The sequence below is a fragment of the Stenotrophomonas sp. GL_111 genome (assembly GCF_057835245.1).
Window position 1 is genome coordinate 4054862 of sequence record NZ_CM174421.1, and the last position, 114935, is coordinate 4169796.

Here is a 114935-nt window from a genome sequence, read left to right on the forward strand (position 1 = left end):
GCAGTTGGTGGTGAAGATCTGCAGCAGCTTGCGCTGGTGGGTTTCCGGATCGGCGTCGATCAGGATCTTGTTCTTGGCCAACCGCGCCACGTCTTCACCATGGCCGGGCACGCGCAGGTCGATCACATCGAAGTAGGTTTCCGGCGTATCCAGGAACTCCACACCCTGGGCACGCATCGCCTCGACGGTCTCGTAGATGTTCTCGGTGAAGCAGGCGATGTGCTGGATGCCCTCGCCCTTGTAGGCGTCGAGGTATTCGTTGATCTGGCTCTTCGGATCGGAGGATTCGTTGAGCGGGATGCGCACGATGCCGTCCGGTGCGGTCATCGCCTTGGACACCAGGCCGGTCTTGAGGCCCTTGATGTCGAAGTAGCGGATTTCGCGGAAGTTGAACAGGCGCTCGTAGTAGTCCGACCACTGCTGCATGTTGCCGAAATACAGGTTGTGGGTCAGGTGGTCGATGAAGGTCAGGCCGAACCCGACCGGGTTCTGCTCGGCGCCTTCGATCGGCGCGTAGTCTTCCTCGAACATGCTGCCGTTGGCGCCATAACGGTCCACCAGGTACAGCATGCAATCGCCGATGCCCTTGATCAGCGGTGCCGGCACGGCCTTGGTTTCCGGCTTGAAGTCGATCGCTTCGGCGCCATTGCCCAGTGCCATCTGGAACACTTCCGCACCGGGCTTCTTGAAGCGGATCGCGAAACCGCAGGCGCTGGGGCCGTGCTTCTCAGCGAAGTCCGAGGCGAACGAATCCGGCTCTTCGTTGACCAGGAAGTTGACGCCGCCCTGGCGGTACACGGTGATGGCGCGCTGCTTGTGACGCAGCACCGCGCTGAATCCCATTTTGCGGAAAAAGGCGTGCAGTTCGGCGCCACGGCCGGCCGGTGCGGCAAACTCGACGAACTCGAAACCGTCGATGCCCATCGGGTTTTCGAAGGTGGTGACCTGCATGCCCGGATTGGGGGCGTGCGAGGCGGTGCTCAGCTGGCTGCTCATGATGTGGCTCCAAAACTAGTCCGCATCGGAAAAAACCAGGTGCGGGCGGAAGGCAGACCCGCGAGAATGCGGAGTCCGGACTGAAGGTTTATAGTTTCACATGAAACCACCATCAAGGTGCACCGCAGCATGAGCCCGCCCGATCCCAGCAGCCACAGCATCCGCGCTTCGCACGCCCTGCTCGACCTGGAGCAGTTCCTGCCGTACCGGCTGAGCGTGCTGTCCAACCGGGTGAGCGGCAATATCGCCAAGCTCTATGGCGACCGTTACGGTCTGGCGATCCCGGAATGGCGGGTCATCACCATCCTGGCGCTGTATCCGGGCTCGTCGGCCAGTGAAGTCTCAGACCGCACCGCGATGGACAAGGTGGCGGTCAGCCGCGCCGTGGCCAGACTGCTGGAGCGGGGCTTCATCAAGCGTGAAACCCATGGCGACGACCGCCGCCGCTCGGTGCTGGCGCTGTCGGCGGCCGGCTTCGAGGTGTACGAGACCATTGCCCCGCTGGTGATCGAGATCACCCGCAAGCTGATGTCCGTGCTCAACGAGGACGAGGAGCTGATGCTGGAGAAGCTGATCCTGCGCCTGGCCGGGGAAGGCCTGCAGCGGATGGACGAATAAGCGGCCGCTCAGCTCAGGTGCTTGCGCCGCGCGTGCACCCACGGCGCGGCCAGTGCGCCGATGGCACCGCCGGCGAAGCCCAGTGAAGCGGCCACGGCCGCCGCTTCGATGGCATTGGGCAGGGCCAGCGCGGCCAGTACCAGCAGCGCCGAAGGCAGCCCGATGAACGTGGCCATGAAGTAGCCCCACCGCGGCGCCCAGGTGCCCACCTGGAGCAGGCTGACCGGCATCCAGTGTTCGGCCGAGGCGTCCTCTTTGACCTTGGCCGCGACCTTGGTCAGGTCGACCTCGACCGGGCCCTTGCCGCCGCGCACGGCGGCCAGCATCTGCGCCACCTCCTCGACCGGCGGGAACGAGGTGGGCCAGGTCACCGGCGCAGGTACGCCGTAGGCAGTGAGCAGCGGCACGCTGATCCATGGTGCCAGCAGCGGGCGCAGCTTGCGCCGATCCAGCACGCACCACACCTGGCTGACCCCGTGCGCCACCACGGCGTACAGCGCCAGCTGGGTCGGCGCGGGGTACGGGAGCATGTTCACCCGCGCGGCCATGCTGTCGTAGCCCATCTGGCGCAGGAACCCCGGCCGGGTGCGGCCCTCGTGCGCCCAGGCCAAGCCCAACGCGCCGACCAGATAGGCCTCGGCCGGGTCCTTCACCCCCACGCTGGCGCGGTCGTCGCTGGCCAGGAAGAACGCCAGTGACTTCGGCTCGGTCACATCGGCCTGGTCCCAGCGCCCGGTATCGCCGAGCACATGTTTGAGTGGCAGCCGCGCCGGTGCGGTTTCGGCCTTGGCCGCGTTCTGCAGGAACGGCAGCACCGAGAGCACGAAGCCCTGCAGGTCGACGCCGCGCAAGCCACTGCCCTGCCATTCGGCCGGAACCAGGCCGGCCAGCGCCGGGTTGCGTGCCAGCAGATCCAGCTGCGACTTCTGCTCAACGAGCTTCTGCACCGCCGCCTTCAGCAGCACGTTGTCCGGCACTGCCACCAGCGGCAGCCGGTAGTGGATCGCGCCCGGCGCCGGGGTATCGGCGTCGGCACCTGCGTGCGCTTCCTGGTCGTCGAGCAGCACCTCGACCGGCGGCAGGCTTACCCCGGCCGGGGTCTCCAGGAGGGTCTCGGAAGTGCTGTCGCTGGCGCCCATCTGCATGCGTTTCAATCCGTTGGTTGTGCGCCACGAACAGCGCGGCATGACGTCCTTGGAGATAGCGGCAACGGGAAGGGGAAATTGAGGGGGAAACGCTTGCGGCGACCCTGCCGGAGAGCAGCCACGCACGGCGTGGTGCTACCCGGGAATCCATGCCCAGAAAAGGTTCAGCCCATAAAAAAGGCCGCTTGCGCGGCCTTTTCGATCACGGCGCCTTGGGCGGCGCCCAGTCCTTCATGAAGGCGAAGAACCGCGTGCGGTTGTAGCCCTTGGGCTGGCCCTTGTCGGCCTCCAGCTCGCCGGTGAACTGCGAGTGCAGCAACTTGCCGTCGGCGTCGAGTACGAACAGGTGCGGGTAGCCCTTGATCGCCGGGAACTGCGCCAGGAAGGCCGCGTTCTCGTTGTCTTCGCTGTAGTTGACCTTCATCCACACGTAGTTGGCATCGCGGAAGCTGCGGATCTCCGCATCCCCCTCGATGAAGGCGTCCATCAGGTGGCACCACGAGCACCACTCGCCGCCCACGTCCAGCACGATCCGCTTGCCGCCGCGCTGGGCCTCGACCTTGGCCGTGGCCAGGTCGGCGACCGGATCGCGGCCCGGATCGAACTGCGCGTTGAGCGCAGCGACCGCGGCGATATCCGCCGCGGCCGGGGTGTTGCCCGAAGCCACCGGAGCGCTGGGATCAGCGACCGGCCGCTTCTGCTCGGTGGTGTCCAGCGGCTGCGCAGGTTCGGCGGTGGGCGCCGGGGACGGTGAGCATGCGGCCAGCAGGCCAGTCACGATCATCGAAGCACACCACGTTTTCATGCGCATCGCCGACCTCACTTGACGCCGTGCATCAGCTTGTTGATCAGCGGCGCGATCAGGAACAGCACCGCGCCGGAGACGATCAACGCCCAGAAGCCGAAGGTATAGCCCTTCAGGGCCGACTCGACAGTCATGCCGCCTTCGCCGCTGACCGCACCGGCAAAGATGCCGGACAGGTTGTTGCCGATGCCGGTGGACAGGAACCAGCCGCCCATGCCGAAGCCGACCAGACGCACCGGGGCCAGCTTGGTCACCATCGACAGGCCGATCGGCGACAGGCACAGCTCACCCACGGACTGGATCACGTAGACCATGAACAGCGTCCAGAACGGGATCTTGCCGTCCACCACCATGCTCGACAGTGCCAGCATCAGCAGCGCGAAGGCCGCGCCGTTGAACAGCAGGCCCAGACCGAACTTGCGCGGGATCGACGGATTGGCGCGGCCCAGCTTGATCCAGATCCAGGCAATCAGCGGGGCCAGGGTGATGATCGCCACCGAGTTGACCGACTGGAACCACGCGGTCGGGAATTCCCAGCCGCCCAGGTTGCGGTTGACGATGTTGTCGGCCAGGAAGGTGAACGAGCTGCCGGCCTGTTCAAAGAACATCCAGAACATCACGTTGAAGGTGAAGATGATCAGCATCGCGATCACGCGGTCGCGCTGCACTTTGCCCTCACGGATGCCCTCGACCAGCAGCAGCACGCCCAGCGCGATGAACATCACGCCCAGGATCCAGGCCAGCGCGGTGGCGCCGGTGGACAGCAGGAAGTAGGCGACCGGGATGGCGACGATGGCGCCCACGAACACCATGATGATGCGGCCGAAGCCTTCAGCACCGGCCGGCGGTGCGCCGATGCCCTTCAGGCCTGCACGGCCGACGTAGAACCACGCCAGGCTGATCAGCATGCCGATGCCCGAAGCGATGAACACCATCTTGTAGGACGGCATCGCCTGGGTGCCGAACACGCGCTCGGCCAGGTACTGGGTGAGCACCGGGGCGATCATCGCGCCGATGTTGATGCCCATGTAGAAGATGGTGAAGCCCGAATCGCGGCGCTCGTCCTTCAGCCCGTACAGCTTGCCGACCATGGTCGAGATGTTGGGCTTGAACAGGCCGTTGCCGATGATGATCGTGGCCAGGCCCAGCTCGAACACTTCCTTGTTCGGCATGGCGACCATGAACAGACCGGCCGCCATGATCACCGCACCGGTCAGGATCGACCGCTGGTAACCCAGCACCCGGTCGGCGACGTAGCCACCGAAGATGGCCGCGGCATACACCAGCGCCAGGTAGGCACCGTAGGTGCGGCTGGCGGCGGCCTGGCCGGCCGAGTCGCCCTCGAAGAACTGCGACACGATGTACAGCACCAGTGCCCAGCGGATGCCGTAGAACGCGAAGCGCTCCCAGAATTCGGTCATGAACAGCATCCACAACGGGCGCGGATGGCCCAGCGTGGTCTTGAACTCCGGCAACGCCGGGTCGGGAACGGATTTCGCGGCGGCGTCTACGCTCATGCGGGATTCCTGGGTTCGGTGGAAGACATGCACGTCCGATGTGCCAAACAGCGCGGGAGAATCCCAGACCAACCGCGTTCACGTCAAATACACGCCGATCCGTGCAGGTGGCGGCGTGCTCGCTGAACTTGCATCTGAAACTGCCCGCTGGTGAGCGCCAGCGTAGCAACGGCGGGGGCTGTGGCCAGCCCCGGCGTCATCGCGGTGTCATCATGAATAGGGCATTCCGGCGCCGATGCGGCTCAGGCGTCCGGCGGCATCGGGTCGTCATTGCGGATCGTGGTGCGCACCTGGAACAGCTCCGGGAAGAAGGTCAGCTCCAGCGCCTGGCGCAGGAAGCCCACCCCGCTGGAACCGCCGGTACCGCGCTTGAAGCCGATCACCCGCATCACCGTGCGCATGTGCCGGAAGCGCCACAGCTGGAACGCGGTCTCCAGGTCCACCAGGTCCTCGCACAGCGAATACTCGCGCCAGAAACGGTCGGTGTTCTGGTAGATGCGCTCGAACACCGGGTGCAGCCCATCGTCGGCCACGTGCGGCTGCTGCCAGTCGCGGCCTGCGTAGACGGCCGGCACCGGGTGGCCGAAGCGGGCCAGGTAGCGCAGGAATTCCTCGTACAGGCTCGGCGCGTCCAGTACTTCCTGCAGCTGCGCCTGGCCGGCCGGGTCGTGCGAGAACACCTGCAGCATCTGCGCGTTCTTGTTGCCCAGCAGGAACTCGATGTAGCGGTACTGCAGCGACTGGAAGCCCGAGGACGGGCCCAGCACGTCGCGGAAGCCCATGTACTCCGACGGGGTCAGGGTCTCCAGCACCGACCACTGTTCGGTCAGCTGGCGCAGCACCTGCTTGCTGCGCGCCAGCACCTTGCGGCACTGCCAGACTTCATCGCGCTGCAGGAAGCCGATGGCGGCACGCAGCTCGTGGGCCAGCAGCTTCAGCCACAGCTCGGAGGTCTGGTGCTGGATGATGAACAGCATTTCGTCATGGTGCGGCGGGTTGGACAGCGGCTGCTGGGCCGACAGCAGCTGGTCCAGCCGCAGATAGCCGCCATAGGTCAGGCGCCCCTGCAGGTCGGTGTGGATACCGGCTTCAAGATCGCGTTGGTTCTTCTCGACGGACATGGCGTGGGCCAAATGAGGGGGTGAAAGGGTAGCGCAGTGCACGGATGGCCGCGCAGCCCCCACCCTACGCCTGCGTCCGGTGCCTGCGGTGGCCGCCGATCTGCGCGCCCGGGCCGCTGGCGTCGCCCCGGGCGCGGTCTGGCGGCCGGCCGCTCATGCGCCGTTGCGGCAACTGAATACGTTGAAGTTATTGGCCCTGCGCAGTCCCGATGCGGTATACCGGGGCGCTACCCGCGGAAATCCTTGCTGCGCCGCAGGACGGCTTTTCCGTACGTCTTCCTTAACATGGCAATTCATATCATTTGTAACTTCCTGTCGAAGGTGCAGTACGCAATGACGGTTGCCGCTGAGTTCAAGATCGAATACCTGCAGTACCTGGACACGGACGGCACGCTCGTCCGCGATGACCTGCCCGACCATCTGCGCGACCCGCGTGCGCTGCTGCCGATGTTCAAGCAGATGCTGTTCGTGCGCGTGTTCGACGGCAAGTCGATCGCGCTGCAGCGCACCGGCAAGCTGGGTACCTACGCCGCCTGCCTGGGGCATGAAGCCGCACACGTCGGCATCGGTGCCTCGATGGTCACCGACGACGTGTTCGCCCCGTCGTACCGCGAGTACGGCGCGATGTTCATGCGCGGCGTGCGCCCGCACGACGTGCTGATGTACTGGGGCGGCGACGAGCGCGGCAACGACTACGGTGGCAATGCGGCCAAGGACTTCCCGTTCTGCGTGCCGATTTCCACCCAGTGCCTGCATGCGGCCGGTGCGGCGCTGAAGTTCAAGCTCAACAACGAAAAGCAGATCGCCGTGGCCGTGTGTGGCGACGGCGGCAGCTCCAAGACCGACTTCTACGCCGCGCTCAACTCCGCCGGTGCCTACAAGCTGCCGCTGGTGCTGTGCATCGTCAACAACGGCTGGGCCATCTCGGTCCCGCGTTCGGCCCAGACCGGTGCCGAAACGCTGGCACAGAAGGGCCTGGCCGGTGGCCTGTTCTGCCTGCAGGTGGACGGCAACGACCTGCTCGCGGTGATGACCGCCATGCACCAGGCCCGCGAACGGGCGCTGGCCGGCGACGGTGGCACCGTGCTGGAACTGATGACCTACCGCCTGTCCGACCACACCACCGCCGATGACGCACGCCGCTACCGCGACGACGCCGAAGTGAAGGATGCGTGGCTGCGCGAGCCGATGCTGCGCCTGCGCAAGTACCTGACCAACGCCGGCGTGTGGAGCGAGGCCGAAGAAGCCGCGTGGACCGCCGAGTGCGGCAAGCGGGTGGATGAAGAGGTCAACCTGTACCTCAACACCCCGGTGCAGCCGGTCGAGGCGATGTTCGACTTCCTCTACGCCGACCCGCCGCCGGACCTGCTGGCCCAGCGCGCACAGGCAATCGCCCTGGAGCAGCGCAATGGATGAGATCAAGCAGGGCGCCGCCAACGCGCAGACCAATGCTGCCGACAGCGCCGCCATCGCGCGCGGAGAAGAGACCATGACCACCACCCCGATCACCCTCATCGAAGCCATCACCCAGGCCCTGGCCTGGGAGCTGGAGCACGACAAGTCGGTGCTGGTGCTGGGCGAAGACGTGGGCGTGAACGGCGGCGTGTTCCGCGCCACCGCGGGCCTGCAGCAGCGCTTTGGCGCTGACCGCATCCTGGACACCCCGCTGGATGAAACCACGATTGCCGGCCTGACCATCGGCCTGGCCGCACAGGGCATGAAGCCGGTGGCCGAAGCCCAGTTCGACGGGTTCATGTACCCGATGGTGGACCACATCATCTGCCACGCCGCGCGCCTGCGTTACCGCACCCGTGGCCGCCTGCACTGCCCGATGGTGCTGCGCGTGCCGTGGGGCGGCGGTATCCGTGCGCCGGAACACCACAGCGAAGCCAACGAATCGATCTTCACCAACGTGCCGGGCCTGCGCGTGGTGCTGCCGTCCTCGCCGCAGCGCGCCTATGGCCTGCTGCTGGCCGCGATCCGCGACCCGGATCCGGTGATCTACATGGAGCCCAAGCGCATCTACCGCCAGTACAAGGAAGTGGTCGTCAACGACGGCGAAGCCTTGCCGCTGGACGTGTGCTTCGTGCTGCGCGACGGTACCGACGTGACCCTGGTGACCTGGGGCGCGCAGGTCAAGGAAGCGCTGGAAGCCGCCGACAAGCTGGCCGGTGAAGGCATCAGTGCCGAAGTGATCGACGTGGCCACGCTGCGCCCGTTGGACTTCGCCACCATTGCCGAATCGGTGGCCAAGACCGGCCGCTGCGTGATCGTGCAGGAGGCCCCGAAGACCGCGGGCTTCGGCGCGGAAATCGCCGCGCGCCTGGCCGAGGAATCGCTGTACGACCTGCTGGCACCGGTCGAGCGCGTCACCGGCTATGACACCCACATTCCGCTGTTCCGCCTGGAAATGAAGTACCTGCCCAGCGTGGAGCGGATCGTGAGCGCGGCCAAACGCGCCATCGCGGCAGGCTGAGATGCGGGCCCGCCTGCTAGGCCCGTACCGCAGCCAGTATCCCAACCCGCTCCGGTTCCGCACCGGCCAGATCGTCGAACTGGGTGTTCGTGACGAGGAATGGCCGGCGTTTGCCTGGGTACGCACCGATGACGGGCGTGCCGGCTGGGCACCGGTGGCGTGGTTGCAGCGGCTGGACGATGGTCGCGCAGAGGCCCTGCGCGACTACGACGCCCGCGAACTGGATGTGGACAGCGGTGAACTGGTCAAACTGCATCACGAACACGGTGGCTGGTGGTGGTCCGAGCGCGCGAACGGCGCGACGGGCTGGCTGCCGGCCCGCGATCTCGAACTGCTGGAAGAGAACTGCACATGAGTGAGAACAAGAACTTCAACCTCCCCGATCTTGGCGAAGGTCTGCCCGACGCCACCATCGTGGAATGGTTCGTCAAGGAAGGCGACGTGATCCGGCTCGACGAGCCGCTGGTCTCGATGGAAACCGCCAAGGCCGTGGTCGAAGTGCCCTCGCCGTACTCCGGCACGGTGCTGAAGCTGTCCGGTGGCCCGGGCGACATCATCCCGACCGGCAGCGTGCTGGCCCAGTTCGTGCTGGACCCGAACCTGCCGCAGCGTGCCGATGGCCAGGACACCGGCCACAGCCACGGGCATGCCGCCCCGGCAGCCGCCAGTGCACCGCCGCCGATTCCGGCCGCAGCACCGGTCGCCGCTGAAGAAGCCAAGCCGGCCGCCGAGCGTGATGACGCCGGTACCGTGGTCGGCGCGATGCAGAGCTCCAACGCCGTGCACGCCGAACAGGCTGTGGCGGTGGGTGGGGTCAAGGCCGTTCCGGCCGTGCGTGCCACCGCACGCAAGCTGGGCGTGGACCTCACCCGCGTGCGTGCCACCGGCACCGATGGCGCGGTGACCATGGCCGACGTCAAGCAGGCCGCCGCCGATGGCAGCGCGAAGCTCGGCGCGGCCCCGGTCCGTGCCGCTGTCGCCGCACCCGCACCTGCTGCGGCGGCTGCCGCGCCGGTACGCCAGGACGATGCGCGCACCTCGGTGTCGGCTGCGGGCCGCCCGATGCGCACGCAGCCGCCGGGCGTGGTCGCCAAGGGCCAGCCGGAACCGCTCAAGGGCGTGCGCCGCAACATGGCACGGGTGATGGCCGATGCGCACAGCAAGGTCGTGCCGACCACGCTGAACGACGACGCCGACATCCACGCCTGGGTCCCGGGCAACGACGTCACCGCGCGCCTGGTGCGCTCGATCGTCGCCGCCTGCCAGAAGGTGCCGGCGCTCAATGCCTGGTTCGATGGCGACGCGCTGACCCGCACCCTGCATGCACAGGTCGACATCGGCATCGCCGTGGATACCGACGACGGCCTGTTCGTGCCCGCCCTGCGCAACGCCGACATGCTCGATGCACGCGGTATCCGTGAAGGCGTCAACCGCCTGCGCGAGCAGGTGGAATCGCGTGCGATCGCCGCCTCCGAGCTGAGCGGTTACACCATCTCGCTGTCCAACTTCGGCATGTTCGCCGGCCGCTACGCGACCCCGGTCGTGGTGCCGCCGTGCGTGGCCATCGTCGGTGCCGGCCGTGCCCGCCACCAGATGACCCCGGTGATGGGTGGTGTGGAAGCGCACAAGGTGATTCCGCTGTCGGTGACGTTCGACCACCGCGCTGCTACCGGCGGCGAAGCTGCCCGCTTCCTGCGCGCGATGATGGATGACCTGGCCCTGGCCAGCTGATCCGGTAGCTGCCGACCGTTGGTTGGCAGGCAACAACGCAACGACAACGGCCACCGCGAGGTGGCCGTTGTCGTTTGGAAAGTGCGGCGTGTTTCCGCTAGCTCTGCACCAGCTCCGCCGAACCGATCACCCGCACCCGCGGCGCGGGACTCAAGGCTGCTTCCACCATCGTCTCGGCGATCAAATCGGCCGGGTTGATCCGGTACCGCCGCGGCAGCACCGGGCCGAGCACGCCCAGCACCAGGCTGGCCACGTGTTCACCGGCGCGGCGCTCGGTACGCTCACCACCGATCAGCCCCGGGCGCACCAGGGTCAGCGAGGACCAGCCCTGCTGGCGCAGGTCGGCCTCCAGTTCGCCCTTGACCCGGTTGTAGAAAATCCGCGAGGCAGGGTCGGCGCCCATCGCCGAATTCAGCACGAAGCAGCTGGCGCCGTGCAACTGCGCCAACCGCGCCACCTCGAGCGGGTAGTCGTGGTCGATGCGGGCGAAGGCCTCGCGGCTGCCGGCCTGTTTGATCGTGCTGCCGAGCGCGCAGATCACCGCATCCACCGCCCACCAGCGCGCGTTTTCGGGCAGCGCGGCGAAATCGACCACCGGGTTCAGCAGCGCCGGGCCGTGCTGGGCCAGCGGCCGCCGGGTGGGCGCCACCACCGCATCGCAGCGGGGGTCGTCGAGCAGCTGCTGCAGCACGTGGCCGCCGACCAGTCCGGTTGCCCCTACCAGCATCACTTTCATCGCACGCTCCTGCCCTCAACCTGACTACCATCCTGCCATGGCCGGGCCGGTTCAAGCCGGACCGGTCCGCGCCGATACTGTTCGCACTGTTCATTCCACCGGCCCCCGCGGCCATGCTCTGCCAAGGACCCGCCGCATGACCGAGCCGCACGACGCCTCCCCCAGCCCCGGCACCGCCGTGGGCCGGCTGCTGTCGCGACGGGCCTCGGCCACACGGCCAGTGGAGGACAGCCCGGCCCCGGCCGCCGGGCCCAAGGGCGGCTCCAGCGCGATGCTGCAGCGCCTGTTCGCCGGGATCGAGCAACCCGAGCCGCTGCTGGCCGCCTTCGCCAACGGCATGTCCACGCTGCCCGGGGAACTGGGTGACATGGGCCTGCGCCTGCAGTCGGCGCAGCGCAGCGCGGACTGGGTCAGCTACGGGCGGGCGATGCGCCAGCTGATCGACAAGTACATCCGCACCATCGAACAGGACAGCCCCGACGGCCAACCCGACAGCCTGCGCCTGCGCGAGCTGCTGCGGCATACCCTCGGGGTGACCGTGGCCAGCCTGCTGCAGAACATGCCCGAGCTGAAGGAAGAGCCGGCGCAGATCGCCGCCGCGCTGCACCAGTGGCACCCCGGCCAGCCGTTGCAGCCGCTCGAGCTGCGCCTGCGCGAGCTGTCGCACCAGATCGGGGTGCGCAGCGATGGCTGGCAGGAACAGCAGGAACTGCTGCTGAGCCTGTTCGACCTGCTGCTGGACAACATCGGCGAGCTGCTCGATGACAGCAGCTGGCTGCACGGCCAGGTGCATGCCGTGCGCGAACTGATCGGCGGGCCGCTGGACCGCGATTCGGTCGAGCAGGCGCGCGCCAACCTGCGCGAGGTGATCTACAAGCAGGGCCTGCTCAAGCAGGGCATCAGCGAATCCAAGGCGGCGATGAAAGGCCTGATGGGCGGCTTCATCGAGCGCCTGGACGGGATGGCGGTCAGCACCGGCGAGTACCACGACCGCATCAGCAGCTATGCGCTGGCCCTGAAGGAGGCGCGCAGCATCGCCGACCTCAACCAGCTGCTGCAGGACGTGCTGCAGGACACCGGCCGCGTGCAGGAGCAGGCGCTGCAGGCCCGCGACCATCTCGGCAATGCGCGGCGCGAGGTCGAGCAGGCCGAACAGCGCATCGCCGAGCTTGAACAGGAACTGCGCGATGTCAGCGGGCTGGTGCGTACCGATCCGTTGACCGGCGCGCTCAACCGGCGCGGCTTCGATGAACTGCTGGAACGCGAGCTGGCCCGTGCCAGCCGCCACGGGCACCCGTTGGCGCTGGCGCTGATCGACCTGGACGATTTCCACCAGACCAACAGCAGCCACGGCCACGCCGGTGGCGACACGGTGCTGCGCCACCTGGTGGCGGTGTGCCAGCTGCACCTGCGCAGCAGCGATGCGATCGCGCGCATCGGCGGCGACGAATTCGTGCTGTTGTTGCCGGAAACCCCGGCCGCTGACAGCATGTCCACCCTGCAACGGCTGCAGCGCTCACTGGCGCAGCGGCCGCTGTCGCTGGACGAACAGCGGGTGCCGGTGCACTTCAGCGCCGGGGTGGCGCAATGGCAGCCGGGTGAGGCGGGCGATGCGCTGCTGCGTCGCGCCGACACCGCGCTGTATGCGGCCAAGCGGGTCGGCAAGAACCGCGTCCATGCCGCCGAGCCGCCGCGCTGAACCGGTCTGTGATATCGGCCACGCCGGTGCGAATCACTTCTGCATGGGCCTGACCACCACCACCGCCGAACTCGACTCCCGCCAGCGCTTCAGCGCGCTGCTGGAGCAGCACCGCGGCATCGTACTGAAGGTCGCGCGCGGCTACTGCCACGATGCCGAGGAGCGCCTGGACCTGGTCCAGGACATCAGCATCCAGGCCTGGGCGGCGTTTGAGAGCTTCGATCCGGCCCGTGCGCGCTTTTCAACCTGGCTGTACCGGGTGGCGCTCAACGTGGCGATCTCGCAGCTGCGCCGACACCAGGTACGCCAGCGCCACCACGCCCCGTTGGACGAGGACGCACTGCCGGCCGGGGGTGATGCCTCCGCCGAGCAGCGCCATGCGCTGCGCCAGCTGGAAGCGGCGATCCGGCAGCTGCCACCGCTGGACCGCGCCCTGATGCTGCTGCACCTGGACGACCACGACCATCGCCAGATCGCCGAGATCCTGGGCATCAGCAGCGCCAACGTCTCCACCCGGCTGCACCGCCTGCGCCAGGCCCTGCGCGCCCGTTTCGATGTCCCCTCCCCCTGAGGCCACGGCCATGCACACCGATCCGCTCAAACAGCTCTGGGCACAACGCGACGACGATGCCAGCGACACCGACGCGGTGGCCCTGCAGGCCTGGCGCCAACACCACAACGCCCTGCACCGGCAGCTGTCCGGCTTTGGGCTGATGCAGGGGCTGCAGCTGGTGTTCTGGCTGGCGCTGGCCATCTACTGCGGCAGCGTCTGGTGGCAGCGGCCACCGCTGGCGGTCCTGCTCAGCGCGCTCGCCCTGCACGGCTACTGCATCGCGGTGATCATCGCCAGCGTGGCCCGGCTGCGTCTGCGCCAGCAGCTGCAGCCCGACCAGCCGGTGCTGGCGCAGTCGCGGCACCTGGCTGCGCTGCGCTGGCAGACCGCACTGGGCGAGCTGCTGCTGGGGCTGCCGTGGTGCTGGTTGTGGCTGTCCGTGCCGGTGTTGTTGTTCTGGCAGGCGTGGGGCGTGGACCTGTCGCAGTACGCCGCACGCTGGCTGCTGATCTCGCTGGTGGCCGGTGCGGCATTGATGACGGCCTTGCTGCTGCTGGCACGGCGTTGGGTACGCCGCGATCCGGATTCGGCACGGCTGCAGCAGGCCATCGACATCCTGTCCGGACGCCGGCTTACCCGCGCCCGTGCCGAACTGCAGGCGTTGCGCGAGTGGGACGCGGGCTGACCGCGCCCCACCCGGTGAGTGGCCTCAGTGCGCGGGCTTGCCGCCGCGCAGCTTCTGGAACCCGGTCACCGCGGCCAGCACGATCGCACCGATCACCAGGCCGACCACCACGTTGCCCAGCGCGGTGATCAGCCAGCCCCAGCGGCCTTCACCGCCAAGTTCAATGATGAAGTGATGCAGCGCCGGCACGTTGTGCACCAGGATGCCGCCGCCGACCAGGAACATCGCCGCGGTACCGGCCACCGACAGGAACTTCATCAGCCACGGCGCGGTGATCAGCAGGCCACGGCCGAGTGCGGCCAGCGCGGCGCCCTTGCGCGACAGGTACAGGCCCAGATCGTCAAGCTTGACGATGCCGGCCACCAGCCCATAGACGAACACCGTCATCGCCAGCGCGATCACCACCAGCGCGGTGACCTGGTTGAGGAACGGCGCGGCCGATACCACGCCCAGCGACAACACGATGATCTCCGCCGACAGGATGAAGTCGGTACGCACCGCGCCCTTCACCTTGTCCTGCTCCCAGGCCACCATGTCGACCTTCTCATCGGCCAGCGCCTTGACCCGCTCGGCCTTGTGCTGCTCGTCCTCTTCGGGCGAATGCAGGAAGCGATGCGCCAGCTTTTCCACGCCTTCAAAGCACAGGAATGCGCCGCCGATCATCATCAGCGGCACCACGATCGGAATGGGATAGCCACGCCCCCGCAGCCAGGCTTCCAGCGCGCTGATGGCCAGCGCGGCCGGCACCAGGATCGCCTTGTTGACCAGCGAGCCCTTGGCCACCGCCCACACCACCGGCAGTTCGCGATTGGCACTGACCCCGGTGACCTGCTGCGCATTCAGCGCCAGATCGTCGCCGAGCACGCCGGCGGTCTTCTTGGCCGCGACCTTGGTCAGGACCGACACGTCGTCCAACAGCGTGGCAATGTCATCGAGCAACGCAAACAGGCTGGCACCGGCCATGGCTATCCAAAGATCCTACGGGAGCGTGGATTCTGACCTATCCGGCGGGCCGGGCGGTAGATGGCGGCGGATTCACCACCCCACCACCGCGGCCCGGCCACACTGCCAGCGACGTCGTCCCGGAGCACTGCTTGAACACCACGCCCGTCCCCCCCGGTTCACCCTCGCTGGTCAAGGGCATGAACCGCCGCAGCCAGATCCTGCGCCTGCTGCTGCGCTACCGTCATTCCGGGGTGTTCTCGGGCATGAACCTGGACGCTCGCGCGATCCACGAGCTGCCGCCGGAGGGCAACCCGGAGCAGTTCGTCACCGACCTGGAAGCGCTGGGGCCCACCTTCGTCAAACTCGGGCAGATGCTCTCAACGCGCCCGGACATGGTGCCGGTGGAGTTCGCCACCGCGCTGGAACGCATGCAGGAGAAGGTGGCGCCCATTCCCGTCGAGCGCATCTACACCATCATCGAACAGGAGCTGGGTGCGCCGGTGTCCAAGCTGTTCGCCAGTTTCGACCCGGTCCCGCTGGGTTGCGCCTCGATCGCCCAGGTGCACCGCGCACAGCTGCACGACGGCCGCGATGTGGCGGTCAAGGTGCAGAAGCCGGAAGTAGCCGCGCAGCTGCGCTCGGACCTGGAGGTGCTGCGCAGCTTCGCGCTGGCCGCCGATCACCTGACCCAGGTGGGCCGCCGCGTGCGTCTGCGCGACTGGCTCAACGAGTTCGCCAAGACCTTGATGCAGGAGCTGGACTACCACGCCGAAGCGGAGAACCTGCAGCGCTTCGGCCAGCACCTCAAGCCGTTCAAGCCGCTGTGGGTGCCGCAGCCGATCTGGGATTTCTGCAGCCACCGCGTGCTGACCATGGAAATGGCCCACGGCGTGCGCGTGGACATGATCCCCGACGTGCGCCGCACCGAACAATCGATGGCACCACTGGCCGCCGCGCTGATCCGCGGCTACCTCGACCAGATCTTCGTGCACGGCGAGATCCATGCCGATCCGCACCCGGGCAACCTGCGCGTCACTCCGCAGGGCCGACTGGCGATCTTCGACCTGGGCATGGTCGCGCACATGCCACCGCGGCTGCGCGAGCGCCTGCTGAAGCTGCTGTTCGCCGCCGTCGATGGCCGGGGCGAGGAAGTGGCCGACGAGATCATCGGCATCAGCACGCGCCTGGAGTCATTCGACGAGGAGCGCTATCTGCGCGAAACCGGTCAGGTGATCGCGCGCTATGCGGCCAACACCACCTACTCCGAAGGCCGCGTGGTGCTCGATCTGGTCCGCATCGCCACCGCCAGTGGCCTGCGTACGCCGCCGGAGCTGAGCCTGCTCGGCAAGGCGCTGCTCAATCTGGAAACCGTGTGCCGGTTGCTGTCGCCGGAGCTGGACACGCGGCGCATCGTCGAGCGCCAACTGCAGCATGTGATGCGCGCGCGCCTGAAAAAATCGCTGTCCTCGGCCAACCTCGCCAGTGAGGCGATGGAGATCCAGCAGCTGCTGCGCGAAGGCCCGCGCAAGATGTCGGAGATCCTCGGGCTGCTGGCCGAGAACCGCCTGCAGATGAAGGTGACCGGGCTGGAAGAATCGCGGCTGATGGAGAACCTGCAGAAGATCGCCAACCGCGTGTCCGCCGGTATCGTCACCGCGGCGTTGATTCTTGCCGCGGCAATGATGATGAAGGTCGACACCGGCTGGCATCTGTTCGGCTATCCGGCGATCGCGATGACGCTGATGTTGATCGGCGTGGTGCTGGGGCTTGGCATCGTACTGAGTGCGCTGCTGTTCGATCGTCGTGCACGCTCGAAGGAAGAACGCGGGCATCGCTGATGTAGCGCATGTGTTCGCGCATTCACAAAACCACTTGAATCCAGCCCTGCGGCGCAACATCCGCAGCATTTCTTCACGCTCGTTTTACACCATGAAAGACGATGCGTTGTAGGACATCGACGCACGTTTTCAACAAACATTTCAGTCAGGTTCGTGCATGCATGATCGGGTCATCGGCTTGTCATGCAGGTGTGCTTGTGGCAACCGGTCGGATGGGAATCACGCTGTCATGGCGTCCATCACCACCTGTCTCCGCTGCCGAAACCGCCTATGCTCTGGATCCTGCTGTTGTCGCTGTTGCTGCTCACCTGGTTGCTGCTCGCATCCAGCCGGTGGATATGGTGGAAGGCAGGGTTGATGACGGTGCTGCTGCTGGCACTGAGTACGTGGTGGCTGATCAACAAGCTCTCCGGTGATGGCCTGAATGCGGCCACGCTGTATCACCTGGGCACCGAAATGGAAGGTGCCGGGATTGCCGACTTCAAGGGCTACATCGCCGGCTTCATCGTGCTGCTGCTGGTCTCGTTGTTGCCCCTGGCCCTGGCGCGCACGCCGCGCTGGCGCGGCAATCGCCCTGGTAAAGCCGTGTTTGGTGGTTTCCTGGCGGTGTGGCTGCTGGCCATCGCCGTCAGTCCGCTGTATGCCGATGGCCAGCGCCTGTACCAGCAGACGCGACCGGTCGACTACAGCATGGTCGCCCCCGAATACCGGGTGCCCCAGCAGCCGCTGCGCAAGCCGCGCAACATCGTGTGGATCTACGGCGAAAGCCTGGAACGCACCTATCTTGACGAAGCCACCTTCCCCGGCCTGATGCCCAACCTGAACCGGCTTGCCGGGCAGGCGCTGGACGTGCGCGGGCTGGTCTCGGCCGAAGGCGGTGGCTGGACCATCGCCGGGCTGGTGTCCTCGATGTGCGGCGTGCCCCTGACCACCGCGCAGGGCGATGAGAACAGCATGGGCCGGATGGCCAGCTTCCTGCCCGAGGCCGTGTGCCTGGGCGATTACCTCAAGCAGCAGGGCTACACCAACCACTACCTGGGCGGCGCCAACGGCTTGTTTGCCGGCAAGGGCCAGTTCCTGGCCACGCACGGCTACGACACCGTGGATGACCTGGCCTGGTTCAAGCAGCAGAAGATCGCCCGCTCGCACTTCTCCACCTGGGGCGTGCATGACGACGTGCTGCTGGACAAGGCCTACGACCGCTTCATGCAGCTGTCCAAGCGGGACCAGCCGTTCATGCTGACCACGCTGACCATGGACACCCACCATCCGGCTGGGCATCTGCCGGTGGCCTGCAAGCGCACCCGCTACCAGAGCCAGTACGGCAACGTCGGCCTGCTCAACGCACTCAAGTGCACCGATGGCCTGATCTCGCGGCTGGTCGAGCGCATCCAGGCCAGCCCGTATGGCGAAGACACCCTGATCGTGATCGCCTCCGACCACCTGGCCATGCCCAACGACCTCAGCCAGGTGCTGGCCACGCAGAAGCGCGAGAACCTGCTGCTGTTCCTGGGCAAGGACATCGCGCCGCGCCAGCTTGCGGCCAGCGCGGGCTCCACGCTGGATTCCGGTGCCACCCTGCTCAGCCTGCTCGACCCAGCCATCGATGCGATCGGCTTCGGCCGCTCGCTGCTGCACCCGGAACGCTCGGACAGCGCCAGTGCCGCCGCGTTCCGCGACAACGGCAAGGATTACCCGCGTTACCTGGCGTTCTCACGCTCGTTGTGGCTGGGCGACAAAACCCGCCAGCTGCGGATCGATGACGACAACCAGGTGGTGATCGGCCTGCAGCACGTGCAGCCGCCGGTACTGCTGGAATACGACAAGCAGTGGGACCTGAAATCGGTGTACCTGGAAAACACCTCCAAGCAGTTCGACCTGGCCGACCCGGCCAATACCCTGGCTTATGTGGATCGCTGCACCGCCTTCGAGGATGGTTCGGCCGACGGCGACTGGTGCGCGATGCTGGTCAACCGTGACAACGGCATCAAGCTGTTCCGCGATGACCAGCTGCGCGGCGGCATCGCCGTGGATGCGCCGCTGGATCACACCACCGGGCCGCGCCCAAGCATCCGCCAGGCGCACATGATCACGGCCAAGGGCCGCCGCACCCGCGCTGGGCAATACATGCTGCAACTGGTGGCCAAACAGTCCCCGGACCGCGGCTTCTGGATCGAGGCGGTGTCCTCGCAGCGCAAGGTAGTGGTGGCCCAGCAATGGGTACAGCCTGATGCACAGGGCCGCATCAACGTGCCGGTCGGGCTGGACCACGAAGTGGATGACCTGGAGATCCGCGCCTGGTTGAACCATGCCGAGAAGCTGGCCGTGGACACCTTCGCGCTGGTGCCGTCGCGGCGCGGCAACCGCGGCTGATGCAGCGGTCATGCCGGCCGCTGGCCGGCTCCCGACCCTGTCGCCACCGCGCGATTGCCGGCCAGCGGCCGGCACTACCGGCTACGTGCTGGGCGCTTCTGTGGGATCGCGGACCAGATGGATATCGGTCGGCGAGGACAGTGCGATCCCGGCCGTGGCGAAGGCCTGCAGCATGGTGAAGTACAGGTCGCTGCGCGCGCCGTACACCGCGCGCGGGCTGGAGACGTAGGCGAAGCTGTTGATCGCGATCTGCCCATTGGCGATCGAGTCGATGTACACCGACGCGGCCGGCTCGGCCAGCACGCTGGGGTGCTCGGCATAGGCATCCAGCAGGATCTGCCGCACCGCCGCCGGGTCGGTGCTCAGCGGCACCGTGAACTGGATCTGGATGCGGCCCTGCGCGTTACCCATCGTCATGTTGCGGATGGTCTTGGTGATCAGTTCGGAGTTGGGCACGATCAACGTGGATTTGTCGCCGACCTGGATTTCAGTCGAACGCACGCTGATCCGCTTGATGTCGCCTTCCTGGTCGCCCAGCTTGACCCAGTCGCCGATCTTCACCGGTCGCTCGGCCAGCAGGATCAGGCCGGACACGAAATTCTGGGTGATCGCCTGCAGGCCGAAGCCAATACCCACCGACAACGCGCTCACCACCAGCGCCAGCTTCTCAAAGCCGATGCCCAGTGCCGTCAGCCCCCACAGCACCGCCGCGATGATGCCCAGGTAGCGGGTGACGGTACTGATCGAGTTACGCGCACCGGCGTCCAGTTCGGTCTTGGGCAGGTAGGTATCGGTCAGCCAGCGCTGGAACGCCTGCATCACCGCCCAGACCACCACGAACACGAACACCGCATACAGCACGTCGCTCGGCTTGAGCGTGGTGCTGCCGATGGTCAGGCCCTTGCTGATCGAGTCCAGGCTGCCAAAGAAGGCGTTGAGGTTGCCGAACGGGGCGGCCAGCGCCAGCACCGCCAGCACGATCACGCCAATGCGCAGCACCGCCGACAACAGCACCCCGGCCTGCTCCACCCGGGCCTCGCTCAGCCCGGTGGTGAGCACGATGCTCTGCCCGATCCGGCTGACCGGCGACAGCATCCAGGTGGACAGGTCGTCGGCGAATTTCAGCAGCAGCGAGGCGGCCAGCAGCACCACCGCGCCCCACACCAACTGCTGGGCCACGAACAAGGCGAAATTCAGATAGCCCAGCAGGGTGGCGATCACCGCCGCGCCAACGACCAGGTGACCGGCCAGGCGCGCCAGCACGATCCAGCCGCTGCGGCGCTGCGGGCCCTTGGCCTTGCCGTCGGAGTGCGCCTGCGCCTCCAGCCGTGCCTCGGCCTCGGCGGCCTGGCGCCGGTGCAGCCGCGCCAGCGAGACCAGGATGGCGATGATCAGGCCCATGTAGGTCAGCGCGATCAGCCCGTCCACGGCTACCGTGGTGATCGCGCTGGTGCGCGAGGCCCGGTTGATTTCCACCAGCAGGATGCCGAAGAAGGTCAGCCCGGCCGCACCCCAGGCGTACTTGCGCAGCCGCCAGGCCGCGCTGTCATCGAGGGTCAGCAACCGCCACGACGGCCGCTTGGGCACCAGCAGGCACGCGCTGAGCGCGGTGATGAACGCCGCCACGAACGTGGCCACCTGGAAATGCAGGGCCAGCTGTTGCAAGCGCGGTGGAATCGCGCCGATCGTCTCCAGCGACGCCACCAGCACCACGGCGGCGAAGCCCGGCAGCAGCGTACCCACCGCCAGCAACCATACCGCCAGCCCGGAACGGCGCAGCCGCCCATCCGGGGCACGCTCGGAGGCCGCATAGCGGCGGCCCAGCGCGCGCAGCCACAGCCGCAGCGGGAAGAACATCAGCAACGCCAGCACCAGGCCGGTCAACGGCGCACCCCAGCCGTGCTGGTCGATCGCCTTGCGCGCGGTGGTTTCGCCCTGGCGGTACAGCGCGGCCAAGCGCTGGAAGTCAGCCGGCACGTCGGTGGCGAATTTGCGCCACAGCGACGGTGACAACGGGGAGTTCACCTTGCGCGCCAGCTCTTCGCTGAACTGCGAGACGCGCATCTTCTCGATATCGGTGACGAGCTGCTTGGCATCCACCGCCAGCAGCTTGGAGCGCGCCACCGCCGAGGCGATATCGGCACGCTGCTGGTTCAGGCCTTTGCGCTGCTGGGCCAGCTCACGGGCCTCGACCGTCCCCTCGGGCACCTCGCCCAGCTGCGACAGGCGCGTATCGAGCTGCTTGAGCTCCGGCTCCAGGCCGGACTGCGCCGCTTCGGCATCGCGCTGCACCGCCAGCGCCCGGTCGGACAGGTCCTTGAGGGTGTCCGGGGTGTCGGCATCGTCCAGCGAACTGCGGATCGCCTTGAGGTCCTTGTCTGCCTGGGCCAGCTGCGCGGTCGGATCCAGCGCGGCGGCATCGTCGCCCTGGGCAAACGCCATCGGGGCCGCGCCCAGCCAAGCGCACAGCAGCAGCCCGACCAGCGGCCGCAGCAGGGAAGAGAAAAGACGGAAAGACAAGCGCGCACCGCTGGGTTCGCGCGGACCACCGCGCCTGCTGCGAACTATAAACCCGCCTCTGTCCAGAACGGGTATGCGGGGGCGGCAGGGCCTCAGTACTTCAGGCGCAGTTCTTCCACCTGCGGCTGCAGGCCCATGTACCAGTCCTGGAACTCTTCCTCGCTGATCTCGTCCGGCGCGTATACCGCGATCGGGTCCCAGGCATGGTCGGTGGGCAGGGGCTGGCGCGGGCCGGCCCGCAACGAGTAGGTCACGCCCTCGTGCTCGACCACGTCCTCCACCGATTCCCACTGCGCACGCGCAAAACCGGTTTCGCTTTTGAGCAGAATCACCTGATACATCACCGCACCTCCTGGAGAGCGACACGGACCTGCGGTCCGCCTGCGCCCAGCATAGCGCCGCGCCCATGGCCGGCCGATGACGTGCCGGCAACGCAGCGTTCTCGACACCGCCCTCGCCCGGGCTTCACCCGCCCATGGCAGTGCCGTGGGGCATCGTGGCGTGGACCTTCCCACCGCGCATTCGATGAACACACACGCCGAACTGAAGACCGTGCACGACCTCAAGCTGCCCCGCTACCTGGGCACCTGGTATGAGATCGCCCGCCTGCCGATGAAGCACGAACCGGAGGACTGCACCGATGTGTCCGCGCACTACAGCCTCAAGGACAACGGCCACGTGGCCGTGCTCAACCGCTGCCGGCTGGGCGATCAGATCGAGGAAGCCGAAGGCGAGGCCTGTGCGCTGGACCACGACAGCGCGCGGCTGGCGGTGAGCTTCCTGCCCCGCGGCCTGCGCTGGATCCCCTTCACCAAGGGCGACTACTGGGTGATCCAGGTGGCGCCGGACTACAGCGTGGCGCTGGTGGGCAGCCCGGACCGCAAGTTCCTGTGGTTGCTCTCACGCACCCCCACGCTCGACAGCACCGTGCAGGCGCACTACCTGGCGCAGGCGCGGCAACAGGGCTTCGACCTGACCGCGCTGATCCAGACCCCGCACACCGGCCGGCCCACGGCCTGACCGGCATGGACCTCAAGAGCGGGTATCCCTTCTGGGCCGTGCGCAATGGGCTGATGCACGCCTTCCCGCCACTGCGGCAGGACCTGCAGTGCGAGGTGCTGGTGGTGGGCGGCGGAATCAGCGCTGCGTTGATCGCCAACGAACTGCACGCGCACGGCCACGACGTGGCGGTGATCGAACAGCGCGATATCGGCTGGGGCAGCACCGCGGCCAGTACCGCGCTGCTGCAGTACGAGATCGACACCCATCTGGTCGATCTGGCGCAGCAGTTCGGGCTGGACAATGCGCTGCTGGCCTACCGTGCCTGCGCCGAGGCGATTCCCGCGCTGCGCGCCGTGGCCCGCGGCTTCTCCGGGGTGGACTGTCATCCCATGCAGAGCCTGTACTACGCCAGCAAACGGCGCCACCACGCGGTGCTGCAGGAGGAATTCGCGCTGCGCCACCGGCACGGTTTCGACGTGCGCTGGCTGGAGGCCGATGCGCTGCAGGATGCGTTCGGCATCGACGCCCCCGGCGCCATCCTCAGTGCGCTGGCGGCGCGGGTGGATCCCTATCAACTCGCCTACCGGCTGCTGATGCGGCTGCAGAAGCAAGGCAGCGGCATCTACGACCGCACCACGCTGCAGACTCTCACCCCCACCCCGCGCGGGGTGACGGCCACCACCGTCGACGGCGCGCGGATCCGCTGCCGGCAGGTGGTGCTGGCCACCGGTTATGCGGGCCAGCACTGGCTGCAACAGAAGGTGGCACGCAACCGCAGCAGCTATGCCTTCATCACCGACCCGATCGACCCGGCGCTGCTGGGCGCCTTGACCACCACCATGGTGTGGGAGTCGGCGCGGCCGTATCTGTACCTGCGCAGCACCGGCGACCATCGCCTGCTGGTGGGCGGTGAGGACGACGCGGTGGATATCCCGGCGCGCCGCGACCGCCGGGTCCAGGCCAAGGCGGCCACGCTGATGAAGCAGGTGGCCCGGCTGTTCCCGCAGCTGCCGCTGCAACCGGCGTTTTCCTGGGGTGGCACCTTCGCCGAAACCGCCGATGGGCTGCCGTTCTTCGGCCCGCACCCGCAATGGGGGCCCCGGGTACTGTTCGCCATGGCCTACGGCGGCAACGGGATCACCTATTCGATGATCGGCGCCGGGCTGCTGCGGGCCACGATCGAGCGCCGCCGCCATCCGCTGGCCGCGCTGTTCGGGTTTGGCCGCCTGGGGTAAAGTTCCGGGGGTCAGCGGTGCCATGACAGGCATCATTCAAACAGCAGCTGCTAGCGTCAGCGCTGTCAGCCGCCTGCCTGCTGCCCGCCCGTCCCGGAGCCCCTCATGATCCGCTCGCTATCGCTGCTGCTGTGCCTGCTGGCCCCCGGCGTCGCCCTGGCCCAGTCCGCAGCCGGTGCCACCGGCCCGCAGTCGGCCACCGATCTGAACCTGGCACTGCCGCCGGCGCCGATGCAGTACCTGGGCGATGCCTCGCTGCGCGGTGATCCGCCGGGCACCTTCTATGGTGACAAGAGCGGCCGCCGGGTCAGCGACCGCGGCGCGGCCAATGGCATCGCCACCGTCACCGACGACAAGCTGCGGGTCAACGGCAGCGTCACCACCGGGATCGGCTACGCCAAGAATTTCGGCAACACCCATTACAACGCCGCCGAGTTGAACCTCAACAAGAACTACACCACCGACGAGGGCAAGACCCACAACCTCAACCTCAACATCCGGGTCAGCGAGGGCAAGGGCCCTGGTTTCTACGGCCCGTATGGCGGTTATGGTGGCTATGGCGGTTACGGTCGCGGACCCGGTTACTGGGACTACCCGCCGCCGGCCGGCTGGTAAGGCGTCACACTGAAACGGCCGGGGCAACCCGGCCGTTCTGCATTGCAGGCTGCGCTGGGGCTCAGTCCCACCAGCCGTCGCGCTTGCTCGACAGCACCCGGCCATCGTGGCCGCTCATGCGCACGTCCACGCGCTGGTTGCGCGCGTTGCGGGCTTCCAGCTTCCAGGTCGCACCATCGCGCTCGAACGATTCGACCTGACGGAAACCGGCCTTGTCGGCCAGCGCCAGGATCTGCCCGGCATCGAGCAGCGTGCGGCCACTGCGCGGGTCGAAGATTTCGCCGTTGGCCGGGTCGATGATCACTTCCTCGAAGCTGCCATCGGCGCGGCTCACGTCCGCTTCCCACAGCCCGTCATCGCGCTCGAGTTCGTGCACCTGGGTGTAGCCGGCCGCCTTCAGCTTGGCCTGCACCTGGGCGGCGGACAGGTCGGCGGCGACGGCAGGGGTGGCCACCAGGGCGGCGGCAAGGGCGGCGGCAATCATCAGCGTGTTCATGGGGGTGCTCCAGTAGGGGGACCGGAGGATCCCGGCGCCGCCAGTCTGGCAAGCCGACCTAACCGGACCATGAGCGCCCTTGTTAGACACTGTTTAAACAACGCGCGTATACCGTTCACATCCCTTTTGAGCTCGCGTGCACATGTCTGTCCTGTCGCTGTTGTTGCCCCTGCTGCTGAGCACCTCCCCGCAGGACGCCACCCGCGTGCTCGACGGCGGCGCGCGCCAGCAGGAGGCCGTGCGCCAGGCGGTGCGCCAGGGCAAGCTGGTGCCCTTGCAGCAGGTGGTGGCCGATGCGCTGCGGCGCTACCCGGGCCAGCTGGTGGAAGTGGAGCTGGACGATGGCAAGTACGAGATCGAGATCCTCGGCCCCAATGGCGTGGTGATGGAGCTGGACTATGATGCCCGCAGCGGACGCCTGCTGAAGATGGAAGAAGATTGATGCGGATCCTGCTTGCCGAGGACGATGCCGCGCTGGCCAGCCGCCTGTGCACCTTGCTGGAGCAGGCCGGCTATGTGGTGGTGCACAGCGCCGAAGGGCGCGATGCCGAGTACCAGGGCCAGATCGAGGACATCGCCGCGGCGGTGGTCGACCTCGGCCTGCCGGGGCTGGATGGGCTGAGCGTGATCGAGCGCTGGCGCCAGGCCGGGCGCGACTTCCCGGTGCTGGTATTGACCGCACGCACGCGCTGGCACGACAAGCTGGCCGGCTTCGACGCCGGTGCCGACGACTACCTGACCAAACCGTTCCAGCCCGAAGAGCTGCTGCTGCGGCTGCGTGCGCTGATCCGGCGCAGCGCCGGCCACGCCCACCCGCGGCTGCAGTGCGGGCCCCTGGTGCTGGACGTCAACGCCGGCCGCTTCGAACTGGACGGCGACGCCCTGTCGCTGAGCCCGCAGGAGCAGCGGATCCTGGCTTACTTCATGCACCATCCGGACATCGTCATCAGCCGCTCGCGGTTGGGCGAGCATGTCTATGACGCCGGTTTCGACCCGGACTCCAACACCCTGGACGTGCTGATCGGGCGGATCCGCCGCAAGCTCGGCATCGAATTGATCCATACCCATCGCGGGCAGGGTTTCCGCCTGTCGGCCACGCCATGAACACCGGCTCGCTGCGCACCCGGCTGCTGCTGGCCGGCGGCCTGGGGCTGCTGCTGGTGTCCGCGTTGGCCACGTGGTGGTTGGGCGCGATGTTCGAACGCTCCGCACGCACCGCGATGGACCAGCGCCTGGGCAATGAACTCATCGCCGTGCTGGCACTGGCTGAAAGCAATGCGCAGGGCCACGTGCAACTGCGCCGCGAGCTGGCTGACGAGCGCTACCAGCGGGTGTTCTCCGGCTCCTACTGGCAGATCCAGGACAGCACCGGGCAGCCATTGGGCCAGTCACGCTCGCTGTGGGATGAAACCCTGTCCATCCCGGCCGCCGTGCAGACCGGCGCGGCACGCAGCTATGACACCCTCGGCCCGCTGCAGCAGCCGCTGCGCGCGCAGGTGCAGCAGGTAACGCTGCCGCGCGTGCCCATGCCGCTGCGGGTGGTGGTGGCCACCGACCGCAGCACGCTCGATGCGCAGGTGAGTGCCTTCCGCCAGCGCACCGCACTGGCGCTGGCCGTGCTGATCGCGCTGTGGTTCGCGGTGCTCGTCACCCAGGTCCACTACGGGCTGCGCCCGCTGGCCGAACTCAGCCGCATCGCCGGCCAGGTCCGCAATGGCGAGAACGTGCGCTTTCCGCAGCAGGGGCTGGTCAAGGAAGTCGCACCGCTGGCGGCGCAGCTCAACGACCTGCTCGACCACCACCAGCGCATGATGCAGCGCGCGCGGCGCAGCGCCGCCGACCTCGCCCACGCGCTGAAAACACCCCTGACGGTGCTCACCACCGAAGCCGAAAGCGATGGCAGCGACTGGCGCCAGACGCTGCGCAGCGAGACGGCGCGCATGCAGGCCAGCATCGACCGCTACCTGGCCGCCGGCATCGGTGCGGACAGCCAGCAGCGCACCGTGGCCGCACCGGTGATCAATGCGCTGTGCATGTTGATGCAGCGCGTGCACGCCGAGCGCGACCTGCGCTTTGCCTACGACCCGAACGCACAGGGCCTGTTCGCCGGTGCGCGCGAAGACCTCGAAGAGATGCTCGGCAACCTGCTCGACAACGCCGGCAAGTGGGCCGCGCATGAAGTGCGGGTCCGCCTGCAGCATGTGGGCAACCAGCTGCGCATCGACGTGGAAGACGATGGTCCGGGCCTGCCCGAGGCGGAACTGGAGCGCGTACTCGAGCGTGGCGTACGGCTGGATCAACGCGCACCGGGCAGCGGGCTGGGCCTGGCGATCGTGGCCGATATTGCCGAGAGCTACGGCGGCCGCCTGGTGCTGGCCAATACGCGGCCGGGGCTGCGGGCGACGCTGACGTTGCCCGCGGGGTAAACCGCGACGTCGCCGCGGGGTCGCCGCGGGGTCGCGAGCCGGCCAGCGGCCGGCACTACCGGGCGTGGTGCATCCACCAGCAGTCGATGGCATCGAGCACGATGTGGATCATCAGCCCGATGCCGAACAACCGGGTTTTCTTCGGCACGCACAGCCCCGCATACACGGCGATGGCCGGGGCGGTATGCAGCGGATGGAAGCCGATGCTGCAGCGGTTGGGGGCGTAGATCGGGTCGGCCAGCAGGTGGTCCAGGTCGATGATCCAGCCCAGCAACAGCAACACCCATGCCGACAGGAACCGCTTGCGCCAGAACATCCAGGCCAGCAACGCGGGCACGGCCGCGTGCAGGCACAGATGGAAGATCGCGCGGGCGCTCATGGCGCCCGCGCATGCCGAGCGTTGCCCGGCACCGCCTGGATCACACCAGCGGCTCGTCGGACAGGTAGGTGTACCCGGTCAAGCCGGCTTCCAGTGCCTCGGACAGTTCCTGCGCGCGCGCCGGGCTGAGGTTGGCCGCGGCCACGCGCTCGGCGTAGGACGCACGCAGGTCGGCCAGGCTGTAGCCCACGTAATCCAGCATCACATCGGTGGTGTCGCCGCGGCGCTGCTGGGTGATCGCGTAGCCATCGGCGTCGGCCAGCACTTCCACCGCGTCGGTATCGCCGAACAGGTTGTGGATGTCGCCGAGGATTTCCTGGTACGCGCCGACCATGAAGAAGCCGATCCGGTAGCTTTCACCGGACTTCAGTGCGTGCAGCGGCAGCGAGCTGTCCAGGCTTTCGTTCTCGACATAGGTCTTGACCATGCCGTCCGAATCGCAGGTCATGTCGGCGATGATGCCGCGACGGTCCGGCTGCTCGTTCAGGCGCTCGATCGGCACGATCGGGAACACCTGGTCGATGGCCCAGGCATCGGGAATCGATTCGAACACGCTGAAGTTGACGAAATACTTGTCGACCAGGCGCTCGTTCAATTCGTCCAGCGCCGGGCGATGGCTCTTTTCGTCGTAGCTCAGGCGCGCACGCACCGCATGGGCGATGGCATAGAACAGGTCGTCGATGCGCGCACGCTGCGGCAGGTCGATCTGGCCCAGCGCATAGCTGGACAGGCCTTCGGCATGGAAATGCTGGGCTTCCTGGAACAGCTCCACGGCCGGGCGCTGGTCCAGTTCGTCATGGATCTCGCGCAGGTGGCGGATCGCGGCCGGCTCGTCGTCGTGCTGGTCCGGCACGCGGCCTTCCTGCGCCTGTTCCACTTCGGACACGTTGGCCACCAGCACCGCATGGTGCGCGGTCATCGCGCGGCCGCACTCGGTGACGATCCGCGGCGGGGTCAGGCCGTGCTCTTCGCAGGCGTTGGCCAGCGGCTGCACGATGTTGCTGGCGTAGGAAGCCAGCCCGTAGTTGATCGAGCAGAAGCTGCGCGAACGGGTGCCTTCGTAATCCACGCCCAGGCCACCGCCGACATCGACGTGGGTGATCTTGGCACCCAGCCGCGACAGTTCCACGAAGTAACGGGTGGCCTCGCGCATGCCGTTGGCGATATCGCGCACGTTGGAGATCTGCGAGCCCATGTGGAAATGCAGCAGGCTCAGGCAGTCGGCGTATTCGGTGTCGCGCAGCGACTTCCACAGGTCCAGCAGCTGGCGCGGGGACAGCCCGAACTTGGCCTTGTCGCCGCCGCTGTTCTGCCACTTGCCCGCGCCCAGCGAGGCCAGGCGCATGCGCACACCCAGGCCCGGCTTGACGTCCAGTGCCTTGGATTCCTCCAGCACCAGCTTCAGCTCGGAGGGCTTCTCGATCACGATGAAGGTCTGCAGGCCCAGCTTGCGGCCGATCAGGGCCAGGCGGATGTACTCGCGGTCCTTGTAACCGTTGCAGACGATCAGCCCACCCGGGCGCGACAGCGCCAGCACGGCCATCAGCTCGGGCTTGCTGCCCGCTTCCAGGCCGAAACCCTCGCCGTGGTGGCTGGCCAGGGTGCCGGCTACGCCACGGTGCTGGTTGACCTTGATCGGGTACACGGCCGTGTAGCCGCCGCTGTACTCCCAGTCGGCCTCGGCCTGCGCGAAGGCGGCCTGCAGCTTGCCCAGGCGCTGGCCCAGGATGTCCGGGAAGCGCACCAGCATCGGCAGTTTGGCCCCGGCGGCGCGTGCGGCGTCCACGATGGTCGGCAAGGACACCACCGGGCCGTCCTGGCCTGTCGGTCTCACCACCATGTGCCCCGCCGGATCCACGTCGAAGTAACCATCCGCCCAATGCGGAATCGAGTAGGTCTTACGGGCTTGGTCGAGGGACCAATCGGTCATTTCAGTGGGCCTGAACAGCGAAAAGGGCGTGCATGATAACGCCTGTGTCGCCAAGGGTCCGTTACAATCCGCGCCCGCGCCTGTTCCGGAGCTTGTCCAAGCCTGAACGGGACGCCGTCCGGATGTGGCTGTTGCCACGCGGCCCGTGCCGCCAGCCCGGCTCCTCACCCTCCGAACAGGACCGTTTTTCCATGACTGACAACAACAACTGGTACATCGAGCACTTCGAGCGCACCGGCTCGGCCATCGGCTACCGCCTGAAGGGCAAGCTGGATGAGGTGCAGTCGCCGTTCCAGAAGATCGAGATCTTCGCGACCACCGACTGGGGCAACCTGATGACCATCGATGGCGCCATCATGTTGACCAGCAAGGACAACTTCTTCTACCACGAGATGATCAGCCACCCGGTGCTGTTCACCCACGCCGCGCCCAAGCGCGTGGTGATCATCGGCGGCGGCGACTGTGGCACCCTGCGCGAAGTGCTCAAGCACCAGGGCGTGGAGAGCGTGACCCAGTGCGACATCGACGAGCAGGTCACCCGCATGGCCGAGAAGCACTTCCCGGAACTGTGCGATTCCAACCACGACCCGCGCGCCGAACTGATGTTCGATGACGGCGTGGCCTACATGGTCAACTGCCCGGAAGGCAGCGTGGACGTGGTGATCGTGGATTCCACCGACCCTGTCGGCCCCGGCGAAGGCCTGTTCAACAAGGCCTTCTACGCCAGCTGCTTCAAGGCGCTGAAGGATGACGGCATCCTGGTGCAGCAGTCCGAGTCGCCGCTGATGCAGCTGGACCTGATCAACGAAATGCGCACGGAAATGGGCAAGGCCGGCTTCGGTTCGTTCAAGACCCTGCCGTTCCCGCAGCCGTGCTACCCGACCGGCTGGTGGAGCGTGACCCTGGCGCGCAAGGGCCAGAGCAGCTTCGACTTCCGCCAGGCCGATTCGGCCGCCAAGACCTTCGACACGCTGTACTACACCGCCGCCCTGCATACCGGCGTGCTGGTGACGCCGCCGTTCGTGGCTTCAGCCCTTCAGGGCTGAAGGGCGTACCGACCGAGGCCGATGATCGGTACCCACCGCGGATGACAACAAAAAACCCGCGCTGTTCGCAGCGCGGGTTTTTTGTTGCTCCGGTAGTGCCGGCCGCTGGCCGGCAACCTCACAATCCTTCGGGCTCAGATCGCCCAGATCCCGGCAATCACCGCCAGCACCAGCCCCCACTTGATCACCTGGTAGGCCACCACGCTGCGCTCGCGCAGCGCCTTGGCCTTCAGCCGCACCTTGTACACGCCACCGAACGCCTTGTTGACGCCCCCGGTGGGGTCGCCCGGCAGGTTCGGCGATGCCCCACCGGCCAGCAGCGTGGCGGCCACCGCGCGGTTGAACAGCCCCGGCAGGCCGAAGTGCAGCGGGCGGGCGATATCGCAGAACAGGATCACCCGGTCGTGCTCGGTTTCGTTGTGCGCATGGTGGATGTAGGTCTCATCGAACATCATCCACTCGCCGTCGCGCCAGCTCTTCTTCACCCCGTCCACCACGATGTAGCACGCATCGTCATTGGGCGTGGCCAGGCCCAGGTGCAGACGCAGCGAACCGGCAAACGGGTCGCGGTGCGGGCGCAGCTCGCTGCCCGAGGGCAGCTGGGCGAACATCGCCGCGCGCACGTCCGGCAGCGACTCCAGCAGCGCGGTGGTCTTCGGGCACAGGGTCTTGGCCGAGGGATGCGACGGGCCGTACCACTTCAGGTAGAAGCGCTTCCAGCCACGCCGGAAGAACGAGTTGAAGCCGGCATCGTTGTAGGTGCTCGAGGCGGCGATCTTGTCCGCATCGCGCAGCGCCAGCGCCTCGTCGCGGATCATCGTCCAGTTCTGGCGCAGGACCTCCAGCTGCGGGAATTCCTTGCCCGGGTCCAGGAACGGGGTGGTCGGCACCTTGGAGAACGCGTACATCACCACGTTGATCGGGGCCATGAAGCTGGAATGGTCCAGCAACTGCCGCGACCAGCGCGCACGCACCTTGCCGCGGTAGTGCACATACAGCACGCACGCCACGAACAGAACCACCAGGATTATCTTGATCATCGAGCATCCACCGGCCATGGCCGGAACCCAAACGGGGGGAAAGGGGACGCACGGCCGGAGCCGGCCTGCATCCAGGGGGCCATGCGTGACGGGGGCGTACCGGCGGGTGCGGTCGAGCCACGCATGTCGTGTTCAACCGGACTATGGTCGGCACCGGCCCGGTTGCGGTCAAGCGCCTCCGACACCGCGTTCATGTGCCCCGAAGGTCCGCCAGCCGTGCGTTTGACGCCATGGCCGGGCGCACAGTCGCTTCGCGCGAGCCCATGAATTACTGCAACATCATGATTTAAAAGAAGAACATCCATCTTCGCCACGCCGCCGCCACGGTCTCGACGCCATCGCGCGCGACAATCTGTTCTACACCCGGTTACGACATTTTTCCGACAAATTGTGGATTCGTGTACTGCCGAGTACTAAAATTAACGAAATCTTAGTACTTCCCGATCCCCAGTAGCAGCACCGGTACGCCTGACGCTTTGCGCCGACCGCCGGGTCGCCCAAGAAACGTCATGACTCTTCCCTGCTCCCCGTGTCAGCCCGACACCGCCCCCGCGCAGCTGCTCAAGCGCGGCGAGCGCCTGCTCGAACCCGATGTCTACCGCACCTGCCTGAACGGCCAGCAGGCGGTGGTCAAGGATTACACCCGCTACCGCGGCACGCCCCTGTCCCCGGTCGCGCGCCTGCTGGTGCGCCGCGAGGCGCGCATCCTGCAGCGACTGAGCGGCTGGAAGCATGCCCCGGCCCTGCTCGGCACCATCGGCGGGCTGGCGCTGGGCATGGAGTTCATCCCCGGCCAGACCCTGAGCGCGGCGCAATCGGTGGGCGTGGAGGTGTTCGAACAGCTGCAGTACGCCCTCACGCGCCTGCATGCGGCCGGCATCACCCACAACGACCTGCATGGCACCAACGTGATGGTCAGTGGCGGGGTGCCGGTGCTGGTCGATTTCACCTCGGCCTGGCGCAGCCCGCGCTGGCTGCCGGTGCACCCGGTCTCGCGCCAGCTGCGCCGCAGCGACATGAAGAACCTGCTCAAGATGCGCCAGCGCCTGACCGGCGTGCGGCCCACGCCCAGCCAGGCCGCATTGGTCGCCGATCCACGCTGGGTGGCCGGCGTGCGCGTGGCCTGGAAGCGCTTCTACCGCTGGTTCAAGGGCCACGCCTGAGCGCGGCTGGCCGGCGTGCTTACAGCGCGTCGGCGTCCAGTTCACCGGTGCGGATGCGCACTACCGTGCCCAGGTCGTAGACGAACACCTTGCCGTCGCCGATCTTGCCGGTGCCGGCGGCCTTGACGATGGCTTCCACCACCTCCTCGACCTGGGTGTCGGTGACCGCGACCTCGATCTTCACCTTGGGCAGGAAATCCACCACGTACTCCGCGCCGCGGTACAGCTCGGTATGTCCCTTCTGGCGCCCGAAACCCTTGACCTCGGTGACCGTGATCCCGGTGACGCCACGCTCGGCCAGCGCTTCGCGCACGTCATCGAGCTTGAACGGCTTGAGCACCGCCATGACCATCTTCATTCGACCGCTCCTGTGTCTCTCGCGAGCGAGGATAACGCCTGTCCCCCGGTGAACGCGATGCACCCGGCCGATGCCAGCGCGCACGCGGGGGATTATCCTTGGCGCATCCCCCCATCAGTGCGGGCGCGCGCCGGTCCCACCGACCCAGGCGCCGACCCCGCAGCGGAGCACAGCATGATCGACCTCAACCACCTCGACGACCTCGCCCGCCGCCTCAGCGACATGGTCCCGCCGGGCCTGCGCCAGTCGCGCGAGGAACTCCAGGCCACCTTCAAGAACGCCCTCCAGGCCGGACTGGGCAAGCTGGACCTGGTGACCCGCGAAGAATTCGACGTGCAGCGTGCGGTGCTGTTGAAGACCCGCGAGAAGCTGGAGGCGCTGGAAAAGGTGGTGGCGGGGTTGGAAGAGAAAGCTGGCGACACGCCAGCCGTGTAGTAAATGCGGGAGTGGTTCCGGCAGGGCGCGTCAGGCGCCCTGCAGCACAAACCGTTCAATCGCCAACGCTACCCCGTCCTCGGCATTGGACGCGGTTTCAAATCGCGCAGCTTCCTTCACGGCCGCAATCGCGTTGCCCATCGCGACGCTGGTGCCCGCGAACTGCAGCATGGTCAGGTCATTCTCCTGATCGCCCAGCGCCATCACCTGGCTGCGATCCACGCCCAGATGTTCGGCCAGCTTCTGCAGGCTCGGCCCCTTGCCCGCGCGGTGATCGAACACTTCCAGGAAGAACGGCGCGCTTTTCAGCACCGCGAAGCGCTCGGTGAGCGCGGCGGGCAGGCGCTGGATCGCCGCATCCAGCACCGCCGGCTCGTCGATCATCATCAGCTTGATGAACTGCATCGTCGGGTCCATGTCCTCCACCCGGCGGTACGACAGCGGCACGTGCGACAGGTGCGAATCAGCCACCGTGTAGATGCTGATGTCCTGGTTGGGCGTGTACATCCGGTGGCCGTCCAGCGCCTGGAAGTGGATGCCCAGCGCGCGCGCCACCTGCTCGCAGAACAGGAAATCCTCGAAGCTGAGCGGGTACTCGACCACACGCTGGCCAGTGCCGAGGTTCTGCACCACCGCACCATTGCAGGCAATGCAGTACTCCTGATCGCCGTCGATGCCCAGCTCGTCCAGGAACGGCGCCAGACCCGACACCGGCCGCCCGCTGGCGAGCACCACCTTGACGCCCTGCGCGCGGGCGCGGGCGATGGCCTGCTTCACCCGCGACGTGAGCTTGTGAGCGGGGTTGAGCAGGGTGCCGTCCATGTCGATGGCAATCAGTTGGACCGGGGCCTGGGGGTGCTGCATATCCATTTCGATCAACGGGTGTGGTGCACGGGGGAGGCCCAGTCTAGCCGCTGTGTGTGGCGGGACGGGGCAGCGTTGGCGACCTCGCCTCGGCGGAACGGATCCCGGCCCCACACACCGCCACGGCGTTGGCCTACAGACCTGGCACCGCTGCCCGGCCATGCTGGCTGCCTCCTTGATGCTTCTGGAAGCTGCATGTGCCTGGCGCTGGTCCACAGCCGTGCCCGCGTCGGCATCAACGCCCCTGCGGTGCGGATCGAAGTGATGCTGACCGGCGGCCTGCCGCATACCCAGATCGTCGGCCTGCCAGCCACCGCCGTGCGCGAATCGCGTGACCGCGTGCGCGCCGCGCTGATCTGCTCGCAGTTCGAGTTTCCGCAGCGCCGCATCACCATCAACCTGGCCCCGGCGGACCTGCCCAAGGAGGGCAGGCCCTTCGACCTGAGGTGCTGCTTGCGGTCTGCGAAGGGCGCTGATGGATGCATGGCGAAGCAAGGTCAACGATCGTGCTTAAGTGATAGCAATAGCATTGCATCACGTCGGAGCGCCGTATGCGTGGTTGGGTGGGCAGCTATGCCGCGCTGGACGCAGAGCGATACCGGCATCGACCGGATACAGCCCTGCGCCAAGATCCCTAGATGGTCTGCCCATCACGTCATGGGCAAGGCCCCTGCAAAGTTCGCCAAGTAGTCACTGACCACCTGGACCTCGCTCAGGCGCGCAGTCGCGCCGATGTAGCCATCCGGTCGAATCAACACCAGGTCGCCACGAGAGACTCCGTAGGCGCTGGCGAACGTACCGGCGGAGTCGAGTAGTTCGGTTTCTTCTCCAATCATATGCAGATTGACGCCTGACCAGTTCGGCAGCGAACCTCGCTCTATGCCACATGCCAGCAGCGTCCAGTGCGGACCTTTCAACAGCTCGAACAATCGAATAGGCATCCCAGCCTGTCCAACCAGCAATGCGTCCGGTGCCCGACTACCGGAGATGATTATGGATGAAGGTGATGCCGTCGCCGATTGCAAAAGCACCGAATCGTCATAGCAAAGATCGAGCTGCTTGGTTTCACGGCCCCGTCGAAGGTCCCCCTTCTTGGCCGCCTCCAGAAGCTTCGTAGACATCCCCAGCATGTCCGCAGCAATTGGGCGACGCTCTTGCTCATAGCTTTCCAGCACAACATCTGGCGCGCCCGCCAGTACGGCAGCAAGCTTCCATCCAAGGTTGTACGCATCCTGCACGCTGGTGTTCAAACCCTGCCCCCCGGTGGGAGGGTGCGTATGAGCCGCATCGCCAGCCAGGAAGATGCGGCCAACCCGGTAGCGATCTGCAAGGCGAGCATTCATCGAGTACGCCGAGGACCATTGAACCGATTTGACGTGAATATGCGTTTGTCCAGTCCTCGTCTGGATCATGGCATTCAGTCCTTCCGCAGACAGGTCTACATCTCCTTCCAACGGGATAGGTGCCTGGATCTGGAACAGCGGGGTTCCGGCCAGAGGACATAGCGACACGTAACGCTCCATGGATGCTTCATTGAAGCGATGCCACACCGTGCGGTCCAGGCCAGATAGGGTCACATCAGCGACGATAGCGCGAACACCAAGGGTCTTGCCCGGAAACTCAATGCCTAAATTGCGGCGGACAAAGCTGCGACCACCATCGCAGGCTACGAGATAGCTGCAGCGGACGGACGAGCCGACGCCATCACGCACGAGGACGGTACTCACCCCATCGATGTCCTGTTGAATTTCGGTGAGCTCAACACCGTACTCTGGTGCATGCCCAAGTTCGGCCAAGCGGTCGCGCAACACCCTTTCGGTCTGGAATTGAGGAACCATGAGAGGTTTGCTGTATGGCTCGGTCGAGCATTGCGTCGCCAGCTCAGCATCTACTTCGGCTGCGCTGAAGCTCCCGTCCTCGCTGTAATTACGCTCGGCTGGATAGAGTCCGCCGACACTGGCGATGCGGTTGACGATCCCCAAGTCCTCAAACACCTCCAAGGTCCGGGGCTGAATAGCCTTTCCCCGTGAACCGCCAAAAGGCTGGTTGATTTTGTCTACGAGACGGAAGCTGACGCCTCGTCGAGCCAAGTCCAGGGCAAGTGTGAGACCGGCCGCGCCTGCGCCGCAGATTAATACGTCCAACTGAGTCGAGTCTTTCACGGCCGCTCCTTTATGTGTAATATGCACATATCTTGAGGGAAGCTTATGCCAAAGAAAGAAAGAGTGCAACATGCACATAATTCTGGCGAATTGAAGGAACTTCACTCAGCGCTGCTCAGCATCGTTGCGGAGATGAACCGACCCCAGCGGGATGCCGAGATCGTTCGGGACGCCGGAATATCGCTGGAACGCGCACTGTTCCCGCTCTTGGTGCGAATTGAGCGTCAAGGTCCGATTGGTGTGGTCGAGCTGGCCGATGCGGTCGGACGCAACTACACCTCGGTGAGCCGCCAAGTGGCCAAGCTGGAAGAACTGGGCTTTGTGCGCAGGCAGCCAGGCGCTGGAGACAAGCGGGTGCGTGACTCCGTGATCACGGACAAAGGCCGGGCGCTGACCGACAAGGTGGACATCGCGAGGGCCAGGATCGGACACGCCATCTTTGATGCATGGAACGAGCAGGACGTATCGGATCTGGTCCGTCTCATGCTGCGATTCGCCAAAGACCTGGAGGAGAGCGGCAAAGACGTCTGAGTGTTGGCCAGCGCCTCGCTGCCCCGGCCAACCCTGGCCGGGGCAATGCAGCCCCCCTGCCTTACCTCAAGCAGTCTCCACCTTCGGCGGTAGCAACTGGTACATCACTGGCGTCACCACGCGTGCCAGCAATGTGGATGCCAGCAAGCCGCCGATCATTACCACTGCCATTGGCGCGTAGAGCCCCGTATCGGACATGGCCAGCGGCGACAGGCCGCCAATCGCAGTGACTGAGGTCAGCAACACCGGCAGGAAGCGCTGCTCACCCGCCTGCTCAATGGCCTGTTGGAGTGGCATGTCTGCCCGCCGTGCGGCGTTGGTAAAGTCCACCAATAGGGTCGAGTTTTTGATTTCGACACCCATCAGTGCCACGGAGCCGAGGATCGCCGTGTACGACAACGGGAAGCCCGTGATCCAAAGCGCGACGATAGCGCCGCCGACCCCGAACGGGATGACACCCAGGACGATGGGGGTAGAGCGGAAGCTGCCGAACTCCATCACCAAAATCGCGATGATTTCGAAGATGGCCAACAACGATGCGGTGCCCAGGCCACCCCAACTCGTTTCCGCGGCCTCCACCTCGCCACCAGCCTGCAACTGGTAGCCATCAGGCAAGCGGATCTTGTCCAGCATCTCATGTACCGATCTGGATACCATGCGCTCGCGCATGAATCGATCGATTCGAGGTGGACCGGCCTCTAGGCGAGGGGAGGCGATCTGGGCGAGCGGAATCTTGCTGCCATCAAGCTCGCTCTGGAACCAGATCTTCTGCACGCCCTCCAGTTGTGGACGATCGGCACAGTGCATACGCAGCATCACCGGATACGCATCACCACGGCTATCCCGATAGGTTGTCGCCTGCAACCCGGACACCGCAATTCTCACAGTGGAATCGAATTGCTCTGGCCCAACAATACGAACCTCGATCGGGGCATCGACGGGCACGCCGTTCTTGAACTGCTTCACTTGGATATGCGCATCCGGATAGGCGCCCAACTGCAGCTGGAGCTGGTCCAGAAGTCGCTGGCTGCGCTTTCTCTCCCATGCAGCCATCGTCACGAACACGTCAGCCACGGCAGTGGGTGCGCAGGCCGCGGAGAATCCCATCGTCATGTCATGGCTGCGTCGGAGCGTCCGGAACTCGTTAACGACATTTAACCGACGTAGCCCGAGCAAGATGCCGCCACACCAGCTATCTGGACGGCAATAGCATCCGCCACGTGATGGTGAGCACCTCCTCTCAACATACGACAAGGCAATTCGATGAAGCCCACTATTACTGTGCTGGCCTGCCTGCTTGGCGTGCCGGCCGTCTCCCTTGCCCAGATTGCCAAGGCAGAGACTTCCTCTTCCGAGCGACCGCCCTATGAACTCGGACTAGGCCTGGGCGTTGCAGCCGGTGAGAGTCCTTATGCCGGTGAAGGGACGCGGATAAATCCGATCCCTCCGATCATCTTCGAAGGTGATAGGTTCTTCTTCCGAGGAATCTCCGGTGGCATGCACTTGGTCAAGGGCGACACGTTCAGCCTCGATGCGATTGCTGCCCTCAGAATGGACGGAATCAAGAAGAAGGATTTCGGGACTCGCCAACTTGCTCTGAACGGAATCGATCGCTCGCTTCTCGAAGACCGCGATGACAGCCTGGACATGGGGCTGACTGCCAACTGGGCAACCGCGGCTGGCGACTTTGAGTTCACGGCAAAGGCCGATGTGACGGGTGCCAGCGAAGGCTACGAACTTGTTGCCCGATACGGGTACGACTTCCAGGTGGGAGGCGGCTTGCTCACGCCCCATATCAGAGTCAGCCACCTCTCAAAGGACATGTCCAACTACTACTACGGCACCTTGGACAAAGAAGTGGCACGAGGGGTGCTGGACTACAAGCCAGATGCCGCGACGATTCCTTCTGTAGGGGTCACTTACGTACGTCCAATCGGCAAAGCATGGCGTTTCATGGGTCGAGTCGAGTACAGCACGCTGCCCGATGAGATCAGCGATAGCCCCTTGGTCGATCAGGATACTGATGGCGTTGGCTCGATCATGATCGGCTTCACGAGAAGCTTCTGGTGAGTACCCGGACCCGGCGAAAGGCGCGCCGGTCATGATCGGGATTGCCCTGGGCATGGACGCCCTCATTCCGACCGTCATCGCTGGTGCAAGCGCAGCAACGGCGTGGCTGCTGGCCATGACATACGTCTATCGCTTTCGTGGCAAGGCCCGCTACGACAGCCTGCGGCAGTACTTGCGCAAGAGTTGGCCGGTGTTCGCTCTCCCTAATACGCTGCTCTATCTATTCACCAAGCGCAAGGCCCGTGGACCCTACGTAAACCTAAACAACTATCGCGATCTTTCTGTGCTTTCGGAGTACTGGGAGACCATACGTGATGAAGCCTTGGCGCTGCATCAGAAGGGCGGCTTCGAGGGCGCCCGGCAGGACGGGACGCCTGGGTCATATGACGTAGGCTTCCGCACGTTCTACAAGTACGGTTGGAGCCGTTACTACCTCCGCTGGTATGGGTATACCCATGCCTCTGCCAAGGTCAGTTGCCCAAATACACTGGAAATCCTCTCCACATTCCCCGAAATAAGGGGAGCGATGTTCGCAATACTACCTCCGCGGTCGGGTCTAACAGCGCACGCCGATCCCTTGGCATGCTCGCTGCGCTACCACTTGGGGCTGTCGACACCCAACAACGTAGCGTGCTTCATCAATGTCGATGGAGTCGAGTCGTCGTGGAAGGATGGCGAGGCGTTCGTGTTCGACGAGACCTACCTGCATTTCGTGAAGAACGACACCGACCAGCTGCGCCTGATCCTAATGTGCGACGTGGCCCGCCCCATGCACCTCCCTGGCCGAATTCTGAATGCGGCCTACTCGCTCTTGGCGCGGGCGGCACTGACCCCCAACGATGAACGTGATCGGCGTGGCCCCGCCAGCGCACTCTTCGCCAACATCTCTCCACTTCTGGCGCGAGCAAAACTACTACGCGAGCGGAATCGGCCGGCATATAATTCGCTCAAATGGGGCATCAACCTGGCGCTTCTTGGTCTTGCGCTGGGATCGGTCGGCGTCATCATTTCCCTGATGCTATGGCTGTTCAGCCAATGATGTTCGCATCAGGCGAACGTTCCAATCACTCCTTTAGTGAAGCAGCAGACACGGAGCCTTCGATCAAGTGAAAGCAAGCCTGAGCCATTCAACATCGCTGAAGATCCTCATCATTGAGGACAACAGTGCGCTTGCGGCGAACATCTTCGACTACTTGGAAGCCTGCGGGCACACGCCAGACGCTGCGCCAGATGGAACATCCGGGTTGAATCTCGCTATACACAGCCGGTATGACGCGATCATCTTGGATTGGATGCTGCCCCGCATGGATGGGATGAGTGTTCTGCGCAAGCTGCGTGAGGTGCACGGCTGTCGCACTCCAATCGTGATGCTGACAGCAAAAGACCAACTCGAAGGAAAGATGCTCGGCTTCGAAAGTGGCGCGGACGACTACTTGGTCAAGCCCGTCGCCCTTCCCGAGCTCGAGATCCGCCTTCGGGTGATGGTGGGGCGCGCTCAAGCCAGTGCTGCGGCCGAGAGAATTCTCCGCGTATGCGATCTAAGCTACAACCTAGATACTCTTGCGATATCCAGGGCCGGTCGAAACCTGACCCTCTCTCCAACGTTGCGCAACGTGCTGGAGGTTTTGATGCGTGAGTCACCGCGTACAGTACGCCGTGAACGACTGGAAAGCCTTATTTGGGGCGACGATGTTCCTGAAATGGATCTGCTCAGATCGCACATGTACTTGCTCAGGCGTGCAGTAGATCACATCGGGGAAGACAAGCTCCTACACACAGTCACAGGCACCGGGTTCAGGCTCAGTGGCGTTGCTGAATGAAGTTTTCATGGCATCCCCGCAGCTTACGGCTGCTGATCAATGCCAGCCTGTTGTTGTTCGTAACCATGTTGGCGCTCGGACTTACGGTCCAAGGCAATCTGAGCCAGGCACTCGTAGAGCACCCAATCTGGCGGCAGGTACTGGAGTCGAGCACTCAGTTGGTTCTGAAGAGCGCCCACGGTGACGTTTCGTCTATTGTTCCCGCCCATGGCGCGGTGAAAGGCTGGGTGGTTCCGTCGGACGGGACTGCGCCGCCCTCCATGCCTGCGAGCCTTGCCGCACTGCCTCTGGGCTACTACCGCGAAAGTCAACTGGACATGGATCCTGATGCCTCCATGTTGGCGCGTGTAACGTCGATCCTGACGCCGCGCTGGGGACCGTTTGCTGATGATGTTGATGCACCTTCAAGCTTTCGCAACTACTCCGTTCTTGTGACTGCGGTTCCTCAGGGACGACTTGTCATGGCTATCGACATGACGGAGTTTGAGAACGACCAGAACGGCAGCGTCCAGCTAAGTGTGCTCTTCCTCATATTCAATCTCATCCTCACGAGCATCGTGATTTGGTGGCTGCACCTCAGCCTGACCCGCCCGATCGATGACCTCGCAAGGAAAATGCGCGACCTCAACCCGCTAAAGCCGTCGCAGCGACTGCCGACGAACTATCGCAAGACCGAGCTCAACACTATCGCAAGCGAAGCGAACGCGCATCTCGATCGCGTCGAGCAGGCCATTGAGAGAGAGCGTAGCCTGCTCGATCAGGCAAGCCATGAGTTCAGGACACCCCTAGCCGTGATATCTGGCGCTGCCGACGTGCTAAACAAGCTCGGGTTGGAGCCGCGTGCGCAGCGTCCGCTCGACAGAATTGACGAAGCCGTTGATGTCCTGACTAGAATCATGGATGCCCTGTTGTACCTTTCTCGCGAACCCAGCCTGAAGGACAAGAGCGAAGTATCCATCGTCCACGGTCTTCTTCCTGGACTGATCGAGGATCACAGATACTTGTTGGCCGGGAAGCCTGTGGCCCTCATCCTCGAAAGCAACGAGGCCACGGTTGTGCGCGCGCCAGAGTCCATGGTGCGCATCGCAGTGGGGAATTTGCTACGAAATGCCGTCGAGCACACTCATGGCGGCGAGGTCCGAGTGTCGCTGAAGGATGGACTGCTGCTGATACGAGACTCAGGCACTGGATTCGATATCGCGCTCGTCGCACAGCGCTACACAGAGTCTCTTAGGAGCTCTGCTCCGAAAACTGGCGGGGCGGGCCTCGGACTGTTCCTTACTCAGCGGATATGCGAGCGTTTTCGATGGACGCTTACTCTTGCATCATCCCCATCCATGGGGACTTCGGCCACCATCGATTTCAATGATGTCTAGATCGCCTCATTGAGATCCATCGAGCGGCTAGAAGACCGAGTCGTGGTCATTGGCAGAGAGCTCGACGGCGAGCCATTGGTGAACGCGATCAACGAGAAGACCTGGAGCTACCAGGATTTAGTGGACACCTGAGCGGCGTGGTCGATGTGCCGCGTCGAACTCGACGGGGCTAACGCCACGGAGGTGGCTATGTCGACGGATCGGATTGCAGAAGCCTTCGATGTAATCGGATACGTCCAGCGCAGCCGTTTGGCAGTCCGCGTAGATGCGCTTCTTGATGCACTCCTTCTTCAGGCTTCCGAAGAAGGATTCGGCGACTGCATTGTCCTAGGAGTTCGCGCGCCTGCGGATGCTGGGCTCGAGATGGTTTTCCTTGCAGAGGCGTCGCCATGCATCACTTCCGTACTGCGTTCCCTGATCCGTGTGGATCAGGGTGTTTCGAGGTCTCCTGAATCAAACGGCCTTCAAAATCGCCTCCAGAACCAGTTCTCGGTGGATCGTCGGCTTGACTGCACAGCCGATGACCTTGCGCAGGAAGAGGTCCACGACGACGGCCAGATATCGCCAACCCTGCCAAGTACGGATATAGGTAATATCCCTCACCCACGCCTCGTTGGGCCTCGACACCGTGTACTGGCACTGCAGCAGGTTGGGAATCAATGCGTGTGGCTTTGGGGCGGGGATATGGCGTATGCGGTATCCATTTGTTCAACGGATGTAATGCGCGGGGAGGCCCCGTCTAGCCGCTGTGTGTGGCGAGACGGGGCAGCGTCGGCGACCTCACCTCTGCGGAACGGATCCCGCCCCCACACACCGCCACGGCGTTGACCTACAGACCCGGCACCGCTACCCGGCCATGCTTGCTGCCTCCTCGTTGCTTCTGGAACCTCATGAGCCTGGCGCTGGTACACAGCCGTGCCCGCGCTGGCATCAACGCGCCGGCGGTGCGGATTGAAGTGATGTTGACCGGCGGACTGCCGCATACCCAGATCGTCGGTCTGCCAGCCACCGCCGTGCGCGAATCGCGTGACCGCGTGCGCGCCGCGCTGATCTGCTCGCAGTTCGAGTTTCCGCAGCGCCGCATCACCATCAACCTGGCCCCGGCGGACCTGCCCAAGGAGGGCGGCCGTTTCGACCTGGCCATCGCGCTGGGCATCCTTGCCGCCAGTGGCCAGATCGATGCACAGGCGCTTTCCCGGTATGAGTTCCTCGGCGAGCTCGCGTTGACCGGGGAGCTGCGCGCGGTCGATGGGGCCCTGCCCGCGGCCCTCGCCGCCGCCGCGCTTGGCCGGGGCCTGATCGTCGCGCCCGACAATGGCGCCGAAGCGGCCCTGGCCCAGCATGCCGACGTGCGCGTGGCGCGCACGCTGCTGGAAGTCTGTGCCGGGCTCGGCGATCACCTGCTACCGCAGGCCCAGCCTGTCGATGTCGCCGCGCAGGCCATTGCCGACCTGCGTGATGTCCGCGGCCAGCAGCAGGCCCGGCGCGCGCTCGAAGTGGCCGCCGCGGGTGGGCACCACCTGTTGCTGCTCGGCACGCCCGGCTGCGGCAAGACGCTTTTGGCCTCGCGCCTGCCCGGGATCCTGCCCGATGCCACCGACGCCGAGGCGCTGGAAACCGCCACCATCACCTCGTGCAGCGGGCACGGCATCGACGCAGGCCGCTGGCGGCAGCGTCCCTACCGGGCCCCGCACCATACCGCCAGTGCGGTGTCGCTGGTCGGCGGCGGGTCGCATCCGCGTCCTGGCGAGATTTCCCTGGCGCACAACGGCGTGCTGTTCCTCGACGAACTTCCCGAGTGGAGCCGGCATGCCTTGGAAGTCCTGCGCGAACCGCTGGAGTCCGGCCATGTGGCGGTGGCGCGCGCCGCGCGGCGAGAGATATTTCCAGCCCGCTTCCAGCTGGTTGCCGCGATGAACCCCTGCCCCTGCGGCTGGGCCGGTGACCGCAGCGGGCGCTGCTGCTGCAGCGCAGACAGCATCCAGCGCTATCGCGGCCGCGTCTCCGGCCCGCTGCTGGACCGCATCGACCTGCATGTGGACGTGCCACGGCTGGAACCACGTGAACTACGCGACGATGCGCCACCGGGCGAGGACAGCGCCACGGTGCGTGCACGCGTCGTGGCCGCACGCAACGTGCAACTCACGCGCAATGCTAAGCCGAATGCGCAGCTGCTACCGGCCGAGTTGAGCCAGTTCTGTGCGCTCTCACGTGAAGACCAGCAGTTGCTGGAGGATGCCGTGGAGCAGCTGCAGCTCTCCGCCCGCTCGATGCACCGCATCGTAAGGGTGGCGCGCACGATTGCAGACCTCGACGGGTGCGTGGCGATTACCCGCGCACATCTCACCGAGGCAATCGGGTACCGGCAACTGGACCGCGGCAACAGTGTCTGAAACGACATCACCAAGCGACCCGCCAACCGCCTGCCATGGCCTTTGTTGACCCCGGCGCAAAAGAACTTCGCGCACGGGCGGCTTACTCCCGGGGAATCCGACGACCACACTGTAGTCCTGGCCGTTGCAGCGGCTCTTCCCTGCCCTACACGACACACCGTACGCGCGCCCCGGCGTGCGTGCCCCAGGAGAACACCATGCGCCTTTCCATTCCCACCCGCGTTGGCTTCGGCACCGCACCGCTGGGCAACATGTACCGCAACATCCCCGAACAGGAGGCCCTGGCCACCGTCGAAGCCGCCTGGCAACAGGGCATCCGCTACTTCGATGCCGCCCCGATGTACGGCGCCGGGCTGGCCGAGCTGCGCCTGGGCGAAGCGTTGCAGCAGCACCCACGCGAGGCCTACGTGCTCAGCACCAAGGTTGGCCGGCTGATCCTGGACGAGGTGGAGGACACCACCACCCGTGACCTCGGCGAGAAGGGCGGCCTGTTCGAGCACGGCCTGCCCAACAAGATCGTCTACGACTACAGCGCCGATGGCACCCTGCGCGCCATCGACGCCAGCCTCAAGCGCCTGAAGACCGACCGCCTGGACATCGTGTGGATCCACGACCCGGCCAGGGACTTCCACGGCGAGGCCTGGCGCGATGTATTCGATGTGGCGATGAACGGCGCCGCCAAGGCGCTTACCCGGCTGCGCGAGGAAGGCGTGATCAAGGGCTGGGGCCTGGGCGTGAACCGCGTGGAGCCCTGCGAGATGGCGCTGCGCCAGTCCGACCCGGACGGGTTCCTGATCGCCGGTCGTTACACCCTGCTCGACCATGCCGACGCCCTGCGCGAACTGATGCCGGCCAGCGCAGCGCGCGGGGTGGGGATCGTGGTGGGCGGCCCGTACAATTCCGGCATCCTTGCCGGCGGCGCGCACTACGAATACCAGCAGGCGCCACCGGAGATTCTGGCCCGCGTCGCTGCCTTGCGCGCGCTGTGCGCCACCTTCGCCGTGGATATCCGCGCGGCCGCGCTGCAGTTTGCCCTGGCGCATCCGGCGGTGGCCGCCGTGATTCCCGGTGCCAGCCAGCCCAGCCGCATCGCCGAGAACCTGGCGTTGGCCGATGCCGTCATTCCGCCAGCCTTCTGGCAGGCGCTGCGGGCGCAGGGGTTGGTCGCAGCCGAAGCACCGCTGCCCGGGCTGGTGTGACGAAACGGGGCCGCGTGCGTGACTGCGCTGGCGGCCCCGGTATTCGCACGGGGCCCAACGCGGCAGCACTTTGGCAACCGCAGCGTGCATCGGGCACTATCCCTGTATGCGTATCGAACAGCTGACTCTGCCCGTTTCCGATCTGCCTGCCGTGCAGGCGTACTTCCGCGACACCCTGCAGTGCGAGGTCGCCGGCGACACCGTCCACATCGGCTGGAGCACGCTGCACCTGATCCCCGCCGGCGTGCTGCCGGTCGGCGGTGTCCACCTGGCCTTCAACGTGCCGCACAACCGTTTCATCGAAGCCACCGCATGGCTGGACGCGCGCGCCACGCGTCAGCGCGATGCCGAGGGCCGTGAGCATTTCAGTTTCGAAGGCCGCTGGGATGCCGAATCGATCTACTTCACCGGCCCCGATGGGCTGATTCTGGAGTTGATCGCCCGGCGCCGGTTGCCCGCATCGGATCGGCAGGGCGCCTTCCACGGCAGCGAGATGACCTGCATCAGCGAGGTGGGCCTGCCGGCGGTTGCGGTGGATGCGACGCACGCGCGTCTTGAGGCCGCATTCGGCGTGCAGCCGTTGTCACCGCCTACGGCGTACTTCGCGCCGCTCGGCGATGACGAAGGCTTGCTGATCGTGGCCGATGCCAGCCGTCGGTGGTTTCCCGAGCAACGCGCGCTGCCCAATGCGCAGGGCCTGCAGCTACGGCTGAGCGGTGTCAGCGCAGGCGCTACCGCGGCCGACGACGCGCTGGGCTGGCGCGTGCACAGCGTCTGAGCGGTACCGCAAAGGCATGCTCAGGTCGGGTCGGCATAGATCCGGTGGCGCAGCAGCCGGAGCCCGACTACATCACCCACCCCGGGCAGCTGCAGGTCCGGTGTGGCGGCCAGTTCGACGTCCACGGGCCCAGCCTGCCCCGGCAGTTCCAGTGCGATGGTGGCGCGGTCGGCCAGGGTGCGGGTCGCCAGCACGCGCGCCTGCAAGCCATCATCGGCGGTGGTCAGCGCGATATCGTGCGGGCGCACATGCAGGGTCGCGCGGCCGTGCCCGATGCTGTGGCAGGACAACGGCGCGGTTTGCCCGTCGATGAGGAAGCGGGTGCCATCGCGCGTACCGGCCAGCGTGTTGGCGCGGCCGATGAAACCGAACACCGCGCGTGATGCGGGGGCGTTGTAGATCTCCTCCGGCGAGCCGACCTGATCGATGCCGCCCTCGCGCATCACCACGATGCGGTCGGCCAGTTCCAGTGCCTCGTCCTGGTCATGGGTGACGAACAATGTGGTCTGCCCGGTCTGTTCGTGCAGCCGCCGCAACCAGCGACGCAGTTCGAGGCGTACTTTCGCATCGAGCGCGCCGAAGGGCTCGTCCAGCAGCAGCACGGTGGGCTCGATGGCCAGCGCACGCGCCAGCGCCACGCGTTGTTTCTGCCCACCGGACAGCTGCTCGGGATAGCGCCCGCCCAGGCCCGGCAGCTGGATCAACGCCAGCAGTTCGTCGACGCGGCGCAGGATGGTCGCGTTGTCCGGGCGTCTGTGGCGGGGACGGCTGCGCAGGCCGAAGGCGATGTTCTCGGCCACGGTCATGTGGCGGAACAGGGCGTAGTGCTGGAACACGAAGCCGACGTTGCGCTCGCGCAGGCTCAGCCGTGTGGCGTCGGTGTCGCCGAACAGAACGCGGCCGTTGTCGGCAGGCAGCAGCCCGGCAATGACCCGCAGCAGGGTGGTTTTGCCGGAACCGGAGGGCCCCAGCAACGCAACCAACTCGCCCGCTTCGATCCGCAGGTCGATGCCATCGAGCGCCAGCTGGCCTGCATAACGCTTGGAAACCCCCTCGATGCGCAGGTCGGTGCCCTGTGCATGCGAGGTCCGGCCGGCGAACGCGGGTGGCAGCGCGCCGCGCGGCGCGATGCTGCGATGGCCGGGCGCGGTGGCGTCCTGCTCGATCTCGGGGCAACTGCCGATGCGTGCGAACGACGCGGCGACCTTGTGCGGGCTCATAGCGGAATCCTGGAAGGAGGGAGATGAAACGGGCGCATCGGCGTCATCACTGCCGCCGGTGCGCCGCGGCCAACGCATCGCCGTGGCGCGCTTCCAGCCAGTACTTGGCGACCAGGGTGAACAGCGCCAGCACCGCGAGCAGGGAGGCCACCGCGAACGCCGCCGTGGCCTGGAATTCGTTGTAGAGGATCTCGATATGCAGCGGCAGCGTGTTGGTCAGCCCGCGGATGTGCCCGGACACCACCGACACCGCACCGAACTCGCCCATCGCCCGCGCGCCGCACAGCAGCACGCCATACAGCAGCCCCCACTTGATGTTGGGCAGCGTCACCCGGAAGAACATCGTCCATGCGCCGGCGCCCAGCGAACGCGCCGCCACTTCTTCCTCGGTGCCCTGCTGCTCCATCAGCGGCACCAGCTCGCGCACCACGAACGGGAACGTGATGAACAACGTGGCCAGCACGATGCCCGGCCGGGCGAACAGGATGCGCACGTCCCACTGCGCCAGCCAGCTGGCGAACCAACCGTGGGCGCCGAACAACAGCACCAGGCACAGCCCGGCCACCACCGGCGAGACCGCGAACGGCAGGTCGATCAAGGCCATCAGCACGCGCTTGCCGGGAAAGTGGAAGCGGGTGATGGCCCACGCGGTGGCCAGGCCGAACACGGCATTGACCGGAATCACGATGGCCGCGGTGAACAAGGTCAGTTGCAGGGCCGAGACCGCGTCCGGGTCGGTCAGCGCGGCGAACCAGGTGCCCACGCCCTTGGCGAACCCGGCGGCCAGCACCATCACCAGCGGCAGGATCACCAACAGCGCCATGACCAGCACGGCCAGGCCGATCAGGCTCCAGCGTACCCAGGCCGGTTCGTCCAGCGCGTGCGGCTGGGCTGCATGCGGCTCAGTGTGCATGCGGGCGCCGCCGTGCATGCGCGAACAGCAGCGGGATGGCGTTGATGGCCAGCAGGCATAGGAACGAGGCCACCAGCAGCACCGCGGCAATGGCGATGGCGCCGTTGTAGTCGTACTCCTCCAGCCGGATCACGATCAGCAGCGGCGCGATCTCGGTCTGGAACGGGCGGTTGCCGGCGATGAAGATCACCGATCCGTACTCGCCCAGCCCGCGCGCGAACGCCAGCGAAAAACCAGTGAGCAGCGCCGGCATCAGTTCGGGCAGCAGCACCCGGCGCAATGTGGTCAGCCGCGAGGCGCCCAGCGAGGCCGCCGCTTCTTCCTGCTCGCGCCCCAGCGTCTGCAGGATCGGCTGTACTGTGCGCACCGCGAACGGCAGGCCGATGAAGACCAGCGCGATCACGATGCCGGTGGTGGTATAGGCCAGCTGGATTCCCAACGGGGCGAGCCAGCGGCCGACCCAGCCGTTCTGCGCATAGATCGCGGTGAGCGCGATGCCGGCCACGGCGGTGGGCAGGGCGAAGGGCAGATCGACCAGCGCATCGAGCAGGCGCCGTCCCGGAAAACGGTAGCGCACCAGCACCCAGGCCAGCAGCGCGCCGGCCAGCAGCGCCAGTACGGCGGCCACCAGCGCGGTCAGGAAGCTCACTTTGAGCGCCGCATGCATGCGCGGGTCCTGCAGCGCGCGCAGCCAGCCGCTGCTGCCCAGGCCGGCGGCGTGCACGGCCAGCGCGGTCAGGGGCAGCAACACGACCAGGCTCAGCCAGGTCATGCCCAGGCCCAGGCCCAGCCCGAAACCGGGAAGCGGCTGACGCCAGCGGTGGCCTGGCAGGGCGATGGCGCTCATGGCCGGAACCGTGCGCGTGGACGGAGGACGGATGGCCTCATTTCGGCTGGTAGATCCGGTCGAAGAATCCGCCATCGGCAAAGTGCGTGGCATGCGCCTTGGCCCAGCCGCCGAACGCCTCGTCGATGGTCACCTGTGCGATCGGGTGGAAGCGTGCCAGCGATGCGGCCGGCACACTGCCCGGCTCGACGGGACGGTAGTAATGCGCCGCCGCCAGCCGCTGCCCGGTGGGCGAGTACAGATAGCGCAGATAGGCCTCGGCCAGCGCCTGGTTACCGTGGCGGGTGGCATTGCGGTCAACCACGGCCACCGGCGGTTCGGCCTTGATGCTCAGGCTCGGATAGACGATCTCGAAATTGCGGCGGATCGCCGGGTCGGCCAGGGTCAGCAGTGCCTCGCTCTCCCAGGCCAGCAGCACGTCGCCGATGCCACGTTCGACGAAGGTGGTGGTGGAGCCGCGTGCGCCGGTATCGAGCACCGGCACATTGCGGAACACCTTGCCCAGATAGTCCAGCACCTTGTCGCCATCACGATACTTGCGCGATGCCCAAGCCCAGGCCGCCAGGTAGTTCCAGCGTGCGCCGCCGGAGGTCTTCGGGTTCGGGGTGATCACGCCGATGCCCGGCGTGGCCAGGTCGCCCCAGTCGGCGATGTGCTTGGGGTTGCCCTTGCGCACCAGGAACACGATGGTCGAGGTGAACGGCACGCTGTTGTGCGGCAGGCGCGTCTGCCAGTTGGCCGGCAGCAACTGGCCATTTTTGGCGATGGCATCGATATCGCCCGACAATGCCAGGGTCACCACGTCGGCCTCCAGGCCGTCGATGACCGAGCGCGCCTGTTTTCCGGAACCGCCGTGCGATTGGCGGATCTTCAGGGTATCGCCGGCCTCGCCGCGCCATTGGGCAACGAAGGCGGTATTGAACTCGGTGTAGAACTCACGGGTGGGGTCGAAGGAGACGTTGAGCAGTTCGACTTCCTTGGCGTTCGCCGCCGAAGACACCAGGGCGAGCGCCAGCAGCGCGGTCTTGAGGAAAGGCTTCATCGTGGGCAGTCCGGGCAAGGTGGGGAGTCAGGCGGCGTGGGCGAGTGCGGTGGCGGGAACCGCGTCCAGCGGCGGTGCGCCGAACCAGTGCAGCGATGCGGCCAGTGCGGCCACTTCGCCGATGACCAGCAGGGCCGGCGAACAGACTTGGTGCGCGGCGGCGCGTTCGGCCAGCTCGGCAAGCGGTCCGGTCACCACGCGCTGGTCGTGGCGGGTGCCGTTCTCGATCAGTGCGAATGGCGTGTCCGCCGCGCGGCCGTGGGCGATGAGGTGATCGCGGAAGTCGGCCAGGCGGGCCACGCCCATGTAGATGGCCAGCGTCTGCCGCGGCTGTGCGAGTGCGGCCCAGTCCAGGCTGTCCTCGGTGCGGGCGCAGTGCGCGGTGAGCAGGCGCACCGACTGCGCGTGCCCGCGATGGGTCAGCGGGATACCGGCATATGCGGCACAAGCGACCGCCGCGGTGATGCCGGGCACCACCTCATAGGCGATGCCGTGCGCGCGCAGCACTTCAAGCTCTTCGCCGCCGCGCCCGAACACGAACGGGTCGCCGCCCTTGAGCCGCACCACGCGCCGGCCTGCCAGCGCATGTTCGACCAGCAGCGCGTTGATCTCGTCCTGGGTAGTGGCGTGGTGGCCGGCCTGTTTGCCCACCTCGATGCGCTCGGCATCGCGACGCGCCAGGTGCAGCACTTCATCGCTGACCAGGCGGTCGTGCAGGATCACATCGGCCTCGTTCAGCACGCGCAGGGCACGCAGCGTAAGCAGGCCCGCATCACCCGGCCCCGCACCCACCAGGGCAACCGAGCCGAGGGGCGGCGCGCCGGCAGCGGCGGTGTCGTCCTGCGCCGCCAACACGGCATCGAACGCGCGCTCGGCATCGATGTGCCGACGACGGCGCAACAGGGACTGCAAAGGGCCGGCCAACAGGCGCTCGAACGCACGGCGGCGTGCACCGATGTCGGGCCAGCGCGCACGGATCCGCTCACGATGCTGCGCCAGCAGTTCGGCCAGCGCACCGAAGGACGCATCGAACTGCGTCTCCAGCCGCTCGCGCACCAGCCGGGCCAGCATCGGCGCACCGCCGCCGCTGGAGATGGCGATCTGCAGCGGGCCGCGCTCGACCCGCGCCGGCACGTGGAAGCGCGACAGCGCGGTGTCATCCACCACATTGGCCCAGATCCGGCGGGCGCTGGCGGCCTCGGCAACCTGGGCGTTGACCCCGGTGTCGTCGGTGGCGGCGATCACCAGCCAGGCCGTGTCCAGCCAGGCGGCCTCGAAGCTGCCGTCGAGATGGCGGATCCTGCCCGATGCGGCCCACGTGGCCAGCGCCGGCTCCAGCCCAGGCGCACCCACGTGCACCTGCGCGCCGGTATCCAGCAGCGACTCGACCTTGCGCCGGGCCACCGCGCCGCCGCCGACCACCAGCACGACGCGGCCGCGCAGGTCGGCGAACAGCGGATAGAGGCGGGCATCATCCAGGGACATGCGTCGGCTTCGCGGCGGGAGAAAGAGTGACGCTAGCGGTCGGGCCGCAAGTGCGGAAATAGCGCACGCGCCTGCCATCATGCGATCCGGGCATAAGTGCCGGATCCGGGCCTGGGCAGGCGCAGCGGGGGACTAGACCGCCAGCTCGGGGCCGTCGTCGAAATGCAGGCCGCACTCGCGCTTCAGACCGAAGAAACGCGTGTCTTCCTCGCGCATGCCGGGCTCGAGCTTGCGCGAGGTATGCCGGTCGCCGATGGAGACGTAGCCTTCGTGCCACAGCGGGTGGTACGGCAGTGCGTGCCGCTCCAGGTAAGCCCACACGTCCGCATCGCTCCAGTCGGCCAGCGGATGCAGTTTCCAGCGGCCGTCGCGCCGTTCCAGGAAGTCGATGCCAGCCCGGGTCTTGGCCTGGCTGCGACGCAGGCCGGCAAACCAGGTACCCACCTCCAGCTCGCGCAGCGCACGCTGCATCGGCTCGACCTTGCGCAGGCGGTTGTAGCGGGTGATGCCATCCACCCCGTCCTCCCAGACGCGGCCGAGGCGCGCCTCCATCCAGGCGATACCGATCTGCGGCCGGTACACCTTCAAATTCAGCCCGAGGCGCTCGGTCAGGGTGTCGATGAAGCGGTAGGTCTCGGCGAACAGATAGCCGGTATCCACCACGATCACCGGCACATCGGGCTGCTGCTGGCTGACCAGATGCAGGGAGACCGCCGCCTGCGCGCCGAAACTCGACGACAACGCATGCGTGCCGGGTGTATTGGCCAGCGCCCATTCAACGCGCTGTTCGGCGGTGCGGGTGCTCAGCCACTGGTTGAGCTCGGCGAGGGCGACGGAAGACTGGGCGGCGGTGGCCGGATCGGGCGGTGTCATGTGGGAACCTGTGCGGATGTCCTGCGGAGGGTGGGGAGAAGGCAGCGGGCGTACGGGAAGCGCTCAGGCCAGCAGCCGGAGCGGCACAACGTCGTTGCGGTCGTCACGCGCCGCGATGGCGATGACCTGGTGGCGGAGCAGGAAATCACCGAAGCCCTCGCCCACCGCGCGCGCCTGGGCGTAGTCGGCGAACAGCGGTTCCAGCGCCGCGAGGATCTGCGGCTCGGAGATGTTTTCGCGATACAGCGTGTTCAAGCGCTGGCCGCGATGGTCGGCGCCGAGCATCAGGTTGTAGCGCCCCGGTGCCTTGCCCACGAGCGCGATCTCGCCCAGGTATGGGCGCGAGCACCCATTGGGGCAGCCGCTGATACGCAGGTGGATCGAGGCATCGCCGATGCCGTGCTGATCGAGCAGCGCTTCCACCTTGCCGACGAACTCGGGCAGGTAGCGCTCGGCTTCAGCCATCGCCAGGCCGCAGGTGGGCAGCGACACGCAGGCCAGCGCATTGCGCCGCAGCGCGCTGGCGGTGCGCCAGCCATCCAGCCCGTGTGCGACCACTAGCGCTTTCACGCCTTCGCGCAGGGCAGCGGGAATGCCGGCGATCACCAGGTTCTGATTCGCGGTCATGCGGAAGCGCGCCGCGTGGCCGGGTGTGGCATCGAGCAGGTGCGCGATCTCGCGCAGACCGGTGAGGTGGCTGACCGCCGCGCCCAGGCCATCCAGGGCGCCGTCGACGATACGGCCGGCCGGAATGCGCAGGGTCAGGTGTGCCTCGCCATTGTCACCGTCCACCCAGCCGAAACGGTCGCCGTTGTGCACGAAGGCGAAGCCACGCGCCGGCTGGAAGGCGAAGTTGGTGCGTCGCTCGACCTCGGCCTTGAACCAGTCCAGGCCGTGGTCGTCGATGGTGTATTTGAGCCGTGCGCGCTTGCGCACCTCGCGATTGCCGTGGTCGCGCTGCGCGGTCACCACCGCTTCGCCCACTGCAATCACCTGCTCGGGCGTGACAAACCCGATGACATTGCCCAGCCGCGGGTAGGTCTCGGCATCGCCATGGGTAGCGCCCATGCCGCCGCCCACGCTGACGTTGTAGCCAAGCAAGCTGCCGTCAGCCTCATCCAGTATCGCGATGAAGCCCAGGTCCTGCGCGAACACATCCACATCGTTGTACGGGGCCACCGCGAAGCCCACCTTGAACTTGCGCGGCAGGTAGCGCGTGCCGTAGATCGGCTCCTCCTCCACCCCGCTGCCGACGACCAGCACCTCGTCGAGCCAGATCTCGTAATACGCGCGCGTGTTCGGCAGCAGGTGTTCGGACAGCGCCGCCGCATCGGCATGGATCCGTGCATGCACCGCCGACAGCTGCGGGTTGGCCGACACCGCGACATTGCGGTTCACATCGCCGCAGGCCGCCAGCGTATCCATCAACGTGGCGTTGATCGCCTGCATCGTCGCCTTCAGCTCGGTCTTGATCACGCCGTGGAACTGGAATGCCTGGCGGGTGGTGATGCGCAGGCCGCGTTCGGCGTAGGTGGTGGCGATGGCATCGAGCTTCAGCCACTGCGCCGGCGTCACCACGCCGCCAGGGGTGCGGGTGCGGATCATGAAGCTGTAGGCCGGTTCCACCTTGGCCAGCCGCCGCTCTTCGCGGATATCGCGATCATCCTGCTGGTAGCTGCCGTGATACTTGATCAGAGTCTGGTCGTCTTCGCGCAGGCTGCCGGTGACCGGATCGGCCAGGCTTTCCAGCAACGAGCCGCGCAGGCGATGGCTGCGCGATTTGATGTCTTCAACCGAATGCGCGGACATCAGTACACCTCCCGGGCGTAGCGGCCCTGCGACTGCAGGGCGGAAAGACGTTCCAGCGCGGCCTCATGGCCGCCTGCGTGCTCGGCGAATATCTCCAGCAGCGCCTGGTGGACATCGCGACCCATCGCCAGTGCGCCGCATACATACAGGTGCGCGCCACCTTCCAGCCAGTCGAACAGCGCCCTGCCCTGCTCGCGCAGGCGGTGCTGCACATACACCTTGTTGGCGCCGTCGCGCGAGAACGCCAGGTCGATGCGATCCAGCGTGCCGGCCTTGAGCGCCCGCTGCCATTCCAGCTGGTAAAGGAAATCGCTGCGGAAGCGCGGGTTGCCGAACAGCAGCCAGTTGCGGCCACTGGCGCCGATCGCCGTGCGCTCCTGCAGGAAGCCGCGGAACGGGGCCACACCCGTGCCGGGCCCGATCATGATGACGTCGCGAGCCGGATCGGCCGGCAACCGGAAGCGCTCGTTCGGCTCGACGTAGATCGGCAACTGCTGGTCTTCGCCACTGTCGGCCAGCAGGCGCGAGGCCACACCCCAGCGCGGCTGCCCTGCCCGCGCATAAGCAACGTGGGCAACGGTGAGGTGTGCCTCGTTGCCCACCGCCTTCTGGCTGGAGGCAATCGAGTACAGCCGCGGCGTCAGCGGCCGCAGTGCCGCCACCAGGGCGGTGGCATCCCACTGTCCCGGCGCGTCCTGCAACAGATCGATGACCTGGCGTTCGGACAGCCACCCGGCCAACGCCGTGGCGTTGTCTGGCGACAGTGCGGTACGCAGCGCGTCGTCATTCGCGCGCTCGGCATGGGCGGCTACGAAGGGCCGCGCCAACCGGGTCAGCTCGCGCTTGCTTGAAAGCCATTCGCGCAGTGGCAGTTCCGCGCCGCCGTGGGTAACCGGCGCATCCCCGTCCAGCCGGGTGGTGGCCAGCACCGCGTCCACCAGCGCCTCGGCGTTGCGTGGCCACAGGCCCAGCGCGTCGCCGGGCTGGTAGCTCAAGCCGGCGCCCTCCAGTGACACCTCGATATGCCGCACATCCTTGTCACTGCCGCGCGTGGTGATGCGCTGGTTGACCAGCACGTCGGCGGCGAACGGGACTTCGCGGCTGAAGGCAGAGGGTGCAGCAGCGCCATGCGGACGCAGCGGCGTCACCGTGGCAATCGGCTTCAGCAGGTCCTTGGCCGCGGCGATCGCACGCCCACGCCACGGTACCGCGACCGTCTCGATATCCAGGTCCGCCTCACCCAGCTCCAGCAGGCGCTGCCCGCCCAGCTCGGCCAAGCGCGCGTCCAACTGCCGGGCCACCGCGCAGAATTCCGGGTAGCTGGTGTCACCCAGGCCAAGCACGGCGAACTGCAGCTGCTCCAGCCTTGGCGCGCGCTTGCCCAGCACGAAAGCATGCAGCTCACGCGCATCATCGGAAGGCTCGCCTTCGCCCTGGGTGCTGACCACCAGCACCAGGTGCCGCTCGGTCTTCAGTTCGCGCGATGAATACGCATCGGCCCGCAGCAGCCGCACATCGATACCGCCCGCCCGTGCATCCTCGGCCAGCTGCTCGGCCACGCGCCGGGCGTTGCCGGTCTGGCTGGCGTAGACGATGGTCAGCTGCCCGGCCTCCACCGCTGCCGGGCGCGGCCCCGGTGCGGCCTGCGGCAGCGCGGCACCGCGCGTGGCCAAGCCGGCGGCATAGCCGGACAGCCACCACAGCCCCGGTGCATCCAGGCCCTCGACGATACGGCCAAGCGCTGCCGCCGTCTCCTCGGAGAAGGGGGTGAGCTGCAGGGCGTTGGGAGGCGACATGGGCATGGCGACCGACAGGCCGCAGGTTCGGAGTCGACCTCAAGGCTAGGTCAGCAGCGTTACGCGGAGAAGCAACCGGCGGTTATCGCCTTATGCCACGCGGTGATTTACGGAGCGGGTAGGAGCGCTGCCTAGAATGCGGCCAGTCCGAACCGACCGCCTTGGCCCACCACCGCTCATGAGCCTCACCTCCACCGCCAGTGATCTCGACCGGCTTGAAGCCGAAAGCATCCACATCCTGCGCGAGGTTGCCGCAGAGTGCCGCAACCCGGTGCTGCTTTACTCCATCGGCAAAGACAGCTCGGTGCTGCTGCATCTGCTGCTGAAGGCCTTCGCACCGGCACGCCCGTCGATTCCGCTGCTGCATGTGGACACCACCTGGAAGTTCCAGGAGATGATCACGTTCCGCGACCGGCGCGCCGCCGAAACCGGCGTGGACCTGCACGTGCACATCAACCCGGATGGCGTTCGCGATGGCGTGGGCCCGCAGTCACACGGTGCCAGCGTGCATACCGAAGTGATGAAGACGCTGGCGCTCAAACAGGCGCTGGCAGCCGGTGGCTACGATGCGGCCATCGGCGGTGCACGCCGCGATGAAGAGAAGTCACGTGCGAAGGAGCGCGTGTTTTCCTTCCGCGATGGCCAGCACCGCTGGGACCCGCGCCAGCAGCGCCCGGAGCTGTGGAATCTGTACAACGCACGCGTCAGCAAAGGCGAAAGCGTTCGCGTGTTTCCGCTCTCGAACTGGACCGAACTGGATGTGTGGCGCTATGTGCAGCGCGAGCAGATTCCGGTGGTGCCGCTGTACTTCGCCGCCGAGCGCCCGGTGGTCGAGCGCGATGGTGCGCTGCTGATGGTGGATGACGCGCGCTTCGTGCTGCGCGAAGGCGAAGTGGTGCAGTCACGACGGGTGCGCTTCCGCACGCTGGGCTGCTATCCGCTGACCGGCGCGGTGGAATCCGATGCCGAAGACCTCGACGCGATCATCGCCGAGATGGTTGCCGGGCGGGAATCCGAACGCGCCGGGCGGCTGATCGACCATGCCGACGGCGACTCCATGGAAAAGAAAAAGCGCGAGGGCTACTTCTGATGCACCGCACGCAAGACAACCTGGGAAGTGACGTGTCATGAGGCAAACAGCGGCATTGGATTTCCTGCGCGTGGTGGCCTGCGGCAGCGTCGACGACGGCAAGAGCACCCTGATCGGCCGCCTGCTGCACGAGGCTGGCCGCGTACCGGATGACGAACGCGCCGCACTCGCGCGCGCCAGCGCCAGCCACGGCACGCGCGGTGACGACATCGACTACGCGCTGCTGCTGGACGGGCTGGACGCGGAGCGCGAACAGGGCATCACCATCGATGTTGCCTGGCGACACCTGCAGACCCCGCAGCGGCGCTTCCTGATCGCCGACTGCCCCGGCCATGTGCAGTACACCCGCAACATGGCCACCGGCGCCTCGATGGCGGATATCGTCATCGTACTGGTCGATGCCGGCAAGGGCCTGCTGCCGCAGACCTTCCGGCATACCGCCATCGCTGCATTGTTCGGCGTGCGGCACGTGCTGCTGGCGGTGAACAAGATGGACCGCATCGGCTACCAGCGCGACACCTTCGAGCAGATCGCCGCGCAGTACCGCAGCCACGCCGCGCGGTTAGGCATCGACAACGTCACCGCCATTCCGGTAGCCGCCGCAGTGGGCGACAACGTCACCACGCGTTCCACCGCCATCGACTGGTACGACGGCCCCAGCGTGCTCGAGCACCTGGAAACGGTGCGGGTGGCCTCGCGCGCCGGCGATGCCACGAGGCTGCCGGTGCAATCGGTGCTGCGCGATGCCGACGGTGCCCGCTGGTTGACCGGCACCCTCACCGCAGATGCGCTGGAGCCGGGCGACAGCGTTCGCGTGGACCCGGCGGGCGTGGCCGCCACGGTGGACGCGATTCACGTGGCCGGCCACGCGCGTGACGTTGCCTACGGTGGCGAAGCCGTTGCGGTGCGCCTGCGCGAGGATGTCGATGCCGGGCGTGGCGATGTGCTCACCCTGGCGCACGCGCCGCTGCAGAGCAGCGACCAGTTCGTAGCCGATGTGCTGTGGTTCGACGAACAGGCGCTGGTCCCCGGCCGCCGCTACCAGTTCAAACTGGCCACCCGCACCGTGGGGGCGCGGATCAGCGAGCTCAAGCACCAGCTCGACCCCGAAAGCCTACAGCCGCTGGCGGCCAAGCGCCTGGCGTTCAACGAAATCGGCGGCATCGCGCTGTCGCTGGATGCCCCTATCGCCTTCGCACCGTATGACGAAGACCGTGCGCTGGGTGGCTTCATCCTGGTGGACCCGCTCAGCCGCGCCACCGTGGGCGCCGGCATGATCCGGCACAGCCTGCGCCGCGCCGACAACGTGCACTGGCAGGCACTGGATGTGGATCGCAGCGCCCGCGCAAACCTGAAAGGCCAGCTGCCGCGCTGCGTCTGGTTCACCGGCCTGTCCGGCGCGGGCAAATCGACCATTGCCAACCGCGTCGAGCGTGAGCTGCTCGCCCGCGGCGTGCACACCTACCTGCTCGATGGCGACAACGTGCGCCACGGCCTGAACCGCGACCTGGGCTTCACCGACGGCGACCGGGTGGAGAACCTGCGCCGCGTGGCCGAGGTGGCCAAGCTGATGACCGACGCCGGCCTGATCGTGCTGGTAAGCCTGATCTCCCCATTCCGCGCCGAGCGTGCCGCTGCGCGCGAACTGTTCGGCGAAGGCGAGTTCGTGGAAGTCTTCGTCGATACGGCGTTGGAAGAGGCCGAGCGTCGCGATGTAAAGGGCCTGTACGCGAAGGCACGGCGCGGCGAGCTGCCCAACTTCACCGGCATCGACTCGCCTTACGAAGCCCCCACCGCGGCCGAACTCGTGCTGGATACCCGCACCGAGACCACCGAACAATCGGCCCGGCGGGTGATCGCGGCCTTGCTCGACTGAGGCGCCCTGTGTCCGGCGACGATGACCGTCGCCGGACAGATCAAGCGTATCAAACTCACTCTTCCTCGTCCTGCCATCCCTGCTGCTGGTTCTGGTTGCGTTGCTGCTCGTCCTGCTGCTGTTGCTGCTGCTGATCGCGCCCGCGCTCGGCGGGCGAGTCGCGTTGGTTGCGCTGGGAATCGGGCTTGCGCTGCTGGGTCATGGGAAGTCTCCGGGGCCACCGGCGGATGCCGGGGTGGGGACATGCTGTGCAGGGTGGGGTTAAGGGCGTGTGGGAGATTGCTCAGAAAATCGTCAAGCGGGCAGCGCCTGCCGGTGGCGATTGCGCGCAGCGGTTGCAGCGCCTCGGTTTCGGCGTGAAATGCGGCGTATATGGCGATGGGGAATGGTCACATTCCCTACTGGGCGCCCTGCCGAGTCAGCTCGATGAATTCATGGACCGCCCCTATGCCAGAGGCGGTCCACGGTCGCCCATCGCATTAAGCCAAGCGTGCTTGAGAAAATCGCGCACGGCCTGGAAGCGCGGCGTTTCATACAGCGAGCGGTGCGTCCACAGCCACACATCCTGGGTCAACGCCGGTGCATCGCGCACCCGCACCAGCCCGCCCACGTGCTGGGCCACCGTGCATTCCACAACGCCCAGACCGCCGCCGGCGGTGACGCCATCCAGTACGCCCACCGAGTAGTTGCAGCGCAGCCACGGGCGGTTGGCGCCGGGCAGCGTGCGCAGCCAGCGCTCCACCTCGAACTCCACGCGCGGTTCGTCCAGCCCCACGAATTCCAGCTCATGCCATGCCTGGTTGGCGATGGCCACCTGCCGCCGCGCCGCATAGGCCTGGTTGGCGTACAGCGCGTACTCCACGCGGCCCACGCGGTCCCCGCGCAGGTCGGTGGTGTCGGGCGGGCCGTAGCGCAGCAGCGCGTCGGCCTCGCGCCGGGCCAGGTTGTAGGGCTCGCGCGAGGTGAGCACCTCCACGCCCAGGCCGGGGTGCTGGCGGTTGAACCCGGGTAGCAGGGTGATCAGAAGGAAGCTGGCCCACTCGTCGGCGTTGATGCGCACCGTGCCCACCAGCTCCTTGGGCGTATCGGCCTCGCGGGCGATCTCGTCGGCGGCCTCTTCCATCTGCTCGGCCAGCGCGAACACCCGCTGCCCCAGCTCGGTGGGGATGCAGCCGGTGGACGTGCGCTCCACCACCTTGCCGCCCAGCCGCTCCTCCAGCGCATCCAACCGCCGCGACAGCGTGGCCGTGCTCATCCGCGCAGCCTTGGCCGCCTCGCGCAGGGTGCCACCGCGCACGACGGCCAGCAGCACCATCAGGTTGTCCCAGGGAAAGTGTTTCATATTTGAAACGGCCTCCTACGATACTGGGGGTTTTGCTCCATTTTTGAAACTTATACCATGGCCCCCGGGCGTGCTACGAGCGTTGATCGCCGCCCCGCTTTCCTCCTCCCCCGATCCGCTCTCCTCTCCGCCTGGCCCTGCCGGCGGTGACCATCAGGTGCTGCACCATGAAAACCGAAAAGACCCTCTGGGACCGCGTCGTCCACGCCGTGCTGTTCGAGGCCATCGCCCTGTGCCTGTGCGCGCCGGTGATGTCCTTCGTGCTGGGCAAGTCGCTGTTTGAAACCGGTGTGCTCACCGTCGCGCTGGCCACCTGCGCCATGCTGTGGAACATGCTCTACAACGCGATGTTCGAACGCGTGGAAAAGAAGTTTGGGTTCAAGCGGACCGTGCCGGTGCGCGTCGGGCATGCGGTGGGCTTTGAGGGTGGGCTGGTGGTGGTAGTGGTGCTGCTGGCCGCGTGGTGGCTGTCCATTTCCTACTGGGATGCGTTCCTGTTGGAGATGGGGCTGATCGCGTTCTTCCTGCCTTATACGTATGTGTACAACCTGGTTTACGACAAGGTGCGAGAGCGGTTGGTGCGGCGTGGGCAGGCTGGGCAGGTGAGCGAGGCCGGGTGATGTTCGGCGCGCGCGTCAAGGCGACGCGCGCTGCTGATCTTCCGGCTCACACCAGCAACCGGAGCCGCCGACTACCCTGCGGCCGATCTTTCACATGCTGACCTCGGCTGAAAGGCGGCAGCAGGCGTCCGGTTGTCGACTTGGTTGATCTTGTTCCTCTTGAGCGCCCTACCCAACGCGGTACCGCAGAGAGAACTACCCGCTGATAGAACAAGAGTCAAAGCCACCAAGAGCGATGGTTGCTCAACACCACCTATGAGCAACGAAACGCACTGAAAGATCAGCTCTGTCGCTACGAATGACAACGCCATCGCCAAGAAACATCTGTGGGGGCGCCAAAAAGCGAAGATCGCGCATACGGTGAATATCGCCACGCAACTGAGCGCATGATCGATGATCGCTCGCCAGACTGGTCCGACTGCCTGAACCAGCTCGACTTCGAAGAACCCTAGTGGCACGCCTATGGTCAATGCCGCAAGGAACTGAGCACTGGTTTGAAGGGTGACCCCGCGCAGAAAGAAGGGCCATGTCGTGTTCACTGTAGTCATCCTGATCGGCACGCCCCTTTGGATGCGATCTTATCGTTTGCCACAGACGCTTGCGCACCCATCGCTCACCAGGTTGCCTGGCTCGAAGTCCACTTCAGGCCAGGAGCGGGAATTCATCCAGTACATTGTCGAGATTCCCTGAAGCTCGGGTTCGGCACGAACTTTCCCTCAATGATCGAGCCACCGCCATCGACCCTCCATGCACCGACGATTGCTTCTGGCGGCACCGCATCATTCGACCCATACCTCCTGGCGACTACGTAAACCCAGTCGTTCGAATGGAGCTTGGCTTGCTCACGATTCGTGTCATCAATCTGAGTCGTCGGATCAAACATGTCCACCCATCCCCTCATCTTTCCTATTGATAGTGCGGCAAACCAAGGGGACGTGCGCTTTGGGTAGATGCGACCACCGCAGCCCAGTGTCCAATCCCGGCCAAAAGCGGGCACGCAACCGGCAGCTGGCTGTCTACAAGACCTGGGGGCCACACAGGCAGTGGCTGACGGCCCGATATCGGGCGGTTGACACATTGCAGCCTAGGATGAGAGCCGATGGCTTTGGAATCCAGTTCCAGGACTGACCTTGCATGGTCAGCCCCGGGATGCGTCATGGCGTTGGCGAGAGTGGACTTGCTAGATCAAGGACCGGCGCCCACAGCCATGGCGACTACCTTTTTCTCTCGAATGTCAAAGCAAATGCTGGAGCCATCGAGGTAGCCGCAGACGCGCTCGACATCGAACCGGCCGAGTCTCTCCTTGGATCTGTATGTATCACCGTACCGGCGTGTCGCTGCTTCCGCACCTGATGCCGGATCGCCGATTGCCACCCCTTTTAGTGTCAGGCCCTTCAAGCTCTCGGTAGTGCCGAGTGCTTGCTTCCCTATAAGAACTGGCGAGACCCGAATCTCATCAATGGTTCGGTACTTCGGCCCAACGTCGGGATTGGTGGTGATCACTATCTCCGACTCTGTGGTCGGATCCCAGTATCTACGGCGCAGCAAACCTGAATCGTCGATGCGCTCTTCCCCTTTACCATAACGGCGAAGAATGTCGGATTCGAGATAGACGTGCGGTGTGTACTCACCATCGCGGAACGCCTTTGACACGTAGTCCACCCTATCTCCCTTGGCCTCCACCTGCGTCGATGCGGACAGAAGTGCGAACGCCAAGATGACTAATCTGCATTTCGTCACGTACATAGTAGAATCTCAAAATAGTGGAATGATCACCGGGCGTTGATAGTTCATCCGCTGATACCGTATCGGCTTCTTCGGATTGCTTGATTTTGCATCGCGGACCATATCAACCAACTCTTGAATATCCTCGTTCTGCATGCGCGTACAGCCCATGGTCGGCTTCCACCCCTGCCTGGCCGCCCGCGGGTCCCTCAACCCGGTACCACCGCCGTGGATCCACCTACCACGCGAGGTATCGTCGGTCTTGAGGATGTCATTCGGCCCAAATGCGGTCGAGTTATTCTTGTATGGCCCGCGGATCGGATACACGTCGGCAGACTGATAGGGGCCCGCCGCGCCGGCCAACGCGCGGCTTGCAACGGCACTCCGAGAATCCCAAGACTTCACGAAGTTACCATTGTCATCATAGTAGGTCGTCGTTCCAAGGTTCTGATGCGTGACAATCGAATCCAGGCCGGTAGGATCGATTCTGGACATGGGGTCCCCATCAACATAGCCGTAGGTGGAGATGCTGCCGGCAAGCCCAATCGGATCGCTCTGGATATAGCGCCCTGAGGAGGCATCGTAGTCACGAAAGTGATTCTGGTTAAGAGCTGTCGAAGCATCATATCGCTGCCCTGGAAGACGCAGGCTGAAGTCGAACTTGGTTCCATCCAGATCCGGGTCCTCGTTCGGCGCGGTGGTGCCAAATGCTTCGCCCTTTAGGTTCCACGTCCAGACGACGGCGTCGCGTACCGGGTTGACGACTGCTCGGGGGGTCCCTAGATGATCAGGTTCCACATAGAGGAGGGATCCTCCCTCACTCACGCCGACGGGCAATTCATCCAACCAGATGACCTGTTGGCTCGCCCTGTTGGCTTTGTCGTAACTTCCGAGCCAAAGGCCGCGCTCGTCGTATACGAGTCGACTCACATCGCCTTGCGTGCTTCTGGTGGTCTGCTGCCCCAGTTCGTTGTAGCGGAACTCTGCAGCCAACGTCCCATTGATGCGCACCGCGCTCATACGATTTGCGGCATTGTAGGAGAAGTCCCGCTCGCCGCCATCGATTGAGAGCACGTTGCCAGCGAGATCATAGCTGCGCGCTGCACCGGCCACACTAGCCAGCCGATGGCTATTGGAGGAATAGACGTACGCTTGCTCCACCCCATTGACTCTGGCTGACATTCGATTCCCGGTCGCGTCATAAGTGTAGCTATCGATGATGGTCCCTGTTACGCCGTCTTTAAGCGCGTTTAGACGACCAAGGGAATCATAAGTAAACGTCACAGAAGGCTCGCCACTATCGGCCGCTCCGAGACCCACGAGGTCACCAACCGCGTTGAAACTATAAGTCGAGTTTAGGCCGCCGGCCCCTCCACGTATCGAGAGCGGGCGATAGTCTTTGTCCACCTCCCGAGACAGAACACGACCATTGCCATAGCTCCACCCAGAGGATGGGCCGAATGGATGGCGATTGGCGCCAGAGAGCAGAATCTCTCGCCCCACACCGGGACGGATCACTCCAATATCGGTAACAGTGCCGAGTGCATCACGGACGTAATCCACAATAGTGCCATCGGGGTATGTCATCGTCCTCAGACGCCCAGCCTTTGTATAGCTGTATTGGACGGCGACACTAGTATTCCCCGAGGCTTGCACCTTCCTGGTGACGTTTCCTGCCTGGTCGTAGCAGTACTGGGTCTTTCCGCTATCGTCCTGAAGCGAGGAGAGACGGCCTTTGGCGAAGCTCTCGTCTACGCTGCAAATTGGCTCTATCTGGTCGTACGTATAGTCAGCGGTAATTTCCTGATTGCCATATACCTTGCGCGCAATTCTGCCCAGCGCATCAAAGGTGAAGGTGACTGTTCTGCCATCTGCATCGACTCGGGTAGCGAGTTGGCCGGCGCTACCGTAGGTGGCACGGCTCACGCCTGTGTCCGGGCTATTCAGCTCGATAATGTCTCCGAGCCCCGAGTACTGGTAGCTTGTCGTATGGCCCTTGGGATCGGTCACTACCGTTGTCCTGCCTTCGGCGTCGTACGCGTAGCGAGTCTTCACCGCCAAGCCGGCGACATCTTCAAGGGTGGTGCTCAGTCGCCCCAAAACGTCGTAGTCAAGCTGCGTTTTACGCTTTAGTGCATCCGTGACGAGCTGGACATTGCCGACCATGTCATAGGCAAAGTCAGTCGAATATCCGCTTGCTGTCTTCTGGCTGGTCATCTGACCCAGCTTGTCATACACGCGCGACAGAGATCGTCTCACAGAGCCGCTTGGGTCGGTGATCTCTTCCTTGATGCGATTTCCAGCGGCATCGAGAACATACCGTATGCTATTGCCAGCCGCGTCAGTGATCTTGGTGAGCCGATGGGCATCGTCGTAGGTGTAAGCCAGTGATACGCCGTCAGGATCGATAACCGAGACGACGTTCTCTGCCGGATCGAGTCCGATTGTCGTCAGCCTGTCCAGGTTCGAGGCTGCTCCGTCCGCCTGTGCGCGTTCAATCGTGCTGATGATCCTGCCGCGCGGGCTATAGACCAAGTCGTGAATTGTGCCGACCTCGTCCCGCATGCGCGTGGGCCTTCCGTTCTTATCGTAGGAAAGCCAGGTGGAGGCGTGCCCGAGTGCATTGGTAACTTGGTGAAGATCGCCAGCGCGATGGCAGTTTCCGGTTCCCGTTCCGCAGTTGGATTCATTGGCAGTCAAATAGTAGCTATAACGCGTCACATCCGCGACGTCTGTTCTCGGGCCGTCTTCGGAAAGGATCAGTCCAATCTGTGGGCATTGCGTGGAATCAATGGAAGTGCAGTAGCTGCTTGTCCATTGGCGAACACCAAGCGGCGCACTGGCGGCGGTCCCGCATGCGTAGCTGGCAGCGCTGGGAACGCCTGAGTCCACTTCGCATCGCGAGGTTTCCAAGCCCAGAGAGTTGTATGTCCAAGTGGTGATAGATACCGTTGCGCCTGCGGTATCCTTGACGATGTTTGTCAGTGGCACACGAAGCACTGCGTCCCAAGTGGTGCTTGTAGTCCTTTGCTGCGGTGTGCCTGCAGCATCCAGCTGCTCTGATAGCAGGCCATCTGATGTGTATGTCGTACGGGTAATGACACCCTTGAAGTCCGTGGTCGACGCAGGGTTCCCATTTGCATCGTAAGTCATAGACTTATAGGGCTGGTTGCACTGAGTTCCGCAGGCTGCGCTACCTCCCGCCGGAAGGATCCGGCCCTTTCCGGTATCCGAGAACTTCAGGAGCGACTGAGCGCCAAGTGTGCTCTTGACTGTTACCGGCAACGTTCCGTTACTCGTGAGGGTGGCGTACTCCAGGGTCGTTGCATCTACACCTCCGGCAAATTCGGTGTAGTACGCTCGATTGCTGGACAAATACTTGATCGTCTCGTAGCGTTTACCGTTCTCGTCGGTGATGCCAGTTAGGAATCCCGGGCGGTTGGAGGACGAAGTATTCGCCGGCTCATTGTAGATGTAGCCCTTGCTCGAGCCATCCGCATAGGTTGTCGACGCAAGGTAGCCGCCGGCGTTGTAACCGAAGGTTTGCTCACTGCTGTCAGGAAATGCGACCGAAGAGAGTCGGGAAGTCGCGCTGTAGGAGAACGATAGCGCACGACCACGCTGATCGGTGACAGAGATCAGCAGTCCAGGGGCTGGAGCAAGGTCGGGCGGGGTTTGGGCAGTTGAGTACTCCAGGACAAGGATCCGCTGGCCCGAGGCGTCATACACCTCTTTGAGAAGGCCGCCGGCATCATATATCTCAGTCTGTCGGTTGGCTGCCAACTGTAGGGCGTAACCGGCGCCTGCGGGCTGGTCTACGAGGACGTCAACGACGTCCGCATCAGCAGTCCATACCCCATTCTTTTTGGTGAAGATCTCTGATGCACCATCCGACCTCATTACGCGAATGAATGAGCCTGCCCCGACAACCTCGGGAGACGATGCGAGAATATCCAGGCGTCGCTCAAAGCTGTGCCGCCATTGAGGGCCTAAGGATGACCCTGGCGCGCGTGGGGAGCTGTTGTAGAACCGCCTGAAGGTGAGGCTACTCGATGCATTGAAGTCCGTCTCTTGCCGGTAGAAATTTCCCGACGCGGCGTTGATTGGGTCACCCTCAAAGGAACTCCCCGGGTTCATTGCGTTTGCGGATGCTGCGCTTTTAGGGGTCCCCCTCGCGCCGGTCGCATCGTTGTCCGATCCGAGACCCGCCGTGCATCGCTGTTGGCAGCCGCCGAAGTTCTTTTCGGGCTGACCAATGGATATTTCCGATGCATTGACAGTGTCCGTCTGCGTCCCATTGACGAATATTGAAGCTGCAGCCCAATGCGTGTTTGGGCCATACTTGACTGTGACCTTTGGTGGTGTGGTGCATTGGGGGTTCTGACGGCAAGGCGCCAGTATCTTCTCCGTCAGGAAGCTCACGCCCGCACCTACGGACTCGAAGGTCCCGACTCCACGGAAGGACTGAACCTCATACGGAGGTCCGTAGTAAGTTGCCGCCATTGCAGACGGACCAAACAGAGACGAACAGATAGAGAAAGCCAAGGCGGCGCGGCGGCGCGCCCGCTTTGTGTTGGATCGCATAGATGCACATTCCTTGTGAGGCCATTTGGGCCGAGCCTAAGGGCTGTTCCGACATCATTCCCTAATGCACGGAGAGGACAGCAGCCACCCGGTGGACGGGTGGCCCGCTGATGCTATCAGACCATCGATGACAAATTTTGTGCCGTTGCGCACGGTCATGTGCTTTCACGTCATGACCACGCATGGCCATAGGGGGGCGCCTGCTTTCCCGGGTGTCCGCTTCCGGCCAGAGGCGGACGTGCTCAGGCCGCCACCTCAAGTTATGACCACCAGGGGACGTGCCGACGAAGTCTTCTCGTGACACATGTCACCCAAACAATTGAGAGAGTTCTCGAACGTTGAAATTTCCGTCAGATGAATCTGGAAATCATGCATTTCGCGCGCTACGAAAGAACTTTAACTCGGCAGCATCTCGGCGCGATAGGTTCATGAGGAATGCGTCTGATCTGGCCACGTCCTACCCAGCGCACGCAGACGTCCCACTGACCTATTCTGTGCGACGCACCGCAGATTAAGTTCAGGGGCCCGCCAGCCTGATAGCCAAGCTCCAAGCGTAGCGATTGCTGATGCCCGACGGCAGGTTCTGGCCGTCCTTCAACAATGAGTGGCTGCATCTGGTGGAGGCATTGCGGTCAGTCTGAGCCTAGCGCCTCTGGACTCAACGCTGCATCAGCGCCAGTCCTGCGCCCACTTGAATGCGCTCGCCGATCAGCCGCACTGAGAGCATTGCAGGAGCCGAGACCGGCTTGACCATGGCGATAGAAGCTGTTGTCTCTACCGGCTCTGGCTGCGCGATTCGCACCGAGATGGCGATGCAACTTTGGGGGCCGGCCAGCTTAAGAAGCTCCGCGCATGAGCAGGAGAGCGTGAGGATCTGGATCGCAGGACGCGCTCCGCGGAAGTTCTCCAGTTCGACCTTCGTGACGTGCAAAGCCATCGCTATCGTTCCATATACAAGTTCAAACTGTACACGTCCCAAGCCTCTGCTTTCACAGGATCTCCAACATGCTGCTTTCTCGCGCGGGAAAACCCTTGGTCCGCTCCGACGCTACGAACCTGCCAACTGCTATTGGTTGATCACTTGCATTGCAACTGACCAGGGTGCATGGGCGAGCATCTACAGACGCCTCCCCCACCCAACAAGAGTCGCGGTGAAACATTGCAGTGGATACCTCTTGGCAACGTCTGCGCACAGCAAGGGCTCGAGCGGACTATATGCAATCCATCCACAAGATTCGAGAACAACAGAATTTCCGTGCTGGCTTGATATTAGATAACCCGAGCTCGGTCACCAGCCGATGCGACGCAATGCCCACCGGAGACGATAGGCACTAGTGCAGATAAAGATGCACATTCCTTTCGCACCTCTCCCAAACGTAGCTGCATCCTTCTATCGCTCGGCGTTGCTGTCGCCGGGCTTTCTCCAGCCAGCCCCTTCGCAACCTTGGTGAGCACCCTTCCGTATGTATCACCGAGTGAACTTCGTGGTATTGGTGCGCCGAACGCGGCGCGTGGAAACACACGCAGCCAACGGAACGAACCCACTTCACCTACAAGGTCGTTCGCGAATATCTGGATTTCGGATAACGAGATCATCGCAGTAGGGTTGCTCCGCGAAGGAGAACCCTCATGCCCATCTCGAGCTTCGGTTTAGCTGTCTCATCAGCTCCCCTGTCAGCAAGCGTCTACACGCGCGGCACCACCCAAGTATCTGCCACAACCGCGAGGGTGGCATTCGGAAGTCGGCGAAATTGCATCACAGCAGCATCAGTGGATGGCGCCATCCAATGGACCTCAACAACCACCAACCCGCGCAACCACCGCCGCACCATCACCTTCGCCCATCCAAACCCCCAACTCCAGTTCACCGCATCGTTCGCACCAGCTGCGACCCCCTGCGAGCTTCATCCCACTTCCGCACATCCACCGCACGCCACTTCGCATCATCGCGAATGCTGTCCATCTGCTCGGTTGACCCTCTCCCCACCCGAACGCATGGTGCACGCATGAACACACTCACGCGCATCGCCCTGCTTGGCGACGTGGCCAACATCCGCCAGGGCCACCCCTTTCGCGGGGCCATCACCGCCGTACCGGAGGGCCCGGTGCAGGTCATCCAACTGAAGAACCTGGGCACCGACGGCCTGCAGGAACGCGAGCACCTGCTGCGCACTGCGCTGCGCACACGCAAGCCACCCGATTGGGTGCAGGACCAGGATGTACTCATTGCCGCGCGCGGTAGCCATGCGCTGGCGATGCTGCTGCACAACCCGCCGGAGTGCACCGTGTGCAGCCCGCACCTGTACGTGCTGCGGGTGTCCACGCCCGATCTGCTGCCGGCCTTCCTGGCGTGGCAGTTGAACCAGCGTGCTGCACAAGCCTACCTGCGCCAGCAGGCGGCGGGCTCGCGCCAGCAGAGCCTGCGCAAAACGGCAGTGGTGCGGTTTCCGGTGCATGTCCCACCGGTGGCGCAGCAGCGCCACATCGTGAGCATTGCCAGCGCCGCGCAGGCCGAGCAGCGCTGCCTGGAAGGGTTGATCCAGATTCGCCAACAGGAGATTGCCGTGGTGGCCGAGCAGATGTTGCAGGGCGGTGGGGCATGAGCAGCATTGCGACCTTGCCCGGCGCGCACGCCACGCATGCCGCGCTGACTGCCGCGCGCGAAACCCTGGCCGACGCCGCCGATGCCGGCGCTGCCACCTACCTGCTGCTGGCGCTGCTGCTGCTCAAGATTGCCAGCGATACCGATGCTGCCGCACAGGGTCCGGCCAGCACCTATGGCGCACCCCTGGACTGGCCGCCTACCGCGCCGGGCGCGCAGTTGCTGGTGGTGCCGCCCGAGGCGCGCTTCGAGTTGCTATTCCGGCAGCGTTTCAGTGGGGACAACGCGCGCCGCATCATCACCGCGTTGCAACAGCTCACCCAGGCCAACCGCGCTACGCTGGCTGAGGTGTTCGACGTGCTGCGCCTGCACGATGGCTGGCCACACGATGCCGAGCGCCGCGAGTTGGCGCTGTCGCGCCTGTTGGGGCGGTTGAGCGTGCCGGCGCTGGATTTCCGCCCCTTGCGCGGCACCTACCGGGCCGACATCGGGCAGGCGGTGGACCAACTGCTGGAGCGCAGCCAGCCACGCCGCAGCCCCCAGCCGCTGGCCCACGTACCCGACCCGCTCGGCTGGCTGATGGCCGGCCTGATGGACCCGGGCGAGGACGAAACCATCTGCGATGTGGCCTGCCACAACGGTAGCCTGCTGCTGGCGGCCAGCCGCTGGGCACGCACCGCCCATGGCGCACGCCGGCACCAGTTGCTGGGCCAGGCAGAGGACGACACGGCCTGGGCCTGCACACGCCTGCGCCTGCTGCTGCACGGGGAAGACAACCACGCGGTGCATGCGGGCACGCCGCTGCTGCATGACACGCTGGTGGATGCCAACGGGCAATTGCGCCGCTTCCATGTGCAGCTCACACGCCCGCCGTTTGCGCTGGCGTGGTCGCCCGACCGTGGCATGCGCGATGTGCACCAGCGCTATGTGCATGGCCTGCCACCGCGCCAGTGGGGCCACTTGGCGCTGTTGCAGCACATGCTCAAGGCCATGGACCCGCGCACCGGCCGCATTGCGATGGTGGTGCCGCACGGCGTGCTGTTCCGCGATGGCGAGGAGGCGCTGATCCGCCGCAGCCTGCTGGACGCCAACCTGATCGAGGCGGTGGTCGGCCTGCCTGACCGGCTGTTTGCCGGCAGCCCGGTAGCCACGGCGCTGCTGGTGCTGCGCGCGATGCGCACCGACGACAACGTGTTGTTCGTGGATGCGCGGCAGTTGCCAGCGGCCACCCGGCGCGGCCCACGGCTGGACAACGCCGCCGCCGAGCAGGTGCTGGCGCTGTGCCGCGCACGCGAAGACGTAGCCGGTATCGCGTGCCTGGCCACGCCGCAGATGCTGGCGCGGCATGCGGGCAACCTGAGCATTGCGCGCTATGTGCAGCCCGATGCGCAGGCGCAGGTGCCTACGCTGGAGGCGCTGCGCGGCCAGCGTGCCCGGCTGCGCACGCGATTGAATGCACTGGAGGTTGCGCTGGAGGGCGATCTGGCCCAGTTGACGGAGCGGCCGGCGAAGGCCGGCTGACCACCTGCTGCAACAGCGTGTGGCAGATTGATTGATGCACGCTATCTGCCGCTGGCGCGGCATTGAAACTGTTCACCGCGCGATGCAGGCCATGTGCAGGAAACGGAATGGTGCACACGGCGGCAGGCGGGATGGCTGCGCCAGACTCAAGGCATGCCATCTCTGTCTTCTGATTCACCCGTATTGCCGCTGCCAGCCTGCGCGCTGGATGTGCAGGGCGCGCCGCCATGACGCGCACACCCGTGCACGGAGTGGTCACGCGGTCCGCATTGGGCTGGCTGCAGCGGTTGGGCTGGCAGTATCTGTCCCCTAACCGATGCTGCGCCCTGCGTGGTGGCCCCGGCAGCACTGTGCTGGAGGGTCGCTTGCGCGCGCATCTGCAGCAGGTGCGCTTTGAAGCCTATGGCGAGCACTGGCCCCTGGATGCGGCCGGCATTGCACAGGTGCTGGCAACCCTGGCGCAAGGCGCGCTTCGGCGCGGTGCGCAGGCCGGCAACGATGCCCTGCTGACGTTGCTCCGCGACGGGGTATGCGTGGCGCAGCAGCTGCCGGACGGGCGCGCCGTGCAGGCCACGGTGCCACTGGTGGACTGGGCCGAGCCATCGAAAAACCGGTGGGACATTGCCAGTGCGCGTGAGCAGGGCCAACCGGCACTGGATGCAGTGCCGCGTGTGGATGCGCTGGTGGGCTACGTCAACGGCCTGCCGCTGCTGCGCCTGCTGTGCGTGGAGCGCGATGGGCAGGGCCGCTGGGGCCGGGATGGCGCGGCGATTGCCGTGCACCACCAGCAACTGAGCGCCAACAGCACCGCCTGCACCGCGCCGTTGCTGCTGGCGCTGGACCGGCGTGGCGGGCGCTATGCCTGCCGCGGCACGCCAGCCGATGGCTGGGTGCGCTGGCGCGAACACGGCTGGACCGCGTGTTCGGCACGGCAACTACGCCATGCCCTGCCGGCGCCGAAGACAGGCTCGCCCAACGCCAACGGGCACTGGCTACAGGCGGTGCACGCACCGTTGCTGGCCGGCGTGGCGGCGCCCGCGCGGCTGTTGGCGCTGCTGGGCGGCTTTGTGCATACCGGCGCCGATGGCCGCCAGCGCATTGCGCGGGCCGCACAGTTCTTCGCGGTGCAGGCCGGGCTGGCGCAGTTGCGGTGCATCGACGCGGAAGGCCGCCGTGGGTGCGGGCAGCTGCAGTTGGCGGCCGGTGTGGGCAGGGCACTTACCTGGCTCTGGTTGCTTGAGCACCTGCAGCGCGACCGGCGGTTGCGCTATTGCCGGGTGCTGCAGGTGCTGCCGCGCCCTGCGCCCACCACGGCATCGCCGGGGCACGGGCTGGCGGCCTTCATGGCCCACGAGCGCGGCGGCACACTGCAGACCACGCCGGGTGCGCTGCAGGCGTGGCTGCGCCGCCGCGACGCCGGGCATGCCGACGACGATCTGATCGTGCTGGTGGATGCACACCTGCAGGCCGGCCCACCGGCGTGGCTGGAACGCGCGCGGCAGCGGCTGCCGCGCGCAGGCTGGTTGTGGCTGGGCAGCGCGCCGCTGCCCGAGGCGATGCCGGGCGATGTGGTTGGCCCGCTGCTGTATGCCTGCACTAACGCCGATGCCCTCGCCGATGGCCTGCTGGTGCCGGTGTACCACCATGCGCTGGCACCGAGCCCGCTGCGCCCGCAGGCGCCCCCGCGCGACGCTACCGCGGCTGCCGAGCCAGCCGTCCCACGCGGCAGCCGCTGGGCATCCACCGTTGCCCAGCACCTGCGCGACACCCTGCTGCACACCGAGCGCGACCTGCGCGCGTTGCTGCTGGTGGCCGATGCCCACGCGATGCGCCGGCATCAGCGCGCGTTCGTCAAGGACGGAATGGTGCGCAGTGCGACGATCGGCCAAGGCGCTTTCTGCACGCCTGCAGACCAGCAGAGGGCGCAGCTGCTGATCGCCAGCAACCTTTACGCGTTGCCCTACCTGGATGCGCGGCTGGCCCTGGTGTACCTGGACGCCGCCGTGAATGGCCCGGCAGTGGCGCGTGCGTTGGCGTTGCTCAACCGCCCGCACCCGCACAAGCACTGCGCGTGGCTGGTGCACTTGCCGGGCGTGCCGGCACCCTGGCAGGACGCTGCGGCGCGTGCGTGGGCGCCGCAGTCACTGCAGGAACTGCAGGCCGGGTTGCCGCGCCAGCACCGCCGCCTGCGCGCCCTGCTGCCGCCCACCGGCAGCACGGACTTCCACGCCTGCTGCGATTACCTGGGGCCGCGTTGGCGCGTGGACGCACGCGGCCAGCAGCGCGATCTGCACCGCCTGCGCCGGCGCAACCTGCACCAACGCGTGACCGGGTTTGGCCAGCAGCTGCAGACGGCCATGCTGGCACCACCCACTGATGGCAGCAGTGACGAGGCCGATACACCGATGCACCACTACCGCTACGACCTGCACTTCTGCTCGCTGCTACGTGATGTGGTGAGCACCGAGGCCTGCGAGCAACACCTGGGTGTGGCCGAGGACGTGCGCATCCGGCACTGGGCGCGTGAGCGCGCGCCGGAAGTGCGCGATATGGCCTGGGATTATCTGGACCGGGCGACAGCGCCACCGGCCAACCCACGCCGCGAAGCGGATGCCTTGCACAGCCAGTTACGCCATCAGCTGGAAACCAGCACCACCGGCGGCGCGGCACGCCTGCAGCTGCGACGGCACCTGCAGGCGCTCTTGCTGGCCCCGGGCGCGCCGGAGGCACGGCTGCGCCAGCTGCAGGGTCTGCAGGCACGTCTGCAGTTGCAGGGCCGCGCGGTGGCGCACTCCACGGCGCTGGCCGATGCATCGCCGTTGGTGGTGGCCTGCCATGCTGCACTGGAACGCATCACGGGCACGCCAGAAAGCGCCGCGCAGCACCGGTTGCATCACGCCATCGCCGAGCGATTGGCCGTTGCCATCGGCGCGGCACAGGCGGCACACCCGCGTGCGCCGCACCTGGCCTTGGCTGATCTGCAGCGGCGGCTGGGCCCTGCACTGGCGGCAGTGCTTTCGCCCGCGCACAGCGCCGCACTGTTGGCGGCGTTGCCGTTGCTGCTCGCCGACACCGCAGCCCACGGCACTGCGGCGTTCTGAGCCAGAGCCATCGGCGTAGCGCGGGGCGTTGCCCCGCTGCCGTTGGCCCGAGTCCGCCGAGCAACGCCCGGCACTACGGCACTGCGCGCGTTACGGCATCACCGGCGGCACGTAGGTGAGCGTCATGCCCAGCAGCCACAACAGGCCCAGCACCAGCGGGATGTGCACCAGCAGCTGGATGAAGGTGAAACCAACGATGTCGCGCGCCTTCAACCCGAGCACGCCCAACAGCGGCAGCATCCAGAACGGGTTGATCAGGTTGGGCAGCGCCTCGGCGGCGTTGTAGACCTGCACCGCCCAGCCCAGGTGCGCGCGCAGTTCGTTGGCGGCCTGCATCACATACGGCGCTTCGATGATCCACTTGCCGCCGCCGGACGGCACGAAGAAGCCCAGCACCGCCGAGTACACGCCCATCACCAGTGCGAAGGTGTCGGCGGTGGCGATGTGCACGAACAAGCTGGATAGCCGGTGCGCCAGGGTTTCATCGCCGCTGCCCACCGCATGGGTGAGGATCATGGCGATGCCGCCGTACAACGGGAACTGGATCAGCACACCGGTGGTGCTGGGCACCGCCTTGGCCACCGCGTTGAGGAAACTGCGTGGGCGCCAGTGCAGCAGCAGGCCGAGCGAAATGAACAGGAAGTTGTAGGTGTTGAGGTTGGCAATCGCCGAGACCAGCGGCTTGCTGGCGAACTCGCCGAACAGCCAACCGAAGGCCAGCAACGAGAGCAGCACGGTCAGCAGCGGGCTGTACTCCAGCCACTCGCCGGGGCGGGTGCGCGGCTGCAACGGTTGCGGTTCGGCCTGCGCGGCGCCGTCGAAATCGGCGGCGGTGCGCGCGGTGGCCGGGCCCGGTGCGGTGAGCCAGGCAATCAGCAGCGAGACCAGGATCAGCGCGCTGGTGAGCGCGATGGACTGCCACAGAAAAATGGTTTCGGTGAAGGGCAGCACGCCGGTGATTTCCACCAGCCCCGGCGGCATGCTGGCCGGGTTGGCCTGCAGCTGCGCGGCCGAGGAACTGAGCCCCATCGCCCACACCGCGCCCAGGCCCAGGTAGGCCGAAGCGCCGGCGGCGCGGTAATCCATGCGCAGGTCGGTGCGGCGGGCCAGCGCGCGCACCAGCAGGCCGCCGAACACCAGCGAGAAGCCCCAGCTGAGCAGCGAGGCCAGCATGCTGACCAGGCCCACGTACACCACCGCGCCGCGGCCGGTGCGCGGCACCCGCGCCAGCAGGTCGATGAAGCGCGCCACGATGGGCGCGGTGGCCAGCGCGTAGCCGCCGATGACCACGAAGGCCATCTGCATGGTGAAGGGAATCAGGCTCCAGAAGCCCTCGCCGAAGGCACGGGCGGTGGCCTGCGGGGTGGCCCCGAAGCCCATCGCGGCGGCGGCCACGATGATCACGCCGAGCACGGCGAACACGTAGGCATCGGGGAACCATTTTTCCGCCCAGGCGGCCGAACGCAGCGCCGCGCGCGCCATCCAGCCGTCCTGCACCGTTGTGGATGCGCTCATCGCCCTGCTCTCCCGGTCATCAATGTGCTGATTCTGTCCACTGCCCGCCCCGGTGTCTGTCACCCATTGGTAGCAGCCTTGTCCGCGCCCGGCGAATCGTTTTGCCCGCTTGCTGCCTCCTGTAAGGATCGCCCCTGCCAGAGACTGCCCGGATGACCGTGCTGCCAACGCCTTCGCCCTCGCCCCAACGGTTGCCCGCCAACGGTGCCGCCCTGCCCTCCCACGCCGCCTGGACGCTGGCTGCGGCCGTGATGAGCGCGCTGCTGATCTGGTTCGGCCTGATGGGCTGGCTGGGCTTCAGCGTGGAAGCGCTGGTGCGCGGCGGCACCGACCCGGCCACCGCGCAATGGCTGGCCCCCCTGCGCGGCAGCGTGCAGCTGCTGCTGGGCCTGCTGATGCTGCCGGGGTTGCCGCGGCCGCTGCGCGCCGCCGCCGCGCTCGGGGCCGCGCTGTGGTGGTGGGGTGGTCTGTTCGGCCTGGCCGACGCGAGCGCATGGAAGCAGACCGCCGACTTCGCCGGTTTCCCGTGGCTGGGCGGTGGGCAAAGCCTGATCAAGGGGCTGGGGCTGGGCGCGCTGGCCTGGGCGCTGCATCTGCACTGGCGGCGGGGCCAGGTGCCGCTGCGCTCGGCCGGATGGCTGCTGTGGGCCGGGCAGCTGCTGGTGCTGGGCTGGATCGGGCTGCTGAAGTTCAGCGCCTACGAGGCGGCCGGGGTGGAAGGCATCATGCGGCCCAGCCCGCTGTTCTCGTGGTTGTATGCGCGGCTGGATGTGCAGGGCGCCTCGAACGTGATCGGGGTGATCGAGCTGCTCACCTTCGCGCTGATCCTGGCCGGCCCGTGGCAGCGCCGGCTGGGCCAGTGCGGGCTGCTGCTGGGGATTGGCACGTATGTGCTGACCCAGACCTTCCTGTTCACCACCCCGGCCTGGCAGGCGGGCTACCCGGCGCCGGTGGTGGGCGGATCGGGCCAGTTCCTGCTCAAGGACCTGGGCCTGCTGGCCGGCGCGGTACTGCTGCTGCACCTGCAGCCGCGCGCGTCACGCCGGGCCGGTTGACGGGCTCAGCGCAGCACCAGGGCCGCGGCGATACCGGCAAACAGCGTGGCACCCACCCAGTTGTTGTGCAGGAAGGCCTTGAAGCACAGCTCGCGCTCGCGCTTGCGGCACATCTGGAATTCCCAGGCGATCAGCAGCGCGGCCACGCCCAGCGCCAGCCAATACGGCAGGCCCAGCGCGGCGCGCAGGCCCACCATGGCCATGGTGCCCACGAACAGCGCATACAGGATGCCCTGGATGACCAGGTCCAGGTCGCCGAACAGGATGGCGGTGGAGTGCGAGCCCATCTTCAGGTCGTCGTCGCGGTCGACCATGGCGTACCAGGTGTCGTAGGCGGTGGACCACAGGATGTTGGCGCCATACAGCAGCCAGCCGATCACCGGCACTTCGCCCTGCACGGCGGCGAAGGCCATCGGGATGCCCCAGCCGAACGCCATGCCCAGGTACACCTGCGGCAGGTGCGTGTAGCGCTTGAGGTAGGGGTAGCTGGCGGCCAGGAAGATGCCGATGAAGCTGAGCCCGATGGTCAGCGCGTTGAGGGTGAGCACCAGCGCGAAGGCCACCAGCATCAGGCCGGCGAACAACAGCAGCGCCTCGCGCCCGGACACCCGCCCGCTCGCGAGCGGGCGATCCTTGGTGCGTTTGACGTGCGGGTCCAGCCAGCGGTCGGCGTAGTCGTTGATCACGCAGCCGGCCGAACGCGTCAGCCACACACCGGCACTGAACACGAACAGGGTCCAGACCGGCGGCAGCCCGCCGGCGGCCAGCCACAACGCCCACCAGGTGGGCCACAGCAGCAGCAGGGTGCCGATCGGACGATCGGCGCGCATCAGTTTCCAGTACTGGCCCCAGCGCGACGGTGCGGCACCGGCGGGGGCATCAAAACGTTCGTAAGCCATGCGTATAAGGATACCGCCAAGGCCCGGCCGAAGCGCTGCCGCCGCGCGCAACATGGCAGGGGGCAGACCTGCGCGGCATTTCCCGCTAGAATGCTCCTCCCCGCGCCGCCAAGGCGTGCGGCAGCCCACACGGGCCGCCCCGGGATGCAGGACACAACGCGCTCGTAGCTCAGCCGGATAGAGTAGTGGCTTCCGAAGCCATTGGTCGGGGGTTCGAATCCCTCCGGGCGCACCATCCTCCCCGTTCCCACGTTTTCTACGCTTCGTCGCAACGACGAAGAAGGCCTTGTTTCCGGGGTTTTGGGCGCTCTCCGCGCCTAGGCGGCCGTGCTTGCGAGATGTATTCTCGATCGATCAAGCCCTCCACTCCGTTCCATCCTGCCGCCATGATTGACCTCTATCTGCTGTTCTTTTTTGCTGGCATAGGCGCGTTCAACGGATTGGTCATGGCCGCTTACGTGATGTTGCGGCGCCCAACCGAGCCCGCCCAACGCTGGCTGGCGGTGTTGTTGCTGTTGATGAGCGTCCGAACCGGCAAATCGGTGCTGGTTTATTTCTACCCCGAGACATCCAAGGCGATCCTGCAGGTGGGCCTGACGGCCTGCTTCCTCATCGGCCCGTGCCTGATCGGCTTGGTGCGGGCGTGGGCCGACCCGTCCGGCCAGCGCACGCACCAGGATTGGAAGCTCGCCGTGGGGTTGCTCGTCGCGGCGACGGGCTTGGGCGTGGCGTTTCCTTACGCCGACCATCTGGACTGGTGGAACGCGACGTCGGCATGGCGGGTCGTGACTTACAGTTGGCTGGCGTGTCTGCTGGCCGCCGGCGCCCTGTATGTGCGCGCTTCCCAGCAGGAACATCCGCCCACCAACATCGATGGATTGACCCGGAACCAGGTGGCGATGGTCATCGCCGGCACGGGCGTGGTCTGGCTGGCCTATTTCACGGCGGGGTTTACCTCCTACATCGTGGGGCCGCTGTCGTTTTCGCTGGTGTTGTATCTGGGCTTCATCGTAGTGCTTGCCCGGCGCAGGACGCGTCCCGTGGCCGTGCCCTACCAGGACCGGAAAATCTCTCCGGACGAGGCCGAGACAGCCTTGCAGGCGCTGCATCGGCTCATGGCCGCCGAGGCGCTGTACAAGGACGCGCGGCTGAGCCTGGTCAAAGTCGCACGCCGCCTCAACATGCCGCCTGCACGGCTGTCCCAGGTGCTGAACGACAATCACAAGACAGGCTTCAAGTCGTACCTGATGCAACTGCGGGTGGATGCCGCCAAGCGCCTGTTGCGCGAGCCCGGCCAAGTGCTGATGGAGCAGGTGGCCGAGGCTTCCGGTTTCCTGTCCATGTCCACGTTCTACAACAGCTTCAAGAAGCTGGAAGGCAGTACACCGGCGGTGTGGCGGCAAGCCGCGTTGGACGCCCCGCACTCCCAGGAACGGTTTCCGGAGTACGGAAACGCGCAATAAGATACTGATTCCAAAAAGATCTAGGCAAAGTGGGCCGGTTCATCCAACGGAACCCCCCGATGTCCGAAACCTTGCTCAAGCCCGCAACGTTGTTCCCGTGCTCCCCGGTTCTCACGCGCTGCGCGCTCGGCATTCTGCTGGCCTGCGCCCCGGGCGCCGCCGCCTGGGGGCAAGCGACAAGCGGCGTCGCAATGGCACCGGCAGCGGCGGCGGATGTTTCGGGCAGAACGCCGTCCGGACACCGCTTCGTCACGCCCGGGGATTGGACGCAGACGCGCCGGGGAACCGCGGTCGTCCTGCAGGCGCCTGAGGGCGGTTCGTGGATCGCCCTGGTCGAGGTGGATGCCACCGACGCGACGGATGCGGTGTCCCAAGCATGGATGGGCTACAGCGGCCGCACACCGCCGGAGCTTCTCATGACGGTGCCCCTGGCCAACGGCAACGGCTGGGTTGATGGCCGCAATTATGTGTACCGCACGCCCTCCGGCGAACCCCGTCAGCTCACGGCGCGGGCCATGCGCCACGATCATCGTTGGGTCGTGCGCATCGACGACCTCGCCAACGCCGTCGCCGGCAAGCGTCAGGCGGAGTTGAATCTGATCCGAAACGAATTCACGCCGGCGGGGTATGTCGCAGAGACTCTGGCGGGGCGCAAGGCGCAGTTGCTCGATGCAGGGAGGATCGAGCAACTGAAAACGTTCGTCCGCCAATCCCAGAGCGTGTTGGGGGTGCCCGGCGTATCCATCGGCATCGTGCAGGGCGGAAAGCTCGTGTATGCCGGCGGTTTCGGCGTACGCGAAGACGGCAAGCCCGAGCCGGTGGATGCCGATACGCTCTATCTGATCGCTTCCAATACCAAACCGCTCACCACCTTGATGCTCGCCAAACTCGTGGACGAGGGACGGTTGAGCTGGGAAACGCCGGTGGTCGAACTGCTGCCGGCATTCAAGCTGGCCGACGCGGACACGACCGCGAAGATGCAGGTCCGGCATCTGGCGTGTGCATGCGCCGGACTGCCGTACCGCAACCTCGACTGGGAGTTCGCGGGGCCGAACGCGCAGCCATCGCTGGTGTTCGACACGCTGGCCCGGATGCAGCTCACCAGCGCGTTCGGCAACAGTTACCAGTACACGAATCCGCCGGCTGCCGCTGCGGGCTACGTGGGTGGCCACGTAGCGTATCCCGGGCTGGAACCTGGCCAGGCGTACGACCGGGCGATGGCGACGCGGGTGTTCGAACCGCTGGCCATGAAACGCACCACCTTCGATTTCGACCAGGCCATGCGCGGCAATTTCGCCCGGTCCCACGGGGTGGGAATAAAGGGTGACCTGGAATTCATTGATCCCAGACGCGACCGGCAGATGCAGATCGTGCGTCCGGCGGGCGGCGCCTGGAGCAGTGTCAACGATCTGCTCGCCTATGTGAAACTCGAATTGAGCGGCGGACTGCTGGACGATGGCGAGCGTTACATTTCCGAATCGGCACTCAAGGCGCGTTGGAAACCGCAGATCAGCACGGGCCCGCGCGCGTGGTACGGACTGGGCCTGGACACTGACCTGTCGAGCGGCACGCCATTGATGTATCACGGCGGCCGGTTGTACGGCCAACGCAGCAACGTGGTCTGGTGGCCCGAGCACGACATCGGCCTGGTGATCCTGACGAACTCCAGCACCGGCAATGTGTTGATGGACGCCTTTCCGCGGAAGGTGATGGAGTTGGTATTCGACGCACAGCCTGAGGCCGACAGCATGGTGGCCGCCGCTGCGGCCAACGAGCGCGAGCTACGCGAGGCGCGGCGTCGGGCATGGAGCGTTCCGGCCACCGGCGAACACGCCGCCCTGCTGGCGCCACGCTATCGCAACGAACTGCTCGGCAATCTGCGTGTGGAGCGGTCCGGTGAAGGGCTCCGCTTTGTCTTCGACGCCTGGGACATGCCCGTCGCCTCGCGCGTCAACGCGGGAAGGGTTGTCGAATTCTCCGGCGCGATCCCCAGCCCGCCTCAGCCCTTCGTGGCCGCAGACTCTCCCGCCGGGCGGACGTTGACCTTGCGCGATGCACAGAACGAGTATGTCTTCATCGAGACAAACTGACGTAGCCCATATCTGGTTGGGTCCGCCTGGCGGGCGACCAGCCACGGCTGGACGCACCCCGTGGCTTCATCAACACTGCGCGCATGACGCCACCGGATCTGCTCAACCTCGCCTCAGGTGCTGCGGTACTCGGGCTGGCTTCGCTGGCGGCCGGGCTCGGCTTCGGCCGACGCACGCGGGCTGCCCGCCTGCTGACCGCATTCTTCGCCTGTTTCGCACTGGCCCATCTGTTCGGTACGTTTCTGCTCGGCGCGCACGCCTGGCTGGCGGCCGATACGGTGCGCTGGCTGCGCGTGGTTGAAGTGCCGCTGGTGTACCTGCTGGGCCCGCTGCTGTACGGCTACACGGTGGCGCTGACCTCGGATGCGCGCACATGGCCACACCCGGTTGTGGGCTGGCACCTGCTGCCGTGCGCGGTCGCGCTGGTGATCTCGCTGTCCAATGCACTGGCCCCGTTCGACGCCTCACCGCTGGGCCGGGCGATCTTCCTGCTCAGTTTCCATGGCTGGTGGTTCCTGGGCGTGCCGTACCTCTTGGCAGCCGCCGTGCGTGCCTACCGTGCACGGGCGCGGCTGGAGCAGCTCAGCGCGGACGAGGCGGCACTGCAACTGGGCGGGCTGCGCGCGGGAATCGCGGTGCTCACCGCTTGCTGGATCGGCATTGCATGGGGGCGCTGGCCGCCGCCGGGCAATGATGTGGCCTGGGCATGGTCCGGAGTGGCGCTGAATTGGCTGACCACGGCGGCGATGTACCTGCTGGCCGGGTTCGGGCTGCGCCAACGCCTGTTGTTGCCGCAAGCGTCCAACGCACCCTATCAGCGGTCTGGCATCGACGCCGACCAATGCGCCGGAATTGCAGCCGAGTTGGCGCAGCTGATGCGCACCGCGCGCCTGTACGCCGACCCCGGTTTCGATCTGCAGCAGCTGAGCGCGCGCAGCGGCTGGCCGCCGAACCATGTTTCGCAGGCGTTGAACCAGGGGCTGGGGCAGAACTTCTTCGAGTTCGTGAACACCTTCCGCATCGATGCGGCGACCGCCAGCCTGGCCGATCCCGACGACCGCCGCAGCGTGCTGGAGATCGCGCTCGCCGCCGGGTTCGGTAGCAAGTCCACGTTCAATACGGTGTTCAAACGCATGACCGGCAGCACGCCGCGCGACTACCGGCGCAGCCAGCGCCAGCGCACGGACACCGCCGCCTGTCACTGAAAGGTCCGATCCGGCCCGTTCGGGCGATCTGTGGCGCGCTATCGGCGCTCATGACCGCTGGTTCCAACGCAGACGGTGATGTGATGCGATTCAAGCGTGTAGTACTCGGCCTGCTGCTGGCCGCGGTGGTGATCCCTGCGCAGGCGCGCAGCCCGGTGCCGATCCTGGAGCGGGCCCGGGTGGCCAGTGGCGATACCCGCTGGGCCGCCATTCAGACGTTGCAGGCCGAGGGACAGAAAGCGGCGGGCGGTCTGGCCGGTCGTTGGCAGCTCACCCAGGACCTGGTGGGCGGTCGTTACGTGGAAGCCTCACGCCAGGGCGCATTCGACCAGTCCCAGGGCTATGACGGCGACCAGGTCTGGCGACGCGATCACGGTGGTGAAGTGGCCCTGCTGGACGGCGTGGTGCCGCGCCGCCAGGCACGTACCCAGGCCTGGCTGACCGCACGCGGCTACTGGCAGGCCGATCGCCTGCCCGCCCACTACGCCTCCGCGCGGTCGCAGACCCTCGATGGGCGTCGCTACGACGTGGTGCCCGCAACACCCGAAGCAGGGGATCCGCTGGAGCTCTGGTTCGATGCCCGCACCGGCCTGCTCGCCCGCATCGTGCTGCCGGTGGCGCGCAGCACGGCGGTGTCCGAGCTGGGTGACTACCGTGAGGTGGACGGGCTGCAGCTGCCGCATCGGATCACGCTGCAGCACGTCGACAGCGCCGGCCGCACCGACCCACGCCAACGCAGCGAGATCCAGGTGCTGCGCTATGCCGTCAACGCGCCGCTGCCGCCCCACCCCTTCGCGCCGCCGCCGATGCCCACTGATGCCCACGTGGAGAACGCCAGCGGGGTCACGCGCGTGCCGTTCGACCTGGTCAACAACCATGTCTACGTGGATGCCCAGGTTGATGGTCAGCCGGTGCGGCTGCTGGTGGATACCGGCGCGGTCAACCTGCTGACCCCCGCCGCCGCACAGCGCCTGGGCATCGCCAGTGCCGGCGAGTTGAGCATCCAGGGTGCCGGTGATGCTCCCTCCCGCCTGCGCCTGGCGCAGAGCCGCAGCCTGCGCGTGGGTGAGGCGCTGCTGCCCGATCCGACGTTCTACATCGTCGATCTCGGCGAGCAGGTAGCGTCGATGGGCGTGCACTACGACGGCTTCCTCGGCTACGAGACCTTCCGACGCTTCGTCACTACCTTCGATTACGCCAACCAGATACTCACGCTCACCGCGCCCACCCGCTTCCGGCCCCCCGCCGACGCGGTGGCCTTGCCGTTCGAGCAGGACGAGCGCGCGCCGGTGCTGTCCGGCGTGCTGGACGGGATACCGCTGCGGCTCTGGGTCGACTCGGGCTCGCGCGGCTCGCTGAGTTTGAACAGCCCGTTCGTGCGCTCGCACGAGCTGCTGAAAAAATACCGCGCCAGCGCGGAGAGCGTGGTGGGTTGGGGCCTCGGCGGTCCAGCACGCGCGGCGCCGGCGCGGCTGGGCGTGCTGCGCATGGGCAGCCTGCAGGTTGCAGGGCTGGCCGGCGACCTGTCCACCACCGACAAAGGCGCACTGGCGCTGTCCGACTACGGCGCGCTGCTCGGCGGTGGCGTGCTGCGGCGTTTCACCGTCAGCGTGGATTACGACGCAAAGCGAATGTACTTCACGCCCAATGCGCACAACGCAGCACCGGAACCCTTCGACCGCAGCGGCCTATGGCTGCAGCAGGACGGTGCGCTGTTACGGGTGGGCGATGTGGCCGCTGGCAGCGCGGCCGCCACCGCGCAGCTGCGCGAGAACGACCGCATCGTCTCGATCAACGGCGAACCGGTGGCGCGCCGGGGACTGGGGCAATGGCGGGAGGTGCTGCGCACGCTGCCCGTTGGAACGCGGGTGACGCTGGGTTTCCTGCGCGATGGGCAGGCGCACGAGGCTGCGGTGGTGCTGGCTGAGCGCATTCCGGAGCGTTGGGTTGGGCCGTGAGAGCAAAGCGCCGAGCATGGCTCGGCGCTACCCAAGCAATGTGATCAATACGTTCCGTCGAACGCGAAGATCGGCTTGCGCTGCTTCCACAGGCCGGCGGTGAAGTCGGGGAACTCCAGGGTCTGGAAGCTGTTGGCGATGGACTGCTCGGACAGCGGGGTGATCGCGCTCCAGGTCACCGCATCGTAGATGTCGATGGGCATGGGTGCCTTGGCCTTGAGGGCTTCAACGAACGCATGGATCACGAACCAGTCCATGCCGCCATGGCCGGCGCTGGCGGCGGTGTCGGCATGCTGCTTCCACAGCGGGTGTTCGTACTGGTCCTGGTAGGTCTTGAACTCTTCCCACTGGTGCGGCGGGCTGCGGCCTTCGATGTGGATCGAATGGTTCACATCCATCCACAGGCCTTTGGTGCCCTGCACGCGGAAGCCCATCGAGTACGGCCGCGGCAGCGAGGTATCGTGCTGCAGCAGGATGGTCTCGCCGTTCTCGCAGGCCAGGGTGGTGGTGACGATGTCGCCGAGCTTGAAGGCCACCTTCGTGCTCGGGTGGGTGGTGCCGCCGCTCTTGGCCACGGTGTAGTCGTGCAGGCCGCGGGCCTTGCTGGCGAACGCGTTGATATGGGTGATGCGGTTGCCGCGGTTGATGCCGGTGTACATCGCACACGGGCCGATGCCGTGGCTGGGGTACAGCTCGCCATTGCGCTTGACCGAATGCTCGGTGCGCCAGCGCGCTTCGGACCAGCCCTTGGCGCCGAACTCCACGCCGCTGTCATAGGGCTGGGTCGGATCGCCGGAGTTGAACTTCACCCCGCGCAGGTCGTGCTGGTAACCGGCCTGCAGGTGCACCAGTTCACCGAACAGGCCCTGGCGCACCATCTGCAGCGCGGCCATCACATCGCGGCGATAACAGACGTTCTCCAGCAGCATGTACGGGGTGCCGGTGCTGAGCTGGGTCTTGAGCACATCCCAATGGTCCTGCAGGGTGATGCCGGCCACCACTTCGCAGCCGACCGCGACCTTGGCCTGCATCGCGGCGATGGCCATCGGCGCGTGGTACTCCCACGGCGTGGCGATGATCACGCCGTCCAGGCCGCGCTGTTCCAGCAGGCGCTTCCAGGCGTTGACGTCGCCGTCCTGGCCGTAGGTCTTCGGTGCCGGCTTGCCGGCCTTGGCCACCATGTCCACGGCGCGCTTGAGCATGATCGGCTCGATGTCGCACAGCGCCACCACCTCCACGTCGTCACGGCGGACCAGTTCCTTGAGCAGCACCTGGCCGCGCATGCCGGTGCCGATCACGCCCAACCGCACCTTGCGCCCACGGGCCCAGGCGGGGGTCTGCGAAAGCAGGCTGGTGGCGGCGAGCGCGGCGCTGGCCTGGATGAATTCCCTACGTTTCATGGCAAACATTTCCTCTTTTGGGTACCGCGCCGGCCGCAGCCGGCGCGGTGGAACACTTAGAACTTGTAGCCGACCGTCAGACTGTAACCACGGCCGAAGATGGTGGCGTAGTCACTGGAATCGCCCAGGAAGCTGTTGGGATCGTAGAACGGCAGGCGATCGAACAGGTTCTTGACCGTGAAGCCCAGGTTCCAGTGGTCATCCGGGCGCCAGGTGACGCTGAGGTTGGCGGTCCACCACGACGGTGCACCATCGCACTTGCTCTTCTCCAGCGCCAGGAAGCCAGCGGTGCAGGTTTCCGGATTGTTGTCCACTTCATCCACCTGGTCGCGCGCCCACTTGGTGCCGCCGACGTAGTTGATGAACATGCTGGTGGTGACCTGCTTGTAGTTCCAGTCGGCGTTCAACGTGGCACGCAGGCGCGGGTTGTTGTAGTAGCCGACTACGTCGCCGTAGTACCAGCCGCTTTCTTCATCCATGTAGTAACGGTTGCGGTTGGCGATGGTGGCGGCCACCCCCACATTCAGGCTGCCCCACTCACCCAGCGAGAAGCGGCTGCGCGCATCGATGTCGAAGCCATCGACCAGGGTCTTGCCACGGTTCTTGTACTGGCCCACGACGCTGGCCACGTTGCCGACGCTGTAACCGGGCAACGCCGAGGGACAGGCCACGCCACTGGCCGGATCGGCACACATCGCCGCCAGCACGGCCAGGTTGGCGCGGTCGCTGTCGGTGATCGGCGAGCGGGTGGAGGCGATGATGTCGCCGTCCTTGCTGAAGTCCGGCGCGACGATTTCATTGTCGCGGTAGATGAACCAGTAATCGGCCGAGACCGACAGCCAGCTCGCCGGCTCGTAGACAAAACCGAGCGTGGAGATCTTGGCCTTCTCCGGCTTCAGTTCCTGGTTGGGCTGGGTCATGCGCGCCACGGTGCGGCTGCAGTCCAGGTTGGTCAGGGTCTTGCCCAGGTCGACATCACCGGGGCGGCTGGACTGGCGCAGCAGGCTGGCGATGGCGTTGGTCTCGGCGCAGCGTACTTCGTCGCGGTAGCCACCGAGCTGGGCGAACACGCCGCCGCTGCCGGACTCGGCCAGGCTCGGCGCACGGAAGCCGGTGGAATACGTGCCGCGCAGCATCAGCTGCTCGAAGGCCTGGTACTTGAAGCCGATCTTCGGGGCGACGTTGGCGCTGAAGTTGGGGTACTTGTCCACGCGCACGGCCGCGTCCAGTTCCAGCTTGTCGGTGATCGGCGCAACGGTTTCGGCGAACAGCGCGTAGGTGTTGCGCGCGCCGTCGAACCACGAGCCACCCTGTTGGGTGATCAGGCCGGCCGCGGCATCCGGGTTGCCCGGGGTGTAGAAGGTTTCGCGGCTGGCGTTGAAGCCGAAGGCCGCGCGCATTTCACCGGCCGGCAACTGGAACAGCGGGCCTTCGATCTTGCCGTCCAGGGTGTGCAGGCGGGTCCAGGACTGGATGTCGAAGGTGGGGAAGGCTTCGCGGATCAGCTTGCCGTTGGCTTCGCTGATTTCACCGAACTTGTAGGCGGGGTGGTCGGAGATGATCACCCGGCCGGTGCCCGGATCGATGCTGTACGGGCCGAAGGCGCGCTCGAAGCCCTTCACGTTGACGTTGATGGTCTGGTAGGTGGTGGAGTGCGTGCCGGCGGTGGCGAAGGCGGTTTCCCAGTTCCAGTCGCCGACGTTGCCGCGCGCGCCGGTGAGCACGCGGTAGCTCTTGTCGGTGTTGCGCTGGCCGAAGTAGTTGGCACCGGCATCCTGCAGCAGGTACTGCAGGCCAACCACGCCGCCCATCATTGCTTTCAGCTCGGGGCTGGCGTGGTTGTACTCGTTGTTCGGGCCCAGGAACGGATACAGGAACTGGTTGACCGTGGTGCCGGTGTCGCGCGAGAACCAGCTGGTCGGGTTGCCGGTGGTGGTGCCGTAGCTGCGCGGCGTGCCACCGTTGGCGCGCAGGTCGATGTCGGTGTAGGTCGCCTCGGCGAAGATCTCGGTGTTGTCACCCACCAGGAAGGTGCCGTTGAGGTAGGCGGTATTACGCTCGGACTTGGCGCCGGCATCGATCTCGTTGTTCATCCAGGTTTCCCAGATGCAACGCGGGCCGGCAGCTTCGCCGACCAGCACGTTCTGGCAGCCCGGTGCGGCTTCCTGCACGCGGCGGCCGGTGGCCGGGTCGAAGGCGAAGTAGCTGCCCGGGTTGAACTGGCCCGGCTTGCTGCCCACGCCCAGGCGCAGGTTGGTGAGGTAGTTGGGGTTGTTGACGTAGTACTGGCTGGGGCGCTTGTCGTAGAAGTCGCTGAGCGGAATCGCATCGCGCCGGTACATGTTGACCGCGCCGTAGATGTTGAAGCGGTTCTCGTCGAGGTCGCCGAAACCGGCGGTGATGCTCACCTGGTTCTCGCCGTAGGAATCGATACGCGAGGACTTGTCGGCGCTGAAGTTGATCTCCGCGCCCTGGTAGTTGCGCTTGGTGATCACGTTGATCACGCCGGCCACCGCGTCGGTGCCGTACACGGCCGAGGCACCGTCGGTCAGCACTTCCATGCGTTCAATGGCCGCGGCCGGGATCGCATCGATGTTGACGAACTGGGTCTGGAAGCCGGCCGGTGCGCCGTAGTACGACAGGCGACGTCCGTTCAACAGCACCAGCGTGCCCTGCGCGCCGAGACCACGCAGGTTGGCCTGCGAGGCGCCGTCGGAGCCGGTGAACAGCGAGCGCGAATCCTGCTGGGCCGGCCGAGCGGCGGGCAGGTTGTCGAGCACCTGCAACAGCGTGCGCGCGCCCATGTTCTCGATGTCCTGCTTGCTGATCACCTGCACCGGCGATGCCGTTTCCACGTCGGTGCGGCGGATGTTGGAGCCGGTGACTTCAATCCGCGACAGTTCGGTGGCCTTCGGGTCGGGTTTGGCGTCCTGCGCGGCGGCGTTGCCGCCCACGGCAAGGGCCAGGCCCAGCGCGATGGACAAGGGCGTGGCGGGGATGCAGCGATGGCGATGGCGTTCGGTCAACATCTTTGTCTCCTTGTTCGATCCGCAGCGTGGGGCTGGCGGTGGATGGGTGTTTTCGGGCAAACGTCCCCCGTGCCGCGGCCAGAAGGCCGCAGACGGGAAACGGAGAGAACGGTTCGAAACGCGGTGTTCGGGGTTACGGCGACACGATGCTGGCGGTATCGCCCTCCTGTCCGACCAGGGCCGCATTGGCCCAGTTGCCACAGACCTGCGCGGGGTGTTCGCCCTGCGCGCCCAGCGTGCGCAGGCTCAGCGTCTGCAGGCCGCGCACGTCCAATTCTGGTTTGACCACGCCCGGTGCCTTGACCAGGCCGCTGTCATACAGCAGCCGCCCATCGCCCCAGACCTGGAACTGCATGCCGCCGGCACTGCGGCAGGTGTCATCGATGCCAAGATCGGCGCGCAGCAGGCGCCAGCTGCCAGCAAGCTTGAGATCGATGCGGCTGCCGGCGTTGACGCCCAGGCCACGGCGGAACTGCAGGCCATTCATGCGCATGTCGACCTTGCCGCCGAAGGCGTGGTCGGCCGCCACCGTGCTGGCCAGCGCGGCTGGCACCGGCAGTGCGGACAGGTACTGCTGCTGCGCCGGGCGCTCGGCCTGCACGTGTTCCAACACATGGAAGGTGGACAGCACGATCGGGCCGACATCGCGCGGCTGCAGTGCATCCACTGCACGAGCCACGCTGCCCTGCGCGGCGGTCACCATCGGATCGGTGGCACTGGCGCCGTCGCCTTCGGGGTTCTGCGTGCTGAGCACACGGAAGCGCAGCAGGCGGCCGGCATGGGCGGGGAAATCGATCTGCTGCTTGTCCTGCTTCAGCACCAGGCGACCGCGCTTGACCGGTTCGCCCCACTCACCGTTGCTGTCGCCGATATAGATTTCGTAGTCGCGGACCTGGCCATGCTTCCAGTGCTGGTCATTGCGCGGCGCGATCTCGATGCCGTCGATGAGGCGACGCTCACCGAAGCCGACCACCCATTCGTGCGCGCCGGTCTTGACCGCCTGGTTGCGCACGGTGCGGAACCAGGTGGCCGGATCGTCGTCGAAGGCTTTTTCCAGTTCATAGCCGGGTTCTTCGGCCGGGCGGTTGACCACCAGCAGGCTGTCGGAGGGCAGCGCACGGCCCAGCTCCGGTGCGGCCGGGTAGGCATCGTCGGCCAGCGCCTTGGCCACCGGCAGGTCCAGCTGCAGCGCGAGCGGCTGGCGGATATCCACCGGCGCGGTGCGTACATGCACGGTGCCACGGCGCTCGGTGGCATCGAAGTACCAGCCTTCGTTCGCGGCCTGCCAGGCGGCCTTGTCGGCCAGCATCGGCAGCGCGCGGCTTTCCACCGTCACCGCGCTGGGGCGCTGGCGGCTGAGCACGCGCAGGCCGTAGCGACGCTGCGCCAGCTGGCCGGCGTACTGGCCCTGCACGGCAGCGATGCGTACCTGCACCGGGCCGGTGCCCTGCGCCGGCGCCTGCACCTGGATCTGCTGGGTGCTCGACTCGCCCTTCTCGTAGCGACGGGTCGCGCCATCGTCTTCGTACAGCGTGTACTGCGAATCGCCCTGCGGGTACAGGTCGAAGGTCACCTCATCCAGCGGCTTCTCGCCGTCGTACAGCATGTCCGGATACATCGGGATGATGGCCCCGGCGCGCACGAACACCGGCAGCGTGGCCAGGTCGACCGGACGATCGAGCTGGCGCCCATCGGCACCGGCCTGCAGCTGGCGGCCATCCCAGTAGTCGATCCAGCGGCCCTGCGGCAGGTGGATGTCGCGGCGCCAGCCACGGCTGGCCGCCTGGCTGCGGTAGACCGGGGCAACCAGCAGTTCGCGGCCAAGCAGGAACTGGTACTTGTGCGCTTCGGTATTGGCCTGCGGGTCGTTGGGGTAATCCCACATCAGTGCGCGCACCAGCGGCGCGCCGGTGGTGGCCGCCTCGTGCGCCAGCCCGTACATGTACGGGGTCATGCGCATCTTCAATTTCAGGTAATCGCGGTTGACGCTGCGGTAGGGCTCATCGAACCACCACGGGTGCTTGCGTGCGCTGCCCGACCAGCCGGACATGCCCATCAGCACCGGGGTGAAGCTCTTCCACTGCAGATCGCGGGTGAAGGTTTCGGCGCTGCCGCCGAAGATCGCATCGACATCACCGCTGGCGTAAGCCATGCCCGAAAGACCCGAGCCGATCAGGGTGGGGATGTGCCAGCGGATGTAGTCCCAGCTGCTGCTCTGGTCGCCGGTCCAGGCCACCGCGTAACGCTGGATGCCACCCCAACCCATCACCGTCCACAGGAACGGGCGCGAGTCGGAGTTGTTCATGATGCCGTTGAACGCGGACTGGTTGGCGTCCATCGCGAACTGGTAACCCTTGCCGGTCCAGGCCACGTCCAGCTTCTGCACGCGGCTGCCGGCGGTGCCCACTTCCCAGGCGATCTTGTCGACCCCGTTCTCGGTCCACAGCCCGGTCTTGAAGCCGTACTTCGCCAGGCCCTGCACGGTTTCGGGCAGCTTCTTGTAGCCGCAGCCATAGCCGTCGTTGGGCAGGATCCAGCCACCGGGCATGTCGTGCGCGCGGTACTGCTTGGCCACGCTGTCCACCACGTCCGGCGTGGTGCCGGTGGGGCCGTCACTCCAGCCTTCGGGCACGCTGCCGGGCTTCTTGATGTTGTCGCCGTCGTTGTAGCAATCGGCGTCGCCGTAGGAAAACGCCCAGCGCGGCAGCAGCCCGGCACGGCCGGTCAGCGCGGTGTAGCGGTCCAACAGCGTGTGCAGGCTGGCACCGACGAAGTAGTACGCATCGAAGCGGTCTTCGCGATGCAGCAGGGTGGCCTGGTCGGCCTGGCGCAGGTCGTAGCTGCCGTCGCTCCACGTGTTGCGCAGCATGCCCCAGCCGCGTGAGCTGAGCAGCATCGGCGCGGGGTTGGGGCGGTCGCCCTCTTCCCAGCCACCGGAGTAGGACACCTCCAGTTCGCGGCCCTTGAACTCGAAGCGACCGTTCTGCTGGCCACCGCCGTAGAAGAATTCGTCGGCGCTGCTGGACAGCACCTGCACGCTCTGGTCCTTGTCCAGGTCCAGCGGTTGCAGCTCGTGCCACAGCGGCACGCTGCGCTCGCCGTCGCGGCGTTCCAGCGACAGCCGCAGCGGTTGCCGCTGGATGTGCAGCACCAGCGCGTCGGTGCGGATGCGCACTTCGCTGCCGTCTTCCTCCAGCGTCGCGGCGGCCTTCGTGGCCGGCTGCGGCAGCACGATCGGTGCGGCCTTGTCGCCGGCCGGCAACAGCTTGCCCTGGCGGCCGGCCTGCACGCGCAGCACGTCCTCGCGCAGCAGGTCCACGCGCAGCATGGCGCCGTTGTCCGTGCTGATCTCCCAACCGGGGCTGCCGTCGCGGGCCGGAGCGGCCTTGATCGCGCGCAGGTTGCCCAGCGGCTCGGCCATGGCCGGTGCCGCCGCCAGCATCGATGCCGACAACAGGGCGAGTGCCAAGCCTGTGCGTTGAATCCGGCGAGTGCCTTGAATCTGGGTATCCACCTTGCCCCCATGCCCGCGGTCGGCGGGAATCTGCAACCAGTGCGGCCGACTCTAGGGCAGGGTCTCGAAAGATGTCAACAAATTGCAAAGAAAAATGAAGGATATTTTCCCATAAACGAAAGATGCGGCAAAGCAGCACTTTCTATATGGCGGCTGAATGCGCGGTTCGTATCGCATGAAACCGTGGTGCGTTGCGGAATTTCACTTCACTCCTATCCGACTTAGCTCGAAAACTGTGACCGACCAAGCTTTTCTTTATCTTTCGATATTTGACATTTCGAAAGAAAACGAACAAGGTTCGCTCGCCCAACAGGAATTGCGAATGGACGCTTCTCTGCTCTCTGATCTGCCCGCATGGCAGCGCCTCGGCGGCGCCTACACCGCGGAAGAAATCGCCCAGCAGCCCCGCTTGTGGGCGGCGCTGGCCGATGCGCTGGATGCGATCCAGCCCCAACTTGATGCCTTCCTCGGCGAGGCCCTGCGCCAGCCCGGCCAGCGGGTGATCTTCACCGGCGCCGGCAGCTCGGGCTTCATCGCTGAAATGGTCGCCGACCAGATCAATGCGCTGTGGCCTGCCGAGGTCCGCGCGATCCACACCACCAGCCTGCTGACCCACCCGGCGCTGTACCTGCAGCGAGACCGCCCGACCCTGCTGGTGTCGTTCGGCCGCAGCGGCTCCAGCCCGGAAAGCGTGGCGGTGGTGGACCTGGTCCGCGACCAGGTCGACGACGCGCGCTTCCTGGACATCACCTGCAATGCCGAAGGCGAACTGGCCCGGCGTGGCCACGGCCGCAGCGACACGTTCTCGCTGCTGATGCCGGCCGCCAGCTGCGACCGCGCGTTCGCCATGACCAGCAGCCTGAGCTGCATGCTGCTGGCGGCGCTGACCACCTTCGACAACGCACCGTGGCCGCAACGCCTGGCCCGCCTGCGCACGCTGTCCGGCTATGCCGCGCAGGCGCTGCAACAGTGGGATGGCGCGGTGGGTGCACTGGCGCATGCGCCGTATTCGCGGGTGATCTACCTGGGCAGTGGTCCGCTGGAAGCGCTCGCACGCGAAGCCGCGCTGAAGGTGCTCGAACTCACCGCCGGCCGCGTGCTGGCACTGGCCAACACGCCGCTGGGTTTCCGCCATGGGCCCAAATCCACGCTCAACCCGGACACCCTGGTGGTGATGCTGCGCAGTGCGCAGCCGCTGTCGCGCCGCTACGAGCAGGACCTGCTGGACGAACTGCGCCGCGATGGCATTGCCGGCCGCGTGATCTCGGTCGGGCCGGATGGCGCTGACCGCGTCGCCGGGGATTTCGGGCTCGACATCGCCACCCTGCCCGATCCGTGGCTGGCGCCGCTGTGGCTGATCATGCCGCAGTGCTACGCCTTGCAGCGTTCGGCCGCGCTCGGCCTGACCCCTGACAACCCGTTCCCGGATGGCACCGTGAACCGGGTCGTGCAGGGCGTCACCATCCACCCCCAAGGCTGAGCACGCCATGCACACCTGGTACGGCATCGACATCGGCGGCACCAAGATCGAGCTGGTCGCCTGCGACGCGGATCTGGTGGTGCACTACCGCCAGCGCGTGACCACGCCCGGCCAGGACTACGACACCTTCCTGCTGGCGGTGTGCGGGCTGGTCGAGGCCGCCGATGCCGCGCTCGGGCCGGGCTGCCAGGCGATCGGGATCGGCCTTCCCGGCGTGCGCGACCGCGACAGCGGCCGCCAGCTCAGCGCCAACGTGCCCAGCCTGACCGGGCGCACCGTGGGCGATGACCTGCAATCGCGCCTACAGCGGCCGCTGGCCCTGGGCAACGACCTGCAGTGCTTCGCGTTGTCCGAAGCGCACGGCGGTGCCGCCGCCGGGTACCCGAGCATGTTCGGGGTGATCCTCGGCACCGGGGCCGGTGGCGGTTACTGCCTCAACGGCCAGCTGGTGGCCGGCAACAACGGCATCGCCGGCGAATGGGGCCACTGGAGCCTGCCGGCCACGTTGCAGCTGCGCCACGACCTGCCCCTGCTGGACTGCGGCTGCGGCCTGCGTGGCTGCCTGGAGCGCTATGTCTCCGGCAGTGGCCTGGCGATGATCCACGCACGCCGTGGCGGCGAGGCGCTCGATGCCAGCGCGGTAGTCGCGCAGGCCCAGGCCGGCGATGCGATCGCACAGCAGGCGCTGGCGATCCACCGCGACCTGCTCGGCTACAGCTTCGCCAGCCTGATCCTGGCCCTGGACCCGCACGTGATCGTGCTCGGCGGCGGGTTGTCCAAGCTGGAGCAGCTGTACCGCGACCTGCCCGCCGCGATCGCGCCCTATCTGTTCAATGGCGTGCGCGTGCCGCCGATCCTGCCGCCGACCTTCGGCGATGCCGGCGGTGCCCGCGGTGCGGCACTGCTCGCGCGCCAGCACCATCGCGCCCCCTGATATCCCCCGCATTCCACTGGAGTTGCCATGTCCGCCGTCCAATCGTTGATCGCCGCCCACCGCCAGGGCCAACCCGTCGGCCTGTACAGCGTGTGCTGCAGCAACGACCAGGTGCTGCTGGCGGCCATGCAGGTCGCCCAGCGCTACGACACGCTGCTGCTGATCGAAGCAACCTCCAACCAGGTTGACCAGTTCGGCGGCTACACCGGCATGACCCCGCCGCAGTACCGCGACTACGTGCTGCAGCTGGCCCGCGATGCCGGCTTCCCGGCCGAGCGGCTGGTGCTGGGTGGCGACCACCTTGGCCCCAATGCCTGGCAGAAGGGCCCGGCCGAGGTCGCGATGGCCAACGCGCGTGAGCTGATCGCCGCGTATGTCGCCGCCGGTTTCCACAAGATCCACCTGGACTGCAGCATGTCCTGCGCCGATGACCCGACCCCGCTGCCCGATGCCACCGTTGCAGCGCGCTCGGCCGAGTTGGCGCGCATCGCCGAGCGCACCGCCGCCGAACACGGCCTGCCGCCGCCGGTGTATGTGATCGGCACCGAAGTGCCGATTCCCGGCGGCGAAGCCTCGCTGGCCGGCGGCCTGCAGGTCACCACCCCGACCGCGGCCGCCACCACGCTGGCGATCCATCGCGAGGCGTTCTCCGCACCGGACCTGCTGCCGGCGTGGGAACGGGTGATCGCGATGGTGGTGCAGCCCGGCGTGGATTTCGACCACAGCAGCGTGCACTACTACGACCCGGCTGCCGCCGCCGCGCTGTCGGCCTTCGTCGAACAGCAGCCGCGCATCGTGTTCGAAGCGCACTCCACCGACTATCAGACCGAAACCGGCCTGCACCAGCTGGTGCGTGACCATTTCGCCATCCTCAAGGTCGGCCCGGCCGCGACCTACGCGTTCCGCGAGGCGGTGTTCGCGCTGGCGATGATCGAACGCGAACTGCTGCCGGCCGCGCAGTGCTCCGGGCTGATCGACGTGCTCGACCAGTGCATGCGCGACAAGCCGGCCAACTGGCGCAGCTACTACCAGGGCGACGCCTACGAACTGAAGCTGCTGCGTGCCTATTCGCTCAGCGACCGCAGCCGCTACTACTGGGGCGAGCCGGAGGTACGCGCTGCGCTGGACACGCTGGTGGCCAACCTCACCGCGCACACCCCGCCGCAGATCCTGCTCAGCCAGTTCCTGCCCAACCAGCAGCTGGCCATCGAAGCCGGGCAGCTGCGCGCCGAACCGCGGGCGCTGATCCAGCACAAGGTGGCCGAGCGCCTGGCCGAGTACGCCCGCGCCTGCAATCGCAACCACGCCGCCGCCCGGAACGAAACTTCCCGGGCCACGGAGCTTTCGGAACGGTAAGCTTCGGCTTTCCTTCCGAATGAAGTCGCCCGTCATGCGAAACACACGGCAGCGCCGCCAACAGATCCTGCAACTGCTGGTCGAGCACGGCAACGTGCAGGTCAGCGAGCTGGTCGACCGCTTCAGCGTGTCGGCGGTGACCATCCGCGCCGACCTGACCCACATCGAGTCGCAGGGCCTGGCCACCCGCACCCACGGCGGCGCCACCCTGGTGCGCACGCCGCCGCAGGAACAGGACATCCACGAAAAGGACACGCTGAACCTGCCGCTGAAGGACAGCATCGGCGTGCATGCGGCCAACCTGGTCAAGGCCGGCGACAACATCATCATCGACTCCGGCTCCACCACCATGACCCTGGCGCGCCACCTGCGCGGCCATCGCGACGTGACGGTGATGACCAACGGGCTGAACATCGCCTGGGAGCTGGCCAATGCGCCCGGCGTGGAGCTGATGCTCACCGGCGGGCTGCTGCGCAAGCAGTCGCTGTCGCTGCAGGGCAGCCAGGCCGAGGCCAGCCTCAACACCTACAGCTTCGACACGCTGTTCCTGGGCGTGGACGGGCTGGACCTGCAGTTCGGCCTCACCACCCACCACGAGGCCGAAGCCAGTCTCAACCACCGCATGGTCGAGCGCGCACGCCGCATCGTGGTGCTCACCGATGCCTCCAAGTTCGGCCGGGTCAGCCTGCACCGCATCGCGCGGCTGGACCAGGTCCATACCGTCATCACCGACGCCAGCATCAGCACCGAGTACCTGGAAGGGCTGCAGAAGCTGGGCATCGAAGTGATCATCGCCGAGTCGCCGCCTTGACCCCGCCCCGAACCCTGCACGGCCGCATCCTCACCGCCACCGGTTGGGTCCGCGGCGATATCCGTTTCGACCAGCGCATCCTTGCCATCGACAGCGCGCACACCGATCCGCGCACCGATGACGAGGTACCGCAGATCCTGCCCGGCTTCATCGACCTGCATGTGCATGGCGGTGCCGGGGTGGACATCATGCAGGGCGGCGACGTGGCACAGACCGTGGCGCGCGCGCATGCCCGCCATGGCACCACCGCGCTGCTGGGCACCACCATGACCGCGCACGATACGGAAATCGTGCAGGCCCTGCACGGCCTTGCCGGCGCCATCGGCATCCGCGCTCCGGGCATGGCCCGCGTGCTCGGCGTGCACCTGGAAGGCCCGTTCATCAGCATCGAGCGCCTCGGCGCGCAGCCACCGCTGGTGGTCGAAGCCACCCTGGACGACGTGCGCCGGCTGCATGCCATCGCACCGATCAAGGTGCTTACCCTGGCCCCGGAAATCGGCGGACACCTGGCCCTGATCCCGGCGCTGAGCGCGCTGGGCATCCGCGTCCAGCTCGGCCACAGCGCCGGCACCTACGAAGACGGCGTGGCCGCCCTGCAGGCCGGCGCAGCTGGCTTCACCCATCTGTTCAACGGCATGACCGGGGTGGACCACTACCACCCGGGCATCGCCACGGCTGCCCTGGCACACGCCGAATACGCCGAACTGATTCCCGACCTGCAACACGTGCATCCCGGCGCGATCCGCACCGCGTTGCGCGCCATCCCCAAGCTCTACTGCGTCACCGATGCCACCGCCGCCACCGGCATGCCCGATGGCGAATACGCGCTCGGCCCGCAGCGCGTGCACAAGTGCCTGGGCTGCGTGCGCCTGTCGACCGGCTCGTTGGCCGGCAGCGCGCTGACCATGGACCAGGCGCTGCGCAACCTGGTCGCGCTGGGGCTGAGCCTGGACGATGCCTCCAACCGGGTCTCGCGCTTCCCCGCCGACTACCTCGGGCTGGCCGACCGCGGCCGCATCGCCGTGGGGGCCTGGGCCGATCTGGTGGTACTCGATGGCGACCTGCAGGTACGCGGCGTGGTGGTCGAAGGCGAAGCGATTGCGCTCGACTGAGCGCTGATTCCCGCGCCACTCCGGCGCATGCTGCTGCACACAGGACTGGCCCGATGAACGATGTTTCCGCCGCGATGCCCGTGCCCTCCAGCGCCGACGCCCCGCGTTGGCCAGTGCGCTATCTGTTGTTCATCGGTGGCATGGGCGGGCTGCTGTACGGCATCGACATCGGCATCATCGCCGGCGCCCTGCCCTACCTGGAGGCCACCGCCACCGCCAGCTGGCATCTGACCAGCCAACAGCTCGGCTTCGTGGTGGCTGCGGTGCTGCTGGGCAGCGTGCTGTCCTCGCTGTTCGCCGGCATGGTCGCCGATCTGATCGGCCGCCGCGGCGCGATGCTGCTGGCCGGCGTGCTGTTCACCGCCAGCATCCCGGTGATGGCGCTGTCGGACGGCTACTCCGCGCTGCTGATGGGGCGCCTGCTGCAGGGCATCAGCGGCGGCCTGATCGGCGTGGTGGTGCCGCTCTACCTGGCCGAAGTACTCAGTCCGGAGCGGCGCGGCCGCGGGGCGGCGATGTTCCAGCTGCTGCTGACCATCGGCCTGGTGCTGGCCGCCTTGATCGGGCTGTACCACGCGCACGCCGTCGATGCCGCTGCCGACGCGGTGCGCCTGTTGCCCGCCGCCGAACAGCAGCGCCTGCTGTTCGACGTCAAGGACCACGCCTGGCGCACCATCTTCTGGAGCTGCCTGCTGCCCGGCCTGGTGTTCACCGCCGGGGTGCTGCTGATCAGCGAATCGCCGCGCTGGCTGGTGCGCCGTGGCCGCATCGACAAGGCCCGCAAGGCCCTGCAGCGCAACGTGGCGCCCAGTGATGTCGAACCTACGCTGCAGCGCATGCAGGCCCCGGAAGAAGTGCAGGCGGGCCGCAACGGCAAGCGCGACCCACTGCTGAGCCGGCGTTACGTGTGGCCCTTCGTGCTGGCCTGCCTGGTACTTGCCTTCACCCAGGCCACCGGCATCAACTCGGTGCTGGCCTATGCGGTGAACATCCTCAACCAGGCCGGTCTGCCCGGCGCGGTGGCGAACTGGGCCGATGTGGCGATCAAGCTGCTCAACGCGCTGATGACCGTGGTGGCACTGGTGCTGGTGGACCGCAAGGGCCGCAAGTTCCTGCTGATGCTGGGCAGCGGCGGCATCACCGTGGCCCTGCTGGCGGCCGCGCTCTTGTTCGTCAAAGCCGAGCATGGCCGCCTCGACGTACAGGCGCAGCTGCAGCAGCAGGTGGCGGGCAGCACGTTGTCACTGCCGCTGGATGCCGCGCAATGGCAGGACCTGGACCGCACCGCCAGCACCGCGCCGCAGCAGCTGACCGTGTCCTATGCCTACGGCGGTTTCAGCAACGTGCGCTCGCTGCGCAGCGACAACCCGATCGACGCCACCCTGCAGATCCGTCGCGAAGATGCGGTCTCGGCCGACAGCGTGATCGGGAAGTTCTTCCGCACGCTGCATCTCAATCCGTTCCCGGATCCGGCGCTTGCCGCGCAGGCGCCGCTGGTGATCGAGCGCGCGATGATTGGCCCGGTGCCTTCCTCCACGCATGGCTGGCTGGTAGCCGGCTGCATCCTGCTGTTCGTGGCCTTCTTCGCGGTGGGCCCGGGCGTGTGCGTGTGGCTGGCGCTGTCCGAACTGATGCCCACGCGCATCCGCTCCAACGGCATGAGCATCGCGCTGCTGATCAACCAGTTCGTGTCCACCGTGATCGCGGCGATCTTCCTGCCCACGGTCGGCCACCACGGCTATGCCAGCATGTTCTTCTTCTGGGCTGGCTGCACGCTGCTGTACTTCCTGATCGCCGCGTTCTGGCTGCCGGAGACCAAGGGCAAGTCGCTGGAGCAGATCGAGGCGAATTTCCGTTGAGATGACCGGTGCGCGGACCCGCGCACCGGTCAATGCGGCACCGGGTACGCGTCAGGGCTGCTTGCCGGTGATCTCGGTATACATGCGCTGGGCCTGCTGCGCATCGCCCAGGCCGGCCACCTGCATGGCCTTGCCGAACGGCCCCCGGATGGTCGCTACCGACAGCACCTTGTCGCCGACACTGAAGGCCACGCGGCGGCCAACACGTGCTTCGGTAGCCGCCAGGATGCGCGGGGCGGCGGCCTCGGTCATCATCACGTTCAACACGGGTTCGCCGCTGTGCTCGGCCGTGCCCAGCGACAACGAGGCGATATCGGCCGTGCTGATGAATGCGGGCTCCAGCACCGCCAGTGGCTGGCCCTGCGCGTCCTTCAGTACGGTTGTACCGGCACTGCCCTGCTCATCCACTTCGCGCATCAGGATGCGTGCCTGTGGCAATGGGGCGGCCGAAACGTCCGGTTGGAACACCTGCTTTGCCTGCTGGCATCCCGCCAGTCCTGCCATGCTGGCCAACAACACTGCTGCAAGAAAGTACCTGCGCATACGCCTTCCTCCATGTTGAGGTGCGGCCGGGTCTTGCCCGGCCTGCGTCACCGCAGGCGGCGAAGGCGGAATGCCACCAGCACCTGCAGCAGGCCATAGATGAGGCTGCCGATGCCGATCCACAAGGTCGTCACCGCCACCCCGGCCAGCGGGTTGGCCACCATCAAGCCGCCCAGCACGATCGCCAGCACGCCGCTGAGGATCAGCAGCCACTCGCCCTGGATCTGCCGGCGCACGCGCACCGCGAACACGATGCGGTAGATGCCGGCCACGATCAGCCACGCCGCCAGCAGCAGGATCAACACACTGGCGGTGGCCAGCGGGTTGATCACCGCCAGCACGCCGAACAGCAAAGAGGCCAGCGCATACACCAACAGCCAACCGCGTGGCACGCCGCTGTTGCCGCCGAACAGCGCGAACAGGCTGATCAATCCCTCCACCAGCGCCATTACTCCGATCGCCCAGGCCAGCGCGGTGGCCGCCGACAACGGCCGCATGATTGCGATCAGGCCGAACACCACGGCGACCACGCCGTACAGCAGCAGCACCCACCAGCTGCGTGCGATCAACGACAGCAGCGGCGTGGTGCGCGAATCCGGTGGCAGGTTCATGCGTGATCCTTGAGGGCATAGTGATCCGGCATGGTAGGCCGCACTGGCGTGCAGACCGCGCAATGATGCTCACGGCACCCGTGCGCAGACCCACAGATGCACTTCGCTGGCGCCGGCCCGGCCCAGCGCGCGCATCGCCGCATCCAGCGTGGCGCCGGTGGTCATCACATCATCCAGCAGCGTCAACCGCGTGGGCGGCGGTGCGGTCACGGCGAAGGCATCCAGCAGATTGCGCCGCCGCGCGTCGGCATCCAGATCCGACTGCGCGGCGGTCAACCGTTGGCGGTGCAGACCGGTCCACAACGGCACGGCCAACGCGCGCGCCAGCGGCCGCGCAAGTTCCCAAGCCTGGTCGTAGCCGCGTGCGCGCAGGCGTTTGCGATGCAGGGGGATGGGCAGCAACGGGCTGTCGAGAAAGCCGGGCACCCGCTGCAGCATCAGCTGCGACAGCAGCCGCCCCGCGGCCAGGTCCTGGTGGAACTTGAAGCGCCGCAGCAACTGGTCCACCGGCGCGGCGTAGACAAACGCTGCCGCTGCCTGCCGCGGTGGCGCGCGCAGGCAGGCCCCACAGCGTGCTGCCGGTTCGCCTGCAGGCAGCGGCAGCGCACAGCCTGGGCAGGCGCGATCGTTCCACGGCAGCCCGGCATGGCAGGCCGCACACAGGTCCAACCCGTCGCTGCCGGGTTCCTGGCAGACCAGGCAGCGCAGTGGCAGGGCCTGGAGGCCGAGCCAGGCGAATGCATCGTAAACTTTATTCAACATTGAATAGTTGACAGCGTCGGATCACCTCACCAGACTGCCGCCCTTTCGTTCCACAATCTGTCAGGACTTCCCCATGGCTTCCGTCATCCGCCACGACTGGCACCGCGACGACCTGCTGGCGCTGTTCGCGCTGCCGTTCCCGGAACTGCTGCACCGCGCCAGCAGCGTGCACCGGGAGCACTTCGACCCGGCGGAAGTCCAGGTCTCCACCCTGTTGTCGGTCAAGACCGGCGGCTGTCCGGAAGATTGCGCCTATTGCCCGCAGGCGCAGCGCTACAGCACCGGGGTGGAGGCGCAGAAGCTGATGGCCACCGAGGAGGTGGTCGCCAAGGCCCGCCAGGCCAAGGCGGCCGGGGCCTCGCGGTTCTGCATGGGCGCGGCCTGGCGCTCGCCCAAGCCGCGCGACATCCCCAAGGTGGCGGCGATGATCCGCGAGGTGAAGGCGCTCGGCCTGGAAACCTGCGCCACCCTGGGCATGCTGAGCGGCGACCAGGCGGTGGCCCTGCGCGAGGCCGGGCTGGACTACTACAACCACAATCTGGACACCGCGCCGGACTACTACGACTCGATCATCCATACCCGCCAGTACCAGGACCGCCTGGATACCCTCGAACACGTCCGCGACGCCGGGCTGAAGACCTGCTGCGGCGGCATCGTGGGCATGGGTGAAACCCGCGCGCATCGCGCCGGGCTGCTGGTGGCGCTGGCCAACCTGCCCGCGCACCCCGATTCGGTACCGATCAACCGGCTGGTCCAGGTGGCCGGCACCCCCCTGCACGGCAGCGCCGAACTGGACCCGTTCGAGTTCGTGCGGATGATCGCCGTGGCGCGCATCGTGATGCCGCGTGCGATGGTGCGGCTGTCGGCCGGGCGCGAGGCAATGAGCGATGAGCTGCAGGCGCTGTGCTTCGTGGCCGGGGCCAATTCGATCTTCTACGGTGAGAAGCTGCTGACCACCGGCAACCCGGACACCGAGCGCGACCTGGCCCTGTTCGAGCGGCTGGGGCTGCGCCCGATGGCGGTGGCCGTTGATGCGGCCGACCACGACCACCCCGGCACCGTACATGCCGACATCACCGCCAAGGCGGGCGCGTGCGGTGGCGGCTGCGAACGGGCCGCCTGAGCGGGCCGAGCGCGGTGCCCGGCAACCGGGTACGCTAGCCGCCCACCCATGCCAGCCGACGACCATGGCCCGTCCTGACCTGCACGACCGCATCCAGGCCCAGCGCAAGCTCCGTGACGCCCAAGGCCGCATCCGCGTGCGCCGTACGGTGACCCGTCGCGATGGCGTGCGGCTGGAAGTCGACGGCCAGTGGCTGACCGGCTTCTGCAGCAATGACTACCTGGGCCTGTCCCAACAGTTCGGCGTGGTCAGCGCCTTGCAGGATGCCGCCGCGCGCGAAGGCACCGGCGCCACCGCCTCGCACCTGGTCTGCGGCCACCATGCCCTGCACGACGCGCTCGAGCGGGAAGTGGCCGAGTGGCTCGGCTATCCGCGTGCGCTGCTGTTCGGCAGCGGCTTCGCCGCCAACCTGGCCGTGCAGCAGGCGCTGCTCAGCGAAGAAGACGATGTCTGCGTGCAGGACCGGCTCAACCACGCCAGCCTGCTGGATGCCTCGCGGCTGGCCGGCTGCCGGCTGCGCCGCTATCCGCACCTGGATACCGAAGGCGCGCTGCGCCAGTTGAAGCACGCCCCGAACGGGGCGGCGATGCTGGCCACCGATGGCGTGTTCAGCATGGACGGCGACATCGCCCCGCTGCGCTCGCTGTCGCTGGTGGCACGCATGCAGGAAGCCCTGTTGTACGTGGATGACGCGCACGGCATCGGCGTGGTCGGCGAGCACGGCCGGGGCTGCGTGGCCGACGCTGGCTTGGGCGTCAACGATGTGCCACTGCAGCTGGCCACGCTCGGCAAGGCGCTGGGCGGCAGCGGCGCGCTGGTGCTCGGCGATGAAGCCATGATCCAGCACCTGGCCGAAACCGCACGGCCCTACATCTACACCACGGCGGTACCCCCGGCTCAGGCCGCGGCCTCGCTGGCCGCCGTGAAGCTGGCCCGGCGCGACGACTGGCGCCGCCAGAAGCTGGGCGAGCTGGTCGGCATTTTCCGCGCCGGCGCGCGTCAGCACGGGCTGGACCTGATGCCCTCCGATACCCCGATCCAGCCGCTGCTGTGCGGGGCCGAATCCACGGTGATGGCCTTGTCGGCCGCACTGGAAGCCTCCGGTTTCCTGGTCAGCGCGATCCGCCCGCCGACCGTGCCGGAAGGCAAGGCGCGCCTGCGCGTGACCCTGTCCGCGCTGCACACCCCGGCCCAGGTGCGCGCGCTCACCGATGCCATCGCCCACGCCCGCGACACCGTGCTGCGCCAGCAGTCGCTGGATGCCCTGAGCGCGTGATGCGGGCGCTGTGAGCATGCATATCGAGGTGGTCGGCCAGGGCCCGGCGCTGGTCCTGATCCATGGCTGGGCGCTGCACGGCGGGGTCTTCGCCCCGCTGGTCGAGCGCCTCGCCGCGCACCACCAGCTGCATCTGGTCGACCTGCCCGGTCACGGCAGCAGCCGCGACGATCCCACCCCGTTGCGCCTGCCGCACGTGGTCAACGCCATCGCCGCCGCGACGCCGCCGGCGGTGTGGTGCGGCTGGTCGCTGGGCGGCCTGTTCGCACTGCATGCTGCCGCCACGCTGCCGCAGGTACGGGCCCTGGTGATGATCGCCGCCACCCCGCGTTTCGTACGCGGCGAGGACTGGCCGCATGCAGTTGATCCGGCGGTGTTCGAACAGTTCGGCCAGGACCTGGCGCAGGACTATCGCGGCACGCTGGAACGTTTCCTGGCCCTGGATGCGATGGGCTCGGAGCATGCACGGCAGGAGCTGCGCACGCTGCGCGAGATGCTGGTCGCGCGCGGCGAACCGGCCCCGCGCGCGCTGCACGAAGGTCTGCGTCTGCTCGAGAACACCGACCTGCGCGGCGCGCTGCCCTCGCTGGGCAAGCCCAGCCTGTGGCTGGCCGGGCAGCGCGACAAGCTGGTCTCGGCACGTGCCATGCAGGCCGCCGCCGCGCTGTCTCCCGTGGCCCAGGCACAGGTCATCGCCCACGGCGGGCATGCCCCGTTCCTGGGCCACACCGAACAGGTGGCCGACGCGCTGCAACAGTTCGTTGCCGCCCTGCCCTGAGCCATCCCCCACCCGCATCGCCGATGATGTACGCCTGCCACCGACAACAGGACTGACGCATGGATCTTGGAATCTCCGGCCGCTGGGCACTGGTCTGCGCGGCCAGCAAAGGGCTTGGCCTGGGCTGCGCCCGCGCGCTGGCACGCGAGGGCGTGCATGTGGTGATCGCCGCGCGCGGTGAAGATGCACTGGAGCGCGCCGTGCGGGAACTGCAGGCACTGCCCGGCGCGGGCAACGTGATCGGCGTGGTCGCCGACATCACTACCGTCACCGGCCGCGAGGCCGCGCTGGCGGCCTGCCCGCAGGTCGACATCCTGATCAACAACGCCGGCGGCCCGCCCGCCGGTGATTTCCGCCAGTTCACCCGCGAGGACTGGATCGCCGCGCTGGATGCCAACATGCTGGCGCCGATCGAACTGATCCGCGCCACCGTCGATGGCATGATCGAGCGCGGCTTTGGTCGCGTGGTCAACATCACCTCGTCCTCGGTGAAAGCCCCGATCGACATCCTCGGCCTGTCCAACGGCGCACGCTCGGGACTCACCGGGTTTGTCGCCGGGCTCGCGCGCAAGACCGTGGCCCACAACGTCACCCTCAACAACCTGCTGCCCGGGCAGTTCGACACCGACCGCCTGCGCGGCAACTTCGCCTACCTGGCCCAGCAGCAGGGCATCGACGCCGGCCAGATCGCCGAACGCAAGCGCACCCATATTCCGGCCGGCCGTTTCGGCACCGCCGATGAGTTCGGCGCGGCGTGCGCGTTCCTGTGCAGCGCGCAGGCCGGCTACATCACCGGGCAGAACCTGCTGATCGACGGCGGCGCCTACCCGGGCACGTTCTGAGTTTCCGCGCACCACGTCCACCGCCTCACCGTTTCCGCAGCGAGTATTCCATGACGTCCAGTTTCGATCCGCACCACGTCCGCCGCGCGTTCTCGCGTGCCGCCAGCAGCTACGATGCCGCCGCCGCGCTGCAGCGTGAGGTGGAAAAACGCCTGCTGGAATCACTGGACTACCTGGAAGCGCGGCAGCCGCAGGTGGTGCTGGACATCGGCAGCGGCACCGGCCACGCCAGTGCGGCGATGAAGAAGCGCTGGCCCAAGGCGCAGGTGATCGCGCTGGACCTGGCCGAGCCGATGCTGCGCGAAGCCAAAAAACAGGCCGGTTGGTGGAAGCCGTTCACCCGCGTGTGTGCCGATGCACAGGCACTGCCGCTGCTGGACCAGAGCGTGGATGTGATCTTCAGCAACCTGTGCCTGCAATGGGTGGAAGACCTGCCTGCGGTGTTCGCCGGCTTCCGCCGCGTGCTCAAGCCCGGCGGCCTGTTGGTGTGTTCAACCTTCGGCCCGGACACGCTGGTGGAGCTGCGCGAGGCCTTCGCCCAGGCCGACGCGGTGCCGCATGTCAGCCGCTTCGCGCCGATCGCGCAGTTCGGCGATGCGCTGATGATGTCCGGTTTCCGCGACCCGGTGCTGGACCGCGACCTGTTCACCCTCACCTACGATGACCTGACCGCGTTGATGCGCGAGTTGCAGGCCATCGGCGCCACCAACGCCCGCCACGACCGCCGCCACACCCTCACCGGCCGCGGCCGCTTCGATGCCGCGCGCGCGGCCTACGAACCGCTGCGCCGCGACGACGGCAAGCTGCCCAGCAGCTGGGAAGTGATCTACGCACACGCCTGGGCCCCCGATGCCGGCGCGCCCATCCGCGAGCACGGCCACGACGTGGCCAGCGTACCGGTCTCGGCAATTCCGATCCGGCGCAAACAGCCCTGAGTCCTACGACTCAGCCACCGCTCTGTGGAAACAGATCGCGGTGGAAGAAGTAGATTTCCTGCGCCAGGAAGCGCCAGCTGGTGTGGAAGCTGCGGAAGCGCGTGCTCGGTGTCGAAGACGCTAATGCATCGATGCCCAGCTCGCGTGCCAGGCGCAGCGCGCGCGCCATGTGCAGCGGATCGCTGACGATGATCACCCGGTGCAGGTGGCGCTGCTGCATCAACCGGCGCGCCTCGATCAGGTTCTGCCGGGTGGTGCGCGAGGCGGTCTCGATCAGGATCGCCTCGTCCGGCACGCCCTGCTTGAGCGCATAGCGGCGCGCCACCTGCGATTCGGAGAAGCGCGCCGCCGTACCGCCGTAGCCGCCGGTGAAGATCAGCAGCGGCGCATAGCCCTGCTGGTACAGATCCAGCCCGTGCCGGATGCGTTCTTCAAACACCGGTGAGGGCTTGGCGTCATACGCGGCCGCGCCCAGCACGATGATCGCGTCGGCCTTGGCGGCCTGGTCGCGCTCGCCCACCCACACGATCCACGCAGTCACGCACAGCAGCCATACCGCCAGCGCGATGCACAACCGCCACACCCAACCCAGCAGCCCCGGCCGCGCGCGTCGGCTCATGCCTGCGCCCATGGCAAGGCATCCAGGTCGACATTGCCACCGGACAGCACCACGCCCACCCGCAGCCCGGCAAAGCGCGCCGGTTCGGCCAGGATCGCGGCCAGGGTGATCGCCGAAGACGGTTCCACCACCTGCTTGAGCACCTGCCAGAGCAGCCGCATCGCCGCGATGGTGGCCGCGTCGCTGACCGTGATCACCTCGGCGGCACCGTGCAGCAGCGCGAAGTTGGGCGCGCCCAGCGTGGTGCGCAGGCCATCGCAGACGGTGTCCGGGGTGAAGTCGATGCGGCGCTCGCCGGCGGCCAGCGAACGCGCGGTATCGGCCGCCCCCTCCGGCTCGGCCAGGATCAGCCGCGTGCCGGCAGCCGCCGCCTGCAGCGCCAGGCGGGTACCCGACGCCAACCCACCGCCGCCGACCGGCACCACCAGCACATCGAAGGGGCCGTGGCTGTGCAGCAGTTCCAGCGCGGCGGTGCCCTGCCCGGCCATCACCAGCGGGTTGGTATAGGGGTGCACCAGGCTGGCGCCGGTTTCGGCCTGGACCTGGGCGCACATCCCCTCGCGTGCGGCGATGCCCGCCTCACAGCGCCACAGCGTGGCACCGTGGCGGACGATATTGGCCAGCTTGGTGGCCACCGCGCCCTGCGGCACCACCACATGGCAGGCGATCCCACGGGTCCGCGCGGCCAGGGCCAACGCCGCACCATGATTGCCCGAGGAGTGGGTCACCACGCCGTGCGCGGCCTGTTCCGGGGCCAGCGCCCACACCGCATTGCAGGCACCACGGAACTTGAACGCGCCGCTGCGCTGCAGGTGTTCGGCCTTGAAGGACAGTGCCGCGCCGCTCAGCGTATCCAGGGTGCGCGACTGCAGCACCGGGGTCACGCGGGCATGCGGGGCAATGCGCGCGGCAGCGGCCAGCAGATCATCGACACAGGGCAAGGGTGAATCGCTCATGACGCAAGATTAACGTATGGCCCCCACTCGCATCGCCTGCTGCGACCGTGACACCATGCCAATCATTCATTCAGTGCGGCCAAGTTAAGGGCCGATTCAATGCGACGGGCTGAAGCTGGGCCCATACCCTCTGGGGGGACCCGATCATGAAGATGCGCTTGATGTTCGCCGGTGGCCTGCTGCTGGCCCTGTCCGGCTGCGCCACCTACGACTATGTCGGCGGTGGTGGCGGCAGCGGTTACTACCACGGTGCGCCGTCGGTGGAGTACCGCTATCCGTATGGCTACCCCGGTGGCTATGGCGGTGGCGGCTACTACGGCGGTGGCTATTACGGTGGCGGTTACGGTGGCGGTGGCTATCCGTACTACCGGCCGTATCCGAACTATCGCCCGCCGCACAACCATCGCCCGCCGCCGCGCCCGGACAACGGCGGAAATCCGTCGCGACCGCCGGATCGCCCGCGCCCGACCTACAACGGTGGCTCGCCGTGGCGGAACATGGATTCGGTCGGCGGGCGTCGTCCGCCGCAGGTGCAGCAGCAACAGCAGCAACGCCCGTCGCCTCCGCCGCAGGCGCGACCGGCACAGGCGCCCAGCCAACCGCAGCGCCGGATGAACGGTTCCCCGTGGCGCAATATGAACAATGTGAACTGACGCACAAATGGGTGCGAAAGCGGCTTGATTTTCACGTGCCTGGCGGTTCAATCTAGCCAGGCGGTGACGGGTTCGGTCGCAAAATGACCCAGCGCGTCACATTCAGCTTTATGTCGATATCCGACAGGAATCTCTGGATCCCCCCTGTTCCGGCCCTGTCGGATGTCGGCACCTATAAAACAGAAGGCCCCGCCATGGCGGGGCTTTCTGTTTTTGGATCGGTGCAAAGCCGGTGGCCGGAAAAAAACAGGGCCGACAGTCCCCCGACTGTCGGCCCCTCTGCTTCCCCGGGATGCGCATGGACCGGCCCCTGTTCCAATTCCGGTCCGTAGCGCCTGCGCGCCTGCCATCCTGGGTGCTATTGGGTTATCTGCAGAAAACGTGCCAACTTGAGGGTTATTTTTATCGCCCTGCCCGATTGGCGCTAAAATCACCACCCGCGCCCTCTCCCCAGGGCCGATCCAGGCGTCCGCGCCCCCGAGTTCCCTCGACATGACCGATTCCTTCTACCGTTACGACGTCATCGTGATCGGCGGCGGCCACGCCGGCACCGAAGCTGCGCTGGCGTCTGCCCGCAGCGGCGCGCGCACCCTGCTGCTGACCCACAACGTGGAAACCATCGGCGCGATGAGCTGCAACCCGGCCATCGGCGGCATCGGCAAGGGCCACCTGGTCAAGGAGATCGATGCCCTCGGCGGGGCCATGGCGCACGCCGCCGACCGTGCCGGCATCCAGTGGCGCACCCTGAACGCCTCCAAGGGCCCGGCCGTGCGCGCGACCCGCTGCCAGGCCGACCGCAACCTGTACCGGATGGCGATCCGCCAGATGGTCGAAGCACAGCCCAACCTGACCGTGTTCCAGGCGGCGGTGGACGACCTGCTGATCGAGAACAACGCCGCCGGTGCCGATGCGGTGCGCGGCGTGGTCACCCAGACCGGGCTGCGCTTCACCGCGCCGGCCGTGGTGCTGACCGCCGGCACCTTCCTGGCCGGCAAGATCCACGTCGGCCAGACCCAGTACGCGGCCGGCCGCATGGGCGACCCGCCGGCCACCACCCTGGCCGCGCGCCTGCGCGAGCGTCCGTTCGTGATCGACCGCCTGAAGACCGGCACCCCGCCGCGTATCGACGGCCGCTCGCTGGACTACCGCGTGATGGACGAGCAGCCCGGCGATTCGCCGCGCCCGGTGATGTCCTTCCTTGGCAGCGTTGCCGAGCACCCGGCCCAGGTCAGCTGCTGGATCACCCATACCAGCGAGCAGACCCACGAGATCATCCGGGGCGCGCTGCACCGCTCGCCGCTGTACAGCGGCCAGATCGAAGGCATCGGCCCGCGCTACTGCCCGTCCATCGAAGACAAGGTGGTGCGTTTCGCCGAGAAGGCCAGCCACCAGATCTTCGTCGAGCCCGAAGGGCTGGACGTGGTGGAGATCTACCCCAACGGCATTTCCACCTCGCTGCCGTTCGATGTGCAGCTGGCGCTGGTGCGCAGTATCCGCGGCTTCGAGAACGCGCACATCACCCGTCCCGGCTATGCGATCGAGTACGACTTCTTCGATCCGCGCGGGCTGTACAACACGCTGCAGACCAAGGCGGTATCCGGGCTGTTCTTCGCCGGCCAGATCAACGGCACCACCGGCTACGAAGAAGCCGCCGCGCAGGGCCTGCTGGCCGGCATCAACGCCGCCCGCCATGTGCGCGACGAAGCCGGCTGGTGCCCACGCCGCGACGAGGCCTACCTGGGCGTGCTGGTGGATGACCTGATCACCCACGGCACCACCGAGCCGTATCGCATGTTCACCAGCCGCGCCGAGTACCGGCTGCAGCTGCGCGAAGACAACGCCGATGTGCGCCTGACCTCGACCGGTCGCACGCTGGGCCTGGTCGATGAACGCCGCTGGTCCGCGTTCCAGACCAAGCAGGAAGCCGTGGCCACCGAATCGGCCCGGCTGCGTGCGCTGTGGGCAACCCCCGGCAATGCGCTCGGTCGCGAAGTGGAAGCCACGCTGGGCGTTGCGGTCAGCCGCGAAACCAACGTGCTGGACCTGATCAAGCGCCCCGAACTGGACTACGCCAAACTGATGCAGGTGCCTTCGCTTGGGCCGGCCGTGGCCGATGCCAAGGTGGCCGAGCAGGTCGAGATCGGCGTGAAGTACGCCGGCTACCTGGACCGTCAGCGCGACGAGATCGAGCGCCAGCAGCGCCACGAAAACACCGCGATCGCCGCCGATTTCGATTACAGCGGCGTGCGCGGCCTGTCGGCCGAAGTGCAGCAGAAGCTTGAGCGCGTGCGCCCGCAGACCCTCGGCCAGGCCCAGCGTATTCCGGGCATGACCCCGGCGGCGATCTCCCTGTTGCTGGTGCATCTGGAACGCGCGCGACGCAGCCGCGTGGCGTGAAGCCTTCGGCGCGCCCCCTTACCAAGGGGGCTCTCCTCATCGCCTGCTTCGGTAGTGCCGGCCGCTGGCCGGCTGTGCATAATCCAGGGTCAACCGGGCAATCGCCGTAGCGCGCAGGAAAGCACCCCCATGGATATCCACCCGATCGCGCCGGAGAAGCGCAGCGCCGTATTGAGCGAACTGGAACGGATCGAGCGTGACCACGATGTCCGCATCCTGCTGGCCTGCGAGTCCGGCAGCCGCGGCTGGGGATTTTCCTCGCCCGACAGCGACTACGACGCCCGCTTCATCTACGTCCATCGCCAGCCGTGGTACTTGAGCGTCAACGAGCTCACCGGCCCCGGCCAGGCCCAGCGCGACGTGATCGAACTCCCCATCGATGACGAACTCGATGTCAGCGGCTGGGACCTGCGCAAGGCGCTGCGGCTGGTGTCCAAGTCCAACCCGACCCTGTCGGAGTGGCTGCGCTCGCCCATCGTGTACCGGCAGGAGGCGACGGCGGTGGCGCAGCTGCGCGAGGCGGTGGACCAGTTCCATTCGCCACTGGGCAGTTGGTGGCACTACTTCAACATGGCCCAGGCCAACTTCCGTGGCTACCTGCGCGGCGAGAGGGTACGCACCAAGAAGTATCTGTACGTGCTGCGCCCGCTGCTGGCCTGCCGTTGGATCGAGTGCGAACCCACGCCACCGCCGATGGCCTTCGAACTGCTGCTGGACCGGTTGCTGCCCGGCGGCCCGGTGCGCGCCGCCATCGACCAGCTGCTGGAGATCAAGCGCGCCAGCGCGGAAGTTGCCGATGGCCCGCGTGTGGCCGCCATCAGCACGTACATCGAAGCCGAACTGGAAGACATGGCCCGTGCGGCACCCAGGCTGGCCTCCGGCACCGGCGAAGCCCGGCAGCTGGACGACCTGTTCCGGCGGATGCTGGCTACACACGCGCCGGTGTAACGCCACGCCATGCGTGGCGGACGTCGGCGACGCCCGCGCTATCATCCTGTCACCGGAACACCGCCCTCAGCGACGCTCCGGCCCTGTCTTTCCGGAGTGCCGCATGTCCCCGATCCGCCCGTTCCTCGACAAACTGCCGGTCATCGGCGCGCGCTGCTACATCGACCCGGCCTGCACCATCATCGGTGACGTGGAACTGGGCGATGACGTGTCGGTGTGGCCGGGTACGGTGATCCGCGGCGACGTCAACCATGTGCGCATCGGCGCGCGCAGCAACATCCAGGACGGCACCATCATCCATGTCAGCCACCACAGCCCGTACAACCTGGAAGGCTTCCCCACGCTGATCGGCGAGGGCGTCACCGTGGGCCACGGCACCATCATCCATGCCTGCAGCATCGGCGATTACTGCCTGATCGGCATGGGCGCGTGCATCCTCGATGGCGCGCGTGTGGAAAAGCATGGCTTCGTCGGCGCCGGCGCGGTGGTCGGCCCGGGCAAGGTGGTGGGCGAAGGCGAGCTGTGGGTGGGCAACCCGGCGCGGCTGGTGCGCACGCTCAGCGCCAAGCAGATCGAATCGCTGCACTATTCGGCCGACCACTATGTGCGCCTGAAGGACAAATACCTCGGCAGCCTGCCGGGGTGATCACGCAGCCGGACGTCGCGTCCGGCCCGCTGGCCGCCGCCACGCTGGGCATCGGCACGCCTGCGCGGTACAGTCCACAGCCGACCAGGAAGCAGTCGAGAACCGCATGCCGCCGCTGGCAGCCGACCGGAGAGGAATCCGGGCCCCCTTCTCCCGCACCGGGTGCGCATGAGCGCACCGATGCTGGATACCTACCGTGAAGTGATCACGCCCGAAGGCGTGCTGCTGCAGCTGCCGGCCGCCGGCCCGGTGCCGCGTGCGCTGGCCTGGGCGATCGACTTCGTGGTGCGCTTTGGCGCGTTGACGATGCTGAGCATTCCGCTGGCCTTCCTTGGCGACTTCGGCAAGGGCCTCTACCTGGCACTGATGTTCGCGCTGATGTGGGCCTACACCATCGTGCAGGAAGCCTGCTGGGGCCGCACCCTGGGCAAGCGCGCGCTGGGCCTGCGCGTGGTCGCGCGCGACGGCGCGCCGATCGGCTGGATGGCCGCGATCACCCGCAACCTGCTGCGCACCGTGGACATGCTGCCGTTCGGCTACGCGCTGGGGCTGCTGTCGAGCCTGTTCGATGCGCATGGCCGCCGCCTCGGGGATCTGGTCGCCGGCACCGTGGTGATCCACGACAGCCCACGCACGACCGCAGC

At 66.5% G+C, this 114935-nt stretch carries 93 protein-coding genes, 1 tRNA gene and 4 pseudogenes (2 of these 98 running past the window's edge); 56 read left to right on the forward strand and 42 right to left on the reverse strand.

The features are described 5' to 3' along the window. Positions 1–951, reverse strand: partial view of a 4-hydroxyphenylpyruvate dioxygenase gene (gene hppD, locus AC3IPM_RS18035; RefSeq protein ID WP_489304202.1) — the 5' portion only. Its footprint begins 120 nt before the window's first position; 951 of the gene's 1071 nt are visible here — the first part of the coding sequence; its start codon is at positions 949–951; the stop codon falls past the left edge of the window. A 174-nt stretch (positions 952–1125) separates the two neighbouring features. On the opposite strand from hppD, the gene AC3IPM_RS18040 reads away from it, so the two are divergent. Next, positions 1126–1614 (forward strand): MarR family winged helix-turn-helix transcriptional regulator, encoded by a 489-nt coding sequence (locus tag AC3IPM_RS18040; RefSeq protein WP_489301613.1) that lies wholly within the window; start codon positions 1126–1128, stop codon positions 1612–1614. 8 nt (positions 1615–1622) lie between these two features. On the opposite strand, the gene AC3IPM_RS18045 is transcribed toward AC3IPM_RS18040, so the two are convergent. From AC3IPM_RS18045 to AC3IPM_RS18060, 4 genes are all read right to left on the reverse strand, one after another. After that, complete coding sequence (locus tag AC3IPM_RS18045; RefSeq protein WP_489301614.1) at positions 1623–2759, reverse strand: hypothetical protein; 1137 nt, start codon at positions 2757–2759, stop codon at positions 1623–1625. A 202-nt stretch (positions 2760–2961) separates the two neighbouring features. Beyond that, complete coding sequence (locus AC3IPM_RS18050; protein ID WP_489301615.1) at positions 2962–3570, reverse strand: thioredoxin fold domain-containing protein; 609 nt, start codon at positions 3568–3570, stop codon at positions 2962–2964. 8 nt (positions 3571–3578) lie between these two features. Then, positions 3579–5081, reverse strand: coding sequence for a peptide MFS transporter (locus AC3IPM_RS18055; protein WP_489301616.1), 1503 nt, complete (start codon positions 5079–5081; stop codon positions 3579–3581). Between the two features lie 242 nt (positions 5082–5323). Next, the gene (locus tag AC3IPM_RS18060) at positions 5324–6202 is read right to left on the reverse strand and encodes a tryptophan 2,3-dioxygenase (protein WP_489301617.1); all 879 of its coding nucleotides are present in this window, start codon (positions 6200–6202) and stop codon (positions 5324–5326) included. 333 nt (positions 6203–6535) lie between these two features. On the opposite strand from AC3IPM_RS18060, the gene pdhA reads away from it, so the two are divergent. From pdhA to AC3IPM_RS18080, 4 genes are read left to right on the forward strand one after another with little or no spacing between them, the layout of a single operon-like run. Then, positions 6536–7618, forward strand: a complete 1083-nt coding sequence (pdhA, locus tag AC3IPM_RS18065) for a pyruvate dehydrogenase (acetyl-transferring) E1 component subunit alpha (protein ID WP_489301618.1) — start codon at positions 6536–6538, stop codon at positions 7616–7618. Continuing rightward, complete coding sequence (locus tag AC3IPM_RS18070) at positions 7611–8678, forward strand: alpha-ketoacid dehydrogenase subunit beta (RefSeq protein WP_489301619.1); 1068 nt, start codon at positions 7611–7613, stop codon at positions 8676–8678. Before pdhA ends, AC3IPM_RS18070 begins: the two co-directional genes overlap by 8 nt. A gap of 1 nt (position 8679) precedes the next feature. Further along, positions 8680–9033 carry an SH3 domain-containing protein gene (locus AC3IPM_RS18075; protein ID WP_481475451.1) on the forward strand — a complete coding sequence of 118 codons (354 nt, stop codon included), beginning with the start codon at positions 8680–8682 and terminating at the stop codon, positions 9031–9033. Next, the gene (locus AC3IPM_RS18080; protein ID WP_489301620.1) at positions 9030–10409 is read left to right on the forward strand and encodes a dihydrolipoamide acetyltransferase family protein; all 1380 of its coding nucleotides are present in this window, start codon (positions 9030–9032) and stop codon (positions 10407–10409) included. The genes AC3IPM_RS18075 and AC3IPM_RS18080 overlap by 4 nt, the downstream gene beginning before the upstream one ends. 97 nt (positions 10410–10506) lie before the next feature. Here the strand turns inward: AC3IPM_RS18080 and AC3IPM_RS18085 are convergent, their stop codons facing one another. Beyond that, positions 10507–11145 (reverse strand): Rossmann-fold NAD(P)-binding domain-containing protein, encoded by a 639-nt coding sequence (locus AC3IPM_RS18085; protein WP_489301621.1) that lies wholly within the window; start codon positions 11143–11145, stop codon positions 10507–10509. 136 nt (positions 11146–11281) lie between these two features. Between AC3IPM_RS18085 and AC3IPM_RS18090 the strand changes: the two genes are divergently transcribed. The 3 genes from AC3IPM_RS18090 to AC3IPM_RS18100 are packed head-to-tail and all read left to right on the forward strand — an operon-like array spanning position 11282 to position 14082. Beyond that, positions 11282–12844, forward strand: coding sequence for a GGDEF domain-containing protein (locus AC3IPM_RS18090; RefSeq protein WP_489301622.1), 1563 nt, complete (start codon positions 11282–11284; stop codon positions 12842–12844). Between the two features lie 43 nt (positions 12845–12887). Continuing rightward, positions 12888–13415 (forward strand): RNA polymerase sigma factor, encoded by a 528-nt coding sequence (locus AC3IPM_RS18095; RefSeq protein ID WP_489304204.1) that lies wholly within the window; start codon positions 12888–12890, stop codon positions 13413–13415. A 10-nt stretch (positions 13416–13425) separates the two neighbouring features. After that, positions 13426–14082: a hypothetical protein gene (locus AC3IPM_RS18100; RefSeq protein WP_489301623.1), complete on the forward strand. Its 657-nt coding sequence runs from the start codon at positions 13426–13428 to the stop codon at positions 14080–14082. Between the two features lie 24 nt (positions 14083–14106). Here AC3IPM_RS18100 and AC3IPM_RS18105 read toward each other — a convergent pair whose 3' ends face one another. Further along, entirely contained in the window at positions 14107–15045 is a 939-nt protein-coding gene (locus AC3IPM_RS18105) for a DUF808 domain-containing protein (protein ID WP_489301624.1), read from the reverse strand. A gap of 176 nt (positions 15046–15221) precedes the next feature. Between AC3IPM_RS18105 and AC3IPM_RS18110 the strand changes: the two are divergent. Both AC3IPM_RS18110 and AC3IPM_RS18115 read left to right on the forward strand, forming a co-directional pair. Next, positions 15222–16865, forward strand: a pseudogene (locus AC3IPM_RS18110) (ABC1 kinase family protein); the annotation flags it as partial. A gap of 270 nt (positions 16866–17135) precedes the next feature. Next, on the forward strand, positions 17136–19238 hold the full coding sequence (locus AC3IPM_RS18115) for a phosphoglycerol transferase I (RefSeq protein WP_489301625.1): 2103 nt from the start codon (positions 17136–17138) through the stop codon (positions 19236–19238). 81 nt (positions 19239–19319) lie between these two features. Here the strand turns inward: AC3IPM_RS18115 and AC3IPM_RS18120 are convergent, their stop codons facing one another. Beyond that, positions 19320–21680, reverse strand: coding sequence for a DUF3772 domain-containing protein (locus AC3IPM_RS18120; RefSeq protein ID WP_489304206.1), 2361 nt, complete (start codon positions 21678–21680; stop codon positions 19320–19322). A gap of 170 nt (positions 21681–21850) precedes the next feature. Continuing rightward, complete coding sequence (locus AC3IPM_RS18125; protein WP_489301626.1) at positions 21851–22099, reverse strand: hypothetical protein; 249 nt, start codon at positions 22097–22099, stop codon at positions 21851–21853. A gap of 184 nt (positions 22100–22283) precedes the next feature. Between AC3IPM_RS18125 and AC3IPM_RS18130 the strand changes: the two genes are divergently transcribed. From AC3IPM_RS18130 to AC3IPM_RS18140, 3 genes are all read left to right on the forward strand, one after another. Beyond that, complete coding sequence (locus AC3IPM_RS18130) at positions 22284–22778, forward strand: lipocalin family protein (protein ID WP_489301627.1); 495 nt, start codon at positions 22284–22286, stop codon at positions 22776–22778. 5 nt (positions 22779–22783) lie between these two features. After that, positions 22784–23995: an NAD(P)/FAD-dependent oxidoreductase gene (locus tag AC3IPM_RS18135; protein WP_489301628.1), complete on the forward strand. Its 1212-nt coding sequence runs from the start codon at positions 22784–22786 to the stop codon at positions 23993–23995. A gap of 105 nt (positions 23996–24100) precedes the next feature. Continuing rightward, complete coding sequence (locus AC3IPM_RS18140; protein ID WP_489301629.1) at positions 24101–24610, forward strand: hypothetical protein; 510 nt, start codon at positions 24101–24103, stop codon at positions 24608–24610. A 61-nt stretch (positions 24611–24671) separates the two neighbouring features. Here the strand turns inward: AC3IPM_RS18140 and AC3IPM_RS18145 are convergent, their stop codons facing one another. Continuing rightward, a complete protein-coding gene (locus AC3IPM_RS18145) occupies positions 24672–25106 on the reverse strand; it encodes a PepSY domain-containing protein (protein WP_489301630.1) in 435 nt (144 codons plus the stop codon). A 142-nt stretch (positions 25107–25248) separates the two neighbouring features. Here AC3IPM_RS18145 and AC3IPM_RS18150 point away from each other — a divergent pair, with 142 nt between their 5' ends. Genes AC3IPM_RS18150 through AC3IPM_RS18160 form a run of 3 tightly spaced genes read left to right on the forward strand, consistent with a single transcriptional unit; the run spans position 25249 to position 27532 of the window. Beyond that, on the forward strand, positions 25249–25548 hold the full coding sequence (locus AC3IPM_RS18150; RefSeq protein WP_489301631.1) for a PepSY domain-containing protein: 300 nt from the start codon (positions 25249–25251) through the stop codon (positions 25546–25548). Further along, positions 25548–26210: a response regulator transcription factor gene (locus tag AC3IPM_RS18155; RefSeq protein WP_489301632.1), complete on the forward strand. Its 663-nt coding sequence runs from the start codon at positions 25548–25550 to the stop codon at positions 26208–26210. The genes AC3IPM_RS18150 and AC3IPM_RS18155 overlap by 1 nt, the downstream gene beginning before the upstream one ends. Continuing rightward, a complete protein-coding gene (locus AC3IPM_RS18160; RefSeq protein ID WP_489301633.1) occupies positions 26207–27532 on the forward strand; it encodes a sensor histidine kinase in 1326 nt (441 codons plus the stop codon). The genes AC3IPM_RS18155 and AC3IPM_RS18160 overlap by 4 nt, the downstream gene beginning before the upstream one ends. A gap of 55 nt (positions 27533–27587) precedes the next feature. On the opposite strand, the gene AC3IPM_RS18165 is transcribed toward AC3IPM_RS18160, so the two are convergent. Together AC3IPM_RS18165 and speA are read right to left on the reverse strand one after the other, a co-directional pair. Beyond that, positions 27588–27911, reverse strand: a complete 324-nt coding sequence (locus AC3IPM_RS18165) for a DUF6122 family protein (RefSeq protein WP_489301634.1) — start codon at positions 27909–27911, stop codon at positions 27588–27590. Between the two features lie 40 nt (positions 27912–27951). After that, positions 27952–29841: an arginine decarboxylase gene (gene speA, locus AC3IPM_RS18170; RefSeq protein ID WP_489301635.1), complete on the reverse strand. Its 1890-nt coding sequence runs from the start codon at positions 29839–29841 to the stop codon at positions 27952–27954. Between the two features lie 191 nt (positions 29842–30032). On the opposite strand from speA, the gene speE reads away from it, so the two are divergent. Further along, positions 30033–30887, forward strand: coding sequence for a polyamine aminopropyltransferase (gene speE / locus AC3IPM_RS18175; protein ID WP_489301636.1), 855 nt, complete (start codon positions 30033–30035; stop codon positions 30885–30887). A 134-nt stretch (positions 30888–31021) separates the two neighbouring features. Here the strand turns inward: speE and AC3IPM_RS18180 are convergent, their stop codons facing one another. Beyond that, complete coding sequence (locus AC3IPM_RS18180) at positions 31022–31927, reverse strand: aspartyl/asparaginyl beta-hydroxylase domain-containing protein (RefSeq protein WP_489301637.1); 906 nt, start codon at positions 31925–31927, stop codon at positions 31022–31024. A 509-nt stretch (positions 31928–32436) separates the two neighbouring features. Between AC3IPM_RS18180 and AC3IPM_RS18185 the strand changes: the two genes are divergently transcribed. Continuing rightward, the gene (locus AC3IPM_RS18185; RefSeq protein WP_489301638.1) at positions 32437–33090 is read left to right on the forward strand and encodes an RIO1 family regulatory kinase/ATPase domain-containing protein; all 654 of its coding nucleotides are present in this window, start codon (positions 32437–32439) and stop codon (positions 33088–33090) included. A gap of 19 nt (positions 33091–33109) precedes the next feature. Here the strand turns inward: AC3IPM_RS18185 and AC3IPM_RS18190 are convergent, their stop codons facing one another. Further along, the gene (locus AC3IPM_RS18190; protein WP_489301639.1) at positions 33110–33448 is read right to left on the reverse strand and encodes a P-II family nitrogen regulator; all 339 of its coding nucleotides are present in this window, start codon (positions 33446–33448) and stop codon (positions 33110–33112) included. Between the two features lie 174 nt (positions 33449–33622). Between AC3IPM_RS18190 and ubiK the strand changes: the two genes are divergently transcribed. Further along, complete coding sequence (gene ubiK / locus AC3IPM_RS18195) at positions 33623–33883, forward strand: ubiquinone biosynthesis accessory factor UbiK (protein ID WP_489301640.1); 261 nt, start codon at positions 33623–33625, stop codon at positions 33881–33883. Between the two features lie 30 nt (positions 33884–33913). Here ubiK and yidA read toward each other — a convergent pair whose 3' ends face one another. Next, positions 33914–34753 (reverse strand): sugar-phosphatase, encoded by an 840-nt coding sequence (gene yidA / locus AC3IPM_RS18200; RefSeq protein WP_489301641.1) that lies wholly within the window; start codon positions 34751–34753, stop codon positions 33914–33916. Positions 34754–34942: 189 nt separating this feature from the next. Here yidA and AC3IPM_RS18205 point away from each other — a divergent pair. Beyond that, positions 34943–35248 (forward strand): annotated as a pseudogene (locus AC3IPM_RS18205) (magnesium chelatase domain-containing protein); the annotation flags it as partial. Between the two features lie 149 nt (positions 35249–35397). Here the strand turns inward: AC3IPM_RS18205 and AC3IPM_RS18210 are convergent. After that, positions 35398–36909: an FAD-dependent oxidoreductase gene (locus AC3IPM_RS18210; protein ID WP_489301642.1), complete on the reverse strand. Its 1512-nt coding sequence runs from the start codon at positions 36907–36909 to the stop codon at positions 35398–35400. 45 nt (positions 36910–36954) lie between these two features. Between AC3IPM_RS18210 and AC3IPM_RS18215 the strand changes: the two genes are divergently transcribed. Further along, complete coding sequence (locus tag AC3IPM_RS18215) at positions 36955–37440, forward strand: MarR family winged helix-turn-helix transcriptional regulator (protein WP_489301643.1); 486 nt, start codon at positions 36955–36957, stop codon at positions 37438–37440. Between the two features lie 66 nt (positions 37441–37506). On the opposite strand, the gene AC3IPM_RS18220 is transcribed toward AC3IPM_RS18215, so the two are convergent. Then, entirely contained in the window at positions 37507–38553 is a 1047-nt protein-coding gene (locus AC3IPM_RS18220; RefSeq protein WP_489301644.1) for an efflux RND transporter permease subunit, read from the reverse strand. Between the two features lie 150 nt (positions 38554–38703). On the opposite strand from AC3IPM_RS18220, the gene AC3IPM_RS18225 reads away from it, so the two are divergent. The 4 genes from AC3IPM_RS18225 (at position 38704) to AC3IPM_RS18240 (ending at position 42706) form a co-directional block, all read left to right on the forward strand. Beyond that, positions 38704–39510, forward strand: a complete 807-nt coding sequence (locus AC3IPM_RS18225; RefSeq protein ID WP_489301645.1) for a MipA/OmpV family protein — start codon at positions 38704–38706, stop codon at positions 39508–39510. Positions 39511–39541: 31 nt separating this feature from the next. Next, complete coding sequence (locus AC3IPM_RS18230; protein ID WP_489301646.1) at positions 39542–40549, forward strand: aspartyl/asparaginyl beta-hydroxylase domain-containing protein; 1008 nt, start codon at positions 39542–39544, stop codon at positions 40547–40549. 97 nt (positions 40550–40646) lie between these two features. Next, a complete protein-coding gene (locus AC3IPM_RS18235; RefSeq protein ID WP_489304208.1) occupies positions 40647–41330 on the forward strand; it encodes a response regulator transcription factor in 684 nt (227 codons plus the stop codon). After that, positions 41327–42706, forward strand: coding sequence for a sensor histidine kinase (locus tag AC3IPM_RS18240; RefSeq protein ID WP_489301647.1), 1380 nt, complete (start codon positions 41327–41329; stop codon positions 42704–42706). The genes AC3IPM_RS18235 and AC3IPM_RS18240 overlap by 4 nt, the downstream gene beginning before the upstream one ends. Positions 42707–42823: 117 nt before the next feature. On the opposite strand, the pseudogene AC3IPM_RS18245 reads toward AC3IPM_RS18240, so the two are convergent. Both AC3IPM_RS18245 and AC3IPM_RS18250 read right to left on the reverse strand, forming a co-directional pair. Beyond that, positions 42824–43021: pseudogene (locus tag AC3IPM_RS18245) on the reverse strand (IS3 family transposase); the annotation flags it as partial. A 138-nt stretch (positions 43022–43159) separates the two neighbouring features. Then, positions 43160–43366 carry a DDE-type integrase/transposase/recombinase gene (locus AC3IPM_RS18250; RefSeq protein ID WP_489301648.1) on the reverse strand — a complete coding sequence of 69 codons (207 nt, stop codon included), beginning with the start codon at positions 43364–43366 and terminating at the stop codon, positions 43160–43162. Between the two features lie 230 nt (positions 43367–43596). Here AC3IPM_RS18250 and AC3IPM_RS18255 point away from each other — a divergent pair, with 230 nt between their 5' ends. The 3 genes from AC3IPM_RS18255 to AC3IPM_RS18265 all read left to right on the forward strand — a co-directional run bounded on the left by AC3IPM_RS18255 (position 43597) and on the right by AC3IPM_RS18265 (position 47076). Then, positions 43597–45099 (forward strand): YifB family Mg chelatase-like AAA ATPase, encoded by a 1503-nt coding sequence (locus tag AC3IPM_RS18255; protein WP_489301649.1) that lies wholly within the window; start codon positions 43597–43599, stop codon positions 45097–45099. A gap of 197 nt (positions 45100–45296) precedes the next feature. Next, on the forward strand, positions 45297–46298 hold the full coding sequence (locus AC3IPM_RS18260) for an aldo/keto reductase (protein ID WP_489301650.1): 1002 nt from the start codon (positions 45297–45299) through the stop codon (positions 46296–46298). 106 nt (positions 46299–46404) lie between these two features. Further along, positions 46405–47076, forward strand: a complete 672-nt coding sequence (locus AC3IPM_RS18265; protein WP_489301651.1) for a VOC family protein — start codon at positions 46405–46407, stop codon at positions 47074–47076. Between the two features lie 20 nt (positions 47077–47096). Here the strand turns inward: AC3IPM_RS18265 and AC3IPM_RS18270 are convergent, their stop codons facing one another. The 8 genes and pseudogenes from AC3IPM_RS18270 to AC3IPM_RS18305 all read right to left on the reverse strand — a co-directional run bounded on the left by AC3IPM_RS18270 (position 47097) and on the right by AC3IPM_RS18305 (position 57061). Next, positions 47097–48296, reverse strand: a complete 1200-nt coding sequence (locus AC3IPM_RS18270; protein ID WP_489301652.1) for a sulfate/molybdate ABC transporter ATP-binding protein — start codon at positions 48294–48296, stop codon at positions 47097–47099. A 46-nt stretch (positions 48297–48342) separates the two neighbouring features. Next, positions 48343–49167 (reverse strand): annotated as a pseudogene (gene cysW / locus AC3IPM_RS18275) (sulfate ABC transporter permease subunit CysW); the annotation flags it as partial. 31 nt (positions 49168–49198) lie between these two features. After that, positions 49199–50056, reverse strand: a complete 858-nt coding sequence (gene cysT, locus AC3IPM_RS18280; protein ID WP_489301653.1) for a sulfate ABC transporter permease subunit CysT — start codon at positions 50054–50056, stop codon at positions 49199–49201. A gap of 37 nt (positions 50057–50093) precedes the next feature. Then, positions 50094–51098 carry a sulfate ABC transporter substrate-binding protein gene (locus tag AC3IPM_RS18285; protein ID WP_489301654.1) on the reverse strand — a complete coding sequence of 335 codons (1005 nt, stop codon included), beginning with the start codon at positions 51096–51098 and terminating at the stop codon, positions 50094–50096. Positions 51099–51125: 27 nt separating this feature from the next. Next, complete coding sequence (gene cysG, locus AC3IPM_RS18290; RefSeq protein ID WP_489301655.1) at positions 51126–52583, reverse strand: siroheme synthase CysG; 1458 nt, start codon at positions 52581–52583, stop codon at positions 51126–51128. 132 nt (positions 52584–52715) lie between these two features. Next, positions 52716–53456 (reverse strand): phosphoadenylyl-sulfate reductase, encoded by a 741-nt coding sequence (locus tag AC3IPM_RS18295; RefSeq protein ID WP_489301656.1) that lies wholly within the window; start codon positions 53454–53456, stop codon positions 52716–52718. Positions 53457–53519: 63 nt separating this feature from the next. After that, complete coding sequence (cysI, locus tag AC3IPM_RS18300; RefSeq protein ID WP_489301657.1) at positions 53520–55265, reverse strand: assimilatory sulfite reductase (NADPH) hemoprotein subunit; 1746 nt, start codon at positions 55263–55265, stop codon at positions 53520–53522. Beyond that, positions 55265–57061 (reverse strand): assimilatory sulfite reductase (NADPH) flavoprotein subunit, encoded by a 1797-nt coding sequence (locus AC3IPM_RS18305; protein ID WP_489301658.1) that lies wholly within the window; start codon positions 57059–57061, stop codon positions 55265–55267. Before AC3IPM_RS18305 ends, cysI begins: the two co-directional genes overlap by 1 nt. Positions 57062–57239: 178 nt before the next feature. Between AC3IPM_RS18305 and cysD the strand changes: the two genes are divergently transcribed. Continuing rightward, on the forward strand, positions 57240–58151 hold the full coding sequence (gene cysD, locus AC3IPM_RS18310) for a sulfate adenylyltransferase subunit CysD (RefSeq protein ID WP_489301659.1): 912 nt from the start codon (positions 57240–57242) through the stop codon (positions 58149–58151). A 37-nt stretch (positions 58152–58188) separates the two neighbouring features. Further along, a complete protein-coding gene (gene cysC / locus AC3IPM_RS18315) occupies positions 58189–60027 on the forward strand; it encodes an adenylyl-sulfate kinase (RefSeq protein WP_489301660.1) in 1839 nt (612 codons plus the stop codon). A 55-nt stretch (positions 60028–60082) separates the two neighbouring features. Here cysC and AC3IPM_RS18320 read toward each other — a convergent pair whose 3' ends face one another. After that, a complete protein-coding gene (locus tag AC3IPM_RS18320; RefSeq protein WP_489301661.1) occupies positions 60083–60229 on the reverse strand; it encodes a hypothetical protein in 147 nt (48 codons plus the stop codon). 243 nt (positions 60230–60472) lie between these two features. Next, the gene (locus AC3IPM_RS18325) at positions 60473–61369 is read right to left on the reverse strand and encodes a LysR family transcriptional regulator (protein WP_489301662.1); all 897 of its coding nucleotides are present in this window, start codon (positions 61367–61369) and stop codon (positions 60473–60475) included. A 167-nt stretch (positions 61370–61536) separates the two neighbouring features. On the opposite strand from AC3IPM_RS18325, the gene AC3IPM_RS18330 reads away from it, so the two are divergent. Beyond that, positions 61537–61989: a multidrug/biocide efflux PACE transporter gene (locus AC3IPM_RS18330; RefSeq protein WP_489301663.1), complete on the forward strand. Its 453-nt coding sequence runs from the start codon at positions 61537–61539 to the stop codon at positions 61987–61989. A gap of 1185 nt (positions 61990–63174) precedes the next feature. Here the strand turns inward: AC3IPM_RS18330 and AC3IPM_RS18335 are convergent. From AC3IPM_RS18335 to AC3IPM_RS18345, 3 genes are all read right to left on the reverse strand, one after another. Continuing rightward, entirely contained in the window at positions 63175–63735 is a 561-nt protein-coding gene (locus AC3IPM_RS18335) for a hypothetical protein (protein ID WP_489301664.1), read from the reverse strand. A 9-nt stretch (positions 63736–63744) separates the two neighbouring features. After that, positions 63745–68136, reverse strand: coding sequence for an RHS repeat-associated core domain-containing protein (locus AC3IPM_RS18340; protein WP_489301665.1), 4392 nt, complete (start codon positions 68134–68136; stop codon positions 63745–63747). Positions 68137–68956: 820 nt separating this feature from the next. After that, a complete protein-coding gene (locus AC3IPM_RS18345; RefSeq protein WP_489301666.1) occupies positions 68957–69235 on the reverse strand; it encodes a hypothetical protein in 279 nt (92 codons plus the stop codon). 1069 nt (positions 69236–70304) lie between these two features. Between AC3IPM_RS18345 and AC3IPM_RS18350 the strand changes: the two genes are divergently transcribed. From AC3IPM_RS18350 to AC3IPM_RS18360, 3 genes are all read left to right on the forward strand, one after another. After that, positions 70305–70901, forward strand: a complete 597-nt coding sequence (locus tag AC3IPM_RS18350; protein ID WP_489301667.1) for a restriction endonuclease subunit S — start codon at positions 70305–70307, stop codon at positions 70899–70901. Next, positions 70898–72421 carry an HsdM family class I SAM-dependent methyltransferase gene (locus tag AC3IPM_RS18355; protein ID WP_489301668.1) on the forward strand — a complete coding sequence of 508 codons (1524 nt, stop codon included), beginning with the start codon at positions 70898–70900 and terminating at the stop codon, positions 72419–72421. Before AC3IPM_RS18350 ends, AC3IPM_RS18355 begins: the two co-directional genes overlap by 4 nt. 227 nt (positions 72422–72648) lie before the next feature. Next, on the forward strand, positions 72649–75522 hold the full coding sequence (locus AC3IPM_RS18360; RefSeq protein ID WP_489301669.1) for a type I restriction endonuclease: 2874 nt from the start codon (positions 72649–72651) through the stop codon (positions 75520–75522). 90 nt (positions 75523–75612) lie between these two features. Here the strand turns inward: AC3IPM_RS18360 and AC3IPM_RS18365 are convergent, their stop codons facing one another. After that, positions 75613–77004 carry a short-chain fatty acid transporter gene (locus AC3IPM_RS18365; RefSeq protein WP_489304210.1) on the reverse strand — a complete coding sequence of 464 codons (1392 nt, stop codon included), beginning with the start codon at positions 77002–77004 and terminating at the stop codon, positions 75613–75615. Between the two features lie 185 nt (positions 77005–77189). Here AC3IPM_RS18365 and AC3IPM_RS18370 point away from each other — a divergent pair, with 185 nt between their 5' ends. Further along, positions 77190–78092 carry a DUF417 family protein gene (locus AC3IPM_RS18370; RefSeq protein ID WP_489301670.1) on the forward strand — a complete coding sequence of 301 codons (903 nt, stop codon included), beginning with the start codon at positions 77190–77192 and terminating at the stop codon, positions 78090–78092. A 5-nt stretch (positions 78093–78097) separates the two neighbouring features. Here the strand turns inward: AC3IPM_RS18370 and ubiA are convergent, their stop codons facing one another. Further along, the gene (ubiA, locus tag AC3IPM_RS18375) at positions 78098–78991 is read right to left on the reverse strand and encodes a 4-hydroxybenzoate octaprenyltransferase (RefSeq protein ID WP_489301671.1); all 894 of its coding nucleotides are present in this window, start codon (positions 78989–78991) and stop codon (positions 78098–78100) included. 158 nt (positions 78992–79149) lie between these two features. On the opposite strand from ubiA, the gene AC3IPM_RS18380 reads away from it, so the two are divergent. From AC3IPM_RS18380 to AC3IPM_RS18400, 5 genes are all read left to right on the forward strand, one after another. Then, a tRNA-Arg gene (locus AC3IPM_RS18380) sits at positions 79150–79226 on the forward strand. A gap of 151 nt (positions 79227–79377) precedes the next feature. Continuing rightward, the gene (locus AC3IPM_RS18385; protein ID WP_489301672.1) at positions 79378–80454 is read left to right on the forward strand and encodes an AraC family transcriptional regulator; all 1077 of its coding nucleotides are present in this window, start codon (positions 79378–79380) and stop codon (positions 80452–80454) included. A 59-nt stretch (positions 80455–80513) separates the two neighbouring features. After that, positions 80514–82544 carry a serine hydrolase domain-containing protein gene (locus tag AC3IPM_RS18390; protein ID WP_489301673.1) on the forward strand — a complete coding sequence of 677 codons (2031 nt, stop codon included), beginning with the start codon at positions 80514–80516 and terminating at the stop codon, positions 82542–82544. An 83-nt stretch (positions 82545–82627) separates the two neighbouring features. After that, entirely contained in the window at positions 82628–83749 is a 1122-nt protein-coding gene (locus AC3IPM_RS18395) for a helix-turn-helix domain-containing protein (RefSeq protein WP_489301674.1), read from the forward strand. 83 nt (positions 83750–83832) lie between these two features. Continuing rightward, entirely contained in the window at positions 83833–85707 is a 1875-nt protein-coding gene (locus tag AC3IPM_RS18400; RefSeq protein WP_489301675.1) for an aspartyl protease family protein, read from the forward strand. A gap of 44 nt (positions 85708–85751) precedes the next feature. On the opposite strand, the gene AC3IPM_RS18405 is transcribed toward AC3IPM_RS18400, so the two are convergent. The 3 genes from AC3IPM_RS18405 to AC3IPM_RS18415 all read right to left on the reverse strand — a co-directional run bounded on the left by AC3IPM_RS18405 (position 85752) and on the right by AC3IPM_RS18415 (position 93578). Continuing rightward, entirely contained in the window at positions 85752–87107 is a 1356-nt protein-coding gene (locus AC3IPM_RS18405; RefSeq protein ID WP_489301676.1) for a Gfo/Idh/MocA family protein, read from the reverse strand. 56 nt (positions 87108–87163) lie between these two features. Next, a complete protein-coding gene (locus AC3IPM_RS18410; RefSeq protein ID WP_489301677.1) occupies positions 87164–90136 on the reverse strand; it encodes a TonB-dependent receptor domain-containing protein in 2973 nt (990 codons plus the stop codon). Positions 90137–90269: 133 nt separating this feature from the next. Further along, positions 90270–93578: a TIM-barrel domain-containing protein gene (locus tag AC3IPM_RS18415; RefSeq protein WP_489304212.1), complete on the reverse strand. Its 3309-nt coding sequence runs from the start codon at positions 93576–93578 to the stop codon at positions 90270–90272. A 394-nt stretch (positions 93579–93972) separates the two neighbouring features. On the opposite strand from AC3IPM_RS18415, the gene AC3IPM_RS18420 reads away from it, so the two are divergent. From AC3IPM_RS18420 to AC3IPM_RS18445, 6 genes are read left to right on the forward strand one after another with little or no spacing between them, the layout of a single operon-like run. Then, the gene (locus AC3IPM_RS18420; RefSeq protein WP_489301678.1) at positions 93973–95130 is read left to right on the forward strand and encodes an SIS domain-containing protein; all 1158 of its coding nucleotides are present in this window, start codon (positions 93973–93975) and stop codon (positions 95128–95130) included. A 7-nt stretch (positions 95131–95137) separates the two neighbouring features. Further along, positions 95138–96064: an ROK family protein gene (locus AC3IPM_RS18425; protein ID WP_489301679.1), complete on the forward strand. Its 927-nt coding sequence runs from the start codon at positions 95138–95140 to the stop codon at positions 96062–96064. A gap of 27 nt (positions 96065–96091) precedes the next feature. Further along, positions 96092–97420, forward strand: a complete 1329-nt coding sequence (locus AC3IPM_RS18430; protein ID WP_489301680.1) for a D-tagatose-bisphosphate aldolase, class II, non-catalytic subunit — start codon at positions 96092–96094, stop codon at positions 97418–97420. A 34-nt stretch (positions 97421–97454) separates the two neighbouring features. After that, positions 97455–98231, forward strand: a complete 777-nt coding sequence (locus AC3IPM_RS18435) for a DeoR family transcriptional regulator (protein ID WP_489301681.1) — start codon at positions 97455–97457, stop codon at positions 98229–98231. Beyond that, complete coding sequence (gene nagA / locus AC3IPM_RS18440; protein ID WP_489301682.1) at positions 98228–99343, forward strand: N-acetylglucosamine-6-phosphate deacetylase; 1116 nt, start codon at positions 98228–98230, stop codon at positions 99341–99343. The genes AC3IPM_RS18435 and nagA overlap by 4 nt, the downstream gene beginning before the upstream one ends. A 53-nt stretch (positions 99344–99396) precedes the next feature. Next, positions 99397–101202, forward strand: a complete 1806-nt coding sequence (locus AC3IPM_RS18445) for an MFS transporter (RefSeq protein ID WP_489301683.1) — start codon at positions 99397–99399, stop codon at positions 101200–101202. A gap of 51 nt (positions 101203–101253) precedes the next feature. Here AC3IPM_RS18445 and AC3IPM_RS18450 read toward each other — a convergent pair whose 3' ends face one another. The 3 genes from AC3IPM_RS18450 to AC3IPM_RS18460 form a co-directional block, all read right to left on the reverse strand. Then, positions 101254–101670 (reverse strand): SecDF P1 head subdomain-containing protein, encoded by a 417-nt coding sequence (locus AC3IPM_RS18450; RefSeq protein WP_489301684.1) that lies wholly within the window; start codon positions 101668–101670, stop codon positions 101254–101256. A gap of 122 nt (positions 101671–101792) precedes the next feature. Continuing rightward, positions 101793–102356 (reverse strand): HdeD family acid-resistance protein, encoded by a 564-nt coding sequence (locus tag AC3IPM_RS18455; protein WP_489301685.1) that lies wholly within the window; start codon positions 102354–102356, stop codon positions 101793–101795. A 69-nt stretch (positions 102357–102425) separates the two neighbouring features. After that, a complete protein-coding gene (locus AC3IPM_RS18460) occupies positions 102426–103118 on the reverse strand; it encodes a ComF family protein (RefSeq protein WP_489301686.1) in 693 nt (230 codons plus the stop codon). Positions 103119–103191: 73 nt separating this feature from the next. Between AC3IPM_RS18460 and bioB the strand changes: the two genes are divergently transcribed. The 5 genes from bioB to bioC all read left to right on the forward strand — a co-directional run bounded on the left by bioB (position 103192) and on the right by bioC (position 108072). Continuing rightward, positions 103192–104241, forward strand: a complete 1050-nt coding sequence (bioB, locus tag AC3IPM_RS18465) for a biotin synthase BioB (protein WP_489301687.1) — start codon at positions 103192–103194, stop codon at positions 104239–104241. Between the two features lie 64 nt (positions 104242–104305). Further along, positions 104306–105517 carry an 8-amino-7-oxononanoate synthase gene (gene bioF / locus AC3IPM_RS18470; RefSeq protein WP_489301688.1) on the forward strand — a complete coding sequence of 404 codons (1212 nt, stop codon included), beginning with the start codon at positions 104306–104308 and terminating at the stop codon, positions 105515–105517. A 16-nt stretch (positions 105518–105533) separates the two neighbouring features. After that, a complete protein-coding gene (gene bioH / locus AC3IPM_RS18475; RefSeq protein ID WP_489304214.1) occupies positions 105534–106295 on the forward strand; it encodes a pimeloyl-ACP methyl ester esterase BioH in 762 nt (253 codons plus the stop codon). 59 nt (positions 106296–106354) lie between these two features. After that, the gene (locus tag AC3IPM_RS18480; RefSeq protein ID WP_489301689.1) at positions 106355–107137 is read left to right on the forward strand and encodes an SDR family oxidoreductase; all 783 of its coding nucleotides are present in this window, start codon (positions 106355–106357) and stop codon (positions 107135–107137) included. A gap of 50 nt (positions 107138–107187) precedes the next feature. Next, complete coding sequence (gene bioC / locus AC3IPM_RS18485; protein ID WP_489301690.1) at positions 107188–108072, forward strand: malonyl-ACP O-methyltransferase BioC; 885 nt, start codon at positions 107188–107190, stop codon at positions 108070–108072. Between the two features lie 10 nt (positions 108073–108082). Here the strand turns inward: bioC and AC3IPM_RS18490 are convergent, their stop codons facing one another. Further along, positions 108083–108703 carry a YdcF family protein gene (locus AC3IPM_RS18490; protein WP_489301691.1) on the reverse strand — a complete coding sequence of 207 codons (621 nt, stop codon included), beginning with the start codon at positions 108701–108703 and terminating at the stop codon, positions 108083–108085. After that, positions 108688–109647: a pyridoxal-phosphate dependent enzyme gene (locus AC3IPM_RS18495; protein WP_489301692.1), complete on the reverse strand. Its 960-nt coding sequence runs from the start codon at positions 109645–109647 to the stop codon at positions 108688–108690. Before AC3IPM_RS18495 ends, AC3IPM_RS18490 begins: the two co-directional genes overlap by 16 nt. Before the next feature lie 146 nt (positions 109648–109793). On the opposite strand from AC3IPM_RS18495, the gene AC3IPM_RS18500 reads away from it, so the two are divergent. The 5 genes from AC3IPM_RS18500 to AC3IPM_RS18520 form a co-directional block, all read left to right on the forward strand. Next, positions 109794–110300: a hypothetical protein gene (locus tag AC3IPM_RS18500; protein WP_489301693.1), complete on the forward strand. Its 507-nt coding sequence runs from the start codon at positions 109794–109796 to the stop codon at positions 110298–110300. Between the two features lie 492 nt (positions 110301–110792). Beyond that, a complete protein-coding gene (mnmG, locus tag AC3IPM_RS18505; RefSeq protein ID WP_489301694.1) occupies positions 110793–112697 on the forward strand; it encodes a tRNA uridine-5-carboxymethylaminomethyl(34) synthesis enzyme MnmG in 1905 nt (634 codons plus the stop codon). Positions 112698–112826: 129 nt separating this feature from the next. Further along, a complete protein-coding gene (locus AC3IPM_RS18510) occupies positions 112827–113645 on the forward strand; it encodes a nucleotidyltransferase domain-containing protein (RefSeq protein ID WP_489301695.1) in 819 nt (272 codons plus the stop codon). Positions 113646–113748: 103 nt separating this feature from the next. Continuing rightward, positions 113749–114291 (forward strand): gamma carbonic anhydrase family protein, encoded by a 543-nt coding sequence (locus AC3IPM_RS18515; RefSeq protein ID WP_489301696.1) that lies wholly within the window; start codon positions 113749–113751, stop codon positions 114289–114291. 168 nt (positions 114292–114459) lie between these two features. Beyond that, positions 114460–114935: the 5' portion of an RDD family protein gene (locus tag AC3IPM_RS18520; protein WP_489301697.1), read on the forward strand. Its footprint extends 214 nt past the window's final position; the window shows 476 of its 690 coding nt (coding positions 1–476); it begins with the start codon at positions 114460–114462; its stop codon lies beyond the right edge, outside the window.

Coding starts and splice junctions, on each gene's coding strand:
- AC3IPM_RS18040 (WP_489301613.1), top strand. CDS start 1,126: ATGAGCCCGCCCGATCCCAGCAGCCACAGCATCCGCGCTTCGCACGCC.
- AC3IPM_RS18045 (WP_489301614.1), bottom strand. CDS start 2,759: ATGCAGATGGGCGCCAGCGACAGCACTTCCGAGACCCTCCTGGAGACC.
- AC3IPM_RS18050 (WP_489301615.1), bottom strand. CDS start 3,570: ATGCGCATGAAAACGTGGTGTGCTTCGATGATCGTGACTGGCCTGCTG.
- AC3IPM_RS18055 (WP_489301616.1), bottom strand. CDS start 5,081: ATGAGCGTAGACGCCGCCGCGAAATCCGTTCCCGACCCGGCGTTGCCG.
- AC3IPM_RS18060 (WP_489301617.1), bottom strand. CDS start 6,202: ATGTCCGTCGAGAAGAACCAACGCGATCTTGAAGCCGGTATCCACACC.
- pdhA (WP_489301618.1), top strand. CDS start 6,536: ATGACGGTTGCCGCTGAGTTCAAGATCGAATACCTGCAGTACCTGGAC.
- AC3IPM_RS18070 (WP_489301619.1), top strand. CDS start 7,611: ATGGATGAGATCAAGCAGGGCGCCGCCAACGCGCAGACCAATGCTGCC.
- AC3IPM_RS18075 (WP_481475451.1), top strand. CDS start 8,680: ATGCGGGCCCGCCTGCTAGGCCCGTACCGCAGCCAGTATCCCAACCCG.
- AC3IPM_RS18080 (WP_489301620.1), top strand. CDS start 9,030: ATGAGTGAGAACAAGAACTTCAACCTCCCCGATCTTGGCGAAGGTCTG.
- AC3IPM_RS18085 (WP_489301621.1), bottom strand. CDS start 11,145: ATGAAAGTGATGCTGGTAGGGGCAACCGGACTGGTCGGCGGCCACGTG.
- AC3IPM_RS18090 (WP_489301622.1), top strand. CDS start 11,282: ATGACCGAGCCGCACGACGCCTCCCCCAGCCCCGGCACCGCCGTGGGC.
- AC3IPM_RS18095 (WP_489304204.1), top strand. CDS start 12,888: ATGGGCCTGACCACCACCACCGCCGAACTCGACTCCCGCCAGCGCTTC.
- AC3IPM_RS18100 (WP_489301623.1), top strand. CDS start 13,426: ATGCACACCGATCCGCTCAAACAGCTCTGGGCACAACGCGACGACGAT.
- AC3IPM_RS18105 (WP_489301624.1), bottom strand. CDS start 15,045: ATGGCCGGTGCCAGCCTGTTTGCGTTGCTCGATGACATTGCCACGCTG.
- AC3IPM_RS18115 (WP_489301625.1), top strand. CDS start 17,136: ATGCTCTGGATCCTGCTGTTGTCGCTGTTGCTGCTCACCTGGTTGCTG.
- AC3IPM_RS18120 (WP_489304206.1), bottom strand. CDS start 21,680: ATGGCGTTTGCCCAGGGCGACGATGCCGCCGCGCTGGATCCGACCGCG.
- AC3IPM_RS18125 (WP_489301626.1), bottom strand. CDS start 22,099: ATGTATCAGGTGATTCTGCTCAAAAGCGAAACCGGTTTTGCGCGTGCG.
- AC3IPM_RS18130 (WP_489301627.1), top strand. CDS start 22,284: ATGAACACACACGCCGAACTGAAGACCGTGCACGACCTCAAGCTGCCC.
- AC3IPM_RS18135 (WP_489301628.1), top strand. CDS start 22,784: ATGGACCTCAAGAGCGGGTATCCCTTCTGGGCCGTGCGCAATGGGCTG.
- AC3IPM_RS18140 (WP_489301629.1), top strand. CDS start 24,101: ATGATCCGCTCGCTATCGCTGCTGCTGTGCCTGCTGGCCCCCGGCGTC.
- AC3IPM_RS18145 (WP_489301630.1), bottom strand. CDS start 25,106: ATGAACACGCTGATGATTGCCGCCGCCCTTGCCGCCGCCCTGGTGGCC.
- AC3IPM_RS18150 (WP_489301631.1), top strand. CDS start 25,249: ATGTCTGTCCTGTCGCTGTTGTTGCCCCTGCTGCTGAGCACCTCCCCG.
- AC3IPM_RS18155 (WP_489301632.1), top strand. CDS start 25,548: ATGCGGATCCTGCTTGCCGAGGACGATGCCGCGCTGGCCAGCCGCCTG.
- AC3IPM_RS18160 (WP_489301633.1), top strand. CDS start 26,207: ATGAACACCGGCTCGCTGCGCACCCGGCTGCTGCTGGCCGGCGGCCTG.
- AC3IPM_RS18165 (WP_489301634.1), bottom strand. CDS start 27,911: ATGAGCGCCCGCGCGATCTTCCATCTGTGCCTGCACGCGGCCGTGCCC.
- speA (WP_489301635.1), bottom strand. CDS start 29,841: ATGACCGATTGGTCCCTCGACCAAGCCCGTAAGACCTACTCGATTCCG.
- speE (WP_489301636.1), top strand. CDS start 30,033: ATGACTGACAACAACAACTGGTACATCGAGCACTTCGAGCGCACCGGC.
- AC3IPM_RS18180 (WP_489301637.1), bottom strand. CDS start 31,927: ATGATCAAGATAATCCTGGTGGTTCTGTTCGTGGCGTGCGTGCTGTAT.
- AC3IPM_RS18185 (WP_489301638.1), top strand. CDS start 32,437: ATGACTCTTCCCTGCTCCCCGTGTCAGCCCGACACCGCCCCCGCGCAG.
- AC3IPM_RS18190 (WP_489301639.1), bottom strand. CDS start 33,448: ATGAAGATGGTCATGGCGGTGCTCAAGCCGTTCAAGCTCGATGACGTG.
- ubiK (WP_489301640.1), top strand. CDS start 33,623: ATGATCGACCTCAACCACCTCGACGACCTCGCCCGCCGCCTCAGCGAC.
- yidA (WP_489301641.1), bottom strand. CDS start 34,753: ATGGATATGCAGCACCCCCAGGCCCCGGTCCAACTGATTGCCATCGAC.
- AC3IPM_RS18215 (WP_489301643.1), top strand. CDS start 36,955: ATGCCAAAGAAAGAAAGAGTGCAACATGCACATAATTCTGGCGAATTG.
- AC3IPM_RS18220 (WP_489301644.1), bottom strand. CDS start 38,553: ATGACGATGGGATTCTCCGCGGCCTGCGCACCCACTGCCGTGGCTGAC.
- AC3IPM_RS18225 (WP_489301645.1), top strand. CDS start 38,704: ATGAAGCCCACTATTACTGTGCTGGCCTGCCTGCTTGGCGTGCCGGCC.
- AC3IPM_RS18230 (WP_489301646.1), top strand. CDS start 39,542: ATGATCGGGATTGCCCTGGGCATGGACGCCCTCATTCCGACCGTCATC.
- AC3IPM_RS18240 (WP_489301647.1), top strand. CDS start 41,327: ATGAAGTTTTCATGGCATCCCCGCAGCTTACGGCTGCTGATCAATGCC.
- AC3IPM_RS18255 (WP_489301649.1), top strand. CDS start 43,597: ATGAGCCTGGCGCTGGTACACAGCCGTGCCCGCGCTGGCATCAACGCG.
- AC3IPM_RS18260 (WP_489301650.1), top strand. CDS start 45,297: ATGCGCCTTTCCATTCCCACCCGCGTTGGCTTCGGCACCGCACCGCTG.
- AC3IPM_RS18265 (WP_489301651.1), top strand. CDS start 46,405: ATGCGTATCGAACAGCTGACTCTGCCCGTTTCCGATCTGCCTGCCGTG.
- AC3IPM_RS18270 (WP_489301652.1), bottom strand. CDS start 48,296: ATGAGCCCGCACAAGGTCGCCGCGTCGTTCGCACGCATCGGCAGTTGC.
- cysT (WP_489301653.1), bottom strand. CDS start 50,056: ATGAGCGCCATCGCCCTGCCAGGCCACCGCTGGCGTCAGCCGCTTCCC.
- AC3IPM_RS18285 (WP_489301654.1), bottom strand. CDS start 51,098: ATGAAGCCTTTCCTCAAGACCGCGCTGCTGGCGCTCGCCCTGGTGTCT.
- cysG (WP_489301655.1), bottom strand. CDS start 52,583: ATGTCCCTGGATGATGCCCGCCTCTATCCGCTGTTCGCCGACCTGCGC.
- AC3IPM_RS18295 (WP_489301656.1), bottom strand. CDS start 53,456: ATGACACCGCCCGATCCGGCCACCGCCGCCCAGTCTTCCGTCGCCCTC.
- cysI (WP_489301657.1), bottom strand. CDS start 55,265: ATGTCCGCGCATTCGGTTGAAGACATCAAATCGCGCAGCCATCGCCTG.
- AC3IPM_RS18305 (WP_489301658.1), bottom strand. CDS start 57,061: ATGTCGCCTCCCAACGCCCTGCAGCTCACCCCCTTCTCCGAGGAGACG.
- cysD (WP_489301659.1), top strand. CDS start 57,240: ATGAGCCTCACCTCCACCGCCAGTGATCTCGACCGGCTTGAAGCCGAA.
- cysC (WP_489301660.1), top strand. CDS start 58,189: ATGAGGCAAACAGCGGCATTGGATTTCCTGCGCGTGGTGGCCTGCGGC.
- AC3IPM_RS18320 (WP_489301661.1), bottom strand. CDS start 60,229: ATGACCCAGCAGCGCAAGCCCGATTCCCAGCGCAACCAACGCGACTCG.
- AC3IPM_RS18325 (WP_489301662.1), bottom strand. CDS start 61,369: ATGAAACACTTTCCCTGGGACAACCTGATGGTGCTGCTGGCCGTCGTG.
- AC3IPM_RS18330 (WP_489301663.1), top strand. CDS start 61,537: ATGAAAACCGAAAAGACCCTCTGGGACCGCGTCGTCCACGCCGTGCTG.
- AC3IPM_RS18335 (WP_489301664.1), bottom strand. CDS start 63,735: ATGTACGTGACGAAATGCAGATTAGTCATCTTGGCGTTCGCACTTCTG.
- AC3IPM_RS18345 (WP_489301666.1), bottom strand. CDS start 69,235: ATGGCTTTGCACGTCACGAAGGTCGAACTGGAGAACTTCCGCGGAGCG.
- AC3IPM_RS18350 (WP_489301667.1), top strand. CDS start 70,305: ATGAACACACTCACGCGCATCGCCCTGCTTGGCGACGTGGCCAACATC.
- AC3IPM_RS18355 (WP_489301668.1), top strand. CDS start 70,898: ATGAGCAGCATTGCGACCTTGCCCGGCGCGCACGCCACGCATGCCGCG.
- AC3IPM_RS18360 (WP_489301669.1), top strand. CDS start 72,649: ATGACGCGCACACCCGTGCACGGAGTGGTCACGCGGTCCGCATTGGGC.
- AC3IPM_RS18365 (WP_489304210.1), bottom strand. CDS start 77,004: ATGGCGCGCGCGGCGCTGCGTTCGGCCGCCTGGGCGGAAAAATGGTTC.
- AC3IPM_RS18370 (WP_489301670.1), top strand. CDS start 77,190: ATGACCGTGCTGCCAACGCCTTCGCCCTCGCCCCAACGGTTGCCCGCC.
- ubiA (WP_489301671.1), bottom strand. CDS start 78,991: ATGGCTTACGAACGTTTTGATGCCCCCGCCGGTGCCGCACCGTCGCGC.
- AC3IPM_RS18385 (WP_489301672.1), top strand. CDS start 79,378: ATGATTGACCTCTATCTGCTGTTCTTTTTTGCTGGCATAGGCGCGTTC.
- AC3IPM_RS18390 (WP_489301673.1), top strand. CDS start 80,514: ATGTCCGAAACCTTGCTCAAGCCCGCAACGTTGTTCCCGTGCTCCCCG.
- AC3IPM_RS18395 (WP_489301674.1), top strand. CDS start 82,628: ATGACGCCACCGGATCTGCTCAACCTCGCCTCAGGTGCTGCGGTACTC.
- AC3IPM_RS18400 (WP_489301675.1), top strand. CDS start 83,833: ATGCGATTCAAGCGTGTAGTACTCGGCCTGCTGCTGGCCGCGGTGGTG.
- AC3IPM_RS18405 (WP_489301676.1), bottom strand. CDS start 87,107: ATGAAACGTAGGGAATTCATCCAGGCCAGCGCCGCGCTCGCCGCCACC.
- AC3IPM_RS18410 (WP_489301677.1), bottom strand. CDS start 90,136: ATGTTGACCGAACGCCATCGCCATCGCTGCATCCCCGCCACGCCCTTG.
- AC3IPM_RS18415 (WP_489304212.1), bottom strand. CDS start 93,578: ATGCTGGCGGCGGCACCGGCCATGGCCGAGCCGCTGGGCAACCTGCGC.
- AC3IPM_RS18420 (WP_489301678.1), top strand. CDS start 93,973: ATGGACGCTTCTCTGCTCTCTGATCTGCCCGCATGGCAGCGCCTCGGC.
- AC3IPM_RS18425 (WP_489301679.1), top strand. CDS start 95,138: ATGCACACCTGGTACGGCATCGACATCGGCGGCACCAAGATCGAGCTG.
- AC3IPM_RS18430 (WP_489301680.1), top strand. CDS start 96,092: ATGTCCGCCGTCCAATCGTTGATCGCCGCCCACCGCCAGGGCCAACCC.
- AC3IPM_RS18435 (WP_489301681.1), top strand. CDS start 97,455: ATGCGAAACACACGGCAGCGCCGCCAACAGATCCTGCAACTGCTGGTC.
- AC3IPM_RS18445 (WP_489301683.1), top strand. CDS start 99,397: ATGAACGATGTTTCCGCCGCGATGCCCGTGCCCTCCAGCGCCGACGCC.
- AC3IPM_RS18455 (WP_489301685.1), bottom strand. CDS start 102,356: ATGAACCTGCCACCGGATTCGCGCACCACGCCGCTGCTGTCGTTGATC.
- AC3IPM_RS18460 (WP_489301686.1), bottom strand. CDS start 103,118: ATGTTGAATAAAGTTTACGATGCATTCGCCTGGCTCGGCCTCCAGGCC.
- bioB (WP_489301687.1), top strand. CDS start 103,192: ATGGCTTCCGTCATCCGCCACGACTGGCACCGCGACGACCTGCTGGCG.
- bioF (WP_489301688.1), top strand. CDS start 104,306: ATGGCCCGTCCTGACCTGCACGACCGCATCCAGGCCCAGCGCAAGCTC.
- bioH (WP_489304214.1), top strand. CDS start 105,534: ATGCATATCGAGGTGGTCGGCCAGGGCCCGGCGCTGGTCCTGATCCAT.
- AC3IPM_RS18480 (WP_489301689.1), top strand. CDS start 106,355: ATGGATCTTGGAATCTCCGGCCGCTGGGCACTGGTCTGCGCGGCCAGC.
- bioC (WP_489301690.1), top strand. CDS start 107,188: ATGACGTCCAGTTTCGATCCGCACCACGTCCGCCGCGCGTTCTCGCGT.
- AC3IPM_RS18490 (WP_489301691.1), bottom strand. CDS start 108,703: ATGGGCGCAGGCATGAGCCGACGCGCGCGGCCGGGGCTGCTGGGTTGG.
- AC3IPM_RS18495 (WP_489301692.1), bottom strand. CDS start 109,647: ATGAGCGATTCACCCTTGCCCTGTGTCGATGATCTGCTGGCCGCTGCC.
- AC3IPM_RS18500 (WP_489301693.1), top strand. CDS start 109,794: ATGAAGATGCGCTTGATGTTCGCCGGTGGCCTGCTGCTGGCCCTGTCC.
- mnmG (WP_489301694.1), top strand. CDS start 110,793: ATGACCGATTCCTTCTACCGTTACGACGTCATCGTGATCGGCGGCGGC.
- AC3IPM_RS18510 (WP_489301695.1), top strand. CDS start 112,827: ATGGATATCCACCCGATCGCGCCGGAGAAGCGCAGCGCCGTATTGAGC.
- AC3IPM_RS18515 (WP_489301696.1), top strand. CDS start 113,749: ATGTCCCCGATCCGCCCGTTCCTCGACAAACTGCCGGTCATCGGCGCG.